103 protein-coding genes and 3 tRNA genes (1 of these 106 running past the window's edge) are annotated in these 115019 nt (G+C 67.5%); 58 read left to right on the top strand and 48 right to left on the bottom strand.

What is annotated here, in order from left to right; all coding sequences use genetic code 11:
* The 6 genes from dnaB to ASF30_RS19530 all read right to left on the bottom strand — a co-directional run.
* Positions 1–465, bottom strand: the 5' portion of a protein-coding gene (gene dnaB / locus ASF30_RS19555; RefSeq protein ID WP_055910767.1) for a replicative DNA helicase. Its footprint begins 909 nt before the window's first position; the window shows 465 of its 1374 coding nt (coding positions 1–465); the start codon lies at positions 463–465; the stop codon falls past the left edge of the window.
* 503 nt (positions 466–968) lie between these two features.
* Positions 969–1421: a 50S ribosomal protein L9 gene (rplI, locus tag ASF30_RS19550; RefSeq protein WP_055910765.1), complete on the bottom strand. Its 453-nt coding sequence runs from the start codon at positions 1419–1421 to the stop codon at positions 969–971.
* 11 nt (positions 1422–1432) lie between these two features.
* On the bottom strand, positions 1433–1693 hold the full coding sequence (gene rpsR / locus ASF30_RS19545) for a 30S ribosomal protein S18 (protein WP_055823856.1): 261 nt from the start codon (positions 1691–1693) through the stop codon (positions 1433–1435).
* A gap of 64 nt (positions 1694–1757) precedes the next feature.
* Positions 1758–2258, bottom strand: a complete 501-nt coding sequence (locus tag ASF30_RS19540; RefSeq protein ID WP_055910763.1) for a single-stranded DNA-binding protein — start codon at positions 2256–2258, stop codon at positions 1758–1760.
* Between the two features lie 5 nt (positions 2259–2263).
* The gene (rpsF, locus tag ASF30_RS19535; protein ID WP_055910761.1) at positions 2264–2653 is read right to left on the bottom strand and encodes a 30S ribosomal protein S6; all 390 of its coding nucleotides are present in this window, start codon (positions 2651–2653) and stop codon (positions 2264–2266) included.
* 190 nt (positions 2654–2843) lie between these two features.
* Positions 2844–4277 (bottom strand): CCA tRNA nucleotidyltransferase, encoded by a 1434-nt coding sequence (locus ASF30_RS19530; RefSeq protein ID WP_055910759.1) that lies wholly within the window; start codon positions 4275–4277, stop codon positions 2844–2846.
* Positions 4278–4360: 83 nt separating this feature from the next.
* Here ASF30_RS19530 and ASF30_RS19525 point away from each other — a divergent pair, with 83 nt between their 5' ends.
* The 6 genes from ASF30_RS19525 to ASF30_RS19500 all read left to right on the top strand — a co-directional run bounded on the left by ASF30_RS19525 (position 4361) and on the right by ASF30_RS19500 (position 12345).
* On the top strand, positions 4361–6814 hold the full coding sequence (locus ASF30_RS19525; RefSeq protein ID WP_157497537.1) for a DUF6049 family protein: 2454 nt from the start codon (positions 4361–4363) through the stop codon (positions 6812–6814).
* Complete coding sequence (gene murJ / locus ASF30_RS19520; RefSeq protein ID WP_055910754.1) at positions 6807–8420, top strand: murein biosynthesis integral membrane protein MurJ; 1614 nt, start codon at positions 6807–6809, stop codon at positions 8418–8420. Before ASF30_RS19525 ends, murJ begins: the two co-directional genes overlap by 8 nt.
* Positions 8421–8545: 125 nt before the next feature.
* Positions 8546–9526, top strand: coding sequence for a thioredoxin-disulfide reductase (gene trxB, locus ASF30_RS19515; RefSeq protein WP_055910753.1), 981 nt, complete (start codon positions 8546–8548; stop codon positions 9524–9526).
* Positions 9527–9578: 52 nt separating this feature from the next.
* On the top strand, positions 9579–9902 hold the full coding sequence (gene trxA, locus ASF30_RS19510; RefSeq protein WP_055911062.1) for a thioredoxin: 324 nt from the start codon (positions 9579–9581) through the stop codon (positions 9900–9902).
* Between the two features lie 144 nt (positions 9903–10046).
* Positions 10047–11360 carry an aminotransferase-like domain-containing protein gene (locus tag ASF30_RS19505; protein WP_055910751.1) on the top strand — a complete coding sequence of 438 codons (1314 nt, stop codon included), beginning with the start codon at positions 10047–10049 and terminating at the stop codon, positions 11358–11360.
* A 13-nt stretch (positions 11361–11373) separates the two neighbouring features.
* A complete protein-coding gene (locus ASF30_RS19500; RefSeq protein WP_055910750.1) occupies positions 11374–12345 on the top strand; it encodes a D-alanine--D-alanine ligase family protein in 972 nt (323 codons plus the stop codon).
* Positions 12346–12845: 500 nt separating this feature from the next.
* On the opposite strand, the gene ASF30_RS19490 is transcribed toward ASF30_RS19500, so the two are convergent.
* The 8 genes from ASF30_RS19490 to rpmH form a co-directional block, all read right to left on the bottom strand.
* Positions 12846–13793: a ParB/RepB/Spo0J family partition protein gene (locus tag ASF30_RS19490; protein WP_055910746.1), complete on the bottom strand. Its 948-nt coding sequence runs from the start codon at positions 13791–13793 to the stop codon at positions 12846–12848.
* Entirely contained in the window at positions 13793–14725 is a 933-nt protein-coding gene (locus tag ASF30_RS19485; protein ID WP_055911060.1) for a ParA family protein, read from the bottom strand. Before ASF30_RS19485 ends, ASF30_RS19490 begins: the two co-directional genes overlap by 1 nt.
* A gap of 410 nt (positions 14726–15135) precedes the next feature.
* A complete protein-coding gene (gene rsmG, locus ASF30_RS19480; RefSeq protein ID WP_055910744.1) occupies positions 15136–15774 on the bottom strand; it encodes a 16S rRNA (guanine(527)-N(7))-methyltransferase RsmG in 639 nt (212 codons plus the stop codon).
* A gap of 40 nt (positions 15775–15814) precedes the next feature.
* A complete protein-coding gene (locus ASF30_RS19475; RefSeq protein WP_055910742.1) occupies positions 15815–16315 on the bottom strand; it encodes a Jag family protein in 501 nt (166 codons plus the stop codon).
* 26 nt (positions 16316–16341) lie between these two features.
* On the bottom strand, positions 16342–17325 hold the full coding sequence (yidC, locus tag ASF30_RS19470; protein WP_055910740.1) for a membrane protein insertase YidC: 984 nt from the start codon (positions 17323–17325) through the stop codon (positions 16342–16344).
* 8 nt (positions 17326–17333) lie between these two features.
* Positions 17334–17645 carry a membrane protein insertion efficiency factor YidD gene (yidD, locus tag ASF30_RS22390; protein WP_082468138.1) on the bottom strand — a complete coding sequence of 104 codons (312 nt, stop codon included), beginning with the start codon at positions 17643–17645 and terminating at the stop codon, positions 17334–17336.
* Positions 17642–17977 (bottom strand): ribonuclease P protein component, encoded by a 336-nt coding sequence (gene rnpA, locus ASF30_RS19465; protein ID WP_055910738.1) that lies wholly within the window; start codon positions 17975–17977, stop codon positions 17642–17644. The genes yidD and rnpA overlap by 4 nt, the downstream gene beginning before the upstream one ends.
* 18 nt (positions 17978–17995) lie before the next feature.
* Positions 17996–18133 (bottom strand): 50S ribosomal protein L34, encoded by a 138-nt coding sequence (gene rpmH / locus ASF30_RS19460; RefSeq protein ID WP_055823896.1) that lies wholly within the window; start codon positions 18131–18133, stop codon positions 17996–17998.
* Positions 18134–18520: 387 nt separating this feature from the next.
* Here rpmH and dnaA point away from each other — a divergent pair, with 387 nt between their 5' ends.
* The 11 genes from dnaA to ASF30_RS19405 all read left to right on the top strand — a co-directional run bounded on the left by dnaA (position 18521) and on the right by ASF30_RS19405 (position 30561).
* Positions 18521–19939 (top strand): chromosomal replication initiator protein DnaA, encoded by a 1419-nt coding sequence (gene dnaA, locus ASF30_RS19455; RefSeq protein ID WP_055910736.1) that lies wholly within the window; start codon positions 18521–18523, stop codon positions 19937–19939.
* A 483-nt stretch (positions 19940–20422) separates the two neighbouring features.
* A complete protein-coding gene (gene dnaN / locus ASF30_RS19450; RefSeq protein WP_055910734.1) occupies positions 20423–21571 on the top strand; it encodes a DNA polymerase III subunit beta in 1149 nt (382 codons plus the stop codon).
* Between the two features lie 28 nt (positions 21572–21599).
* Positions 21600–22487, top strand: a complete 888-nt coding sequence (gene gnd, locus ASF30_RS19445; protein ID WP_055910732.1) for a phosphogluconate dehydrogenase (NAD(+)-dependent, decarboxylating) — start codon at positions 21600–21602, stop codon at positions 22485–22487.
* A gap of 277 nt (positions 22488–22764) precedes the next feature.
* Positions 22765–23943 (top strand): DNA replication/repair protein RecF, encoded by a 1179-nt coding sequence (recF, locus tag ASF30_RS19440; protein ID WP_055910730.1) that lies wholly within the window; start codon positions 22765–22767, stop codon positions 23941–23943.
* Positions 23936–24502: a DUF721 domain-containing protein gene (locus tag ASF30_RS19435; protein WP_082468136.1), complete on the top strand. Its 567-nt coding sequence runs from the start codon at positions 23936–23938 to the stop codon at positions 24500–24502. Before recF ends, ASF30_RS19435 begins: the two co-directional genes overlap by 8 nt.
* Positions 24503–24624: 122 nt before the next feature.
* The gene (gyrB, locus tag ASF30_RS19430) at positions 24625–26604 is read left to right on the top strand and encodes a DNA topoisomerase (ATP-hydrolyzing) subunit B (protein WP_055910728.1); all 1980 of its coding nucleotides are present in this window, start codon (positions 24625–24627) and stop codon (positions 26602–26604) included.
* 64 nt (positions 26605–26668) lie between these two features.
* Positions 26669–29278 carry a DNA gyrase subunit A gene (gene gyrA / locus ASF30_RS19425; protein ID WP_055910726.1) on the top strand — a complete coding sequence of 870 codons (2610 nt, stop codon included), beginning with the start codon at positions 26669–26671 and terminating at the stop codon, positions 29276–29278.
* A complete protein-coding gene (locus ASF30_RS19420) occupies positions 29271–29675 on the top strand; it encodes a DUF3566 domain-containing protein (protein ID WP_055910725.1) in 405 nt (134 codons plus the stop codon). Before gyrA ends, ASF30_RS19420 begins: the two co-directional genes overlap by 8 nt.
* A 75-nt stretch (positions 29676–29750) precedes the next feature.
* Positions 29751–29824: transfer RNA gene (locus ASF30_RS19415), tRNA-Ile, on the top strand.
* Between the two features lie 48 nt (positions 29825–29872).
* Positions 29873–29945: transfer RNA gene (locus ASF30_RS19410), tRNA-Ala, on the top strand.
* A gap of 163 nt (positions 29946–30108) precedes the next feature.
* On the top strand, positions 30109–30561 hold the full coding sequence (locus tag ASF30_RS19405; protein WP_235480406.1) for an NUDIX hydrolase: 453 nt from the start codon (positions 30109–30111) through the stop codon (positions 30559–30561).
* Between the two features lie 49 nt (positions 30562–30610).
* On the opposite strand, the gene ASF30_RS19400 is transcribed toward ASF30_RS19405, so the two are convergent.
* Positions 30611–31141 carry a hypothetical protein gene (locus ASF30_RS19400; protein WP_055910723.1) on the bottom strand — a complete coding sequence of 177 codons (531 nt, stop codon included), beginning with the start codon at positions 31139–31141 and terminating at the stop codon, positions 30611–30613.
* A 136-nt stretch (positions 31142–31277) separates the two neighbouring features.
* On the opposite strand from ASF30_RS19400, the gene ASF30_RS19395 reads away from it, so the two are divergent.
* A complete protein-coding gene (locus ASF30_RS19395) occupies positions 31278–31817 on the top strand; it encodes a peptidylprolyl isomerase (RefSeq protein WP_055910721.1) in 540 nt (179 codons plus the stop codon).
* A gap of 6 nt (positions 31818–31823) precedes the next feature.
* Entirely contained in the window at positions 31824–32669 is an 846-nt protein-coding gene (locus ASF30_RS19390; protein ID WP_055910719.1) for a rhomboid family intramembrane serine protease, read from the top strand.
* 225 nt (positions 32670–32894) lie between these two features.
* On the opposite strand, the gene ASF30_RS19385 is transcribed toward ASF30_RS19390, so the two are convergent.
* Positions 32895–33137, bottom strand: coding sequence for a cell division protein CrgA (locus ASF30_RS19385; protein ID WP_055910717.1), 243 nt, complete (start codon positions 33135–33137; stop codon positions 32895–32897).
* 45 nt (positions 33138–33182) lie between these two features.
* On the opposite strand from ASF30_RS19385, the gene ASF30_RS19380 reads away from it, so the two are divergent.
* From ASF30_RS19380 to ASF30_RS19375, 3 genes are read left to right on the top strand one after another with little or no spacing between them, the layout of a single operon-like run.
* Positions 33183–34007 (top strand): class E sortase, encoded by an 825-nt coding sequence (locus tag ASF30_RS19380; RefSeq protein ID WP_055910715.1) that lies wholly within the window; start codon positions 33183–33185, stop codon positions 34005–34007.
* Between the two features lies 1 nt (position 34008).
* On the top strand, positions 34009–34167 hold the full coding sequence (locus ASF30_RS23040) for a DUF4175 domain-containing protein (protein ID WP_162240780.1): 159 nt from the start codon (positions 34009–34011) through the stop codon (positions 34165–34167).
* Entirely contained in the window at positions 34164–34799 is a 636-nt protein-coding gene (locus tag ASF30_RS19375) for an anthranilate synthase component II (RefSeq protein ID WP_055910713.1), read from the top strand. Before ASF30_RS23040 ends, ASF30_RS19375 begins: the two co-directional genes overlap by 4 nt.
* A gap of 53 nt (positions 34800–34852) precedes the next feature.
* Here the strand turns inward: ASF30_RS19375 and pknB are convergent, their stop codons facing one another.
* From pknB to ASF30_RS19330, 9 genes are all read right to left on the bottom strand, one after another.
* The gene (gene pknB, locus ASF30_RS19370) at positions 34853–36550 is read right to left on the bottom strand and encodes a Stk1 family PASTA domain-containing Ser/Thr kinase (RefSeq protein ID WP_082468134.1); all 1698 of its coding nucleotides are present in this window, start codon (positions 36548–36550) and stop codon (positions 34853–34855) included.
* Positions 36551–36614: 64 nt separating this feature from the next.
* Complete coding sequence (locus ASF30_RS19365) at positions 36615–38360, bottom strand: protein kinase domain-containing protein (RefSeq protein ID WP_082468132.1); 1746 nt, start codon at positions 38358–38360, stop codon at positions 36615–36617.
* Positions 38357–39823 carry a peptidoglycan D,D-transpeptidase FtsI family protein gene (locus tag ASF30_RS19360; RefSeq protein WP_055910712.1) on the bottom strand — a complete coding sequence of 489 codons (1467 nt, stop codon included), beginning with the start codon at positions 39821–39823 and terminating at the stop codon, positions 38357–38359. Before ASF30_RS19360 ends, ASF30_RS19365 begins: the two co-directional genes overlap by 4 nt.
* Complete coding sequence (locus ASF30_RS19355) at positions 39823–41226, bottom strand: FtsW/RodA/SpoVE family cell cycle protein (RefSeq protein WP_055910710.1); 1404 nt, start codon at positions 41224–41226, stop codon at positions 39823–39825. Before ASF30_RS19355 ends, ASF30_RS19360 begins: the two co-directional genes overlap by 1 nt.
* The gene (locus ASF30_RS19350) at positions 41216–42451 is read right to left on the bottom strand and encodes a PP2C family protein-serine/threonine phosphatase (protein WP_055910708.1); all 1236 of its coding nucleotides are present in this window, start codon (positions 42449–42451) and stop codon (positions 41216–41218) included. Before ASF30_RS19350 ends, ASF30_RS19355 begins: the two co-directional genes overlap by 11 nt.
* Positions 42452–42456: 5 nt before the next feature.
* Positions 42457–43023, bottom strand: a complete 567-nt coding sequence (locus ASF30_RS19345) for an FHA domain-containing protein FhaB/FipA (RefSeq protein WP_055910706.1) — start codon at positions 43021–43023, stop codon at positions 42457–42459.
* Entirely contained in the window at positions 43020–43763 is a 744-nt protein-coding gene (locus tag ASF30_RS19340; RefSeq protein ID WP_055910704.1) for an FhaA domain-containing protein, read from the bottom strand. The genes ASF30_RS19345 and ASF30_RS19340 overlap by 4 nt, the downstream gene beginning before the upstream one ends.
* A 77-nt stretch (positions 43764–43840) precedes the next feature.
* A complete protein-coding gene (locus ASF30_RS19335; RefSeq protein ID WP_055910702.1) occupies positions 43841–46351 on the bottom strand; it encodes a glycoside hydrolase family 65 protein in 2511 nt (836 codons plus the stop codon).
* Complete coding sequence (locus tag ASF30_RS19330) at positions 46348–47151, bottom strand: HAD family hydrolase (RefSeq protein ID WP_268765566.1); 804 nt, start codon at positions 47149–47151, stop codon at positions 46348–46350. Before ASF30_RS19330 ends, ASF30_RS19335 begins: the two co-directional genes overlap by 4 nt.
* Before the next feature lie 340 nt (positions 47152–47491).
* On the opposite strand from ASF30_RS19330, the gene ASF30_RS19325 reads away from it, so the two are divergent.
* From ASF30_RS19325 to ASF30_RS19310, 4 genes are all read left to right on the top strand, one after another.
* Positions 47492–47575 (top strand) — tRNA-Leu (locus ASF30_RS19325).
* 559 nt (positions 47576–48134) lie between these two features.
* Positions 48135–49046: a carbohydrate ABC transporter permease gene (locus ASF30_RS19320; RefSeq protein ID WP_055910696.1), complete on the top strand. Its 912-nt coding sequence runs from the start codon at positions 48135–48137 to the stop codon at positions 49044–49046.
* Positions 49043–49990, top strand: a complete 948-nt coding sequence (locus ASF30_RS19315; protein ID WP_055910694.1) for a carbohydrate ABC transporter permease — start codon at positions 49043–49045, stop codon at positions 49988–49990. Before ASF30_RS19320 ends, ASF30_RS19315 begins: the two co-directional genes overlap by 4 nt.
* A 62-nt stretch (positions 49991–50052) precedes the next feature.
* Positions 50053–51390: an ABC transporter substrate-binding protein gene (locus ASF30_RS19310; RefSeq protein ID WP_055910691.1), complete on the top strand. Its 1338-nt coding sequence runs from the start codon at positions 50053–50055 to the stop codon at positions 51388–51390.
* Between the two features lie 123 nt (positions 51391–51513).
* Here the strand turns inward: ASF30_RS19310 and ASF30_RS19305 are convergent, their stop codons facing one another.
* Entirely contained in the window at positions 51514–52179 is a 666-nt protein-coding gene (locus ASF30_RS19305) for a FadR/GntR family transcriptional regulator (RefSeq protein WP_200918495.1), read from the bottom strand.
* A gap of 247 nt (positions 52180–52426) precedes the next feature.
* Here ASF30_RS19305 and ASF30_RS19300 point away from each other — a divergent pair, with 247 nt between their 5' ends.
* Complete coding sequence (locus ASF30_RS19300; protein WP_162240779.1) at positions 52427–55555, top strand: glycoside hydrolase family 2 protein; 3129 nt, start codon at positions 52427–52429, stop codon at positions 55553–55555.
* Here the strand turns inward: ASF30_RS19300 and ASF30_RS19295 are convergent, their stop codons facing one another.
* Positions 55556–56470 (bottom strand): dihydrodipicolinate synthase family protein, encoded by a 915-nt coding sequence (locus ASF30_RS19295; protein ID WP_157497535.1) that lies wholly within the window; start codon positions 56468–56470, stop codon positions 55556–55558.
* A 9-nt stretch (positions 56471–56479) separates the two neighbouring features.
* Positions 56480–58291, bottom strand: coding sequence for an IlvD/Edd family dehydratase (locus ASF30_RS19290; RefSeq protein ID WP_082468128.1), 1812 nt, complete (start codon positions 58289–58291; stop codon positions 56480–56482).
* 213 nt (positions 58292–58504) lie between these two features.
* On the opposite strand from ASF30_RS19290, the gene ASF30_RS19285 reads away from it, so the two are divergent.
* Genes ASF30_RS19285 through ASF30_RS19275 form a run of 3 tightly spaced genes read left to right on the top strand, consistent with a single transcriptional unit; the run spans position 58505 to position 60800 of the window.
* Positions 58505–59242: an SDR family NAD(P)-dependent oxidoreductase gene (locus ASF30_RS19285; protein ID WP_055910682.1), complete on the top strand. Its 738-nt coding sequence runs from the start codon at positions 58505–58507 to the stop codon at positions 59240–59242.
* Complete coding sequence (locus ASF30_RS19280; RefSeq protein ID WP_055910679.1) at positions 59239–60192, top strand: carbohydrate kinase family protein; 954 nt, start codon at positions 59239–59241, stop codon at positions 60190–60192. The genes ASF30_RS19285 and ASF30_RS19280 overlap by 4 nt, the downstream gene beginning before the upstream one ends.
* Positions 60189–60800 carry a bifunctional 4-hydroxy-2-oxoglutarate aldolase/2-dehydro-3-deoxy-phosphogluconate aldolase gene (locus ASF30_RS19275; RefSeq protein WP_055910676.1) on the top strand — a complete coding sequence of 204 codons (612 nt, stop codon included), beginning with the start codon at positions 60189–60191 and terminating at the stop codon, positions 60798–60800. Before ASF30_RS19280 ends, ASF30_RS19275 begins: the two co-directional genes overlap by 4 nt.
* Positions 60801–61092: 292 nt before the next feature.
* On the opposite strand, the gene ASF30_RS19270 is transcribed toward ASF30_RS19275, so the two are convergent.
* Positions 61093–61956: an IclR family transcriptional regulator gene (locus tag ASF30_RS19270; RefSeq protein ID WP_082468126.1), complete on the bottom strand. Its 864-nt coding sequence runs from the start codon at positions 61954–61956 to the stop codon at positions 61093–61095.
* A 115-nt stretch (positions 61957–62071) separates the two neighbouring features.
* Between ASF30_RS19270 and ASF30_RS19265 the strand changes: the two genes are divergently transcribed.
* The 7 genes from ASF30_RS19265 (at position 62072) to ASF30_RS19235 (ending at position 69244) form a co-directional block, all read left to right on the top strand.
* Entirely contained in the window at positions 62072–63055 is a 984-nt protein-coding gene (locus ASF30_RS19265; protein WP_055910674.1) for a PDR/VanB family oxidoreductase, read from the top strand.
* A 29-nt stretch (positions 63056–63084) separates the two neighbouring features.
* Positions 63085–64287 carry a cytochrome P450 gene (locus ASF30_RS19260; RefSeq protein ID WP_055910671.1) on the top strand — a complete coding sequence of 401 codons (1203 nt, stop codon included), beginning with the start codon at positions 63085–63087 and terminating at the stop codon, positions 64285–64287.
* Between the two features lie 214 nt (positions 64288–64501).
* A complete protein-coding gene (locus ASF30_RS23240; protein ID WP_200918493.1) occupies positions 64502–65515 on the top strand; it encodes a hypothetical protein in 1014 nt (337 codons plus the stop codon).
* A gap of 137 nt (positions 65516–65652) precedes the next feature.
* A complete protein-coding gene (locus ASF30_RS19250) occupies positions 65653–66291 on the top strand; it encodes an NAD(P)-dependent oxidoreductase (protein ID WP_055910668.1) in 639 nt (212 codons plus the stop codon).
* Between the two features lie 5 nt (positions 66292–66296).
* Positions 66297–66761, top strand: a complete 465-nt coding sequence (locus ASF30_RS19245; protein ID WP_055910665.1) for an SRPBCC domain-containing protein — start codon at positions 66297–66299, stop codon at positions 66759–66761.
* 63 nt (positions 66762–66824) lie between these two features.
* Positions 66825–68030 carry a fumarylacetoacetate hydrolase family protein gene (locus ASF30_RS19240; protein ID WP_055910662.1) on the top strand — a complete coding sequence of 402 codons (1206 nt, stop codon included), beginning with the start codon at positions 66825–66827 and terminating at the stop codon, positions 68028–68030.
* Between the two features lie 242 nt (positions 68031–68272).
* Positions 68273–69244 (top strand): aldo/keto reductase, encoded by a 972-nt coding sequence (locus ASF30_RS19235; RefSeq protein ID WP_055910659.1) that lies wholly within the window; start codon positions 68273–68275, stop codon positions 69242–69244.
* Between the two features lie 4 nt (positions 69245–69248).
* Here the strand turns inward: ASF30_RS19235 and ASF30_RS19230 are convergent, their stop codons facing one another.
* Positions 69249–70076: a FadR/GntR family transcriptional regulator gene (locus tag ASF30_RS19230; protein ID WP_082468124.1), complete on the bottom strand. Its 828-nt coding sequence runs from the start codon at positions 70074–70076 to the stop codon at positions 69249–69251.
* An 83-nt stretch (positions 70077–70159) separates the two neighbouring features.
* Between ASF30_RS19230 and ASF30_RS19225 the strand changes: the two genes are divergently transcribed.
* From ASF30_RS19225 to ASF30_RS19205, 5 genes are all read left to right on the top strand, one after another.
* The gene (locus ASF30_RS19225) at positions 70160–71059 is read left to right on the top strand and encodes an amidohydrolase family protein (protein WP_055910656.1); all 900 of its coding nucleotides are present in this window, start codon (positions 70160–70162) and stop codon (positions 71057–71059) included.
* An 11-nt stretch (positions 71060–71070) separates the two neighbouring features.
* Positions 71071–71916 carry a fumarylacetoacetate hydrolase family protein gene (locus tag ASF30_RS19220; RefSeq protein ID WP_055911048.1) on the top strand — a complete coding sequence of 282 codons (846 nt, stop codon included), beginning with the start codon at positions 71071–71073 and terminating at the stop codon, positions 71914–71916.
* Positions 71913–72680 carry an SDR family NAD(P)-dependent oxidoreductase gene (locus tag ASF30_RS19215; protein ID WP_055910653.1) on the top strand — a complete coding sequence of 256 codons (768 nt, stop codon included), beginning with the start codon at positions 71913–71915 and terminating at the stop codon, positions 72678–72680. The genes ASF30_RS19220 and ASF30_RS19215 overlap by 4 nt, the downstream gene beginning before the upstream one ends.
* Positions 72677–73000, top strand: coding sequence for an L-rhamnose mutarotase (locus tag ASF30_RS19210; protein WP_055910650.1), 324 nt, complete (start codon positions 72677–72679; stop codon positions 72998–73000). Before ASF30_RS19215 ends, ASF30_RS19210 begins: the two co-directional genes overlap by 4 nt.
* Before the next feature lie 277 nt (positions 73001–73277).
* Positions 73278–75932, top strand: coding sequence for a phosphoenolpyruvate carboxylase (locus ASF30_RS19205; protein ID WP_157497533.1), 2655 nt, complete (start codon positions 73278–73280; stop codon positions 75930–75932).
* On the opposite strand, the gene ASF30_RS19200 is transcribed toward ASF30_RS19205, so the two are convergent.
* A complete protein-coding gene (locus ASF30_RS19200; RefSeq protein ID WP_055910647.1) occupies positions 75929–76888 on the bottom strand; it encodes a J domain-containing protein in 960 nt (319 codons plus the stop codon). The two genes, ASF30_RS19205 and ASF30_RS19200, sit on opposite strands and share 4 nt — an antisense overlap.
* Before the next feature lie 236 nt (positions 76889–77124).
* Between ASF30_RS19200 and ASF30_RS19195 the strand changes: the two genes are divergently transcribed.
* The 4 genes from ASF30_RS19195 (at position 77125) to ASF30_RS19180 (ending at position 82610) form a co-directional block, all read left to right on the top strand.
* Positions 77125–79026 carry a glycerophosphodiester phosphodiesterase gene (locus ASF30_RS19195; protein WP_157497531.1) on the top strand — a complete coding sequence of 634 codons (1902 nt, stop codon included), beginning with the start codon at positions 77125–77127 and terminating at the stop codon, positions 79024–79026.
* Between the two features lie 153 nt (positions 79027–79179).
* Complete coding sequence (locus tag ASF30_RS23425; protein WP_268765564.1) at positions 79180–79584, top strand: arsenate reductase ArsC; 405 nt, start codon at positions 79180–79182, stop codon at positions 79582–79584.
* A 174-nt stretch (positions 79585–79758) separates the two neighbouring features.
* Positions 79759–80778: a PHP domain-containing protein gene (locus ASF30_RS19185; protein ID WP_055910643.1), complete on the top strand. Its 1020-nt coding sequence runs from the start codon at positions 79759–79761 to the stop codon at positions 80776–80778.
* A 200-nt stretch (positions 80779–80978) separates the two neighbouring features.
* Positions 80979–82610, top strand: coding sequence for a molybdopterin-dependent oxidoreductase (locus tag ASF30_RS19180; RefSeq protein ID WP_055910640.1), 1632 nt, complete (start codon positions 80979–80981; stop codon positions 82608–82610).
* A gap of 57 nt (positions 82611–82667) precedes the next feature.
* Here the strand turns inward: ASF30_RS19180 and ASF30_RS19175 are convergent, their stop codons facing one another.
* From ASF30_RS19175 to ASF30_RS19160, 5 genes are all read right to left on the bottom strand, one after another.
* Complete coding sequence (locus ASF30_RS19175; RefSeq protein WP_055911042.1) at positions 82668–83225, bottom strand: NADPH-dependent FMN reductase; 558 nt, start codon at positions 83223–83225, stop codon at positions 82668–82670.
* Positions 83226–83295: 70 nt separating this feature from the next.
* Positions 83296–84168 carry a carbohydrate kinase family protein gene (locus ASF30_RS19170; protein WP_055911040.1) on the bottom strand — a complete coding sequence of 291 codons (873 nt, stop codon included), beginning with the start codon at positions 84166–84168 and terminating at the stop codon, positions 83296–83298.
* 194 nt (positions 84169–84362) lie between these two features.
* Positions 84363–84527 (bottom strand): hypothetical protein, encoded by a 165-nt coding sequence (locus tag ASF30_RS22895; RefSeq protein WP_157497529.1) that lies wholly within the window; start codon positions 84525–84527, stop codon positions 84363–84365.
* A 27-nt stretch (positions 84528–84554) separates the two neighbouring features.
* Positions 84555–85520: a hypothetical protein gene (locus ASF30_RS19165; protein ID WP_200918492.1), complete on the bottom strand. Its 966-nt coding sequence runs from the start codon at positions 85518–85520 to the stop codon at positions 84555–84557.
* On the bottom strand, positions 85520–86179 hold the full coding sequence (locus ASF30_RS19160; RefSeq protein ID WP_055910639.1) for a hypothetical protein: 660 nt from the start codon (positions 86177–86179) through the stop codon (positions 85520–85522). Before ASF30_RS19160 ends, ASF30_RS19165 begins: the two co-directional genes overlap by 1 nt.
* Positions 86180–86477: 298 nt before the next feature.
* Here ASF30_RS19160 and ASF30_RS19155 point away from each other — a divergent pair, with 298 nt between their 5' ends.
* Positions 86478–88547 (top strand): glycosyl hydrolase family 28-related protein, encoded by a 2070-nt coding sequence (locus tag ASF30_RS19155; protein WP_055910637.1) that lies wholly within the window; start codon positions 86478–86480, stop codon positions 88545–88547.
* A 137-nt stretch (positions 88548–88684) separates the two neighbouring features.
* Here ASF30_RS19155 and ASF30_RS23420 read toward each other — a convergent pair whose 3' ends face one another.
* Both ASF30_RS23420 and ASF30_RS19145 read right to left on the bottom strand, forming a co-directional pair.
* Positions 88685–89626: a lytic transglycosylase domain-containing protein gene (locus tag ASF30_RS23420; RefSeq protein ID WP_235480405.1), complete on the bottom strand. Its 942-nt coding sequence runs from the start codon at positions 89624–89626 to the stop codon at positions 88685–88687.
* Positions 89627–89926: 300 nt separating this feature from the next.
* Complete coding sequence (locus ASF30_RS19145; protein ID WP_055910635.1) at positions 89927–90508, bottom strand: MarR family winged helix-turn-helix transcriptional regulator; 582 nt, start codon at positions 90506–90508, stop codon at positions 89927–89929.
* Positions 90509–90593: 85 nt separating this feature from the next.
* Between ASF30_RS19145 and ASF30_RS19140 the strand changes: the two genes are divergently transcribed.
* Both ASF30_RS19140 and ASF30_RS19135 read left to right on the top strand, forming a co-directional pair.
* On the top strand, positions 90594–91163 hold the full coding sequence (locus tag ASF30_RS19140) for an NADPH-dependent F420 reductase (protein WP_055910632.1): 570 nt from the start codon (positions 90594–90596) through the stop codon (positions 91161–91163).
* A gap of 73 nt (positions 91164–91236) precedes the next feature.
* Positions 91237–92466: an alpha/beta hydrolase family protein gene (locus tag ASF30_RS19135; protein WP_235480404.1), complete on the top strand. Its 1230-nt coding sequence runs from the start codon at positions 91237–91239 to the stop codon at positions 92464–92466.
* A 40-nt stretch (positions 92467–92506) separates the two neighbouring features.
* Here the strand turns inward: ASF30_RS19135 and ASF30_RS19130 are convergent, their stop codons facing one another.
* Positions 92507–92968 (bottom strand): MarR family winged helix-turn-helix transcriptional regulator, encoded by a 462-nt coding sequence (locus tag ASF30_RS19130; protein ID WP_082468120.1) that lies wholly within the window; start codon positions 92966–92968, stop codon positions 92507–92509.
* A gap of 128 nt (positions 92969–93096) precedes the next feature.
* Here ASF30_RS19130 and ASF30_RS19125 point away from each other — a divergent pair, with 128 nt between their 5' ends.
* From ASF30_RS19125 to ASF30_RS19105, 5 genes are all read left to right on the top strand, one after another.
* Entirely contained in the window at positions 93097–94212 is a 1116-nt protein-coding gene (locus ASF30_RS19125) for a hypothetical protein (RefSeq protein ID WP_157497527.1), read from the top strand.
* A 100-nt stretch (positions 94213–94312) separates the two neighbouring features.
* On the top strand, positions 94313–95152 hold the full coding sequence (locus tag ASF30_RS19120) for a DNA/RNA non-specific endonuclease (protein WP_055910623.1): 840 nt from the start codon (positions 94313–94315) through the stop codon (positions 95150–95152).
* A gap of 181 nt (positions 95153–95333) precedes the next feature.
* On the top strand, positions 95334–96446 hold the full coding sequence (locus ASF30_RS19115) for an NYN domain-containing protein (protein WP_082468118.1): 1113 nt from the start codon (positions 95334–95336) through the stop codon (positions 96444–96446).
* Positions 96447–96864: 418 nt separating this feature from the next.
* Positions 96865–97683 (top strand): hypothetical protein, encoded by an 819-nt coding sequence (locus ASF30_RS19110; protein ID WP_055910617.1) that lies wholly within the window; start codon positions 96865–96867, stop codon positions 97681–97683.
* A 10-nt stretch (positions 97684–97693) separates the two neighbouring features.
* Positions 97694–98560, top strand: a complete 867-nt coding sequence (locus ASF30_RS19105) for a pentapeptide repeat-containing protein (protein ID WP_235480403.1) — start codon at positions 97694–97696, stop codon at positions 98558–98560.
* Positions 98561–98818: 258 nt separating this feature from the next.
* Here the strand turns inward: ASF30_RS19105 and ASF30_RS19100 are convergent, their stop codons facing one another.
* Together ASF30_RS19100 and ASF30_RS19095 are read right to left on the bottom strand one after the other, a co-directional pair.
* Positions 98819–100993: a S9 family peptidase gene (locus ASF30_RS19100; protein ID WP_235480402.1), complete on the bottom strand. Its 2175-nt coding sequence runs from the start codon at positions 100991–100993 to the stop codon at positions 98819–98821.
* Between the two features lie 94 nt (positions 100994–101087).
* Entirely contained in the window at positions 101088–103877 is a 2790-nt protein-coding gene (locus tag ASF30_RS19095) for an immune inhibitor A domain-containing protein (protein ID WP_055910609.1), read from the bottom strand.
* Positions 103878–104152: 275 nt separating this feature from the next.
* Here ASF30_RS19095 and ASF30_RS19090 point away from each other — a divergent pair, with 275 nt between their 5' ends.
* Positions 104153–105586 (top strand): MFS transporter, encoded by a 1434-nt coding sequence (locus tag ASF30_RS19090; protein WP_055910606.1) that lies wholly within the window; start codon positions 104153–104155, stop codon positions 105584–105586.
* Positions 105587–105594: 8 nt separating this feature from the next.
* Here the strand turns inward: ASF30_RS19090 and ASF30_RS19085 are convergent, their stop codons facing one another.
* Positions 105595–106422 (bottom strand): hypothetical protein, encoded by an 828-nt coding sequence (locus ASF30_RS19085; protein WP_157497525.1) that lies wholly within the window; start codon positions 106420–106422, stop codon positions 105595–105597.
* Positions 106423–106640: 218 nt separating this feature from the next.
* Between ASF30_RS19085 and ASF30_RS19080 the strand changes: the two genes are divergently transcribed.
* Positions 106641–107504: an alpha/beta hydrolase gene (locus ASF30_RS19080; RefSeq protein WP_055910600.1), complete on the top strand. Its 864-nt coding sequence runs from the start codon at positions 106641–106643 to the stop codon at positions 107502–107504.
* Positions 107505–107957: 453 nt separating this feature from the next.
* Positions 107958–108551 (top strand): gamma carbonic anhydrase family protein, encoded by a 594-nt coding sequence (locus tag ASF30_RS19075; RefSeq protein WP_055910597.1) that lies wholly within the window; start codon positions 107958–107960, stop codon positions 108549–108551.
* Positions 108552–108624: 73 nt separating this feature from the next.
* Here the strand turns inward: ASF30_RS19075 and ASF30_RS19070 are convergent, their stop codons facing one another.
* The 6 genes from ASF30_RS19070 to ASF30_RS19045 form a co-directional block, all read right to left on the bottom strand.
* A complete protein-coding gene (locus tag ASF30_RS19070) occupies positions 108625–108837 on the bottom strand; it encodes a hypothetical protein (protein WP_055910594.1) in 213 nt (70 codons plus the stop codon).
* Between the two features lie 184 nt (positions 108838–109021).
* On the bottom strand, positions 109022–109660 hold the full coding sequence (locus ASF30_RS19065) for a ScbR family autoregulator-binding transcription factor (RefSeq protein WP_055910586.1): 639 nt from the start codon (positions 109658–109660) through the stop codon (positions 109022–109024).
* A gap of 275 nt (positions 109661–109935) precedes the next feature.
* Entirely contained in the window at positions 109936–110790 is an 855-nt protein-coding gene (locus tag ASF30_RS19060; protein WP_055910585.1) for an SMP-30/gluconolactonase/LRE family protein, read from the bottom strand.
* 65 nt (positions 110791–110855) lie between these two features.
* On the bottom strand, positions 110856–111545 hold the full coding sequence (locus ASF30_RS19055) for an HAD hydrolase-like protein (RefSeq protein WP_055911031.1): 690 nt from the start codon (positions 111543–111545) through the stop codon (positions 110856–110858).
* A 117-nt stretch (positions 111546–111662) separates the two neighbouring features.
* On the bottom strand, positions 111663–112358 hold the full coding sequence (gene nucS, locus ASF30_RS19050; protein ID WP_055910584.1) for an endonuclease NucS: 696 nt from the start codon (positions 112356–112358) through the stop codon (positions 111663–111665).
* Between the two features lie 31 nt (positions 112359–112389).
* Complete coding sequence (locus ASF30_RS19045; RefSeq protein ID WP_055910581.1) at positions 112390–113652, bottom strand: MFS transporter; 1263 nt, start codon at positions 113650–113652, stop codon at positions 112390–112392.
* Between the two features lie 152 nt (positions 113653–113804).
* Between ASF30_RS19045 and ASF30_RS19040 the strand changes: the two genes are divergently transcribed.
* Positions 113805–114866 (top strand): LacI family DNA-binding transcriptional regulator, encoded by a 1062-nt coding sequence (locus tag ASF30_RS19040; protein WP_055910578.1) that lies wholly within the window; start codon positions 113805–113807, stop codon positions 114864–114866.
* Positions 114867–115019: the final 153 nt, after the last annotated feature.

Genomic DNA, 115019 nt, shown 5'->3' with positions numbered 1-115019 from the left:
GTTGACCAGGTCGAGCGGCTCGCCCTCGGCCGCGTAGCCCATCTGCACGATGCGGGTGCCCGCCTCGACGAGGCGGCGGAGCAGAGCGCGCTCGGCGACGATCTCGGCGTAGTAGCCGGCGTTGGCCGCCGTCGGCACCAGGGCCGTGAGGGTGTGCAGGTACTCGGCCCCGCCGGCCCGCGAGAGCTCACCGGTCTTGGAGAGCTCGTCGGTGACGGCGATCACGTCGGTGGGTTCACCGTGCGAGTAGAGCGAGAGGATGGCGTCGTAGATGAGTTCGTGCTTCGGCACGTAGAAGTCGTTGCCGCGCACGGACTCGACCACATCGGCGACGGCGTCCTTCGACAGCAGCATTCCGCCCAAGGCGCTCTGTTCGGCCAGCAGGTCGTGCGGGGGAGTGCGTTCGGCCTTCCGAGCGTCATCGCCGTCCCACGGTTCGGCGAGTCCAAGGTGGGCGATCGACACTCGGTTCCTCCAGGATGCTGCAATTGTCGTGCCGGTGCTGCGGCGTTGGTGTCCGGGCCGTGCAGGACGCCGGATGAGGCGTTCCATGACCATCAGAACAGCACCCGCCGACAGTGCGGTCGACCGCCGGTGGGAGCCGGCCGAGACCACCGGAATCGATGGCGATGGCCAACACTACGGACGGTGTCGACGTCCATCAACTCGCCCTGTGGATAACGCTGTGGGAAAAGTGGGCGAAACGCCGGGCTGCATGTGCAAAGCCTGTAGAAACAGCTGTGGAAACCAAACTATTTTCGGAGTAGAAATAACCTTTGACCGGGCGTTTAATCCACTCACACCTGTGTGTGGAAAGTTGTTTGAACGTGTGGCTGAAGGTCGCTCATCTTCCCACAGGCCTGTGCACAGAATTGGGGGTAACTCAGGCCTTCGCAGCTTGTGCAATGCCCTTAAACAGGTGTAGCGACGGACCAGAGGTCCGTCGCTACACCGAGGTGTTCGCTGCCTTACTTGGCGGCGACCACCTGAAGGGTGATCGTTGCCGAGAGCTCGTCGAAGAGACGAACCGTCGCCTGGTGCTCACCGACCGACTTGATGGGGTTCGAGAACTCCACCTTGCGCTTGTCGATGGCTCCGAGGCCTGCAGCGGCCACGGCGTCTGCGACATCAGCCGTCTTGACGGAGCCGAAGAGACGTCCCTCAGCACCCGCCTTCACGACGAGCTTGACCTTGGTGCCCTCGAGGGCGTTCTTGAGGGCGACTGCCTCGTCGTGCGTCGCGAGCTCACGAGCGACACGGGCCGCCTTGATCTGCTCGACCTGCTTCTCGCCGCCACGGCTCCACGAAACCGCGAAGCCCTGGGGGATGAGGTAGTTGCGGGCGTAGCCGTTCTTGACCTCGACGACATCACCGGCAGTGCCGAGGCCGGTGACCTCGTGCGTCAGAATGAGTTTTGACATGTCGGTGCTCCTTAGCGGCCGCTGCCGGCGTACGGCAGCAGGGCCATCTCGCGGGCGTTCTTGACGGCACGGGCGATGAGGCGCTGCTCCTGCACGGAGACGCCGGTGATACGGCGGGCGCGGATCTTTCCACGCTCGGAGATGAACTTGCGAAGCGTCGCGACATCCTTGTAGTCGATGACGCCGACGCGGATGCTCTTGGCGGGGGCGGCGTTCTTGCCCTTGCCTCCGCGGAGCGGCTTGCGGCGGTCGCCGCTGCTCTTTCCAGCCATTGTTATTCCTTAGTTGAAGTAATTCTGCAGCGGATGCCGAGAGGCATCCGTCAGGCCAGATGGCCTAGAAGGGGGTCTCGTCGCTGTAGCTGCCCGGGGTGGCCCAGACATCCGAGCCGCCGGAAGCGGCGGCGGGTGCACTCGGTGCCCACGGCTCGTCGGAGCCGCCAGCAGGGGCGCCTCCACCACGAGGGCCGGACGACTGTGCGCGAGTCAGCGAAGCGGTGGCGTACCGGAGCGAGGGACCGATCTCGTCGATCTCCAGCTCGAAGGTGGTGCGCTTCTCGCCTTCCTTGGTTTCGTAGGAACGCTGCTTGAGACGCCCGGAAGCGATGACACGGGAACCCTTGGTGAGGGACCCTGCGACGTGCTCGGCGAATTCACGCCAGACGCTCGCGCGCAGGAACAGAGCCTCGCCATCCTTCCACTCGTTCGACGCACGGTCGAAGCTGCGAGGAGTGGATGCGATGGTGAAGTTGGCAACCGCCAGTCCGCCCTGCGTGTAACGCAGTTCGGGATCTGCAGTGAGGTTGCCCACCACGGTGATTACGGTCTCGCCGGCCATCGGGACTAGGCGTCCTTCTCGACCTTGGGAGCCTCGACCTTGGGGTTGGCTGCCTTGCGGGCGGCCTTCTCGTCGGCGAGCTTCTTGGCGGCGGCCACCTGGGCGATGCCCTCTTCGGCGCGGAGCACCTTGGTGCGCATGACTGCCTCGCTGAGACCCAGCTGGCGGTCGAGCTCCGACGTGGTTGCCGGCTCTGCGGTGAAGTTGACGACGGCGTAGATGCCCTCGTTCTTCTTGTTGATCTCGTAGGCGAGACGACGACGGCCCCAGATGTCGACGTTGTCGATGGATCCACCATCGTTACGCACCACATTGAGGAACTTGTCGAGGCTCGGAGCGACGGTGCGCTCATCGATCTCGGGATCGAGGATGACCATCAATTCGTACTGATGCATGACTAACCCACCTCCTTCGGACTGAACGGCTGCAGTATTTCTGCAACAGGAGGGTTGTGCATGTGTTGATTCGTGGAGGCCGCACAATCGCGGCACACGGGCAACCTTCCCAGAGTAACGGATGCGGCGCTTCCGCGCACCTCGGCGCCGGCATCCGCCACGAACTCCCAGCCAGGGGAGCGGGCGACGATCAGGCGGGGGAGCGCTCGGCCCACCAGGTTCGCAGCCGTTCGGTCGCCACCTCGTCGCCCAGCGGCCCCTCGTCGAGACGCAGCTCGAGCAGGAAGCGGTACGCCTCGCCGACCTCTCGACCCGGACGGATGCCGAGGATCGCCATGATCTGCTCGCCGTCGAGGTCGGGCCTCACGGCCGCGAGCTCCTCCTGCTCGGCGAGCTCCGCCATCCGTCGTTCGATGTCGTCATAGGCGAAGGCGAGGCGGTCGGCCTTGCGCTTGTTGCGGGTGGTGACATCGGCTCGGGTGAGGATGTGCAGGCGCTCGAGCTGGTCCCCGGCGTCTCGGACGTAGCGGCGGACTGCGGAGTCGGTCCAGGCACCCTCGGTGTAGCCGAAGAAGCGCAGGTGCAGCTCGATCAGACGGGAGACGGCTGCGATGGTGTCGTTGTCGAATCGCAGCTCGCGCAGCCGCTTGCGGGCCAGCTTCGAGCCGACGACGTCGTGGTGGTGGAAGCTCACCACCCCGCCGGCCTCGAGCTTGCGCGTGGCCGGCTTGCCGATGTCGTGCAGCAGGGCGGCGAGCCGCAGCGTGAGGTCGGGGCTGGTGAGGTGACCCCGTGCCTTCTCGTAGCCGATCGCCTGCTCCAGCACGGTGAGGCTGTGCTGGTACACGTCCTTGTGGTGGTGGTGCTCGTCGACCTCGAGGCGCAGCGCCGGCAGCTCGGGCAGCACGAAGGCCGCGATCCCCGAGTCGACGAGCAGTTCGAGGCCGCGACGCGGCTCGTCGGTCCTCAGCAGCTTGGAGAGCTCCTCGTTCACCCTCTCGGCCGAGATGCGGCGGATGCTGGGGGCCAGGTCGATGAGCGCTGCCTCGGTCTCCTCGTCGACGAGGAAACCGAGCTGGGCCGTGAAGCGGCAGGCGCGCATCATCCGGAGCGGGTCGTCGCCGAAGGAGACGGCAGGGGAGGACGGGGTGCGCAGTCGACCCTCGAGCATGTCCTCGATGCCGCCGGACGGGTCGACCAGCTGCATCTCCGGCAGGCGCAGCGCCAGGGCGTTCACGGTGAAGTCGCGGCGCACCAGGTCGTCCTCGAGGGACGCACCGAAGACGACGTCCGGCTTGCGGCTCTCGCCGTCATAGCTGTCGGCCCGGTAGGTGGTGACCTCGACGGTCTCGCCGGCGATCTTCGCGCCGATGGTGCCGAACGCTCGTCCGATGTCCCAGTGCGCCTCACTGATGGGCGCGACGATCGCGAGGATCTGCTCGGGGGTGGCATCGGTGGTGAAGTCCAGATCGTGCGCGACGCGACCGAGGAAGGCGTCGCGCACAGGTCCGCCGACCAGGGCCAGCTCGTGCCCGGCCTCGGCGAACGCGGTCGCCAGACGCGAGACGGTGGGGGAGGCGGCGACCTCACCCAGCCGCTCGAGGGCTGCCGCGACGCTCTGCATGCCTCCATGGTAGGCGGTCGAAGAATGACCGCTCGGCTCGGCGCACAGGAGCCACGCGGGCCTCACGCCGTAGAATCGCACGCATGATGGCCGACACCGATGCTGCGCGTCGGTGTGCACCTTCCGCCACCTCCCCCCGCCGGATGCGCTTGCGCGCGACCTCGATCGCGGCTCTCGGAGGCCTCTCCCTGGCCGTCTTCGGACTCGTCGTCCCGCCGGCCTCCGGGGCCGTCTCGTCGTCAGGCCCGGCCGCTGTCGCCGCCGCTGCGGCAGGGGATGATGTGTCGGTCTCGATCGCCACGGAGCCGGAGATCGGCCCGGGCCAGGACCTCGCGGTCACGGTGACCATCACGAATTCCGGCATGACGGCGATCGAACCAGGCTCCGTCGAGGTCGTGCTCGATCCCGACCGCATCGGCACCCGCGCCGGCCTCGATGCCTGGCTCTCCCCCTCTGCCGAGGACCTCGACGCCGGAGCGGATGCAGAGGGCCCGTCGGTCACGGTGGCCACACCGCGCCTGGCGGCGGCCGGCAACACGACGCTCACCGCATCCATCCCCGCCTCCTCCATCGGGCTCACCGGATCCGAGTGGGGCGTTCGGGGCCTCGCGGCCTCGTACACCTCGGGCGACTCCGAGGTGGCCGAGGGTCGCGGCATAGTCACCTGGTACGCGGGCGAGCAGACCACGATCACGCCCGTGGCCGTGGCCATGACCATCACCGCCCCCGTCGGAACCGCGGGCCTGCTGAACGCCGACGAACTCGCCCAGCTCACCCGACCGGGCGGTCTCCTGACGCGTCAGCTCGACGGCGTCGTGGGGCGCGATGTCGCCGTCGGTATCGATCCGATGGTCATCGCGTCGATCCGACTGCTGGGAACGAGTGCCCCCGAGAGTGCGGTCTCCTGGCTCGAACAGCTCGCCGGCATCGACAACGAGACCTTCCCGCTCGCGTGGGCCGACGCCGATGTCTCCGTTCAGGCCCAGGCCGGTGTGACGGAGCTGCTCGGGCCGACCTCGCTCGACTACGCCATCGACCCGGCGAACTTCTCCGGCGAGACTGTCGCACCCACTCCCACGCCGACGCCCACAGCCGAGTCCGAAGCGCCCGACGCGAAGCCCAGCTCCACCGGTTCAGGGGTACGCAGCACGGATGCCGCAACACCGAGTCCCACGGACAGCCCGAATGCACCCACGGTGTCACCAACAGACGCCATGCCGACGACCCTCCCGTCGCTGGCCGACCTGCTCGCGTGGCCGTACACCGCGACGAACGTCGCCTGGCCCGCCGCGGGAAGCGTGGCGGCATCCGACCCCGCCGTGTTCTCGGCCAACGGATTGACCACCACGATCATCTCGAGTTCCGAGTTGGCGGATGCCGGCACGGCGACCCCGCGCGCATCGGCTGTCGCAGGTGACGCGCGAGTGGCGCTGGCCGACGACCGGCTCTCGACGGCATTGAGCGCGGCCGTCGGCGCTGTCACCGACCTCGAGTGGCGCACGGCCATGGACGAGGTCGCTGCCACCCTCGCCATCGCATCGGCCGAGGGGACGGCGGAGTCGACGGTGCTGGCCGCCCTCGACCGGGGCTGGCCGCCGACCTCGACCCGGTTGCCGGCCACCCTCGACGCCCTCGCGCAGCTCGCCTGGGCTGCCCCGGCACCGCTGCTGTCCTCACTGGGCTCACCGGCGGCATCCGTCACCATCGGCGACGACGGCGAAGCAGCGGCGCGCATCGGGGCCGTTCCGCCCCTCCTCGATGACGAGGCGCAGCTCGCAGCGTTCTCGACAGCGCTCACGGATCCCGCGCTGCTCACCGGTCGCGAGCGCTCGGAGTTGCTCGGCCTGCTCGCCGTCGGCTGGATCCCGCAGCCGGAGACCTGGAACGACGCCCTCTCCGAACATCGCACGGCGAGTGTCGCGACACTGAACTCGGTGTCGGTGTCTCCGTCGAGCGAGGTGCTGGTCGTCGGCAGTCCCACCTTCATCCCGGTGTCCATCCGCAACGACTTCACGTCCGAGGTCAACGTGCACGTCGAGGCCACGCCGTCGAACGGACGCCTCGTCGTCGACCGCGGAGTCGACGTGACGGTGGAGGCCGGTTCGAGCGCGTCGGTGAAGATCCCCGTCAGTGCGCAGGTGGGCAGCGGGAAAGTCTCGCTCACCATCGCCATGACGAGCGCGACCGGCGTCGCGATCGGCCAGCCCTACACCGTCGTCGCCAATGTCCAGGCCGACTGGGAGAGCCTCGGCGCCGCCATCCTCGGCACCCTCGTCGTGCTGTTCTTCGGTTTCGGCGTCGTGCGCACCATCCGTCGTCGACGACGCGAGAGGGCTGCTGCTGAGACGGATGCCGCCGGCACGGCCCCGGCCGCTGCGGGCGAACCGGACGATGTGGTTACACCTCCGCTCGCCGATGCCGGCGGGGCGAAACCCGATGATGCGGTTACGCCGGAGGAGGGCTCGGGCGAGGCCACGGAAGGCGTCTCTGAGGGCGACGGCGACGACTCCACTGATCCCGAGGAGCCGCGTGGCTGACGGCATCGGGCGCGCCAGCGCCTTCCTCGCCTCCGGCACGATCGTCTCGCGCATCCTGGGGTTCGTGAAGGTCATCATCCTGGCCGGAGTCATCGGAGCGGTCGGACAGGGCGCTGACGCCTTCGCCGTCGCCAATCAACTGCCGAACACCGTGTACGTGATCGTGGCGGGTGGCGTGCTCTCCGCCATTCTCGTCCCGCAGATCGTCCGATCAGCCGTGCATGCTGACGGCGGAGCCGGCTACATCAACAAACTCCTCACCGTGGCCCTCATCATCCTGGCGGCGACGACGGTCGTCGCCACACTGCTCGTCCCCGTCATCACGAACCTGGCGAGCAATTTCCGCAACCCGGGCCAACAGGACCTCGCCATCGCACTCGCCTATTGGTGCATGCCGCAGATCTTCTTCTACGGCCTCTACACGGTGCTGGGCGAGGTGCTCAACGCGCGGCGTTCATTCGGCCCGTTCACCTGGGTCCCGGTGTTGAACAACGTCATCGCCATCGCCGGCCTGGTCGTCTTCGCGGTCCTGTTCGGATCCGACGGCACGGGATCGAGGACTGCAGTCGACTACACGCCGGCCATGATCGGGGTGCTTGCCGGCAGCGCCACGCTGGGCGTCATCGTGCAGGCAGTGTCGCTGTTCTACTTCTGGCGGCGCATCGGCCTGCGCTATCGGCCCGACTTCCGCTGGCGCGGCGTCGGCCTTCGTGCCACCGGAAAGCTGGCCGGTTGGACGTTCGGGATGCTCCTCCTCACGACTGTCGCCGGCCTCGTGGAGAGCCGCGTGGTGAGTTCGGCATCCGGGAACGAGGCGTCGACAGCAGCGCTCAGCTTCGCCTGGCTCATCTTCATGCTTCCGCATTCCGTCATCACCGTCTCCATTGCGACTGCCTACTTCACCGGAATGGCCGAGCATGTGTCCGCGGGGCGCTTCGGGCTGCTGCGCACCGACGTCTCGGCCGCGATTCGGGGGATCAGCCTGATCATCGTGCTGGCCGCTGTCGGCATCGGCGTCTGCGCCTATCCGATAGGCGCCGTCTTCGCCCCGGTCTTCGAGCAGCAGATCGCCGTGGGCAACGTGGTCATCGCCTACATCCTCGGATTGGTCGCTTTCTGCATCCTGTTCGTCCTCCAGCGAGCGTTCTACGCGCTCGGTGACACCCGCACCCCGTTCTACTTCACGCTCGTCCAGGTCGTCCTCGTCATCGCTGGTGTGCTCGCGTGCGGACTGCTCCCGATCGAGTGGATCGCGGCGGGGGTCGCGTTGGTCGTGAGCATCGCCGGAATCGTGCAGATGTTCATCGCGGCCTTCCTGTTGCGCCGCCGACTCTCGGGCATCGATGGCCGCCACATCCTGCAGTCCCTCACGAAGTACGCCGTCGCGGCCGTTCTGCCCCTGATCGCCGGAATCGCACTGCTCGTGGCACTGGGCGGGACATCTCCCGGCGGATTCGCCCTGTCCAGCCGCATCTCCGCCGTGCTTTCCATGGTCGTCATCGGCATCGTCATGAGCGCCTTGTACTTCGGCGCCCTGTGGATCATGCGTTCGACCGAACTGCGCACCTTCGCCGACCCTGTGATCGCTCGCTTCCGTCGCAGCTGAGTCGGCCTCTCCGCGCCGCTCCCATCCTCCTCACAGCTCTGGAATAGCACCCCCGTACACTGTGTTGTACCCAACAGCCAGGCGTCCGAATGGGCGCCACGGTCTTGTGATCCAAGGAGTTTCACGTGCGTCAGCTCATCATCATCGGCTCTGGCCCCGCCGGTTTCACCGCTGCGATCTACGCGGCGCGTGCCCAGCTCCAGCCGCTGCTCATCGCCAGCTCGGTGCAGGTCGGTGGCGAGCTCATGAACACGACCGAGGTCGAGAACTTCCCCGGATTCCCCGCAGGCATCCAGGGCCCCGAGCTCATGATGCAGATGCAGGAGCAGGCCGAGAAGTTCGGCACCGAGGTCGTCTACGACGACGTCGTCAACCTGGAGCTCGACGGCGACATCAAGAAGGTCACGCTCGGCTCGGGCGAGACGCTCGAGGCGCAGGCCGTGATCTTCGCGACAGGCTCCGCCTACCGCAAGCTCGGCCTCGAGGACGAGGAGCGCCTCTCGGGCCGCGGCGTCTCCTGGTGTGCCACGTGCGACGGCTTCTTCTTCAAGGAGAAGGTCATCGCTGTCGTGGGCGGCGGCGACTCCGCCATGGAGGAGGCCACCTTCCTCACCCGCTTCGGCTCCAAGGTGATCGTCATCCACCGCAAGGATGAACTGCGCGCCTCCAAGATCATGCAGGAGCGCGCCTTCAACGACCCGAAGATCGAGTTCATCTGGAACAGCGAGGTCGTCGGCATCACGGGAACGGATGCCGCCACCGGCCTGGTGCTCCGCGACACCGTCACCGGCGAGCAGAGCGAGATCGAGATCGGCGGGCTGTTCATCGCTATCGGCAACGACCCGCGCACGCACCTGGTGCACGGTCAGCTCGAGCTGACAGCAGAAGGCACGATCGCGGTCGACGGTCGCTCGTCGAAAACGTCTCTGACCGGCGTATTCGCTGCGGGAGATGTCATCGATCCCACGTACCGCCAGGCGATCACCGCCGCAGGATCGGGAACTGTCGCCGCCCTCGACGCCGAGCACTTCCTGGCATCGATCCCCGAGATCCTGCCCAGCGGCGTCGTCCCGGCGGACGCCGACGCTCTCGTCGCCACCCACTGATCTCGCGGGTCACTCGACCCGCGCACCCGACATCCACAGAAGGAGAATGAACATGACTGCACGTGCCGTCACCGAAGCCACATTCGACGCCGAGGTCCTGAAGAGCGAGAAGACGGTTCTCGTCGACTTCTGGGCGGAATGGTGCGGCCCCTGCCGCGCCGTCTCTCCCATCCTCGACCAGATCGCGTCCGAGCACTCCGACAAGATCGACATCGTCAAGGTCAACGTCGACGAGAACCCGCAGCTCGCGATGAAGTACCAGATCACCTCGATCCCCGCGTTCAAGGTCTACCAGGCAGGCGAGGTCGTCAAGACCGTCATCGGCGCCAAGCCGAAGCCCGCCCTCGAGGCCGACCTCGCCGCCTACATCTCGTAGCCGGCCGCTCGAACGACTCGAGACCCGCCCGGCACACGCCGGGCGGGTCTTTCGTTTGACCGGCGGCGCACGCAGTGCGCGACACACGTCACGGCCGATCGGCGGCGGCGAATAGCATGGAACCCTCACAGAACGGATCACCCAGTGAACGACAGAGCGCAGTCCGGCAACAACCTCGACCCGTGGTTCAACCACTACGCCGAGCGAGCCGCCGGTCTGCGCGCCAGTGAGGTGCGCGCCCTGTTCGCCGTGGCCTCACGCCCCGAAGTCGTCTCCCTCGCTGGCGGGATGCCGTTCGTCTCCGCTCTTCCGCGCGACCTGATCCAGGGCGCCATGGACGAGGTCATGCGCACAGAAGGCCCGGTCGCGCTGCAATACGGCTCCGGTCAGGGCGTGCCGAAGCTGCGGGAGCAGATACTCGAGGTGATGGCCCTCGAGGGCATCCGGGCGCACGCCGACGACGTGGTGGTCACCACGGGCTCGCAGCACGCGCTCGAACTGGTCAGCAAGCTGTTCCTCGATCCCGGCGACGTCGTGATCTCGGAAGGGCCGAGCTACGTCACGGCGATGGTGATCTTCCGGTCCTACCAGGCCGACATCGACCACGTTCCCATGGACGAGCACGGGCTCATTCCTGAGGCTCTCCGCCAGCACATCGCGCGGCTCAAGGCTGCGGGTCGGACCATCAAGTTCCTCTATACCATTCCGTCGTTCCACAACCCGGCCGGCGTCACACTCAGCTGGGAGCGTCGGGTCGAGATCCTGCAGATCGCGCGGGAGAACGACATCCTCGTTCTCGAGGACAACCCGTACGGACTGCTCTACTTCGATCAGCCCGCCCCCGATGCCATGCGCTCGGTCGAAGAGGACGGCGTGATCTACCTCGGCACCTTCTCGAAGACGCTCGCGCCCGGCTTCCGCACCGGCTGGGCCCTGGCACCGCACGCCATCCGCGAGAAGCTCGTGCTCGCCAACGAGGCTGCGGTTCTCTCGCCGAGCTCCTTCAGCCAGCTCGTGATCTCCAAGTACCTGGAGACCGCGGACTGGAAGGGACAGATCGACACCTTCCGTGGCGTCTACAAGGAACGCAAGGAGACGATGATCTCGGCGCTGGGGGAGTACCTGCCCGAGCTCACCTGGACGGACCCGACCGGGGGCTTCTACGTCTGGGTGACTCTGCCGGAGCCGCTCGATTCCAAGGCGATGCTTCCACGCGCCGTCAAGGAACTGGTCGCGTACACCCCGGGTACGGCCTTCTACGGTGACGGCGGCGGGCAACAGAACATCCGGTTGTCGTTCTGCTATCCGACTCCTGATCAGATTCGACTCGGCATCCGTCGTCTCTCGAATGTCCTGCGCGGTGAGCTCGAGCTCCTCGACACCTTCGCCGGCACGGGCAGCCTCGCCTCGGCTCGCTCCAGCAACCGCTTCAGCCTTCCGCCGACCGACCTCAACTGACGAACGGACCCTCATGAACACCAACACGCCGTCGGAGAGTTCCGCGTCAGCCCTCGACATCGTCGTCCTTGCCGGAGGGATCTCACACGAGCGCGACGTGTCGCTGCGCAGTGGGCGGCGTATCGCCGACGCCCTAACCTCAGCCGGACACACGGTTCGTCTCGTCGATCCCGACGCCTCACTGTTCTCCCGCCTGGCGCAGCACCGACCCGATGTGATCTGGCCGGCCCTGCACGGCACGACGGGGGAGGACGGAGCACTCCTCTCCCTTCTCGAGACCACGGGCATCCCATTCATCGGCGCCCGGGGCGATGATGCCTCGTTGGCATGGCTCAAGCCGGTGGCGAAGGCTCTCATCCGCCGCGCCGGCTACGCGACGCCGGACTCGATCACGCTCGGTCGAGAGACCTTCCGCGACCTCGGTGCCGCTGACGTCCTGGAGCGGGTGGCAGCAGCCCTGACCTTCCCGGTCGTGGTGAAGCCGTCGCAAGGGGGGTCGGCCCAAGGGGTCTCGATCGTTCAGGAGCCCTCGGAACTCCCGCGTGCCATGGTCGAGGCGTACAGCTACTCCGACACCGCCCTGGTCGAACGTCACGTCACCGGCACGGAGGTCGCCGTCGCCGTCGTAGACGATGGCAACGGTGCCCACGCTCTTCCGGCGGTCGAGATCGAGCCCCTCAGTGGCGTCTACAGCTTCGATGCCCGCTACAACGCCGGGGAGACGTTGTTCTACAGTCCCGCTCGACTCACCGATGAGGTGGCGCGACGGGTCTCGGACACCGCGGTGGCCATCCACGATCTCCTGCACTTGCGCCAACTCTCACGCATCGACCTCATCGTCGACGCAGAAGGAACCCCCTGGTTCCTGGAGGCGAATGTGCTGCCTGGCATGACTGAGACCTCACTCGTGCCCCAGGCGATCGAGGCAGCCGGACTCACCCTGCCTGGCTTGTACTCCGCCCTCGCCATCCAGGCGGCGCGCTGACCCGTCTGCGCCGACGGGTCGGCCATGTTCGGTGTCCGAACGCCGATGTTTCACGTGAAACAGCTCTGCATCGCGGTTGCCTGCACTCGCCCATACGGTGACGGGGGAGTGCTGCGGCCCCTGCCCCACCAGAAGCGGCACCGCGGGCTCCTCTGGGAACCCACCCTCACGTGTTGGGTGGAGGAGGGGGTGTTTCACGTGAAACGTCCCCGATCCCGGCCTCACTTCTGGATCGCGTCGGCTACGGGCGAGGAGTTGGCGGCGTAGTCACACTCACCTGGCGCTACCGCGCTTCCAGCCGACCGAACCGGAGAGTTTCACGTGAAACCCTGAGGCACTCGCATTCCTGTCGGTGGCCGGAGACAAGCGGCGCTTGGGCTGACCCCTCGCAGCTCGCCGACATGCCCCGGCCTCCCGGAATCCTGCGAGCGCCTCTCTGAGGCCAGACGCAGAGAACGCCCCGTTTCACGTGAAACGGGGCGTTCTCTGGATGGATCGACTCAACCGGGGAAGTTGTTCTCGCCCATCTCCTCGAGGATGCGGTTGAGGTCCTGGATCGTCGCGAAGTCGATGGTGATCTGGCCTTTCCGGGCGCTCAGCGAGATCTTCACCCGGGTGTTGAGCCTGTCGCCCAGCCTCCCGGCGATCTCATCGAGATGTCCGTGGTGCTTTCCGGCGTTCGGGCGGGTCTTCGCGATCTTCGGCGTAGCGCCGGCAGCCGCCTCGGCAGCACGCACCGAGAGGTCCTCGTTTACGATCTTGTCCGCAAGCACCTGCATAGCCTCCCCGTCACCGACGGACAGGATCGCGCGGGCGTGACCAGCAGTCAGGACTCCGGCTGCAACCCGCAGCTGCACGGGCTCCGGAAGCTTCAGAAGGCGGAGAGTATTGGAGATCTGCGGACGAGAGCGCCCGATCCGTCCGGCCAACTCTTCCTGGGTGATGCCGAAGTCGGCCAGGAGCTGCTGGTAGGCGGAAGCCTCCTCCAACGGGTTCAGGTTCGACCGGTGCAGGTTCTCGAGCAACGCATCGCGAAGCATGTCCTCGTTGGCCGTGTCCTTGATGACCGCAGGAATGGTCTCGAGGCCGACTTCCTTGGTGGCACGCAGGCGTCGCTCACCCATGACGAGTTCGTACTTGCCCGGGAGATCGTTATGCGGGCGAACCACGATGGGCTGGAGGACACCGAACTCTCGCACACTGTGCACCAGTTCGGCCAGGTCTTCGGCAACGAAGACGGATCGCGGCTGGTGTGCGTTCGGAACTATGTCCGCGGGGTTCAGCTGGGCGAGTCGTGCGCCTGGAACGGCGAGAAGCTCGTCGTTCTGCTCCTCCGGCTCGACGGGACCTCCGGGAAAGAACACGTCGACTGGACGGCTCGTACGCTCCTCGTCTCCGGTGGGGATCAGGGCGCCGATGCCTCGGCCGAGTCCTGTGCGCTTCGCCATTACCTGCGTGCTCCTTCGATGATGGGGGCGCCCCGACGGGCGATCTCGGCCGCAGCCTCGAGATAGGACAGGGAACCGGAGGATCCCGGGTCGTAGCCGATCACGCTCTGGCCGTAACTCGGTGCCTCGGAGACTCGCACCGATCGGGGAATGATCGTTCCGAGAACCTGCTGGGGGAAATGGTCACGCACGTCCTGCGCCACCTGGTTCGCGAGATTGGTTCTCGAGTCGTACATGGTGAGCAGGATCGTGGACACATTGAGTTCAGGATTCAGGTGCTTCTCGATCAACTCGATGTTCTTCAGAAGCTGGCTCAGCCCCTCCAAGGCGTAGTACTCGCACTGAATGGGAATGAGCACCTCGTTGGCCGCCACGAACGCGTTGATCGTCAGAAGTCCGAGTGATGGCGGGCAATCGATGAAGACGTAGTCATACGGTTCCGCCATCTGCTTGAGATGCAGGTCGAGAGCCCGCCGCAACCGCTGCTCCCTGGCCACGAGGGATACCAGTTCGATCTCAGCACCGGCGAGATGAATCGTCGCCGGAACGCAGGACAGGTCACCCGCCTCCGGACTCGCCTGAATGACGTCTCCCAGGGGGACATCACCGATGATCACGTCGTACACGCTCGGGGTGTCGGAACGGTGCTCGACACCGAGGGCCGTCGACGCATTGCCCTGCGGATCGAGATCGATGACCAGCACCTTCGCACCCGACAACGCCAACGCCGCGGCGAGATTCACTGTCGTCGTCGTCTTACCGACGCCGCCCTTCTGATTCGAGATCGTGAAGATCCGAGTGTGGTCGGGGAGGGGGAGGGGGGCCGACGCCAGCGCCTGGCGCCGGCGGGTCTGGTCGGCAACCTCCCGGGCGAGCGGAGTCTCCGACTCGTTCGATGCCGACGATGGGGAGGGGGTCGCAGTTGTCGCGATGTCGGATTGTTTCACGTGAAACGTGGCCTCTTCCGGCTCGGGAACGGTCGGGAGGTCGTCAGCAGGAGGCTCTGAGGGCGATTCCAGCGTCGATCCGCCGGTCGGAGCCGCCGCGTCAGCGCTTAGGATGGCTCCCACAGCACCGTCCTGGGTCGAATCCGCCCCCGAATCGGCTTCTTCAGGCGCCGTGGACTGCGTGTCATCGACGGAAGCTGCTACCGATCGATCGTCGTCGTCCTTGCGGTGGAACCATCCGCGACGGGTCTCGTTCGGCATCTGCAGAAAACTCCTACTTCGCAACTCGATGAATACGCGTCTCATCCGGCGATCGTGCCGAATCCGCGGAACACGACGCTCGAAAAACGTCGAATCTGTGGAGGACCTCCGCCCTCGAACAGCAGGGGAGAGGACTAGTCCACTGTAGCCCGAACGACCCGCGTCACCTCGTCCAGCACACCCTCGCCGAGCATGACGATCTCGACATCGAGCAGGTGGTACTTACGGATCACCTTGGCTGCGGCCTCGATCTCCCGCTCGGCGTTGGCGCCCTTCATGAGGACGAGTTCTCCACCGGTCTTCACCAGGGGAGCCGCCAGGGGGATGAGAGTCCGCAGGGCGCTGACGGCGCGCGCGGTGACCTGGTCGAGGAGAGGTGAGAGCTTGGCCTCTTCGGCCCGTGCGCGCACGACCTCGACGTTCGTCAGGCCCAGTTCGTCGACCTGGCTCTGAAGCCAGGCCACGCGACGTTCCATGGGCTCGATGAGAATGAAGTCGACATCCGGCCGGGCGATGGCGAGCACCAGACCCGGAAGGCCCGCTCCGCTGCCGATGTCTCCGACTCTGCCCGGGCGCAGCAGCGGAGCCATGATCGCGCTGTTCAGAACGTGACGGGTCCACAGGCGGGGGAGTTCGAGAGGGCCGATGAGCCCCAACTCCTCGCCGAAGCGAGCGAGGTTCGCGGTGAAGGCGCGGGCCACGTCGATCTGCGCCCCGAAGAGCGACTCGGCGACGGTGGGCTCGGCCTCCACAGTCACGGCTTCCTCAGCCATGCGTGCCTCGTTTCACGTGAAACATCGCCGGACGCGCTGGTCAGGAGGCTGGGGTGATGACGGTGTGGCGGTCCGAACCCTCGCCGCGCGACTCCGAGACATAGCCGCGCTCGGCCACGACATCATGAACGAGCTTGCGCTCGTACGACGACATCGGAGGGAGGGCTGCCTCGGCAGCGCCGCCCTCGATGCGCTCGATGGCGCGGCCGACCAGAGCGGAGAGCTCGGCCTGGCGCGCATCACGCGATCCGCCGATGTCGAGGATGAGGCGGGAGAAGGCGCCGGTCTTGGCCTGAACGGCCAAGCGGGTGAGCTCCTGCAGGGCGTTGACGACGTCGGCCTTGGCCAGGACGCGCAGGTTGGCGCCGTCCTCAGCGTTCACGGACAGATAGGCGCGCCCGTTGCGAGCATCGATGTCGATGTCGCCGTCGATGTCGCAGATGTCCAGGAACTCCTCGATGTAGTCCGCTGCGACATCGCCTTCCTGCTCCAACTGCTCACGCGTGGGGGAGTGGGTGGTGGCGTTCTGAACGTCCGTCATAGTTCTGCTCTCTTGAATTCCGTGGGTCAGCCGGCGGCGTCGCCGGGCTTGGCCTGCTTCTTGGCCCGGTCCTTGCTCATCGGCTGCTGGCGCTGGGTCGTTTTCTTCGGCTCATCGATGGTGATGATGTCGCCGTCCTTGGCCTCGAGCTTGCCCTTGCGAGCCAGACGAGCCTCACGGGCCTTGGCCGCTTCACTGCCGGGAGTCGGCATGCTGCGGATCACGATGAACTGCTGAACCATGGTCCAGATGTTCGAGGTGAGCCAGTAGAACATCACGCCGAGCGGGAAGGCCACGCCCGAGAAGGCGAACACGAGCGGGAGAAGGTAGAGGAGGACGCGCTGCTGACGGAACATCGGGCTCGCCTTGGTCTCAGGCGACATGTTCTTCGACACGATCTGCAGCTGCGTGAAGAACTGCGATGCCGTCATGAGGACGACCATGATTCCGGCGATCCACATGACCGCGGCGACATAGGGCTCGCCGGCGGTCATCAGCGTCCACTGCGACGCGAACGAGTCGTGGAGGGGGGCGATACCGAAGAGCTTCGCCGATCCGAACTGCTCGGCCAGGGTCTCGTTCAACGGACCGACGCCGGCCTTGGAGTGCTGGGCATCGTTCAGCACCGAGAAGAGCGCGAAGAAGATCGGCATCTGGATGAGCAGCGGCAGGCAGGAGCTCAGCGGGTTCGTGCCCGTCTTCTTGTAGAGCTCCATGGTCTCGCGGGACATGGCCTCACGCGAGAACTGATCCTTCTTGCCCTTGTACTTCTCCTGGATCTTCTTCAGCTGCGGAGCGACCTCGAGCATCCGTCGCTGGTTCTTGATCTGCCGCACGAAGATCGGGATGAGCGCGGCACGCACGACGAGCACGAGGCCCACGATGGAGAGCACCCAGGTGATTCCGGCTGCCGGGTCCATGCCGATGGCCGCCAGGAGCTGGTGCCAGCCCACCAGGAGAAGCTCGACCACCCATTTGAGAGGCCAGAGAATCGTTCCAATAAGGTCCATTGTGAGGGTCAGCCCTTTCCTTGGCTCTCAGCAACTACAAAACCGAACGGGGTCACGCGATAGCGACGGACCTTCTTCAGGGGAACGTCGTCGATCCCGCCCTCGGCCCATGGATGGCATCGCGCGATGCGCCGTGCACCCAGTCCCGATCCGATCACGAGGCCATGCTCCTGTATCGCCTGCAGGGTGTACGCCGAGCAGGACGGGTAATAGCGGCAGACATCGCCGTACAAGGGTGAGATGACCGCGCGATATCCGCGCAGCAGCACGACGGCCGCGTTACGGGGCGCCAGAACGGCGGCAGTCACAGCGGTATTCACATCACGCCCTTGGTCACGGCCCGAACAACCTCAGCCCGCAGGGTAACCCACGAAGCATCGAAAGCCCCGGGCAGGGCACGGATGACGACATCCGTGCCCGGAGCCATGGAGCCGACCATCTCGAAACTCGCCGCCTTCAGCCTCCGCCGCACCGTATTGCGGCGAACGGCAGAACCGACGTTCTTGGCGACGATGAATCCGAAGCGCACCTGGGTGCTCTCCGGATTCGGCCGCACATAAGCGACAGTGTGTGCTCCGACGAACCGCCGACCACGGCGCACGGTGACTCTGTAGTCGCCGGCGCTCGTCACGCGGTTGGCTCGAGCGAGCACGTCTGTCGCTCAGACGCTTTAAGCGGAGAGCTCGGTGCGGCCCTTGCGACGACGCGCGGCGAGGATGGAGCGACCCGCACGGGTGCGCATACGCAGGCGAAAACCGTGAACCTTCGCGCGGCGGCGGTTGTTCGGCTGGAACGTTCTCTTGCTCATGGGGTGATCTCCACAGTCTTGGTTCTCCACGCACCGTAGGAATCGGCGGGAAGGCAGGGGGGAGCCCGAGGGCTCGTCGTCAACTGATTAAAACTAGGCCCTGCCCGACGTTCGGTCAAACCGGGGCGGGGCCAAACCTGAAATTCTCCACACACTCGGAGGTTTCTCTGCGCACCGACACGCCGCGACTTGGCGGGGATTTGATCCCCTCCGGTGCCCCCAGTAGCGTGATGAACCAAGTTATCCCCAGCTTTGGGTGCATCAAACCTGAGAAATCGCCTGTATTCCACACAGGAGGTGGATAACTTTGTGAATACTTTGCCGACCGGGCAAGCTCAGCGTCGAGGCATTTCCTTCCGGTGGCATGTCGAATGGATGCGAGTGGGTATGGCTGAGGCCGAACGACCGATCGAAGAGGTCTGGCAGGACGTCCTTGCACGACTGGGGAACGACCAGAGCGTCACTCCCATGCTGTACGGGTTCCTCGGTCTCGTGGAGCCGAAGGGCATCGCCGCCGGCACCTTCTACCTCGAGGTTCCGAACGACTTCACCGCGAGCATGCTGAACCAGCGGATGCGCGTGGCCCTCCTGGCCGCTCTCGGTGCCCTGCCGACGGAGGTCACGAACTTCTACGTCGTCGTGAACCCCGAGCTCGAGCAGGAGAACTTCCGCCCCGACATCGCCGCGCCGGTGGATCAGCCGAACGAGGTCGAGACACCCGCGACTCCGCAGTCCGTGTTCGAGAACACCCAGCCGGAACGTTCCAGCGACACCCGCCTCAACCAGAAGTACAGTTTCGACAACTTCGTCATCGGCCAGTCGAATCGCTTCGCCCACGCCGCGGCTGTGGCCGTGGCCGAGGCCCCGGCGAAGGCGTACAACCCGCTCTTCATCTATGGGGAATCAGGACTGGGCAAGACCCACCTCCTGCACGCCATCGGTCATTATGCGATGAGCCTGTATCCCGGCATCCGGGTCAGGTATGTGAGCTCCGAGGAGTTCACCAACGACTTCATCAACTCGATCGCGAACAACCGCGGTTCCGTCTTCCAGGCGCGCTACCGCAACATCGACATCCTGTTGATCGACGACATCCAGTTCCTGCAGGGCAAGGCGGAGACGCAGGAGGCGTTCTTCCACACCTTCAACACGCTGCACGACCACAACAAGCAGGTGGTCATCACCTCCGACCTGCCGCCGAAGCATCTGACCGGCTTCGAAGACCGCATGAGGAGCCGCTTCGAGTGGGGCCTCATCACCGACGTGCAGGCCCCCGACCTCGAGACCCGCATCGCGATCCTCCGCAAGAAAGCCCAGAACGACAAGCTCCAGGTTCCGGACGACATCCTCGAGTTCATCGCGACAAAGGTGTCGTCGAACATCCGCGAACTCGAGGGCACGCTCATCCGTGTCACGGCGTTCGCCAGTCTCAACCGGACGCCCGTCGACATGGCCCTGGTGCAGACCGTATTGAAGGACCTCATCACGCTCGATGAGGACAACGTCATCGCACCGGTCGACATCATCACCCACACGGCCGACTACTTCAAGCTGACCGTCGACGACCTCTACGGGTCGAGCCGATCGCAGGCCGTCGCCACGGCGCGACAGATCGCCATGTACCTCTGCCGTGAACTGACGAACCTCTCACTGCCCAAGATCGGGCAGCTGTTCGGCAACCGCGACCACACGACGGTCATGTACGCGAACAAGAAGATCAGCGAGCTCATGAAGGAGCGGCGCTCGATCTACAACCAGGTGACCGAGCTCACCAACCGCATCAAGCAGACGCACCGCTACAAGTAGCCCTGCTCGGCAGCCCACCTGCTCTGACCCGTGCGGCCGGCCGGGTTCCTTCAGCGCGCCTCCAGGACCGCCCGACACGCCCACCTGTGGAATACGCCCGCCGAAATATGCCGCTACTCACACATTGTGCATAACCTGTGGAAACTTAACGAGTAACTGCCCGATTAATGTTGACTACTTCCCGATCACTGTGAAACTCGCCCGTCATCACTGGGATCGAGCCCCGGGCCATCCCATTAACGCCAACAGGCCGCCAACAACTCACACGCCTGTAGTTCCCAGACAAACAGCGGGATCGCCGAAGTTATCCACAGTTTCCACACTTGTTAACACCGTTAAACACAATTCTTTAAACACTCCAGCTCGACAACTTTTGCCGCCGGATGCCGAATGACGAATCGTGCACGCCGAAGCGCACTCCACCCCTGACACCCACGGGCTAGCATGGGCAGCACTACACGTACGTACGACAGGAGTGGCTCAGTGAAGTTCCAAGCCAATCGGGATGTCTTCAGCGAAGCAGTGTCCTTCGCGGTCAAGCTCCTCCCGCAGCGGACGACCCTGCCCATCCTCAGCGGGGTGCTCATCGAAGCCACCGCCACCGGACTCGTCCTGTCGTCCTTCGACTACGAGGTGTCAGCCCGCACCGAGATCAGTGCCGATGTCGAGGAGACCGGAACGATCCTGGTCTCCGGCCGACTCCTGGCCGAGATCGCCAGCCGGCTGCCCAACGCCCCGGTGCGCTTCAGCACCGAGGATTCCCGCATCCTCGTGAGCTGCGGTTCGGCCTCGTTCACCCTGCTCTCGATGCCCGTCGAGGAATACCCGAGCATCCCGCAGATCAGTTCCGAAACCGGTATCGTGCCGGCCGAGGAATTCGCATCCGCCGTCGCCCAGGTCGCCGTCGCGGCCTCGCGCGACGATGTCACCCCGGTGATCACCGGCGTGCAGCTCGAGGTCACCGAGAACAGCCTCGGACTCGTGGCGACAGACCGTTACAGGGTCGCCGTCCGTGAGATCGACTGGGACGGCGGATCCACGGGCACTGCCGAGACCATCACAGCGCTCGTACCGGCCCGCACGCTCCAGGAGGTCGGAAAGACCTTCGGCCACAGCGGCACGATCTCGGTGTCCATCACCAGCAAGGACGAGCGCGAGCTCATCGCCTTCACCGCCGACAAGAAGACCGTCACGAGCCTGCTCATCAAGGGCAACTTCCCGCCCGTGCGCCGGTTGTTCCCCGACACGGTCGAGAACTACGCGGTGATGAACACGGCCGATCTCATCGAGGCCACGCGCCGTGTCTCGCTCGTGCTCGAGCGCGAGGCGGCCCTGCGGTACTCCTTCACACCCGACGGCGTGACCCTCGAAGCCATCGGTTCCGAGCAGGCTCAGGCATCCGAGACCATCGATGCCGTTCTCACCGGCGGCGAGACAGTCGTATCGTTGAAGCCGCAGTTCCTCCTCGATGGACTGGGAGCCGTGCACTCGGAGTTCGTGCGCATCTCCTTCACCAAGACTGAGAACCCCAACAAGCCGGGACCCGTGCTCATCACGAGCCAGACATCCCGTGACCAGGCCGGCGCTGACAGCTACCGTTACCTGCTGCAGCCCAACCTGCTTCTGCGCTGACATCTCGCACACAACAGAAAGCACTCCCATGCACATCGGGCTCATCGGCCTCGGCAGAATGGGCGGCAACATGCGCGCCCGCCTTCGCGAACACGACATCGAAGTGACCGGCTTCGACCAGAATCCGGCAGTGACGGATGCGGCATCAGTTGCCGATCTCGTCGCAGCGCTCCCCGCTCCGCGCATCGTCTGGGTCATGGTTCCCGCCGGTGCCATCACGGACTCGGTCATCACCGAGCTCGGTGAGCACCTCGAGGCGGGCGACCTCATCATCGAGGGCGGCAACTCCAGGTTCACCGAGGACCTGCGCCACGCCGAGGAGCTCTCGGCGAAGGGCATCGAGTACATCGATGCCGGCGTCTCAGGCGGAATCTGGGGCCACGAGAACGGTTACGGCCTCATGGTCGGCGGAAAGACCGAGCAGGTCGAGCGCGCGATGCCGATCTTCGACGCGTTGCGTCCCGAAGGTCCTCGCGACGAGGGCTTCGTGCACGCCGGCGAAATCGGCGCCGGCCACTACGCCAAGATGGTGCACAACGGCATCGAGTACGCCCTCATGCAGGCCTATGCCGAGGGCTACGAACTCCTCGACAAGCGCGAGGACATCATCAAGGACGTTCCCGGAACGTTCAAGGCCTGGCAGCGCGGAACCGTCGTGCGGTCCTGGTTGCTCGAGCTCCTCGTCCGCGCCCTCGAGCAGGACCCCGAGTTCGAGAAGATCGCGGGCTACGTCGAGGATTCCGGCGAAGGCCGATGGACCATCGAAGAGGCTCTCGCGAGTGCAGTTCCGGTTCCGACCATCAGCGCGTCGATCTTCGCCCGCTTCGTGTCGCGCCAGGACCAGTCGCCGGCCATGAAGGCCGTCGCGGCCCTCCGCCAGCAGTTCGGTGGGCATGGCGTGAAGGATGCCGGCTAGCCACTTCTCGTCGTCGAAATGAAGGCTCCGTCTGCTGCGGTGGACGGGGCCTTCATTTCTTGGAGGTCTTGGCGGCGGGTGGGGTCGCCGGGGGAGGCGATCCGATATGTCTCGCCCAAAGATGCCCGCCGAACCCCAGACATATCGGACCGCCTCCCCCGGCTCGTTTCGGGAGGCTGAGACGGGTGGGGTCGGACTGAGGTTCGGGACGGGGCGAGATCAGCGGCCGTAAAATCAGCAGCGCAGCAGTGTCAGAGACGGACGAGAGGATGAGCCCATGCGGATCGCCCACCTCTCGTTGACGGACTACCGCAACTACGAGAGGGCCGAGGTCGCCTTCGAAGCGGGGCCGACGCTCATCGTCGGCCGCAACGGCCAGGGCAAGACGAATCTCGTCGAGGCCATCGGGTACCTGGCGACTCTGTCGTCGCATCGGGTCTCGAGCGACCAGCCGCTGATCCGAGCCGGCCAGGATGCGGCGATCATCCGGGCACGGCTGCAGAGCTCAGACCGCGAGCTGCTCGCCGAGCTGCAGATCAATCGGGTCGGGGCCAATCGAGCCCAGCTGAATCGCGGAGTGGTCAAGCCGCGGGAGCTGGTGCGGTACTGCCACAGCGTGCTGTTCGCTCCTGAAGACATCGCACTCGTGCGCGGAGAGCCGTCTGGACGTCGCCGATTCCTCGATGAACTGCTGGTGCAGCGGATTCCGCGCCTGGCCGGCGTCATGTCGGACTACGAGCGGGTGGTGCGCCAGCGCAACACCCTACTGAAGTCGGCGCGGGCCAGTGGGCTGCGCGACGCGAAGCTGAGCACCCTCGACATCTGGGACGAGCGACTCGTCGTTCTCGGATCCGAGATCATCGCCGAACGCCTGAACCTCATCGACCGGTTACAGGATCCACTGCGGGAGGCGTACCAGTCCGTCGCCGGCGACGATCAGGTTCCGCGCCTGGTTCCGGCGCTCTCGATCGACGGATCCGGAGCGGGGGAGGAGGGCGAGTCGACGGTGGATGCAGTTCCCGCCGCCGACGGTGCACCCCGCGCGGCATCCGTCACCGAGATCGCCACTCGCTTCCGGGACATGCTGGCGCGACTGCGCGGTCGCGAGCTCGATCGCGCCATCACGCTCGTCGGCCCGCACCGCGACGACATCGTGTTGATGCTGAACGCCCTGCCGGCCAAGGGCTATGCGAGTCATGGGGAGTCGTGGTCGTATGCGCTGGCACTCAAGTTGGCATCGGCGGAACTGCTGCGGCACGACTTCGCGAGCGGTGATCCGGTGCTCATCCTCGACGACGTCTTCGCCGAGCTCGACCAGGCCCGGCGTCGTCGCCTCGCCGACGCTGTGACGGGCTACGAGCAGGTGCTCATCACCGCGGCGGTGCTGGACGACGTTCCCGAGGCGTTGGCCGGAACCGTGGTTCGCATCCGTGCAGGGGAGGTCGTCGATGCCTGAGATTCCGGGCGATGTTTCACGTGGAACAACGGATGCCGCGGGGCAGGCCGATCTCACGCAGACCGCGGACCTCGCCGACACCGAGTCGAGTCGCTTCTATCTGCGACTGAAGGGCGTCTTCACCGAATCGGGCTCACGTCCGCGCCTCACCCGCAAGCGTTACAAGACGAAAGAGGACGGGGGAAGCCAACCGTTCGGACCCGGACGCGACCCGAAGGGCCTCGGGTCGGCCCTCGATGCCCTCACCGCGCAGCTCGGTTGGCAGTCCCCGCTCGCCCAGTCGTCGTTGATGGAGTCGTGGGCGGAGATCGCCGGCGCCGAGACCGCGAAGCACTCCACCCCCGCCGGAATCGAGGACGGCCGGCTGACCGTGCAGTGCGAGTCGACGGCATGGGCGACGCAGTTGAGACTCATGCGGGTGGCGATCATGACCTCGATCGCGCAGCGCTATCCGGATGCCGGCATCACCTCGGTGCGCTTTCTGGGGCCGGACGCTCCTTCATGGAAAAAGGGTCCCAGATCAATTCCAGGGCGTGGTCCACGCGATACCTACGGCTAGGCCGTCAAATTCGGTCGGACTCGCTCGAAAAGTCCCTCAGATCGGCTGTCGTGGCCGCAGTCGTGACCCCCGTTTGGTAGGATGAGGGGTCGCTTGAACGACGGTCAGGAGCCCAATTTCATATGACAGCGGAACCGAAGGATACGTCTCCCGAGCACGCATACGGTGCGGATGAGATCCAAGTCCTCGAAGGACTTGAAGCCGTTCGCAAACGACCGGGAATGTACATCGGTTCCACCGGTCCTCGTGGTCTGCACCACCTGGTCTACGAGATCGTGGACAACTCGGTGGACGAGGCTCTCGCGGGCCACGCCGATCTCATCGACGTGACGATCCTCCCCGACGGTGGCGTCCGCGTCATCGACAACGGCCGCGGCATCCCCGTCGACCTGAACAAGGCGCAGGGTCGTTCGACCGTCGAGGTGGTGCTCACTGTGCTGCACGCCGGCGGAAAGTTCGGCGGTGGCGGCTACGCGGTGTCCGGTGGCCTGCACGGCGTCGGCTCCTCCGTGGTCAACGCACTCTCGACGAAGCTCGACGTCGCCGTCAGCCGTCAGGGTCACGTGTGGCGCCAGAGTTACAGCATCGGAGTCCCGGATGCTCCTCTCTCGATGGATGAGGAATCCGACGCGACCGGTACCACGATCACGTTCTGGCCCAGCGAGGAGATCTTCGAGACCGTCGAGTTCGACTACGAGACCCTGCGCGCCCGTTTCCAGCAGATGGCGTTCCTCAACAAGGGACTCACCATCAAACTCACGGACGAGCGCGAGATCTCCCGCGACGCCGAGGGTGTCCAGCGCAACGACACCTTCCTCTACGAGAACGGCCTCAAGGACTACGTCGAGTACCTCAACCACTCGAAGCGTGCCGACCTCGTCCACGAGGAGATCATCTCCTTCGAGCAGGAGGACACCGAGCGCCACATAGCGCTCGAGGTCGCGATGCAGTGGACCACCGCCTACAACGAGTCGGTGCACACCTACGCGAACACGATCAACACGCACGAGGGCGGTACCCATGAAGAGGGATTCCGCGCCGCGCTCACGACCCTGATCAACAAGTACGCCCGCGAGAAGGGCATCCTCAAGGAGAAGGACGACAACCTCTCCGGTGACGATGTTCGCGAAGGCCTCACGGCCGTCATCTCGGTGAAGCTCTCCGAGCCGCAGTTCGAGGGCCAGACCAAGACCAAGCTCGGCAACACCGAGGCGAAGTCGTTCGTCCAGCGCGTCGCCGGCGATCAGCTCGGCGACTGGTTCGACCGCAACCCCACGCAGGCTCGAGACATCATCCGCAAGGCACTCCAAGCGGCCACGGCCAGACTCGCTGCTCGCAAGGCTCGCGAGGCGACTCGTCGCAAGGGCCTGCTCGAATCGAGCGGCATGCCCGGCAAGCTCAAGGACTGCCAGTCGAAGGATCCGTCGCTCTCCGAAATCTTCATCGTCGAGGGCGACTCGGCCGGCGGCTCGGCCGTGCAGGGCCGCAACCCCATGACCCAGGCCATCCTGCCGCTGCGCGGCAAGATCCTCAACGTGGAGAAGGCACGCCTCGACCGCGCCCTCGGCAACGCCGAGATCCAGGCCATGATCACCGCCTTCGGAGCCGGCATCGGCGAGGAGTTCGTTCCCGAGAAGGCCCGGTACCACAAGATCGTCCTGATGGCCGATGCCGACGTCGACGGCCAGCACATCTCCACATTGCTGCTCACCCTGCTGTTCCGCTACATGCGTCCGCTCATCGACCTGGGCTACGTCTACCTGGCGCAGCCGCCGCTGTACAGGCTGAAGTGGACGAACGCGCCGCACGAGTACGTGTACTCCGACCGGGAACGCGACGCCCTCCTCGTCGACGGCGCGGCAGCAGGCAAGCGCATCCCGAAGGAGAACGGCATCCAGCGCTACAAGGGTCTGGGTGAGATGGACTACTCGGAGCTGTGGGAGACCACGATGAACCCCGAGACCCGCACCCTGTTGCAGGTGACCCTCGACGATGCGGCCGCGGCCGACGAGATCTTCTCCACCCTCATGGGCGAAGACGTCGAGAGCCGACGCAACTTCATCCAGACGAATGCCAAGGACGTCAGGTTCCTGGACATCTGATTCGGTCGATTTCCGCGACGGCTCCTGCGTCGCGCCCTTCGACCAGCGGACTTGAGAAAGAAGAATGATGGCAGACGCGACACCGACCGAACCGACAGAAGACGGTCCCGGCGTGCACGGCAGGATCGACCAGGTCGACCTGCGGCTCGAGATGCAGCGGTCGTACCTCGACTACGCGATGAGCGTCATCGTCGGGCGTGCCCTCCCCGACGTGCGTGACGGTCTCAAGCCCGTTCACCGTCGTGTGATCTACGCGATGTACGACGGCGGATACCGCCCTGACCGGGCATTCTCCAAGTGCTCGCGCGTGGTCGGCGACGTGATGGGTCAGTTCCACCCGCACGGCGACTCCTCCATCTACGACGCCCTCGTGCGACTCGTGCAGCCGTGGAGCCTGCGTTACCCCCTGGCTCTCGGCCAGGGCAACTTCGGTTCGCCGGGCAATGACGGCGCTGCCGCCCCGCGATACACCGAGACCAAGATGGCCCCGCTCGCCCTCGAGATGGTCCGCGACATCGACGAGAACACCGTCGACTTCCAGGACAACTACGACGGCCGCACGCAGGAGCCGGCTGTGCTCCCGTCGCGCTTCCCGAACCTTCTGGTCAACGGATCCGTCGGCATCGCCGTCGGCATGGCGACGAACATCCCGCCGCACAACCTCCGGGAAGTGGCATCCGGCGCCCAGTGGTACCTCGACAACCCCGAGGCGTCGCGCGAGGAACTGCACGAGGCGTTGCTGCAGCGCATCAAGGGTCCGGACTTCCCGACCGGAGCCCAGATCCTCGGCGTCAAGGGCATTCAGGACGCGTACCGCACCGGTCGCGGATCGATCACCATGCGCGCCGTCGTCAGCGTGGAGGAGCTCCAGGGTCGCACCTGCCTCGTCGTCACCGAGCTGCCGTACCAGGTGAACCCCGACAACCTGGCGATCAAGATCGCCGACCTCGTCAAGGACGGCAAGCTCTCGGGCATCGCCGACATCCGCGACGAGACCTCGGGCCGCACGGGCCAGCGACTGGTGATCGTGCTGAAGCGCGACGCCGTCGCCAAGGTCGTGCTGAACAACCTCTACAAGCACACGCAGCTGCAGGAGAACTTCGGCGCGAACATGCTCGCGATCGTCGACGGCGTTCCGCGCACTCTGGCCATCGACGGCTTCATCAGCGCCTGGGTCGACCACCAGATCGAAGTGATCGTCCGCCGCACCCAGTTCCGACTCGACAAGGCCGAGGCCGACGCCCACATCCTGCGCGGTCTCGCCAAGGCCCTCGACGCCCTCGACGAGGTCATCGCCCTCATCCGTCGTTCGCCCAATGCCGATGAGGCCCGCACCGGCCTCATGGAGCTGCTCACGATCGACAAGCTGCAGGCCGACGCCATCCTCGCGATGCAGTTGCGTCGCCTGGCAGCCCTGGAACGCCAGAAGATCCTCGACGACCTCGCGAAGATCGAGCTCGCCATCGCCGACCTCAAGGAGATCCTCGCCACCCCGGAGCGCCAGCGCACGATCGTGCGGGACGAGCTCGCCGAGATCACCGACAAGTACGGCGACGACCGCCGCACCGAGATCATGTACGGCTACGGCGGAGACATGACCGTCGAGGACCTCATCCCCGAGGAGGAGATGGTCGTCACCATCACCCGCGGCGGATACGTCAAGCGCACCCGCAGCGACAACTACCGCAACCAGCACCGCGGTGGCAAGGGAGTGAAGGGAGCAGCGCTCCGCGGCGAGGACGTCGTCGAGCACTTCTTCGTCACGACCACTCACCACTGGCTGTTGTTCTTCACGAACATGGGTCGCGTCTACCGGGCGAAGGCCTACGAGATCCAGGAGGGCGGCCGCGACGCCAAGGGACAGCACGTCGCCAACCTGCTCGAGCTGCAGCCCGACGAGCAGATCGCCCAGGTTCTCGACATCCGCGACTACTCCGTCGCCCAGTACCTGGCGCTCGCAACCCGCGACGGCCTGGTCAAGAAGACCGCCCTCGAGGAGTACGACACCAACCGGTCGCGCGGTGTGATCGCCGTGAAGCTGCGCGAGGGCGACGAACTCGTCTCCGCCATGCTCGTCGACCAGGGCGACGAGATCCTCCTGGTCTCGCGCAAGGGCATGTCGCTCAAGTTCGCAGCGACCGACTCGGCGCTGCGCCCGATGGGCCGCAGCACCTCCGGCGTGAAGGGCATGGACTTCAGGTCCGGCGACCAACTGCTGAGCGCATCGGTCGTTCCGGCGGCTCCGGTCGCCGAGGACGCGGGCGGAGTCGAGGGGACGGATGCCGATGCCTCCGGCCTCGCCTCGGTGTTCGTCGTGACCGAGGGTGGCTACGCCAAGCGCACCTCGGTCGACCAGTACCGGGTGCAGAACCGTGGCGGCCTCGGCATCAAGGTGGCGAAGCTGAGCGAAGACCGTGGAGATCTGGTGGGTTCCCTCATCGTCGCCGACCAGGACGAGGTGCTCGTGGTTCTCGCCAGTGGCAAGGTGATACGCTCTGACGTCGCCGAGGTGAACCGCACCGGACGCGACTCCATGGGCGTGATCTTCGCGAAATTCGCGGATTCCGACCGGATCATCGCTATAGCGAAGAACTCCGAACGCGGGTTGACGGGTGCTGAAGAGCAGCCCGACACCGACGGCGAATCGGGAAAGGAAGAAACCGTAGATGAGTAGCGTCGCTGAGAAGCTCGCCAAGAAGACGCCGCGCCGCGCGACGTCGAAGCAGGTCAGACTCCGTCTGGTGTACGTCGACTTCTGGTCGGCTGTGAAGCTGTCCTTCCTCGTGGCGATCTGCCTCGCGATCGTGACGATCGTGGGCACCTTCCTCGTCTACACGGTGGTGAGCCAGACCGGCATCTTCGATGCGGCCAACAAGCTGTTCAAGGATGTGGCCGGCGGTTCCAACGACCTGAAGGCGATCCTGTCGCTCGGACAGGTCATGGGCTTCGCCGTCGTCGTCTCCCTGCTCAACCTCGTCGTGACCACCGCGCTCGGCGCCATCACGGCCCTGCTCTACAACCTCAGCGTGAAGGTCACCGGCGGCGTCCTGGTCGGTTTCACGAACAACTAGCAGGCCGCACGATGGCGAGATCGACTCGATTTCTCCAATCGGAAAGCGTCAGGTAGTCTTCTATCTGGCCATTTCGGGGATATAGCTCAGGCGGTTAGAGCGCTTCGCTGATAACGAAGAGGTCCGAGGTTCAAGTCCTCGTATCCCCACAGTGAATTTCACACAGCACGACAATTTCACAGCACGACCCGTTTCACGGGGCCTTAGCTCAGTTGGTAGAGCGCCTGCTTTGCAAGCAGGATGTCGGGAGTTCGATTCTCCCAGGCTCCACACTCTTCTCCACCTGCGGATGCCGCATCCGGCGCTCGGCGTCTAATCGGATTCCCGCTGGATCACCGGCGCTGCCGGCGCCACGGCTCGCCCTTCTCGCTACGCACTGAATCTTCGTCAGGAATCGCGCGGTCGGGGAATGGGCGGCTTGTAGGGTTGCCGCATGGGGATGGACATCCGAGTGGGCGCGTACGGCGTGATCATCCGTGACGGTGCCATCCTGCTCTCGCACTGGAACGAACACGGGCGCAGCGGCTGGACACTCCCCGGTGGCGGAATCGAGAACGGGGAGCACCCGGCCGTCGCTGCGGTCAGGGAGATCCTCGAGGAGACCGGCTACGTCGCCGAACTCGACCGGCTGCTCGGCATCGACACCCATGTCATCCCGGGGCGCAACAGGCCGGGGCCGCTCAATCGTCCTCTGCAGGCGCTTCGCATCGTCTATCGCGCCCACGTCGTCTCGGGGGATCTCACGGACGAGATCGGCGGGAGCACGGATGAGGCACGCTGGGTGCCGCTCGAGGAGGTGAACGCGCTGCACACTGTGGAGCTCGTGCGCGTGGGCCTCACCCTGAACGAGAGCGAGCCGCCGACGGGAACCTACGTGCGGGAATGAGAAGAGCCGCCATCCCGCGGGGATGACGGCTCTCGTCGTGCGCTACGTGTCAGTCGTTGGCTGAGGACTCGGAGCCCGGAAGTGGCTCGTCGGCGATCCAGAGCTCGTCATCGGCGCGGAAGGTCTGCCACACCGCGTAGGCGACGCCGGCAGCAGCGAGCACGCCGGCCGCAGCGGCCAGGTAGACCCCGACGCCGGGGCCCGACTTCACCGGAACGACGACCTTGCCACGGTTCAGGCGGTCGATCGCCGCCTTCACTCGCTTGTCCTTGGCGATGTCGCCGATGGTGAGCACGGTTCCCAGAGCGCTGCCGAACGCGGGCAGGACCGTCTGCTCGATGCTCTTGCCGGTCTCCTGCGCGAACTGGCGCGCACCTTCGACCCGCGGCTGCAGGTACTGCGCGTAGGACGCCTGCACCCGAGGGGTGACCTCCTCGCGCGTCAGGTGGCTGACCTGGCGGCTGGCTTCACGGGCAACGGAGTTGGCGTGATCGAGAACCTCCTGCTGACGGCTCCAGAGCTCTTCGGCACTGGCGCGCAGACGATTCAATTCCTTGCGGCGCTTGCGAGACAAGCCCATGAAAGACCTCCATCGATTCGGGGGCGAACTTCTCCCATCTTGCCACCGATCCTGATGATTCCTACAGGCGAGTTCACAGTTCGTCCCGGGCGAACAGCCTCCGGGGCCGCGGATGCCTCTCTGTAGGATTGTCTCCATGTCCAAGCACACGGCAGTCGCCACCCTCAACACCACTCTCGGACCGATCAAGGTCAACCTCTACGGGAACCACGCCCCGAAGACAGTCCGCAACTTCGTCGGCCTGGCCACCGGTGAGATCGAGTGGACCCACCCCGGAACCGGCAAGAAGAGCACCGACCCGCTCTACAACGGCGTCGTCTTCCACCGCATCATCCCCAACTTCATGATCCAGGGCGGCGACCCGCTCGGTCAGGGAATCGGCGGACCCGGCTACCAGTTCGACGATGAGATCAACCCCGAGCTCGACTTCACCGAGCCCTACGTGCTCGCCATGGCCAATGCCGGCATCCAGGGCGGCCGCGGAACCAACGGTTCGCAGTTCTTCATCACGACCGCGCCCACCACCTGGCTCCAGGGCAAGCACACCATCTTCGGCGCCGTCGAGGACCCCGAGTCGCGCAAGGTCGTCGACCAGCTCGGCGCCGTCGCCACCGATGGTCGCGACCGTCCCCTCCAGGACGTCGTGATCGAGAGCGTCACCGTCGAAGAGGTCTGATCCCTCGTGACTGATCGACCGGATGCCGGTGCCTTCTGCTACCGGCATCCGGATCGGCAGAGCTACATCCTCTGCCAGCGCTGCGGCCGCACCATCTGCCCGGAATGCCAGACGCCCGGCGCCGTCGGTGTGTTCTGCCCGGAGTGCATGAAGGAACAGCGCGCCAACGCGCCGCGCACGAAGCCCGCGATCCTCACCCGTCTGACGGGGCGCGGCAGGCCCGTCGTCACCTACTCGATCATCGGGGTGACGTTCGTCGTCTTCCTCCTGCAGCTCATCCCCGGTCTGAACGTCACGCAGTACCTGCTCTTCCAGCCGGTCTACGTGAGCACGTTCGCGTTCGAACCGTGGCGCATGCTCACGTCGGTGTTCGTGCACTCGACCGGATTCATCTTCCATGTCGCCCTGAACATGTACACCCTGTGGATCTTCGGGCAGCTGCTCGAGAGCCTGCTCGGGCGCGGCAGGTTCTTGGCGCTCTACCTGATCAGCGGGCTCGCCGGATCCGTCGGCGTCGTCTGGCTGGCGCCCCCGCTCACGGCCGTCGTCGGGGCATCCGGAGCGATCTTCGGTCTCATGGGGGCCTTCCTCGTGATCCAACGCCGTCTCGGCGGCAACATGACCCAACTGCTCGTCCTGGTGGGCATCAACCTGGTCATCGGCTTCATCCCCGGTACGAACATCGCCTGGCAGGCGCACGTGGGTGGCCTGGTCGGCGGAGCGCTCATGGGCCTCATCTTCGTCGAGACGCGTAATCCGCGGCAGCGCACCCTGCAGACTGTGCTGATCGTCGCGCTCACGATCGTGCTGCTGGTGCTCAGCCTGCGCTACGTCTTCTTCCCACTGGCCTGATTTCCCGCGTCGCGCCCTTGGTGTGGGCGAATCGCCGGTCTCCTGCGTGCGTAACCGGGCTATCCGGTGACTTTCCCCTTCTCCACAGCTTTGTCCACAGAAGTTATCCACAGGTTTATTAACACTGGGGATAATTACACCGGTGTAATTGACCCCGTGGTGGGCACACGAGAAACCGCCGGCATCCTGGGGATACCGGCGGTTCGAATACGTGGGGGAGGAGCGTCAACGCCACCGGGTGGTCATGAGGAAGCCGATGAAGGCGATGCCGAACCCGACGAGGATGTTCCACGATCCGATGGCGGGGATCGGGAGTGAGGCGTTGCTCACGTAGAAGACGATGATCCACACCAGTCCGAGCAGCATGAAGCCGAACATGACCGGCTTGAACCAGACGGGGTTCGGCGTGTCCGCGTTGGTGGTGGACTCAGCCGCGCGCGCGGGCTTCGGTGACTTGGTGCGTGCCATGCCCGCGATTCTATCGTGATCGGCGAGCCACCTTAGAATCGACACATGGATGACGCCGAGGGCCGCTCCGCCGACGGCGGCAGCGAACAGCAGCCCGCTGCATCCGTTCGCCCTCGTCGCCCCCGCAGTCGGGCCACAGTGCTGAGCGTGTTGGGCGAACTGCTCATCACGGCCGGCGTGGGAGTGCTGCTCTTCATAGCCTGGCAGCTGTGGTGGAACGACTGGATCACCGCGAGCCGTCAGAGCGCTGCGGCGTCATCGCTCAGCCAGGAATGGATCGAGCAGTCGCGGGCGACGCCGGACCCCACGACGACAGCGACGCCGGCGCCGACGGATCCGGGCGATCCCGTTGTGCTCTCCTCCGTGACGGCCGGCCAGCCCTTCGCCGTGCTCTACATCCCGCGCTACGGACCCGCCTACCACCGCACCATCGCCGAGGGCACGGGCATGGACGTGCTGAACAGCACCGAGCTGGGCGTGGGGCACTACCCCGACACGCAGCTGCCCGGCGAGGTCGGCAACTTCGTGGTGGCGGCTCACCGCAGCGCCTACGGCGGCGGCATGCACCTGATCAACGAACTGCAACTCGACGACTCGATCATCGTGCAGACGCAGGACGGCTGGTACACCTACAAGTTCCGGTCGCTGCAGTACGTGCTGGCCCACCAGGTGGAGGTGCTGGCCCCGGTGCCGGGATCGCCCGACGTGCCGGCGACGGATCGCATCATCACCCTGACCAGCTGCAACCCGCTCTACTCGACGGCCGAGCGCATCATCGCCTATGGGGTCTTCGACAGCTGGCAGCCCCTGTCGGCGGGGCCGCCTGCCGAGATCGCGGCGCAGGTCGCCGCCCAGACGAGTGGAGCCTGACATGTACGCAGCCCTCTGGCGTCTTCTCCCCGGACCGATCTGGGTGCGCATCCTCCTCGTGATCGTGCTGATCGTCGCCGTGCTCTTCGCCCTCTCCACGTGGGTCTTCCCGTGGATAGACCAGATCGTCAATCCGCAGAATGTGACGGTGGACCAATGACCCGCGTACTCGTGATCGACAACTACGACAGCTTCGTCTACACGCTCAACGGCTACCTGCGCGAGTTGGGGGCCGAGACCGAGGTCGTGCGCAACGACGACTTCGAGGCGACGGATGCCGCCGCCCGCATCGCCGACTACGACGCCGTGCTGGTCTCTCCGGGGCCGGGTAAGCCCGCCGACGCCGGCGTCTCGATCGCCGTGGTGCGTGCGGCGTACGAGAGCGGCACGCCCCTGCTCGGGGTCTGCCTCGGGCACCAGGCCATCGCCGAGGCCTTCGGTGCCGTCGTCACCAATGCCGAGGAACTCATGCACGGCAAGACGAGCGTCGTCGAGCACGATGAGAGCGTGCTGTTCGACGACGTTCCGCAGCCGTTCACGGCCACGAGGTACCACTCGCTCGCGGTCGTCGACGGCACGGTGCCGGCCGAGCTGATCGTGACGGCGCGTACGCCCGGCGGCGTGATCATGGGACTCCGGCATGCCGATGCGCCGCTCTACGGCGTGCAGTTCCATCCCGAATCCGTGCTCACCGAGGGCGGCTACACGATGCTCGGCAACTGGCTCGAGGACGCGGGGCTCGTGGGCGCTCGCGCTGCGGCCGCCGGGCGCACGCCGCTGGTGCGGTTGTAGCGGACCTCAGTTCGGGCTGAAGGCTCGCTCGGCTCTCGGCCCGCTGGGGAGGATCAGCCGGCGCAGTAGACCAGGTCGACCGTCGAGCCCTGGGGCACCGAGCCCGGAGCGAGCGACTGGCTGGTGATCGGCAGGTTCGGCTCCTGCGGGCAGGAGTCGTCGGGCTTGGGGTTCGGCGTGAGCTGCAGCATCGATCCCTGCAGGATCTCGGTGGCGGCCTCCAGCGACTGAGTCGTCAGGTCGGGGAGGGTCACCAGGCCGCTCGACACCACGAAGTCGACAGTCGAGCCGTCGTCGACGGCGGTGCCCGCGGCGGGCTTGGTGCTGAGCACGACGTCGGCCGCGATCGTGGGGGAGTTCTCCTTGGTCACGGCGCCGGGGGTGAGGCCGGCATCCGTCACGGCCTTCTGGGCATCGGCGATCGCCTTGTTCGTGACGTCGGGAACATCGACCTGTTCCTTGCCCGTCGAGACGTAGACCTTGATGAAGGTGCCCGGGGCGACGGTCTCGCCGGCCGGCGGGTCCGTCTCGATGACCATGCCCTTCTCCACAGTGGCGCTCGCCTCTTCCAGGGGCGTCGTCGAGAGGTCGAGATCGGCCAGTTGGGCCGTGGCCTCCTCGAGGGTGAGCCCGGTCAGGGTCGGCACTTCGCGCGACGATGACGGCAGCTCGTTCGACGGCGCCAGGTTGAAGACCCAGAACACCACGGCGGCGACGATCACGATGATGCTCAGGATGCCGGCCCAGACCCAGACGGCCGGAGGACGGCGCTGGGTGCGCACCATCCGCTCGTCGTCGGCGAGCTGCTTGAAGGCGAGCTCGGTGCCGGTCTGCACGGGCGGCGGCGTGCCGAAGAGCGTGGCACCGGCGTCATCGGAGACCTTGTGGATGGGGAGCTTGCCGGATGCCGCGATCTCGAGGTCGGCCTTGAATTCGGCGGCGGTCTGGTAGCGGTCGAAGCGATCCTTGGCCAGGGCCTTGGCCACGACCATGTCGAGGGCGGGCGACACCTTGGGGTTGATGTGGCTCGGCTTGGCCGCTGTCTCGCTGACGTGCTGGTAGGCGACGGCGACCGGGGTGTCGCCACGGAACGGCGGCCTGCCCGTGAGCAGCTCGAACAACACGACGCCGGCGGAGTACAGGTCGGTGCGGGCGTCGACGAGCTCACCCTTGGCCTGCTCCGGCGAGAAGTAGGAGGCCGTGCCCAGGATGGCCGTGGTCTGGGCGACGGTCGTCGAGGAGTCGGAGATCGCCCGGGCGATGCCGAAGTCCATGACCTTCACCTGACCGGACTTCGTGATCATGATGTTGCCGGGCTTGATGTCGCGATGCACGACGCCGGCACGGTGCGAGTACTCGAGTGCGGTCAGAACGCCGTCGAGGATGCGCACGGCCTCCTTCGACTCGAGCGCGCCGCCCTTGATGACGTCCTTCAGGAGGCGCCCGTCGACGAACTCCATGATGATGTACGGCTGCTGGGTCTCGTGCCCTGCTGCATCCTGAACTGTCTCCTCGCCCGCGTCGAAGACACGGACGATGGTGGGATGCGCCATGCGCGCGGCCGCCTGGGCCTCCTGGCGGAAGCGGGTGCGGAAGGCCGGATCGAGGGCGAGGGTGGCCTTCAGTAGCTTGATCGCCACGGTGCGGCCGAGTCGCGAATCCGTTCCGATGTGCACCTCGGACATGCCGCCGCGACCGATGAGTTCGCCGACGCGGTAACGGCCTGCGAGCAGGCGGCCGTCGTCAGTCAATGCGAACTCCTTCGGTGGTCGGTGCGGGACTCGTCAGTGTATCGGGAGGTGGATGAGTGGATGCCTACTGCGAGTCGCCATCGTCGGTGGGCGCGTCACCCGCCGGTGCCTCGGCAGCCGGGGTCTCGGTGGGGTCGGGTGCCGGCGCCGCGGCGACGTTGACCGTCAGCGGGTCGGAGATGGGCGAGTCGATCTGGCCGCAGAAGTACTGCAGCGTGACCTGGAAGCTCGACCCTGCGTCGCCAGAGGTGATGACGGCCGTACGGGTTCCACCCGGCGTCTGGTCCTGCACCTTGAGCGTGGCACCGGAGACGGCGACGTTGTAGCCGCTCAGCGTCTGGCCGGCCGGGCAGGACTGCGTGTCCCACTTGACCGTCACGTCGGTGTTCGCCGGAACGGGGTCGGTTCCGTCGAGCGTCGGCGCCGTGGCCTTACCGGGTGCCACGACATCGCCGTAGACCGTGAGCGTGAGCTCGGCCCCGGGGTCGAGGTTGCCGGTCGGGTTCACCGCGTAGACCGTGTCGACCTTGGCCGGGTCGGTGGCGGCGTTGCCGGTGGCGACGTTGGCGTTCAGCCCGAGGCCGTTCGCCTTCGCACGGGCATCCCCGCTCGAGAGTCCCACGAAGTCGGCCTCGTTCACCGGGATCTTGGTGTTGGTCGGAGTCGGCGTCGGAGTCGGCGTCTTGGATGCCGTGGCCGGAGGTGTGGTCGTCTTCACGGGGTCGGCGCCGTTGCCGTTGACGGCGAAGGCGATGATGGTGCCGATGAGCACGATGGCGAGAAGCGCGATGAGGGTGATCAGCGGCCACGTCCAGGGACTGCGCTTCTTCTTCTCACCCTCTTCCTGCTCGGCCTCGAGGGCAGCCGCACGGGTGGCGGTGGGCAGCACCGTCGTGGCAGCACTGGTCGAGTTCGCCTGCGGCATGAGCATGGTGGTCGCCGCGTCGGCACCACCGAGGACGGCGGGAACCGAGGCAGCTGCAGCCTGCACGTCGCCGCGGCGGAGCGCCGTGGCAGCACGGGCGAGGTGGGCGGCGGACTGCGGGCGGTCGGCGGGATTCTTGGCGATGCACGCGAAGACGAGGTTGCGCACGGGCTCGGACACTGTCACGGGCAGCTCGGGCGGCGCCTCGTTGATCTGGGCCATCGCGATGGCGACCTGGGACTCGCCGGTGAACGGGCGTCGGCCGGCCAGGGCCTCGTACGCGACGATTCCCAGCGAGTAGATGTCGGTCGTCGGGGAGGCCGGGTGACCTGATGCCTGCTCCGGCGATAGGTACTGCACGGTTCCCATGACCTGGCCGGTCGCGGTGAGCGGAACCTGGTCGGCGATGCGCGCGATGCCGAAGTCGGTGATCTTGACGCGGCCGTCGGGGGTGATGAGCAGGTTGCCCGGCTTGATGTCGCGGTGCACGAGGCCCGCGGCGTGCGCGGCGTGCAGGGCTGCCGCGGTCTGGGCGACGATGTCGAGCACCTTGTCGGTCGAGAGCACGTGCTCCCGCTCGAGGATGGTGGAGAGAGCCTCTCCTGGCACGAGCTCCATCACGAGGTAGGCGCTGCCGTCCTCCTCGCCGTAGTCGAAGACGTTGGCGATGCCCTCGTGGTTGACGAGTGCGGCGTGACGGGCCTCAGCGCGGAAGCGCTCGAGGAAGCCCGGGTCGCCGAGGTACTCGTCCTTGAGGATCTTGATGGCGACCTGGCGCCCGATCACGAGGTCGGTGGCCTGCCACACCTCTCCCATACCGCCGATGGCGATGCGGGTCGACAGCTCGTAGCGCCCCCCGAAGGTGAGCCCTGCTGTGGGTCTCATTTGTTCAGCACCGCCTCTAGTACCTTTTGTGCCACGGGCGCGGCCAGTAGATTGCCGTACCCGTCCGTTCCCATTCCGCCACCGTCTTCGATGAGGACCGTGATTGCAAATTGCGTGTCTTCTGCTGGGGCGAATCCGGTGAACCAGAGCGTGTAGGGATCCTCTTCCCCGTCCGCCCCGATGTTCTCCGCTGTGCCGGTCTTACCGCCCACGCTGACCCCGTCTATTCTTGCATTACTGGCCGCACCGTCATCGACGTCGGCGACCATCATCTTCTTGAGGGCATCAGCGGTTTCAGTGCTGATCGCACGCCCGAATTCCACGGGATCGAAGCTCTTCACGACCGACAGGTCGGTGCCGGTGATCTGGTCGGCCAGCGACGGCTCCATGACGATCCCGCCGTTGGCGATTCCGGCCGAGACCATGGCCATCTGAATGGGCGTCGCGCGCACCTCGTACTGGCCGAAGGCGCTGAGCGCCGTCTGCGCGTCGTCGAGCACGGCCGGGTAGACGCTCTTCTCGACCGTCATCGGGATGTGGTGCTCTACGTTGAAACCGAACTTCTCGGCCTGGTCGCGGATGGCCTTGTCGCCCAGCTCCACGCCGAGCTCGGCCATCGGGATGTTGCATGACAGCCGTACGGCATCCGCGATGCTCACGGTGGCCCCGGGTCCGCAGGTTCCGCCGCCCGAGTTGATGACGACGGACGTGCTTCCGGGGAGCTGGTACTCGGAGAGGTTGGGGAAGGTGCTCTCCGGCGTGTACTTGCCGGACTCGAACGCCGCCGCAGCCACCACGAGCTTGAAGGTGGAGCCGGGAGGGTTCAGGTCGCCGCCGCGGTTGCGGTCGATGAGAGGGTCGGTCGGGTCGGCGACCAGGGCGTCGTAGGTGACGTCGACGGCATCGGTGTCATGGCCGGCGAGGCTGTTGGGGTCGAACGTGGGCTTGGAGACGAGGGCGAGGATGCGGCCGGTCGACGGCTCCGTCAGCACGACGGCTCCGGTGTAGTCGCCGAGGGCGTCCCAGGCTGCCTGCTGAGCGACAGGATCGATGGAGACCTCGACGGCGGCGCCCTTCGGCTTCTGTCCGGTGAAGATGCGCTCGAGGCTGGTCAGGAACTGCGAATTGGCGGTTCCGCTCAGGTAGTCGTTGAACGAGCCCTCGATTCCCGTCGGCTCTCCGTTGACGGGGAAGAAACCCGTGACCGGGGCGTAGAGCGGGCCGTTGGTGTAGGTGCGCTGCCACTTGTACACGTCGTTCGACGGTGCCGACGATGCGATGGGAGTTCCGGCGACGAGGATCGGTCCTCGTTCGACCTGGTAGCTCTCGTAGAGGGTGCGGGTGTTGCGCGGGTCGGCATTCAGCGCGTCGGCCTGGACGGCCTGGATGACCGTCGTCGACACGAAGAGCGCCAGGAACAGCAGCAGGACGAAGACGCTCACGCGCTTGAGTTCGCGATTCATCAGTCCACCACCAGTCGAGGTTGGTTGCGCACGGTGTCGGAGAGGCGCAACAGGATGGCGGTGATGATCCAGTTCGCTATCAGCGACGATCCGCCGGCCGCGAGGAACGGGGTCGTGAGGCCGGTGAGCGGGATGACGCGGGTGACGCCGCCGATGACGATGAAGCACTGCAGCGCGATGACGAACGAGAGCCCGACGCCGAGGAGCTTGCCGAAGTCGTCCTGTCCGGCGAAGCCGACGCGGAAGCCGCGGGAGACGTAGAGCAGGTAGAGCGCGAAGATGGCGAACAGGCCGGCGAGGCCGAGTTCCTCACCGAGGCTCGCGATGATGTAGTCGCTCTGCGGAACCGGGGTGAGGTCGGGTCGGCCCTGGCCGAGGCCGGTGCCGATCAGTCCGCCGTGCGCGAGCCCGAACAGGCCCTGCACCAGTTGGTAGCTGCCGCCGTCGGCACCGTAGACGTCGGGGTTGAACGCGTCGAGCCAGTTGTTGAAGCGGCCGTTCACGTAGTCGAGGGTGCGGCTGGCCGCGAAGGCGCCGCTGAGGAACAGCGCGAGCCCGAGCAGGACCCAGCTGAGCCTCGCCGTGGCCACGTAGAGCATCACGAGGAACATGCCGAAGTACAGCAGGGCGGTTCCGAGGTCGCGCTGGAACACGATGACGGACATCGACAGCGCCCAGACGATCAGCAGCGGGCCGAGGTCGCGGGCACGGGGGAACCGCATCCCGAGGAAGCGGTGTCCGACCATCGAGAGCGAGTCGCGATTGCGCACGAGGTAGCCGGCGAAGAACACGGCCAGGGCGATCTTGGCGATCTCACCGGGCTGGAAGGTGAGCACGTCGCCGATGCCGATCCAGACGCGCGCGCCGTTGATCTGCTTGCCGAGGCCCGGAACGAGGGGAAGCAGCAGCAGCACGACGGCGATGAGGCCGGAGATGTAGGTGTAGCGGAACAGCACCCTGTGGTTGCGGATGGCGAGCATGACAGCGATGGCGCACAGGATGGCGATCACGCTCCACGCGATCTGGCGCACGGCGGCGCTGTCCCAGCCGTCGTGGCCGTCGGCGATGTCGATGCGGTAGATCATCGCGATGCCGATGCCGTTGAGCACGGTCGCTATCGGCAGCAGGAACGGATCGGCGTCGCGGGCGACGAAGCGCATCACCACGTGCAGCGCTATGACGAGCACCGACAGCACGGCGCCGAGGAAGACCAGCGTGAGGTCGAGGTGGCCGAGCGCGCCGAACTGCACCAGCACGACGGCGATGGCGTTGATGGCGCAGGCGACGATGAGCAGGGCGAGCTCGAGGTTGCGCAGCTTCTGCGGGAGGCGGATGCGGCGGATGGGCCCGGTCTGCGTACCGGGAGCCGGAGTGGGGACGACGCCCGTCTGGTCAGTCGGCACCTGTCACCTCCAGGCGTTTCGCGATGGTGATGGCGTCGTCGAGCGAGGTCGCGCTGATCGTCGCCTCGACTGCCTGCCGGTCGTAGAAGGTGAGGCTGTCGATCGGGATGTTCGTGTCCTTGTACACGCTGTGCAGCGAGATGGGGCCGATGTCCTGCTGGATGCCGCGGAAGATGGCCACGCTGTCGCCGTCGCTGCCGACGAAGTAGCGCGACTGGGTCCAGTTGTAGGTGATGGCGACGATGATCGCCGCAGCTGCGACGAACAGCACGATCACGGTGATCCAGGTGATGCGACGGCGCCGCACCCGGCGCTTGTCCTCCTCGATGAGCTCGTCGAGGTACTCCTCGGAGTCCGGCTCGAAGTGCGCCTCGGGAACCGAGTGCAGCCTGAAGGGCGGCATCCGGAGCGCGCGACGCGGTGGCTCCTCGATGTCGAACGCCAGTGGCTCCGCCGCGGAACCGACGATGACGACCGGCTTCGCGGATGCCGGCGCTCCATCGGCGCCGATGTCGACGACGACCACGGTGACGTTGTCGGGTGCTCCGCCGTCGAGGCTCTCCTTGACGAGGCGCTCGGCTGCCTCCGTCGCCGACGTCGACTGCTCGAGGGCCTCGCGGATGTCGTCGAAGGAGACCACGCCGGACAGCCCGTCGGAGCAGATCAGCCAGCGGTCGCCGGCGATCGTGCGCACGATGCTGGTGTCGATCTCGGGGGAGGACTCCACGTCCCCGAGCACGCGCATGAGCACGGAGCGCCGTGGATGCACGGCCGCCTCCTCCTCGGTGATGCGCCCGCTGTCGACGAGCCGCTGCACGAAGGTGTGGTCGGTGGTGATCTGCGTGAGCGTCCCGCCGCGGAGGAGGTAGATGCGCGAGTCGCCGATGTGCGCGATGGCCACCTTGTCGCCGAGTACGTAGATGGCGCTCACAGTCGTGCCCATGCCCGTGAGCTCGGCGTGCTCGAAGACCGTCTCGGCGAGCTGCTGGTTGGCGGCGATGAGGGCGGCCTGCATCGCGAACTCGGCGTCCTCCGGGGTGAGGTAGGACTGGTCGGCCTCGGCTATGCGCTTCGTGGCGATGGCTGACGCCACGTCACCGCCCGCGTGGCCACCCATGCCGTCGGCGACGAGGAACAGACCGTGGCCGGCGAATCCGGAGTCCTGGTTGTTCGCGCGCACGCGTCCGACGTTGGAGACGGCCGCGCTGTCGATGAGCGTCGCCATGGGGCCTACCGTCGCAGCTCGAAGGTGGTCGCGCCGACCTTGACCGTCACGCCGAGCGGGACAGGGGTGGGGACCGTGACGCGCACGCCGTCGAGGAAGGTTCCATTGGTGGAGTCGAGGTCCTGCAGCATCCACTGGTCGTTCCAGAGCATGAGCCTGGCGTGATGCGTCGACGTGTAGTCGTCACGGATGACGATGGCCGAGTCCGAGGAGCGGCCGATGGTGATCTCGTCATTGCCGAGAGGGAACTCGGCCCCGGCCTTGGTACCGCTCGTGACGACGATGGCGCGGGCGTTGCCGGTCGAGGCGATCTCTCGTCCGAGGGACGGGGACAACACCGGAGCCGCCGGCATCGAGCCGATCGGACCGGTGGGGGCAGCGGCTGCCGCTGCGGCCGCTGACGCTGAGACCGGCACCGGGGGAGCGGCCGCCGGAACTGCATCCGCTTCCTTGACCTTGCGAACGCGCTGCCCGAACAGGTCGGAACGCAGCGCGTAGACGATCGCGAAGACGAACGCCCACAGCAGAACGAGGAAGCTCAGTCGAAGGACGAGCAGGGTGAGTTCGCTCACGAGGCGGGCCCCCAGAATCCGCCCATGTCGTGACGCTGCGTCGCGTCGTCGACGGGCGCGCCGGCCTCGGGAGCCGAGGCCTGAGCGAGGACCCGGAAGATGATGCGGGTGCGGCCGATGGTGATGACGGAGTCCGGCTCGAGCACGGCCTGCTTCACGGGCTGGCCGTTCAACTGCGAGCCGTTCGTCGAGCCGAGATCGCGCACCTGGGCGCGCTTGCCATCCCAGAGCACCTCGATGTGCTTGCGGCTGGTTCCGGTGTCGTCGATGGTGATGTCGGCGTCGCTTCCGCGGCCGATCACGGTACGGGCCTTGATCAGCGGGTAGCGCTTGGTGCCGATGTCGAGCAGCGGCGTCCAGGCGATGTCGCCCTTCACGTTCGTGGAGTCGACCGCCACGATGCCGACGCTGAGCGAGGAGTCCTCGCGGAGGCGGATGGTGATGCCGCCGGCGAACTGGAAGCGCTGGCTGGCCGCGTGCTTCTGCACGAGGTCGGTGAGCTCGTCGATCAGGGTGGGGCCGAGAGCGCTCATGCGCTCGTAGTCGGCGGTTCCCATCCGAACCGTGAAGTTGTTCGGCACGAGAACGCGGTCGCGTGAGACGACTGCAGCCTTGGTATCGAGCTCACGACGTAGTGCTGACGTGATCTCGACCGGCTGCAGCCCCGAGCGAAAGGTCTTCGCGAAAGCGCCGTTGACGGCACGTTCGAGACCCTTCTCGAAGTTGTCCAGTATCCCCACAGGTCTCCCGATCCGGTTCTCGCGACTCTTGAATGTTAGTCGGAGACTCTGGAAAGCACGTTCACCGGCGCCGCCAGTCAGTCGATGGGGCCCATCGCCTCGCCCTCGTCGAAGTCGAGCGCGATGGCCGGGATCGACGCCGTGAGCAGGGATCCGTCAGCCCGACGCTGCCCGCGCACGTCGTCCATCGTGGGGGTTCCGACGAGCTTCGCGCCCTGGTGCGAGAGCGGCACCGTGACGGGGTTCTGGGCGGTCACGAAGATGTTCTGGCCGCGCACGGTGAGGCGGAACGAGTCGCCCTCCTCGATCGTGAACGTGATCGAATCGCGCACGAGATCGACGCGGACGCGGTTGCCGCGCAGCGTCAGCCTGTACTGCAGCGATTCCCAGCCCTCTGGCAGGCGCGGGTCGAAGGTGAAGTCGCCGCGGTGGTCGCGGAAGCCCCCGAATCCGTAGACAAGGGCGTTCCAGATGCCACCGGTGGAGGCCACGTGGATGCCGTCGGCGGTGTTGGAGTGCAGGTCCAGCAGGTCGACGAACAGAGCCGAGGCGAAGTAGTCGGTGGCGAGCTTGCCGTAGCCGACCTCGGCGGCGATGATCGACTGCACCACGGCCGAGAGGGTGGAGTCGCCCGTGGTCAGCGGGTCGTAGTACATGAAGTTGGCGCGCTTCTGCTCGAGCGTGAACTCGTTGCCCTGCAGCAGGAGCGCGAGCACGACGTCGGCCTGCTTGAGCACCTGGAAGCGGTAGATGACCAGCGGGTGGTAGTGCAGCAGCAGCGGACGGTGGCTGGGCGGGGTGAGGTCGAGGTCCCAGATCTCCTTCTGCAGGAAGGCCTCGTCCTGCGGGTGGATGCCGAGGTTCTCGTCGAACGGGATGTGCATGCGCTGGGCCGCCCGTGCCCACTCCTCGGCCTCGCCTTCCTGCACCTCCAGGCGCTTGACGACCTGTGCCCAGGCGTTGGGGTCCTGCTCGGCGAGCAGGCGCAGCGACGTGGCCGCGGCCTCGAGGTTCGCCCGCGCCATGACGTTCGTGTACAGGTTGTCGTTCACGACTGTCGTGTACTCGTCGGGGCCGGTGACACCGTGGATGTGGAAGACGTCATCACCGTTGCCGCGCCAGAAGCCGAGGTCGGCCCACATGCGGGCCGTCTCGACGAGGATGTCGATGGCGCCGCGGTTGAGGAAGTCCTGGTCTCCGGTGGCCGAGACGTACTGGCAGAGCGCATGGCTGATGTCGGCGTCGATGTGATACTGCGCGGTGCTGGCCGCGTAGTAGGCGCTCGATTCGAGCCCGTTGATGGTGCGCCACGGGAACAGCGCACCGCGCACGTTCAGTTCGAGGGCACGCGCCCGGGCGGCGTCCAGCATCCGTTGCCGGAATCTGAGGGCGTTGCGGGCGACGACGGGCGAGGTGTAGGTCAGTGCGGGCAGCACGTAGATCTCGCTGTCCCAGAAGTAGTGCCCGCCGTAGCCCGTGCCGCTGACGCCCTTGGCCGCGACTCCGCCGCCGTCGGTGCGGGCACTCGCCTGGGCGAGCTGGAACAGGTTCCAGCGCACGGCCTGCTGCAGCGCGGGCTGGCCGCCGATGACGACGTCGGTGCGCTTCCAGTAGGCGTCGAGCCAGAGGCGCTGCTGGCGGAACAGCTCGGGCCCGCCGACCTCGAGGGCGCTGTCGAGCGTGCGGTCGCAGCGGTCGGCGAGCTCGCGAACGGGAACCGTGCTGGCCGTGTGATAGCTCACCAGCTTGGTCAGGCGCACCCGGTGACCCTGCTTGGCGTGCACCCGGTAGATGCGCTTGGCGAGGTCGTCTTCGAGGGTGGTCGTCGAGGTGTAGTCGTCGACGGTGGTGATCTGGTGGTCCGCGGCGACGGCGATGGTCATGCCCGAGTTGGTGCAGCGGTAGGCCAGGAGGAGCCTGTCGGCCTGCTCGCGCTTGATGCGCGGCTGGAGCACTCTGTCGGTGAAGACGTCGGCCTTGCGCGGGTCGAAGCCCTCGGCCGTTCCGTGCACGTTCGAGCGGTACTCGTCGCGGCCGTCCTGGCGGTTCAGGATCTGGCTCGACAGGGTGATGGAGGCATCCGAATCGAGCAGGGTGACCTCGTAGGTGACCACGGCCAGATGGCGGTCGGTGAAGCTCACCATGCGCCGCGAGGTGATGAGCACCCGCTTGCCGGCCGGCGTGCGCCAGACGAGCTCGCGTTCGAGCACGCCGCTGGCGAAGTCGAGGCGGCGCTCATAGGAGAGCACGTCGGCCTCGGTGAGCACGAGCGGCTCGTCGTCGACGTAGAGGCGGATGATCTTGGCATCCGGTGCGTTGACGATGGTCTGGCCGACGCGGGCGAAGCCGTAGGCCTCTTCGGCGTGACGGATCGGCCAGGTCTCGTGGAACCCGTTCACGAAGGTGCCGTGGACATGGCCGTCCCGGCCCTCCTCGACGTTGCCGCGCAGGCCGAGGTAGCCGTTGCCCACGGTGAAGATGGTCTCGGTCCGACCCATGTCGGCAGCGTCGAAGGCCGTCTCGACCAGCGCCCACTCATCGAGGGGGTGACGGATGCGGTCGATCGGGTCTGCGTCGAGGATCTTCACTTGCTCTCCTTGTTGTTCTCGGCGATGGAGCTCGTCGTCTCGGTCTTCGAGACTGCATCGATGAGCTCGTCGAGTTCCTGCACCACGATGTCGGCTCCGGCATCCAGCAGCACCTTGCGTCCGACGCCGCGGTCGACGCCGATGACGAGTCCGAAAGCTCCCCGGGCACCGGCCTGCACGCCCGAGACGGCGTCTTCGACCACGGCGCATTCGAGCACGGTGAGCCCGAGTACGTCTGCCGCGTGTATATAGGTATCGGGTGCCGGCTTGCCGGGCAGGCCGAGGCTGGCCGCGACGTTGCCGTCGACGACGACGTCGAAGCGGTCGGCGATGCCGGCGGCCGCCAGCACCGGCGGCGCGTTCTTGGAGCTCGAGACGACGGCCACCTCGTAGCCGTCGTCGATGACGGCCTTCAGGAAGGCGAGCGACGCGGGGTAGGCGGCGACGCCCTCCTCGGCGATGGTGTCGCTGAACACCGAGTTCTTGCGGTTTCCCAGGCCCCAGACCGTGTCGTCGGCGGGGTCGGCATCCGGAGTCCCTGGTTCGAGCTCGATGCCGCGCGATGCCAGCAGGTCGCGCACCCCGTCGAATCGCGGCTTGCCGTCGATGTGGTCGAAGTAGTCCTGCTCGACGTAGGGCGAGACGCCGCGGCCCTCGAGGTACGGCGTGAACAGTCGAGCCCAGGCGTGCATGTGCACCTCGGCGGTCGGCGTGAGCACGCCGTCGAGGTCGAACAGGAAGGCGCGGATGGTGCGTCCGTGCAGCAGGTCGATCGATGATTCTTCAGTGGTGTCCGTCACGCGGGCCCCCATCTCGGCTTCAGTGAAGTAGTGAGCGAGAAAGGGTCGTCATCGACCCCTGCGGTACGGGTTCGAGCCTATTGCGCATTGGCTGGGCGATGCGAGCGCGCGGGCCGATTCCATTCGTGCGCATTCCTGCGGATGACCTGATCAGGGCGTTCGCGGATGCCGCTCTCGCCCGGTTGACGCGCACCGACGTTCACGGCGCATTCGGAGGTCGCCTCGCGTCACGTCGGCGCCCCTGATCCGTTGTCGGCCGCCTGATCGGCCTCAAATGGCTTATGGCGGGAGAAAATGATAATGTCACTGGGTTGGTTCGCCCTCGGGTGTGACCAAGCGTGCGCGAGTGGCGGAATTGGCAGACGCGCTGGCTTCAGGTGCCAGTACTCGCAAGGGTGTGGGGGTTCAAGTCCCCCCTCGCGCACACACAGACAGAGGAACAAGTCAGAGAAAAGGTCTCGCCCTTCTCCGACAGTATGATCCGGGTCAGGCCCAGCGGGAGATTCTTCTCCTGCTGGGCCTTCACTGTTCGAGTCGCAGCACCCGCCGATCAGCTCGCGGACGCGCTGCTGCACGCCGCCATCAGCGGGCCACGGTACGAACGCGGCGATGAAGATATCCTCACCGTCGCCGGTGTGTTCAACTACCTCTGACGCATCCTCGCGATCGTCGCGATCCTTCTAGTCAAGGGCAACCTCGCCGAAGCGGGCAAGGGTCGCGGGTCGAGACTCGCATGAGGGTTCATTGCGATGCGGTGTGGCTCCCTGCCCTCTCGCGGTCAATTGTCAGTAGCCCGGCCACTATCCCTGATCATCGCCACTCGACGCTTCGAGCCGGACGGGTGTGATTGGAATTTCGCACCCATTTAGGCTAATAATAGGATTATCAGATTAAAGAGCTAGGCTCGACGATAGAGGCGGGAACCCTGCCGGTGCCTCCGGTTCCCGCAGAGGGCTCCACCACCCGAGTTGAAGGATTCGACGATGACAGTGACGTCACCATCACGACCCGTCCAGGTGATTCGGCGCGACAGACGGAATTGGACAGGTTGGGCGTTCGTGGCCCCCTTCCTGGCCGTGTTCGCCCTGGTCCTCGTGGCGCCTGTTGTGTACTCGATCGGACTGAGCCTGTTCAGGGACCAGCTCATCGGCGGCACGAGTTTTGTCGGACTGCAGAACTACCTGGAGGCCGCTGCTGACCCGAAGTTCTGGGACGCATTCGGTCGGGTGCTCATCTTCTTGATCGTCCAGGTGCCGATCATGCTCGTGATCGCACTCGCTGCTGCACTGGCCATCGACAGTGCTCGTTTGCATCTGTCGTCGTTCTTCCGAATCTCGCTGTTCCTGCCGTACGCGGTCCCGGCGGTCGTGGCAACTCTCATGTGGGGGTTCATCTATGGAACACGCTTCGGGCTCGTCGGCAACCTGAACACATTCTTCGGCATCGAACTTCCGGCACCACTTTCCGGCAGTTGGGTGCTCGCCTCCATCGGGAACATCGTCACGTGGGAGTTCGTCGGCTACAACATGCTCATCTTCTACTCCGCACTGCGCATCATCCCGACCGACCTCTACGAGGCAGCCGCACTCGACGGCGCCGGCGCGGGACGGGTCATCCGGCACATCAAGATCCCAGCCATCCGCGGTGCCATCATCATCGCCGCCATCTTTTCCGTGATCGGGAGCTTCCAGCTCTTCAATGAGCCGAGCATCCTCCAAGCTCTCGCTCCCAACACGATCTCGACGTACTTCACGCCGAACCTCTACGCATACAACCTGTCGTTCGCCGGACAGCAGTACAACTACTCGGCAGCGATCGCAATCATCATGGGGCTGATCACGATGCTCATCGCATATGTCGTGCAGCTGTCAGGCTCCCGGAAGGGCGTCAAATGACCACCGAGACACAGGCCATGCTCCAGATCGAGACGGCCCCGGAACCCCGAGTTGTCCCGTTCCGTCGCCCTCCGGCCCTTGCGCGGGCTTCCCGCGGGCGCACGGAGCGGAAGTCCATCATCCTCACAATCGTGATGGGTGTCCTTGCGATCTATGCGCTCCTCCCGTTGTTCTGGCTGGTGGTCAATTCGACCAAGACCCAGCACGACCTGTTCTCCACCTTCGGCCTCTGGTTCTCGGGCAAGTTCGCGCTGTGGGACAACATCGTCGAGACCCTCACCTACAACGACGGCATCTTCATCCGCTGGTTGGGAAACACCCTCTTCTACGTCGTCATCGGGGCCGGCGGCGCCACGCTGCTCGCGACGCTGGCGGGCTACGGGCTGGCCAAGTTCGACTTCCCGGGGAGGCGTGCCGTGTTCGCTGTCGTCCTCGGCGCAGTCGCCATCCCCGGAACCGCCCTGGCCGTACCGACCTTCCTGATGTTCAGCCAGCTCCAGCTCACCAACACGCCTTGGTCGATCATCCTGCCGTCGCTGATCAGCCCGTTCGGGCTCTACCTGATCTGGGTCTACGCGGTCGATGCCGTCCCGACGGAGATTCTGGAAGCGGCACGGATCGACGGAGCAGGAGAGTTTCGCACGTTCTTCACCGTCTCGGCACGCCTCCTGGCGCCGGGCTTCGTCACCGTGCTCCTCTTCACCATCGTGGCGACGTGGAACAACTACTTCCTCCCCCTGATCATGCTGAGCGACTCCAGTTGGTATCCGCTGACCGTGGGGCTCAAGTCCTGGAGTGCTCAGGCATCAACCGTCGGTGGCGACGCCATCTACAACCTGGTCATCACCGGCTCCTTGCTCACCATCATCCCGATCATCGCCGCATTCCTCTTCCTCCAGCGCTACTGGCAGTCAGGTCTCGCGGCAGGAAGCGTCAAGCAGTGAGGCATTCGCTGCTGACTACCCCGAGCAGTCCTGCTCATCACATCGAAGTGAAAGGTAAGAACATGATTCATCGCACAGCCCGTCGGTGGGTTGGAGTCGCTCTCGCGGCTGCCCTCGCCGGATCCCTGGCCGCCTGTTCCTCATCGTCTTCCGGTTCGGATAGCTCCGGAGCCAGCCAGGAGCAGATCGATGCGGCACTCCAGAAGGAGAGCACCATCACGGTGTGGAGCTGGACTCCTCAGATGAAGAGCATCGTCGCGGCATTCGAGAAGAAGTACCCGAAGGTGACCGTGAAGCTCGAGAACGTCGGCACCGGAAACGACCACTATGTGAAGCTGCAGAACGCCATCAAGGCCGGCTCCGGCGCCCCCGACGTGGCGCAGATGGAGTACTACGCGCTCCCGCAGTTCGCGCTCTCGGATTCTCTCGTCGACCTGACGGACTACGGAGCGGCCGATCTGGAGGATCAGTACACCACCGGCACATGGAGTTCCGTCGCGATCGATGGCGGGATCTACGGCCTGCCTCAGGACTCGGGCCCCATGGCGATGTTCTACCGCGCCGATGTCTTCGAGAAGCTGGGCATCGAGGTGCCGAAGACGTGGGATGAGTATCTCGCCGCCGCGCGCACCATTCACGCCGCCGATCCCACGCACTACATCGCCAACGACCTGGGAGACCCCGGATTCACCCAGAGCATGATCTGGCAGGCCGGTGGGAAGCCGTATTCCACGGATGGCGAGAACGTCAACATCAACTTCGACGATGCCGGCACGAACAAGTGGACGTCCCTGTGGAACCAGATGATCCAGGACGACCTCGTCGCCCCCATCGGTTCATGGAGCGATGAGTGGTACAAGGCTCTCGGCGACGGATCGATCGCCACTCTCGTCACTGGAGCGTGGATGCCTGGAAACCTGGAGTCCGGAGTCCCGGACGCCGCCGGCAAGTGGCGCGTTGCACCGATCCCGACGTACGACGGGAAGCCGGCGTCAGCCGAGAACGGCGGCGGCGGAGACGTGCTGATCAAGCAGAGCAAGAACAAGCTCGTCGCGTACGGCTTCATGGAGTTCCTGAACGGCAAGGAAGGCGCAGCCATCCACGCCGCCGAGGGCGGCTTCCCGTCCACGGTCGCTGACCTCGAGTCGGATGAGTTCCTGAACTACCAGAGCGACTACTTCGGCGGGCAGAAGATCAACGAGGTCTTGGTGCAGGCATCGAAGGATGTCGTTCCCGGATGGAGCTACCTTCCCTTCCAGACCTACGCCAACAGCATCTTCGGCGACACGGTCGGTCAGGCCTACGCCAACAAGAGCGACCTGAACGCCGGCCTCAAGGCGTGGCAAGACGCTGCCACGGAATACGGGACCGGACAGGGCTTCACCGTCACAAACAAGTGACCGGAGCCTGACGGCGGGTGTGCGACGGAGGCTCGTCGCACACCCGCTCTTTCGTCTGGCGGCGTGCGCGATAGCACGGCGATGGGCGAATGCAGGACTGCGCGGATGGGCTGGCGCCGCCGGTCAAGCCCCGACGATGGCTGCGATGTCACGGGCGGAGTCGTCGATGAGGAGCTGCATTCGCTCACGAGCAGCGTCCGGATCGCCTGCTGCTATCGCCTCGAACACGGCCCGATGGCTGTCCAAGAAACTCGTCGTCGTGGCGTGGCGCAGCGCGAGCCGATGGCGCGCCTGCATTGCGGGCTCGAGGACCACCTCGAACCGCTCGAGGAGCTCGTTCCCGCTCGCGGCAAGAATCGCGATGTGAAAGGCGACGTCCGTCTCGATATGGGCAGCCTCGTCATCGTCATCGAAACTGGCGATGAGTTTGTCATGTGCGGCCTCGATGGCAGCGAGCTGCTCCGACGTGCGCGAACCAGCTGCAATCCCGGCCGCAGCGGGCTCAATGATCGCGCGCACCTGGTCCAGTTCGCGGACCAAACGCGCGTCGGGAACGCCTTCCGTGCGCCACCGCATCACATCCGTGTCGAGTAGCTCCCACCGAGAACGTTCAGTGACGTACGTGCCGTGCTTGGGCCGAGCATCGACGAGACCCTTCGCCGTGAGTACCCTCAACGCCTCGCGAACGACGGTCCGACTGACGTCGAACTCCACCATCACATCCTCGGTGTTGATCGACTGACCAGGGACAAGGTCGCCTCGCATCATCCGTTCGCCGAGCGCGTGCACGACCTGTCCATGTAGTCCTCGTCCACCATGCATAGTCATTGACACTCCCCTCGACTTCTATAATACGATTATTTCATGGGTCCGGCGTCCCGCTGGCGGTCCGTCGGTGAAGTATCCCAGAAGACCGCCCGCCGATCCCCTAAGACAGACCCGCCCAACAATGAGGTACGAGGCAGACAGGATTCGCGTGAGCACCGAAGTAATCGAGCCGGGACGACGCCCGGCATTGATCCCTACACCGGAAACTGTGACGGGAATCGAGACGCCGGTACTCGACGTTGCGGGAGGGTGGTGGTTCCACCCTGCTCCTGGCGATTTGACGGGCACTGATCAAAGCGGTGGCCCGGGATGGATGCCGATCCGTGTGCCGGGCGAACCGGCGATGCAGGGCCTCCAGATCGAGCAGGACGTCGAGATGGGGTACCGAACCTCCGTGGTAGTTCCCGAGGACTTCGATGCCGGCCCAGTCATCCTGCGCTTCGAGGGGGTCTACAGCTTCGCGCGCGTGTGGGTGAACGGGAAGTTCGCCGGGGAGCACCTTGGAGGCTTCACTCGCTTCGAGTTCGACGTGACGGACCATATTCGCGTCGGGGAGTCCAACCTGATAGCCGTGGGCGTCACAGACCGTTCCGATTCCGTTTCCACGGCGTCGAGTTACGCGGGCCACGCTATCGGAGGCATCCTTCGACCCGTCTTCCTCGTGCATGTGCCTGAGGTGCATCTCACGAGGTTCCACGTCAGCACCCCTGTCGATGATCCGGAGGCTGGCGATGCTCGCCTCGTCCTGGATCTCGAGGTTCCGTGCAGTGCCAGCAGCGCGTCGGTTGGCCTCGAGCTCCGCGACCCTGACGGTCAGCTTGTGGATCTTGGTGAAGGTCGTCAGCTCGAACTGGCGCCGACCGGTCAAGGTCACGTCGCCGTCGCGCTCTCCGCCGTCTCCCTGTGGTCCGATGAGGCGCCCCACTTGTACGAGCTGATCGTGACCGTGGAGGGGGAAACCCTCGTGACCTACCGGCAGAAGGTCGGGTTCCGCTCGATCGAGGTCGTCGGAAACGAGCTCCTCGTGAACGGGCGAAGCGTGCTGCTCCGGGGGGTCAACCGACACGACATCCACCCGGAACTCGGTCGGGCAAGCGACGGCACGCTGGAACGCATCGACCTGGAACTGCTGCAGCAGGCGAACGTCAACTTCGTGCGCACCTCCCACTACCCGCCGCATCCCGCGTTATTGGAGGCCGCGGATGAGCTCGGTATCTATGTCGAGGTGGAGAACGGCGTGTGCTGGGCAGGGCAGTTCGGATGGCCGGCGACGCAGGACGACCCGCACCACTCTCCGGAGTATCTTGGTCCCCTCGCCGAGATGGTCGAACGCGATCGCAACCACCCGAGCGTGATCATCTGGTCGATCGGGAACGAGAGCACCTGGGGTGAGAACTTTCGGCGTTCCTACGATCTTGTGGCAGCGGCCGACCCCTCGCGACCCGTGATTATGAGCTTTGCGGGCGGCCCAGAAGACATCCTGAGCTCGCACTACCCGGCTTACGGCGACGACTTGGGCTCGGACAGCAAACCGATGCTGCATGACGAGGTGGTGCACCTGCCGGTCTATCAATCCGGCGATCTGCGCCGCGACCCGGGCATCCACGCCGACTGGGCAGGGAGCATCGACGATTTCATGAACCGCCTCCGCCGCGCCGACGGCGGGTTGGGTGTCGCGATCTGGGGCGGCATCGACGAGCAGTTCCACCTCCCCTCCCGTACTTCCGGCTTCGGGCCGTGGGGTGTGGTCGACGTTTGGAGGCGGCGCAAGCCGGAATGGTGGGCTCTCCGACGTGCCTACTCACCGATTCGCGTCGAACACGACCCTGAGCGCACGGTGGCCGGTCCAGTACGAGAGATCACGTTGCACAACGATCATGTCTTCGCCGATCTCTCAGACTTTGCAATCGTCTGGAAGGACGCGAATGGGACGGAATCACGAGAAGCGCTGCCGAGCATCGCACCCCGCGGAACCGGCACACTTGTCATCCCACCGAACGTCGACCACGCTGACTTCCGGTTCGAGACAGCAAGCGGCCAGATCATCGATCACCATCAGTTGCCGGGTACCCCGCCGGCGGCCGACCGACGCATCCCGCTGTCGAGTCCGCCTCGGTGGTCGCACGACGCCGACCGAATCGTCATCGGCGGCGACGACGGCCCCTTCACCATCATCATTGACGCGCGGACGGGTGAGATCATCCGTGGTGAAGCCGGCGGCAGAACACTCCTGACCGGAGGCCCATCGCTGCACGCGCCCGGCGTGGACCTCGAAACCTGGGAACCGACTGCTGTGACCATCGCCGACGCTGAGCACACCGTGCAGGTGTCCATCGGTGGTCGGTCCGGTCCGTTCGACGTCCAGATCACAATTGCGGCCGACGCAGCAGGGCTGCTGGGAATCGCCTACGACGCGCAGGCGGCTCCCGGGGCCGTCGACGGTCGAATCACGGAGATCGGCCTGGTGCTGGCGCTCACCGCTGACGCTGCTGCAACCACCTGGGAGTCAGACAGTCATGACGGCATTCCGAGCGACGGATACCTCGGGCGACTGCGGGGACAGGCCACCCGGAACTCTCTCCCCGACCCTGGGCAGTTCGGAGACGAGCGCGTTTCCTGGAACGACGTCGTCACAGGGAGCATTGATCGCTCGAACGTCGATGGATGGAGTCGGGACTTCAGAGCGCGCCGTGATGGCGTGCTGCGTCAGCGAGTGACCGGGCCTGACGGCGCCGGGATCGAGTTCAACGCCGACGGTGCAGTGGGGACGCGCCTGTTTCCATCCAGAGAGATTCTTCATCCCGGCGATCCAGGTCTTGAGCTCGATGGCGAGTGGGAGTATCGCGTAGTTGACGGCGGTCTGAACCAAGGATCTGTCGGTCTTGCCGATCACCGGTGCGACCAGCCAGGCGGTGCCGCGGTCATCCGCTTCCATGGCTCTGGAATCGACTGCATCGGCGCGCTGGGCCCCGACCTCGGCCTTGTGAACATCACTCTGGACGGCGAGTTGGTGGCCGCTGATGTCGATCTGTTCTCCCCGGTCGACTGCTCCGGTCACGCGATCTACACCGTCGGTGGACTCCCAGAGGCCGAGCATGAGGTGAGAATCGAGGTCACCGGCCGAGGCAATCGGGCGTCACGCGGTGCTGGAGTCCGGTTGCAGTCCGCAGAGGTCTTCTCCGCGCAGCCTGAGACACACCTGGCCGTGCTGTCGCGCAGCAACTACCCGGTCAGCGGCTCGTTCGACTGGTTCGATCCCTCCGTTGCCGAGACCGGCGTCGATGGAGTCGAGGCGCACGGCACGTTCACGATCAGACTCCTCGGCCCCGATCGCTGATCAGACGAGCAAGTCCGAGAACCCGCTGATGAACCGGTCGATCATTGCCAGCTCTTCATCGTCGAGTGCTCGGGCTGGCGCTCGGCAGACGTCGGTATCCGTGAGTCCACGGAGGAACGAGATGCGCTTCTCCGCCGCGATGATCAGTTCCACCGACTGCATCCAGTACGAGATGTACGGAAGCAGCCGAGTGTGGAGGTCGATCGCCGTATCCCGATCGCCTTGCTCCCAGAGCGACCAGATCTCCAGGTAGATCTCCGTGAACGAGGAACCGGGCTGGACTCCCACTGCACCCCGTCGGAGGGCGTCGATGAGCTGAACTCCGGCATAGCCGACCACAGCGCTCAGCTCGGGGGCTTCCTTCCGGAGGGCGGAGATGAGCTGCCCGGGCGGCGTGGACTCCACTTTCACCTGGACCAGGTTCGGCGAGTCGACGGCCATCTGCGCGATGATCGCAGCGGTGAGGGCGGTCCCGGTCTGAGCAGGGGCGTACTGAACTATGGCGGGCACAGGCGCGATCGCCTCGAGCACATCATGGACGTGTGTCTGGACGGCTGTCGAGCTTGGTCCGTGCTGGTGCGGCGGCAGGATGTTGACCATGTCCGCTCCGAGCTCGACAGCGCGACGGGCCCGGGCAACCGCCACCCGGGTTGCGTGGTCAGGCACGGAGATCACGACGACGGTCCCGTCGACCCGATGCATCCGTTGCACGAGAACACCGGTGAGGAGGTCGCGTTCCTCGTCGGTCAGTTTGTAGTACTCGCTCGCGAAGCCGGGATACATGACCGTGCGGATGCCAGCATCCAGCAACCGGTCGATCAGTCGTTCGAAGCTCGCCACGTCGATCTCGCCGGTGGCAGTGAATGGTGTCTCCACGACGGGACAGACTCCGTGCACTCGGATGTCGTTGATCATCTCGTCCTCTCAGAATGGTGCGCGTGCGGGCTCGCTGCCGCTGGAACCGACCAGGAAATCGAGGTCGGCACCACGATCGGCCTGGGTGACGTGATCGGTGTAGAGCCGAGCCCAACCGCGTCCCGAGGGTGGTTGAGGAGTCGTCCAACCAGCACGTCGGCGATCCAATTCGGCATCGTCGACCAGCATGTCGAGTCGACGGTTCGGCACGTCGAGAACGATCGTGTCACCGGTCTGGACGAAGGCGAGAGGCCCGCCGGCGGCGGATTCGGGTGCGACGTGCAGGACGCAGGTGCCGAACGCGGTCCCACTCATCCGGGCATCGGAGATGCGAACGAGATCGCGTACTCCCTGATCGAGGAGCTTCTGCGGCAGCGGGAGGTTGCCGACCTCGGGCATTCCCGGATACCCCTTCGGCCCGCATCCCCGCACGATGAGGACCGTGTCGGCGGTCACGTCCAGATCGGGGTCGCCCATCACGGCGTGGTATTCCTCGAGCGTGTCGAACACGAGGGCTGGGCCGGTGTGCGTCAGAAGGTTGGGATCGGCAGCACTCACTTTCAGTACTGCGCCGCCTGGTGCGAGGTTCCCGTGGAGCACCGCTGTCCCCGAACCTGCCGCCTGTACCGGATCATCCAGGTGGCGGATCACCTCGGGGCGGTCGTTGCGTGCACCGGCGATGTTCTCGCCGAGGGTGCGTCCGGTGATGGTGATCGCGTCACGATGCAGCAGCTCACCGAGTTCGGCGAGGAGTGCGGGAACTCCGCCGGCGTCCGAGAACTCCTCCATCAGGAAGCGTCCGCTGGGCATCAGGTCGACGAGGAGTGGGATCTGTCGGCTCACCGAATCGATGTCGTCCAGGTCGAGTGGAACGCCGAGTCGGCCGGCGATCGCCAGCAGATGGAGGATGGCGTTCGTCGAGCCGCCGCACGCTGCGTTGACGACGAGGGCATTTTCGATGGCTTCCCGCGTCATGATCTGGGACGGGAGCAGGCCCTCTGTAGCAAGTTCAACCGCCCGAGCGCCGGTGTCTTCAGCGAGCACCATCCGCCGGGAATCGACAGCGGGGAGTGCGGCGCCACCAGGGAGTTGCATGCCCAGCGCCTCGGTCAGGCTGGCCATGGTCGAGGCGGTGCCCATGGTCATGCAGTGACCGGGTGACCGGTTGAGGCAGCTCTCGAATTCGGTGAACTCCTCCTGAGTCACTTCGCCGGCGCGCAGCGCTTCCGTCATCTTCCAGATGTCGGTGCCACTCCCCACGGTCCGCCCGCGGAATCGACCGTTCAGCATGGGGCCACCGGTCAGGATGATCGACGGGATGTCCACGCTCGCCAAAGCCATCAAGGCCGCAGGAGTCGTCTTGTCGCAGCCGGTCAACACCACGACCGCGTCGAGAGGATTGGCGCGGCACAACTCCTCGAGCTCCATCGCCATCATGTTCCGGTAGAGCATCGTCGACGGGCGCATGAACGGTTCGCCCAAGGAGAGGACCGGGAACTCGAGGGCGAATCCTCCCGACTGTTGTATGCCGCGGCGAACTGCTTCGGCTAGGCCGCGAAGATGCATGTTGCACGGGGTCAGTTCTGACCACGTGTTCGCGATGCCGATGACCGGACGCCCGTCGAACTGCCGGCCGGAGAACCCGGCCTGACGGAAGTGGTGCCGGGCGATGAACCCGTTCTTACCGCCATCCCCAAGCCACGATCGGCTGCGAAGCCCGGTGGAGCCGAGATTGCGAGCACCTCGCCGCTCCGGCTGGGCCTCATCTGCTCCAAGCGCAGCTTCCTCTGGGTTCCCACTCTCAGGGGATGGATTCGACATGTGATCTCCGGTCGTGTCTTCGTCGACTGCACGGTGACTGACACGCCTCCTCGCTCGAGGAGGCGATGGCCCTCGCTATTAGTATGCTTATACTATAAGACATCTACTGATCGACAGACAGCCAACGACCGCACGCATTCGCATCTGAGGCGGCTGTAAGAATGTCGGCGGAAGGCATTGACGCACTCGCCCGAGAACGAACTGAGGTCACGAATGAGAAGGACGGTTTTCGTCACGGGTGCGGGTCACGGAATCGGCGCCGCGACAGCCCGAGCCTTCGCGGAGATCGGCGACGACGTCGTCGTCACCGACATCGATACGGGCGCCGCAGAAGCTGTCGCCGATGAAATCCGCAGGAGCGGCGGAGTGGCGACAGCCCACACCCTCGACGTCTCCATGACCGCCCACTGGACACGACTCTCCGACGAGCTCAGGAACGCTGGCCGCCCACCCGGGGTCGTGGTGAACAATGCATTCCTACACATCCCCGGCCAAGCCCACGAGATGGACGACGAACAATGGAACCGCCAGCTCGACGTCACCCTGTCGGGCGTCTGGCGCTCCATCCGAACCTTCCATGACACCTTGACGAGTGCCCGGGGCAGCATGGTCAACGTCTCCAGTGTCCACGCGCTGCTCGCTTGGCCCGGGTATCCCGCGTACGCCGCGGCGAAAGGCGGCATCGTCGCGCTGACCCGTCAACTCTCCTTCGACTACGCACCGCATGTCCGAGTGAACGCAGTCCTGCCGGGCTCCATCGAGACACGGGTCTGGGACGCCGCCAGCCAAGCTGGGCGGGAGGCCGCTGCCAGGCAGGCAACGCTTGGGCGCCTCGGCAGGCCGGAAGAAGTGGCAGCGGTGATCCGCTTCCTCGCCAGCGAGGATGCTTCATACGTCACGGGCGTCGCACTTGCTGTTGACGGCGGCCAGACGACGACGGTGGCGACATGAGTCGACTGTTCACCCTGGGCGAAGCGCTCGCCGTGTTCCTCGCCGACGACTTCGCAGCGGGCCGGATCACACCCCCTGTCGCGAACAGCGACTACAGGCGAATCGTGGCCGGCAGTGAGTCCAACGTCGCCGTCGGAGTCGTGCGCATGGGTCACGAGGCGACCTTGGTGACGCGAGTGGGAACGGATGACTTGGGCGGTTCCGTCTCCACTCAGCTCAGCGATTGGGGGATCGACGCCCGGATCATCAAGGATCCCAGGCCAACCGGTGTGCTCGTTCGCGGCCTCAACGGTGTCGGGGCGATCCACCTACGTGGAGGTTCAGCGGCGACAGCTCTGTCACCAGAGGATGTCGACCGCGCATGGAGTCCAGACGTGGCGGCCGTGTTCGTAACTGGCATCACGGCCGTACGTTCTCCGAGTGCCGCTAGCGCAGTTGAGCGCACGGTTGAGCTCGCTCGCCGGCAAGGGGCGCTCGTCATCGCGGATCCGAACCTGCGCCCTGCTCTTGGGACAGGGACTGAGTACGCCCGTGCCCTCCGCCCTTTACGAGGTCGAGTCGATGTGGCGGTCGGAGATCTCGCGGAGCTTGCCGTGCTTGCAGGCACTGAAGAGGATGTGGCCGTCAGGGCGCTGCTGGAAAGCGGTTGTCGTCTGGTAGTCACCAAACTCGGCGCCGCCGGCGTGCGCGCAACCGACGGTGCCCGGGAGATCACCATGCCTTCTGCTGCCACTCGCGTGGTCGACACGGTCGGCGCGGGCGATTCATTCGCGGCCGGCCTCATCGCGGGCCTTCTGGAGGATCTTCCCTTCGAGGATTCCATCGATCTGGGAACCCGTGTGGCAGCATCCGTCGTCGCCACGGTAGGAGATGTCGAGGGGATTCCCTGGCGTGCCGATCTCGACGCATCTCCGTCGGCACGCTCCGACCAGGTCAGGAGAAACGCATGAACGCAGAAGCCGCCATCCGAGACCAGGGCATCATTGCGATCGTTCGGGCGAAGACCGCGGAGGCGGCGGCCGCGAATGTCCACACCCTTGTGATGTCCGGCCTGCGCGCCGTTGAGGTCTCCCTCGTCACCCCCGACGCCTTGGACGTTATCCGCCACGCACAGCGCGAGTGCGGAGCGCGAGCGGCGATTGGCGTCGGCACCGCAATGAGCGCCCGCGACGTGGAACAAGCTGTTGAGGCGGGCGCTTCATTCGTGGTCGCCCCGACGACCCGGGAAGACGTCATTCGCGCAGCTGTGCACGCCGGCGTCGCAGTTTTGCCCGGAGCAGCTACCCCGACCGAGGCGATGCAAGCAGTGGAGTGGGGTGCAACCTTCGTGAAGCTGTTTCCAGCCTCTCTGTGGTCGCCGGACGCGCTCCGGGATGTGCTCGCGGCCCTGCCGCAGTTGCTCGCTGTTCCAACAGGCGGAGTCAACATAGAGAATGCAGCGGACTGGATTCGGGCGGGAGCGGTCGCTCTGGGAGTGGGGAGCGCCCTCACCAGCGCGGGAGACCCGAGGCTGCTCGTCCAACGCATGCTCGAGGCCGTTGCGGCCGCTCGCTCGTAGTCGACGCTGAATCGAGCACCTGCCCCCCGAGTCGAGTGGACACGAGCGAAATGGCGGCCCGACCCGAACGGGAGGATTCTGCAAACGGGTGGATCGGCGAAAATTCGCGGAAAAGTGCCCCGTGCCGGCGCGTGCAGTCGAGTAGTGCATTTGACCCACCAGCAGTGGGGTAGTTCATGAATACCTCGATCGAGTCGTCGAATGGTCCCGCAAGGGGCCATTCGACGTTTGTATCGCGACGTGCACCTCGGATCCGTGTGGGCGCAGGACGTCGCCGGAGCGTGACGGCCGTCTACCCACCCGTGCGACGGCCCCGCGACAGGAACTCCATCGACTGGTTCGATGAATGCACCAAGGATCGGAAGGGGCCGCCGGGGCTCGCCCCCGGGTCGCTGGACGGGAGCGATGCTCCGCGAAGTGCCGTGGCTGTCTGCTGAGCTGCCGTTCGCAGCGTCTCGACGATGTGCATCCAGGGCTGGCCATCGTTCGGCACGACTGCACCGATCGCGGCTACGGTCTCACCCGCCGCACCCACGACCGGTACGGCGACACCGCGGGCGCTCGGATGGATGTGCCCGTCCGTGACGGCGAACCCTTGTCGGCGCACGTCGGACAAGACTTTTCGCAACGTTCGCGGATCGTGGATGGTCGCCTCGGTGTACGACGGAAGAGGCGCGGCCAGGAAGGTTGCCAGGGCGTCCGGGGGATGGTTCGCCAACAACACCAACCCCGTCGCCGATGCGTGCAGTGGCAGCCGTCCTCCGATGATCGTCGTTGAGACGACGGCATCCATCATGGACAGACGCTCCAGGAAGAGGACGTCTCGCCCGTCGGCTATGCCGAGCTGGACATGTTGCCGCACGACGGAATGTGCCTCGAGGAGATACGGGGACGCGGTCTCACGCAGGCCCAACGCACCAGGAGTGCGGCAGGCGAGTTCCCAGAGCCGCACGCCGAGCCGGTACGACTTGTCATCCAGCCTCTCGACCAGACCCGCATCGGCGAGTTCCGTCATGAGGCGATGCGTCGTGGAGAGCGGGAGGCCGCTTCGCCGTGAGAGCTGGGAGATCGTGAGGAACGGCTGGCCAACGGAGAACGAGTCGAGGAGCAGCAGTTGCCGTGTGAGCGTCGACTTGCCCGCAGAAGCCTTGGCCATGAATCCTCCGCCACGAGCGTAGCACTTTCCTTTCAACGGAAAGGATTCCCTACGGTCTCGGCCCCATGTCTACGGTGTGATCACTCGTCGTCAACGGTGACAACAGGAGACCCTCATGAAATCCTCGACCCTGCGTGACCCACGTGAATCCGAGGGTTCGGCCTCTCGTGAGCTCGTCGTCGTCGCCAAGGAATCCATCGCGTCGGAGGTTCTGTCGATCAGGCTCCGCCGCGTCGACGGCGGCCGATTGCCGGACTGGACACCGGGAGCCCACATCGATGTGATCCTGCCGAACGGAATCACACGGCAGTACTCGCTCTGCGGCGATCCCGCAGACAGCGTCGAATATCGAATCGCCGTGTTGCGCGAGCCGGCGGGCGGCGGCGGCTCCAGATTCATCCACGACGTTCTCGGCGTAGGGGACAGGGTCGGCCTCGGCGGTCCACGGAACAACTTCGGTCTCGTTCCATCCGAGTCATTCACATTCATAGCCGGTGGCATCGGCATCACGCCGATTCTTCCCATGGTGCACGCGGCCGAGGCTCTCGGCGCTCGCTGGAGACTCCTCTACCTCGGCCGGGACATCAGCACCATGGCATTGACGGATGAGATCGCCGGCGGGCGCGGTCAGGTCACCGTGCACCCGGCATCCGAGCGCGGACCCATGCCACTCGCCGATTGGATCGGAGGCTACGACGAGACGACCAAGCTGTACGCGTGCGGCCCGGCACGGCTCCTGGAATCGGTGGACGACATCACACGCACGTGGCGGACAGGGTGGGTGCGCACGGAGCGGTTCACGGCGCGCTCGTTCAGTGCACCTCCTCGGAACGACTCGTTCCAGGTACAGGTCTTCGGCACCGACATCACGGTCGGTGTGGATCCCGGCACCTCTGTCACGGATGCATTGCGAAGCGTCGGCGTCGACATCCTCATGTCGTGCTCCCGGGGAGTGTGCGGAACCTGCGAGACCGTCGTCGTGGACGGCGAGCCCGATCACCGCGACTCGATCCTCAGCGATGCCGAGCAAGCGGCCTGCAATTCATTCTTCCCGTGTGTCAGTCGGTCCCGGAGCGACCGTTTGGTCATCGCCGTCTGACCAGGCACCGCTCACGAAAGGACACGACAATGACCATCACCGACACGCAGGCCGCCGTCAGCACCGACGACCCCTTCAGCACCGAGATCCTCGAGGATCCGCTTCCCTTCCAGCAACGTCTGCGCGAGGCCGGCGAAGTCGTGCGGTTGGAGAAGTACGACGTGCATGCCATGGGCAGGTACGAGACCGTCCGTTCCGCGTTGGTGAACTGGCAGGAGTTCCAATCCGCGGCGGGCGTCGGGCTGAGCAATTTCACACGGGAGAAACCCTGGCGGCCGCCGAGTCTGCTTCTCGAGGCTGACCCGCCTCACCACAATGCGCCGCGCGAGGTTCTCGCCAAGGTGCTGAGCCCGCGTTCGATTCGCGCACTGGAGCCGATGTGGGCGGATGATGCGGAGCGCCTCGTCGACGACCTGTTGGGCGGCCCGCTCGAGTTCGATGCGGTCCCGGAACTGGCGGAGGCGTTCCCCCTCCGCGTTTTCCCCGACGCGGTCGGACTCCCCGGATCGGACCGCGACCACCTGCTTCCCTACGGTGACCACCTCTTCAACACGTTCGGTCCAGAGAACTCCCTGGTTCAACGAGGCGCCCAGCGCGCACCGGAACTTTCCGCGTGGGTGAACGCCCAGTGCTCGCGGGAATCGCTCGCCGCGACAGGATTCGGCGCCGACATCTGGGCCGCGACCGATCGCGGCGACATAACGACGGCGCAGGCGCCGCTCATCGTGCGCTCGCTGCTCTCCGCCGGAGTCGACACGACAGTCCACGCCATCGGTGCGGTGCTCCACGCATTCGCGACACATCCCGCGCAATGGGAGGCACTCCGATCCGACCCACGGTTGGCTCGGCGGGCCTTCGACGAGGCGATCCGACTCGAGTCCCCGGTGCAGACGTTCTTCCGAACCACCACACGAGACGTGGAACTCGACGGCACCGTGATTCCCGAAGGGCACAAGATCCTGATGTTCCTGGGATCGGCCAACCGGGACCCGCGGCGCTGGGACAACCCCGACGAGTTCGATCTCTCGCGAGACCCGTCGGGGCACGTCGGGTTCGGCATGGGAATCCACCAGTGCGTGGGCCAACACGTTGCGCGGCTGGAGGCGGCGACGCTCATCACCGCATTGGCGCGGCGGGTCAGAACCATCGAGTTGTCGGACAGGCCGCGTCGACACCTCAACAACACGCTCCGCGCTTGGGAGAGCATGCCCGTGCGCGTCACCCTGGCCTGATCGGTGCTGGTGCGTCCTCGAAGAGCGGTGCCGCTGGCGGATGGGTCGACCCGCACCGATCATCCCTGCCGGACGATCATCGATGTATGGCTTCGCCACCCCAGGGCTCAACGTCACTCCGGAGGGGGAGGCAGCCGCCCGGCAGCGGGGTGGCGGTCGGAGGTCTGCCCCGCGATCTTCTACCGTGGAAGCCGGACCGAAAGCGAGTGCGCCTGTGACGACTGTGGACGATGTCCGTGAAGCAATCAGGAATGAAGGCCTCACCGGGCAGAACCTGTTCGACGACCACGGCATCCGTGAGGATGAAGTCGGGATCCGCCGCACTCCTCACGGGTTGCTGGTATTCACGACCGATGAACGCGCAGCATCCTGCAACGAACAGACCTTCTCCGACGAGTCGGCTGCGTACGACGAGTTCTTGGCACGTCTCCGCGCCGGCAACCGGCTCGCAGCCGCCCGCCAGGCTGCACGCACCCTCGAGCGCGAGCAGAGACTGGCTTCGGCCGGGAACATGTACCGGGACGAGTTCACCTCCATCCCCGACCGGTACTCGTTGGGTGTCGAGGAACGTTCCGGCCGCCGGTACGTGTCCTTCCCTGTCAGCAACTCCGCAGCGGACTACAACGAGTACTACGCGGTGACCGACGACCAGTACGGACAGGTTCTCGCTGACCCTGTTGCTGCCGTTGCGTTCGTGAACGAATGCCGGAAGCACTGGCATGACGACCTGCTCATGCAGAAACCCGGCTGGAACCGTGGGACAGCCGACGTGCAGGAGTACGCAGGTGAGGATCCGAGGACGATGGCCGCTCCCGGCCGCACCCTGAACATCAGCCTCCCTGCAGAGGTTGCCGTCCCGTTGATCACGGACACGTTCCGAGCTGCCGGCCTCCGGCGCACGAACACGACCGGGGCGACAGTCGCCCTCACCTACGGCAGCGGGACCCGGGAATGGCTGTCCACTATCCTCCCAACCGAAATCATCCCCGGGATGAGGCGATGGTCCTGGTCATTCCGGGTCGTCATCTCAGTCCTCGACGAACGACCAGGCGGATGCGTGGTGAGGGTTGAAGGGAACCGGTTCGCTGCCGCGGGGAGCACCGTCGATTTCTACCTGACGACACTGGATGCAGCAGTCACCGCTCTCCGCGCCGCCGGCGCCGGAGTCGCCGCGGAACAGGTCACCGACAGGCAGGACAAGCGTCAGCAGCGTCCGTCACGCGGCTGAGCTCGTCACGAGGTTCGGCGTCACCGGATGGGTGCGAACAGGAAGATCCGCGGCGATCGGCTGGGATCTTTTTTCGTCAAGTAGTGCGCTCCAGCGGCTCGCCACCCGACAATGGTGTCCGACCAAGAAGGAGCGCAATGACTCGCATCGGCGTCATCGGGGGAACCGGCTACACCGGCAGCAACATCGTGCACGAGGCAGCGTCTCGGGGGCACACCGTCGTCTCGGTCGCACGGCGGCCATCCGACCATCGCGCGCCCGGGGCCATCTACCTGGAGGGATCCATCCTCGACGCACCCGACCTGGTGGAATCGATCGAGGGCGTCGAGGTCGTGGTGTTCGCGGTGGCACCCCGCGGCGACATGGCGGGCAATGTGCGATCGGCGATCGCGGAGATCGTGCGGGAACTGCCCGGGCACGTGCGCATCGGCGTCATCGGGGGAACCGGGGGAAGCCTCGTCGAACCCGGCGGCCCGCGCGTGGTCGACGTCGACTTCCCCGAGGCGTACAAGGCGGAGTCGCTGGAACTCATCGGCGTCCTCGACGATCTCGAGGCTTCGCCCACGAGCTGTGACTGGTTCTACGTGCATCCGGCGGCCGGCTACGGCGGCATGGCACCGGGCGAGCGCACCGGCAGCTACCGCGTCGGCGGTGACGTGATGCTCGTCCAGGAGGACGGCGAATCGTTCATCTCAGGCGCCGACCTCGCGATGGCGATCGTCGATGAGATCGAGTCCCCGCGTCATCGTCGCGAACGCTTCACCCTCGGCTACTGATCACCATGAACCCCGAGCTCGATCTCGACCTGCAGCGCGTCATCCGCGCTCCTCGTGCTGCGGTCTGGCGCGCCTGGACCGATGCGGATGAGCTGAGCCGGTGGTTCGTGCCGGCCCCGACGGTGCTTCGGGTGGAGCGCCTCGACGTGCGACCCGGCGGCGGGCTCGTCACGAGCCTGAGCGACGACGGCGAGAACTTCGTTCCGCACATCGACGCCGCGTTCCTGGTCGTCGAGTCCGAGGAGCGGATCGTCTGGACGAACGCCATCGGAAGCGGATGGCGGCCGCAGCGGCCGCAACCCGTGGCGATGACAGCGGAGATCGTGCTCGCCGAGCACCCCGACGGCACCGACTATCGCGTGGTGGTGCGCCACGGGAGCCCGGAGGACCGCGCGCGGCACCTCGAGCTCGGCTTCTTCGAGGGCTGGGGCTCGGTGACCGACCAGCTCGCCACCCTCGTCGAGCGCTGATCGCCCTGCGCGCATGAGAACCGCCCGACTCGACACCGCTGAACCGACAGTGCGGGAGACCCGATGACCACGACAGCATGGCCGACGGATGCGAGCGGACTGCTCCCCGACGACGGGTACGCCGGCACACTCGCGGGCCGGGCGTGGCTCCCTGACACTGATGGACGCGCCGGCCACTCCGGTCCGGTCGTGGTGGCGATCCGCGCCGACGGCGTCATCGACGTGTCGTCGTCGTTCGCCACGATGCGGGCGCTGTCGGAGCAGGCCGATCCGGCGGGGGCACTGGCCGCGGCATCCGGGACCCGAATCGGGACCCTCGACGAGCTCGTGGCCAACACGCCGCCCGAGACCCGCGACGAGGCACGGCCGTGGCTGCTCTCGCCGATCGACCTGCACGTGGTGAAGGCCGCCGGGGTGACGTTCCCGGTGTCGATGATCGAGCGGGTGATCGAGGAGCGGGCACGCGGCGATCAGGACGCGGCGGCCGTCATCCGTTCCGAGATCCTGGAGACCATCGGAGGCTCCCTCGACGCGCTGCGCCCGGGGTCGGAGGAGGCGTCGGCGCTGAAGGACCTGCTGCTCGAGCGCGGCTGGTGGAGCCAGTACCTCGAGGTGGGCATCGGCCCCGACGCCGAGGTCTTCACGAAGGCGCCCGTGCTCTCGACCGTCGGGCCACTCGTCGACGTGGGTGTGCACCCGGCCTCGCAGTGGAACAACCCGGAGCCCGAGGTGGTGCTCGTGGTGAGTTCCGACGGACGCATCGTGGGGGCGAGCCTCGGCAACGACGTGAACCTGCGCGACATCGAGGGTCGCAGCGCCCTGCTGCTCGGCAAAGCCAAGGACAACAACGCCTCGGCTTCAGTCGGCCCGTTCGTGCGTCTCTTCGACGCGAGCTATGACCTCGACGACCTGCGAGCATCCGTCGTGCGGCTGTCGATCGACGGCGAGGACGGCTACAGTCTCGACGGCCACAGTGAGCTCGCCCGCATCAGCCGCGACCCGGCCGATCTCGTGGAGCAGGTCATCGGTGCCCACCATCAGTACCCCGACGGATTCGTGCTGTACTTGGGCACCATGTTCGCGCCTGTCGACGACCGCGACGTGACCGGACGCGGCTTCACCCACCACGACGGCGACCTCGTGCGCATCGCCGAACCGCGGCTCGGGACACTGGTCAACCGCGTGCGCTCGAGCTCGGAGGCAGCCCCGTGGACGTTCGGCATCGACGCCCTCTACCGCTCCCTTGCCGCGCGCGGACTACTGCGCTGACCCCCGCGCGCCCACGCGCAGCAGGGGGGCACCCGGGTGACTCGTGGTGGCGCTACGCCCGCCGATGATCTGACGAATCGAGCGGCATCCGTCGCACCTCCGACCGACTGGCGGCCCGAAGCCGGCAGATTCACCCAACCAATCGGCCATCTTCATCGCGGTCGGCCTCGTTTTGTGGCCTTTTCGGAGCGATTGATCTAATCTTTAGTCGCACCCTTGCCCATCGCTGTGGAGGTTCCTCAATGCTGAGTCGCACGCTGAGGTCGAAGCTGACCTTCACCGAACTCGGGATGGGCACGGCGCAGCTCGGGAATCTCTATCGGGAGACGACGGATGCCGAGGCTCGAGCAGCGGTCGACGCCGCGTGGGACGCCGGCATCCGGTACTTCGACACCGCACCGCACTACGGGCTGGGCCTCTCGGAGCGGCGCCTCGGCGCCGCCCTGGCAGGTCGTCCCCGCGAGGACTACGTGCTGTCCACGAAGGTCGGGCGGCTGATCGTGCCGAGCGGCTATCCCGAGGGCACGATGGACGACGAGGGATACGCCGTCTCGGCGACGGTGCGCCGCGAGTGGGACCTGAGTCGTGACGGCATCCGTCGATCAGTGCACGAGAGCCTCGAGCGTCTCGGCCTCGATCGCATCGACATCGGCTACCTGCACGATCCAGACGACCACGGCGACGAGGCGCACGCCGAGGCCATTCCCGCCCTGATCGAGCTGCGCGAGGAAGGCGTCGTGCGCGCCGTCGGAGCCGGCATGAACCAGTCGGCCATGCCAGCCGAGTTCGTGCGCCGCCACGATGTCGACGTGATCATGCTCGCCGGCCGCTACACACTGCTCGAGCAGGGCGCCCTCGACGAACTGCTGCCTCTGGCGGTGGAGCGCGGCGTGGGGATCGTCGCCGCCGCCGTGTACAACTCCGGACTGCTCGCGCGCCCCCGTCCGCCCGCCGACGCGCACTACGACTACGCCCAGGCACCGGCCGAGCTCATCGCCAGGGCCAACGCCATCGCCGACGTCTGCGAGGAGTTCGGCATCACCCTGCCCGAGGCCGCCATCGCCTACCCGCTGCGGCATCCGGCCGTCGTCTCGGTGGTCGTCGGCACGCGCACGGCCGAGCAGGTGCTCGGAACCGTCGAACGCTACGAGCATGAGATCCCGGCGGAGTTCTGGACGGCGCTCGACGAGCGCGGGCTGGTGCGGCGTGCCTGAGCGCTCACTCGGCGGCGGGCGGTGCGCTCTCGCCTGCGACCGCGCCTTCGCCGGCCGCTGCGCCTGCAGCGGGAGCGCTTGCGCCGGGAGCGACGGCGGCATCCGCCTCGGCGAAGTGCGTCGCGGTGGACTCCTCCACACCCAGCACGTGCACCATCATGCGGATACGCGCGCGATCGGGATCGCGGGCCAGCAGCGCGTCGAGGATGGCGCGGTGCTCGCGCTGCGTCTCGCGCACGGCGCCCTGCTCGTGGATGGCACGCCAGAGCCTGGCGCGGGCCGTGCGGCCGACGAGGGCTTCGATGATGGCCGCGAAGGCCGGGTTGCCGCTGGCGCGGGCGATGAGGCGGTGGAACTCGGTGTCGACGTCGATGATGGCCTCGAGGTCGGTGCCGGGCTCGTCGGCCAGGAGGGCATCACCGCGATCCAGGATGCCGACGGCGGCGTCGAGGTCGGCATCCGTCATCCGCAGGGCGGCATGGGCGGCGGCCTCGGGCTCGAGCACGCGGCGAACGCCGAGCAGGTGCACGCTGTTCTCGGGCGACTGCAGGTCGGCGAGGAAGCCGAGGGGCTCGAACAACTGACCGGGTCCGAGATCGGTGACGTAGGTGCCGTCGCCCTGTCGGGTCTCGAGCACCCCCAGGACGACGAGGGCCCGCACGCCCTCGCGCAGCGATCCGCGGGAGACGCCGAGCAGGGCGCAGAGGTCCTTCTCGACCGGGAGCCTGGCTCCGGCGACCAGCCGACCGCTGGTGAGCATCTCGCGGATGCCGTCGATCACCACGTTCGACTGCGAACGCGGCGACTCCCCGTCTGCGGTGCGTGTGGCCATGGGCACATCCTAGGCGGGCACCGCGGGCCCGACGCGTCAGTCATCAGATCTTTGGGCCCATCGATCAGCAGAGGAAGATGCGGATGAGCCTGATCATCGATGCGCACCAGCACGTCTGGGATCTGCAGCGGGCCGAGTACGCCTGGCTGGGTCCGGATGCCGGCATCCTGAACCGCTCGATCCCGATGGGCGAGGTGCTGCCGTCCTTCGAAGCCGCCGGGGTGACGGGCAGCGTGCTCGTGCAGGCGGCCGACAACGATGAGGACACCGAGTACATGCTCGAGGTGGCCCGGCGCTCGCCGCAGGTGCTCGGCGTCGTCGGCTATGTGCCGCTGCACCAGCCGGAGCGTGCGGCCGAGCGCCTCGCCGAGTTGCAGCGGGAGCCGTTGTTCTGCGGGGTGCGCAATCTCATCCACGACCGCAGCGATCCGCACTGGCTGCTGCGCGACGACGTGGATGCCACCCTCGGCCTGCTCGAGGATGCCGGGGTGCCGTTCGACGTGGTGGGCGTGCTGCCGGAGCACCTGCGGGCCGTGATCGCGATCTCGGAGCGGCATCCGCGCCTGCGCATGGTGCTCGACCACCTGAACAAGCCTCCGATCGGTGCCGCCGACAGCGAGCCGTGGCGCTCGCTCATCGCGCGGGCCGCCGAGAACCCCCTCGTGTTCGGCAAGGTCTCCGGCCTGTACTCCGCCGTCGGCGACCCCGCCAGCTGGACCGTGGACAGCATCCGCCCGATCTTCGATCACGCGATGGGCGTCTTCGGACCCGATCGGCTGCTCTACGGCGGCGACTGGCCGGTGTCGCTGATCGCCGGCGGCTACGACAGGGTCTTCGCCGGCATCGGCGAACTGCTCGCCGACCTCGACGTGGGCGCTCGCGACAGCATCCTCGCGGGCACCGCCGCCGACTTCTACTCGCTCGACCTCGACCCTCTCACCGGCCCAGACACGGCCGCCGACCTCCAGAAGGAGACACCGTGACCAGCACTCCCATCAGCCTCGCCCGACTCGGGGAGGCAGGCGACGAGATCCCCGTCGTCCTGGCCGGAGGGCGGACCCTCGACGCCCGCGGCGTCACGGCCGACTTCGACGGCGCGTTCCTCGCCGCCGACGGCGTCGCCCGCCTCCGCGCGGCTCTCGACGACCTGCCCGAGCTCGAGTCGGCGGCCGACCTGCGCGTGGGTGCTCCGATCGCGTGCCCGGGCAAGATCGTCTGCATCGGCCTCAATTACCGCGACCACGCCGAGGAGACCGGAGCCGCGCTGCCGGCCGAGCCGGTGATCTTCATGAAGGACCCGACGACGCTCGTCGGTCCGTTCGATGACGTGCTCATCCCGCGCGGCTCGGTGAAGACCGACTGGGAGGTCGAGCTCGGCGTCGTGATCGGCGCGACGGCCCGCTACCTCGACTCGCCCGATGAGGCCCTCGCTCACGTGGCCGGGTACGCCGTCTCGCACGACGTGTCCGAGCGCGAGTTCCAGCTCGAGCGCGGCGGCCAGTGGGACAAGGGCAAGAGCTGCGAGACCTTCAACCCCTTCGGCCCCGAGCTGGTTCCGGCCGACCAGGTCGGCGACCCGCAGGCGCTCGGACTCCGGCTCAGCGTGAACGGCACCGTTCGGCAGGACGGCACCACCGCCAACATGCTCTTCTCCGTGGCGCACGTCGTCTGGTACGTGAGCCAGTTCATGGTGCTGCATCCGGGAGACGTCATCAACACGGGCACCCCGGCCGGCGTCGCCCTCGGCATCGAGGGCAACCCGTACCTGCGCGCGGGCGACGTGGTCGAGCTCGAGATCGACGGCCTCGGCAGCGCGCGCCAGACGCTGGTGCAGGCATGAGCGCCGGCGAGTTCGACGGGCTCGTCGCCCTGGTGACGGGCGGCGCCTCGGGCATCGGCCTGGCCACCGCGCAGACCCTCGCCGAGCGTGGAGCCCGGGTGGCCGTTCTCGACCGCGCCATCGACGGGCTGCCGGCGCCGCTGCACGGCTTCGTCGCCGACGTCTCGGACCGTGCCTCGGTGAACGCCGCCGTCGCGGCCATCGCCGCGGAGCTCGGTGGCATCGACATCGTCGTGAACAACGCCGGCATCAGCGCCGTCGGCACTGTCGCGGAGAACGACGACGCCGAGTGGGCCCGCGTGCTCGACATCAACGTGGTCGGCATGGCCCGCGTGACCGCCGCCGCCCTGCCCTGGCTTCGGGAGTCGGATGCCGCAGCCGTCGTGAATCTGTGCTCCATCGCCGCGCTCAACGGCCTGCCGCAGCGCGCCCTCTACGCGGCGTCGAAGGGCGCCGTGCTCGCCCTCACCTACGCCATGGCCACCGATCACGTGAGCGAGGGCATCCGGGTGAACTGCGTGAGCCCCGGAACCGTCGCCACGCCGTTCGTCGATCGGATGCTGGCCGGATTCGCCGACCCCGTGGCCGAGCGCGCGGCCCTCGACGCCCGCCAGGCGACCGGCCGCATGGTGGAGCCGGTCGAGGTGGCGGCAGCGATCGCCTACCTGGCCAGTCCGTTGTCGGGCTCGACGACGGGCACGGCCCTCGAGGTCGACGGCGGCGTCACCCACCTGCGGGTGCGCGCAGCCGGGGCGCGCTCATGAGGCGGGTCGCATCCGTCATCGGGCTGCCGCCCGAGAACGTCGAGGAGTACGAGCGCCTGCACGCGGCCGCGTGGCCGGCCGTGCTCGACAGGCTGACGCGTAGCAACGTCACGAACTACTCCATCCACCGTCACGGCGACCTGCTGTTCTCCTACCTGGAGTACGTCGGCGACGACTACGAGGCCGATATGGCCGCCATCGCCGCCGACCCAGCGACGCAGGAGTGGTGGGCCGTGTGCGAGCCGTTGCAGCGTCCGCTCCCGGATCGAGCGGACGGCGAATGGTGGAAGGGCATCCCCGAGGTGTTCCACCTCGACTGACGTCCGCGCAGGCGCCCGCCCCCACGGTTCGGTGGCCTCTGCGACTCGGCGGAGGCTCGGTGACCTGGCGGATGCAGGAACCTCCGCCGAGCCACCGGAACTCCGCCGGGTCACGCGGAGAGCCCGAGCGAGTCGCCACGGCCCCGCCGATCCACCGCCGGGCCACCGCGAACCCGCGGAATCGCGCGCGACGCGGGCCCGCGGCATCCGGAACCGACGGTGTCAGCAGAAGACGGCGTGAAACATGCCGTACACGGGAAGGCCGTAGTCTCGGCGGGTGACCTTCATCTCGACGCCCCTGGAAGAACCCGGCCGCGACGTGGTGCGAGGCGGTGTCGCCGATGCGCTGCGTTCCGACGTGAGCCTGCTCGGCCGCCTGCTCGGCCGCATCCTCACCGAGGCCGGCGGCCCGGAGCTCCTGCACGACGTGGAGAGCCTGCGCGGCCTCGCCATCGAGGCCTACGAGGGCGACGGCCGCGTCTCCATCGAGGCCGCCGAGGAGCTCGTCGAGTCGTTCACGCCCACCCGCGCCGAGCAGGTGGCGCGTGCGTTCACCGTCTACTTCCACCTCGTCAACCTCGCCGAGGAGCACCACCGTGTGCGCGTGCTGCGCTCGCGCGACACCTCGAAGACGGATGCCGCCAGCGACACCCTCCCCGGAGCCCTCGCCCGGCTCGTCGACGAGGTCGGGGCCGACGAGGCAGCGACGCGGCTCCAGGGGCTGCGCTTCCACCCCGTGCTGACGGCGCACCCCACCGAGGCGCGGCGCCGGGCCGTGGCATCCGCCATTCGTCGTATCTCCGAGCAGCTCGACCGTCACGATGTCGTGCGACCCGACAGCTCGGCGGCGATCGAGGTGCAGCGGCGCATGCTCGAGGAGATCGACACGCTCTGGCGCACGTCGCCCATCCGCACGACGCGTCCGACGCCTCTCGACGAGGTGCGCACGGCCATGAGCATCTTCGACCAGACGCTGTTCGAGGTCGTGCCGCGGGTGTACCGCATGCTCGACGATGCCCTGCAGCCCGATGCCGCCGGCGTCGCACCGGCCGCGGCCCCGGCGTTCATGCGCCTCGGAACCTGGATCGGCGGCGACCGCGACGGCAACCCCTTCGTGACGGCCGACACCACGCTGGAGGCCGCCCGCATCGCCTCGGAGCACGTGCTGTTCGGACTCGAGAGGGCCGCGACCCGCATCGGCCGCACCCTCACCATCGACTCGACGGACACCCCGGCATCCGCTGAGCTCACGGCTCTCTGGAAGCGTCAGAGCGAACTGGCCGGAGCCGCGGCGTCGCAGATCGGCACCCGCGCCCCGCACGAACCGCACCGTCGGGTGCTGCTCGTGGTGGCTGCGCGCATCGCGGCGACGCGAACCGGCGACGCGGCCCTCGCCTACAACGGCCCCGAGGAGCTCATCGCCGAGCTGCGCATCCTCCAGGACTCGCTGAGCGCGGGTGGCGCTCGCCGCAGCGCCTACGGCGAGCTGCAGGCGCTGGTGTGGCAGGTGCAGACCTTCGGATTCCACCTCGCCGAACTCGAGGTGCGCCAGCACTCCAAGGTGCACCGCGAGACCCTCGCGGAGGTGCGCGCGGGCGGCGAGCTGGGCGAGATGAGCCAGGAGGTGCTGGCGGTCTTCCGCACCATCAAGACCCTGCAGGACACCTACGGCGTGAACGCCTCGCGCCGCTACATCGTCTCGTTCACGCAGAGCGCCGAGGACCTGGCCACGGTCTACGAGCTGGCGGATGCCGCCCTCGGCGCCGACGCTCCAGTGCTCGACGCCATCCCGCTGTTCGAGACCTTCGCCGACCTCGAGGCATCCGTCGAGATCCTGAACGGGATGCTCGAGCTGCCGGCCGTGCAGGCACGCCTCGCCGCCACGGGACGCAAGGTCGAGGTGATGCTCGGCTACTCCGACTCCTCGAAGGACGTGGGACCCGTGGCCGCAGCGCTCGCGCTCGACACTGCGCAGGCGCGCATCTCGGACTGGGCGGCGGAGAACGACATCGTGCTCACCCTGTTCCACGGTCGTGGCGGGGCTCTGGGCCGCGGCGGCGGACCGGCCAACGAGGCCGTGATGGCCCAGCCGCCCGGATCGGTCGACGGACGCTTCAAGCTCACCGAGCAGGGCGAGGTGATCTTCGCGCAGTACGGCGACCAGTCGATCGCCGAGCGCCACATCGAGCAGATGGCTGCCGCGGCACTGCTGGCCTCGGCTCCGGCGAACGAGGAGGCCAACAGGGTGGCGGCGGCCGAGTTCAGCTCGCTCGCCGACCGCCTCGACGAGACCTCGCGCAAACGCTTCTTCGAGCTGGTGAAGGCCGACGGCTTCGCGCCGTGGTTCGCGCAGGTGACCCCCATGGAGGAGATCGGTCTCCTCGCCCTGGGCTCGCGCCCGGCCCGCCGCGGCCTCTCGGTCGAGTCGCTCGAAGACCTGCGCGCCATCCCGTGGGTGTTCTCCTGGACGCAGGCCCGCATCAACCTCACCGGCTGGTTCGGCCTGGGCACGGCGCTGAAGGCCGTCGGCGACATCGACGAGCTGCGAGCCGCCTACGCGCGCTGGCCACTGTTCGCCGCCATGATCGACAACGTCGAGATGTCGCTCGCGAAGACCGACGTGCGCCTGGCCGAACGCTACCTCGCACTGGGATCGCGGGACGACCTGCGCGACCTGGTGCTCGACGAGATGGCCATCACGCGCGAGTGGGTGCTGCGCACCAGCGGAAACGCCGAGCTCCTCGAGCGCCGCCCGGTGCTGCAGCGCGCAGTGCGCCTGCGCAGTCCGTACGTCGACGCGCTCTCCCTGCTGCAGCTGCGTGCCCTGCGTGCCCTGCGTGATGCTGACGGCTCGGATGCCGCCGCCGAACCGCTGCGCCTGCTGCTCTTCACCGTGAACGGGGTCGCGGCCGGGCTGCAGAACACGGGCTAGGAGCCGGGCTCGGCGGGCTCGCCGGACTGGCCGGACTCGGTGGGGTCGCCCGGCCCGCCGCGCTCGGCTGCGTGGGCCTCGTTTGCCGTGCGACGACGGCGATCCCGCGCATCCTGGCTGCTGCGGCCGATGAGCAGGAGGGCCAGGAACGGGCTGCCCGTCACGAACGCCCCGAACGACGTGAACACGAGTGTGCTGAAGGTGAACGGCGCCGTGATCAGCGCCGACACGATGAAGGCCAGCACGATGAGGCCGACCAGCGTCACGCCGACACGGCCGCACCACGGCACGCCCGACGCGGCGTAGCCGGCACACGTCGCCACGGCCGCGAGGCAGACGGACTCGGCGATGAGCATCACCGGCAGGTACCAGCTCGACGACGGCGGAATGCCGAAGCTGCCGGGGGAGAGGCCGATGGCATTGCTCGAGAACAGCAGTGCCAGCAGTGATGCGATGACCACCACCACCCCGCGCACGATGGCACGCTGCTGACGGGTGGCCTCGCGCACGGCGTGATCGGGCCGCACCACCCAGATCCCGTCGTCGGTGTCGGGCGGACCGTAGTCTCCGGATGCCGCAGCCCGGTGCGAGGTGCCGGAGGTGCGGGGCGCCGGGTTGTCGTCGACGTGAGGAGGGCGTGTGCCCGGTCGGCCCCCGGATGCAGTGCCGCCAGCGCCACGCGCACCGCCCGTGCCACCGCCCGCTGCGCCGGCCCGTCCGCCGCTCACCCCGGAGGTCAGGCGGAGCACCTCGTAGGCCTCGGTCAGGCGGATGAATCGGGCTGCGGCATCCGTCTGCTCCTTCGTGCTTCCACCGGCGAAGCGGTCGGGGTGTGCCAGGCGCGCCAGTCCGTTGTAGGCAGCGCGGATCTCGCTCGAGCTCGCCGTGGGTGCGACACCGAGGATCGCGGCCGCTCGCTCCGGGGACATGGCGCCGTGGGTGGGGGTGCTCGCCATCGCCCACGCTCCCTTCGCGCTCGATCCATCCAGTGTGCGCCATCCGGAGCCCGCACGCGCGTCGAGTGGGACCCGACGCGGCACGAGCACGCGGGGACCACCCCCGACTTCTCCCAGAATTCCGGGCTAGATTGTCCTCTCGGTGGTGCGGCGCTCGGCGCCGGTCTCGAGCCACCGGCAGTCAGCAGAACCGCGCCGCAGAAGCCGTCGGAGAGCACGACCAGAAGGCGACGACAGTGACCAGCGGCACGGTGACGGGGGAGGACTCCGCGATGGATGCCGCCCGCAGCGCGCGGGCCGGCCGCATCCGTTCCCCGCGTGCCCCGCGTCTGCCGCTTCGCACCAGGCTCGCCGCCGACATCGTCGAACTGCGCACAGCCGCGCGCTTCACCCGCTCCGGGCTCATCGCCACCATCACGGCGGCGGTGATCATCCAGGGTGCGACCCTTCTCGTCGCGGTCCCGGCCATCCGGTGGCTGTTCCAGCTCGCGCTCGACAGCGCAGGCATCCGGAATGTCACCGACCGCAACGTCGGCGCACTGCTCGTCGATCCGCTGGCGGACCTGCTGCTCATCGCCATCGCGGCGATAGCCCTCGTGGCCGTGGCGCTGCAGTTGGCTGCGGTGTTCGCCGTGGCCGATCGCCAGCACGCCGGTCGCGCGCTGACCCTTCGGGGGATCGCGACGGATGCCGCAGCCACCGTCGCCCGCCTGCTGCGTCGTCCGTCGCCGTTGCTCCTGGTCTACCTGTTCATCGTCGCCCCGCTCGGCGGGCTCGGACTGTTCTCGGTCGTGACGCAGGGCATCGCCATTCCGCCGTTCGTCACGCGTGAGTACCTGAAGACGCCGGCCGGCACCCTGCTGTACTCGGCGGTGATCGGGCTGGTGCTGTACATCAATTCGCGGCTGGTCTTCACTGTGCCGGCGCTCATCACCGGGCGGCTGTCGCCGCTCGCCGCGATGGTCACGAGCATCCGCATCACCCGGCGACGATTCCTGCACTTCGCCTTCCTCCTCGGTGTGCCGGCCCTGGCGGCATCGCTGCTCAGCACGGGGGTCGTCGAGGTCCTCCTCGGCGTCGCCTCACGCACCGGGGCGCCGGGGTCCGAAGTCTCGTCCATCGCAGCGGCTGCGGCGATCGGAGCGGGCCAGGTGTTCGGTTGCGTCGCCGCTGGAGCCGCCGCGGTGCTCATCTTCAACGTGCTGGTGCACGAGATCAGGGTGCAGCTCGGCCATGCGCCCGTCGCGGCGTCTCCTCGCCGGCCTCGCCGGGTCGTGCGCGCGGTCGCGCTGCGCCTGGTCGCGGCATCCGTCGTCGTCGCGCTCGCCATCACGGCGGCCCCTGCCGTGTCGACCCAGGTGTCGGCGGCGGCGGGCTCGCTCGTGTTCGCGCACCGCGGCTTCTCGGCCGGCGGGGTCGAGAACACCATCGCAGCCCTCGACGCCTCGGTCGACGCCGGCGCCGACTACGTCGAGGCCGACTTCCAGCAGACCGCCGACGGCGGATGGGTGGCTCTGCACGACACCAACCTGCTGATGATCTCCGGCCTCAATCGCAACGTCTTCGACATGACGACGGCCGAGGCCACGTCGACGACGGTGCGCGAGGGTGGTTTCGAGGGCACGATCCCGACGATGGCCGACTACGTGTCGCACGCCCGCGCCATCGGGATGCCGTTGCTCATCGAGGTGAAGGTGCACGGCCACGAACACGGCGACTTCGTGCAGGACTTCCTCGCCCAGCTCGACGCGCTGGGCGTGACCGACCAGAACATCTACCACTCGCTCGATCCGGATGTCGTCTCCAGGCTCAAGACCCTGCGCCCGGCCCTGACCGTGGGACTGACCATCGCCGTGAGCGCCGGCGGGGTTCCCGACAGCCCGTGCGACTTCTTCACGCTCGAGCAGGCCTCGTTCACCCCGGAGTTCCTCGCGGAGGCGCACGCCGAGGGGAAGCCGGTCTACGTCTGGACCGTCGACGGAGACGACCGCATCCGCGACTTCCTGCGGGCGGGCGCCGATGGCATCGTCACCGACCAGCCCGACGACGCCGTGCGCTTCCGCGACCTGCTCTCCCGTACCCCCGACCCCGCCGACGTGGCCGCCGACGAGTTGAGCGAGTTCAGCCTGCTCCGCTGACGGATGCCGCTCGCCGGGGCGCGCGCACGCGCCGCCGGCGCCGCTGGCGCTGAGGGGACGCCTCCGCACGGTGCCGGCGGCTCGTCACCGTGCGGAAGCGTCCCCTCACGCGCGGCGGCAGGGTGTTCACCCGGGCAGCCTAGAATCGGCAGCGTGACCCCCTCAGTGCTCTTCGTCTGCGTGCACAACGCCGGCCGCTCGCAGATGGCCGCCGGCTACATGACGGCGCTGTCCGGTGGCCGCGTCGAGGTCCTCTCCGCCGGCTCGGAGCCGAAGGACCAGATCAACCCGATCGCCGTGCAGGCCATGGCCGAGGAGGGCATCGACATCGCGAACAACGTGCCGAAGATCCTCACGACCGATGCCGTGCGCGACTCCGATGTCGTCATCACGATGGGCTGCGGTGACACCTGCCCGATCTTCCCGGGCAAGCGCTACGAGGACTGGGAGCTCGACGACCCGGCCGGCCAGTCGATCGAGGCGGTCCGTCCGATCCGCGACGACATCAAGGCCCGCATCCGGAGCCTGCTGAGCGAGCTGCTGCCCGACCTGGCCTGAGCCACCCATCCGCACGCCCGTCGCCGCACTATTCAGACTCGATCGGGCGCCACGCGGCTGGCCGGTGTCGACACGCCGGGGCAGAACGAATCCGACCTGAATTGCGCTGTGACGGGCGCCGACGCTACCCGCAACCCCGTAGCGCTGCGCCGCCGCGACGGCGAGGATGGCGGGATGGACCCCGTCGAAGCCCTCGAGGAGATCGCGTTCAGGCTCGAGCGTGAACTGGCGTCGCGCTACAAGTCGAAGGCGTTCCGCAAGGCCGCCGGCATCATCGAGCCGCTCGGAGCCGCCGAGGTCGCGGCGCGCGTGGCCGACGGCCGCCTCAAGCGCACCGCCGGCATCGGTGACACGACCTATCGCGTGATCGAGCAGGCGACGGATGGGCGCGTGCCCGACTACCTCGCCGACCTGCGGGAGCGGGATGCCGCGACGGATGCTCCTCCCGGCTCGCTCCGCACCAAGCTCCGTGGCGACCTGCACAGCCACACCGAGTGGTCGGACGGCACCACCGGCATCGAGACGATGGCCCGCGCGGCCGAGGCCCTCGGACACGAGTACCTGGTGATCAGCGACCACTCCCCGAACCTCACCGTGGCTCGGGGCCTGACGGCGGAGCGGCTCGGCGAGCAGCTCGAGGTCATCGAGGCGCTCGATGCGCATGGCAGCGGCATCCGTCTGCTCACCGGGATCGAGGTCGACATCCTCGTCGACGGATCACTCGACCAGACGCGCGAGATGCTCGGGCAGCTCGACGTGGTGGTCGCATCGGTGCATTCGAAGCTGCGAGCGGATGCCGCGACGATGACGAGACGGATGCTGGGCGGCGTGACCGATCCGCGCACGAACGTACTCGGCCACTGCACCGGGCGGCTGGTGCAGGGCTCGCGCGGCACGAGGCCGCAGTCGGAGTTCGACGCCCGGCGCGTGTTCGAGGCGTGCGCGGAGAACTCGGTGGCGGTGGAGATCAACTCGCGGCCCGAGCGGCAGGATCCGCCCGACGAGCTCATCGCGCTGGCGCTGGAGATCGGCTGTCTGTTCAGCATCGACAGCGACGCGCACGCGCCCGGACAGCTCGGTCTGCTCGACCTGGGGGCGGCGCGGGCGGAGAAGGCGGGGGTGCCGGCGGAGCGCGTGGTGAACACCTGGCCCGTCGAGAGGCTCCTGGAGTGGGCGCGGCCTTCCACACGCTGAGGCCGCGATTGCGGCGCCGCAGAGCCCCCGCTCGCTGAGGCCGGACGCAGTCTGCGGTCCAAGTGCTTCGGGCGGTCGCTGCGCTCGGCCCTCAGCGAACGGAAGGTGGAGCGGAGTGAGGCGCGCCATCCGTTCGCCCGAGCGCTCCGAACACATCAGTAGCGGGTCATCTCCCGCGACGACGGATGCGGAGACCTGCCATGGCGAAGGACGAGCGCCACCCCCGGAAGCGCTTCTGGGCGTGGAGCGCGCTCGCCGGACTGGTGAGTGCCGCGGCCTTCCTCGCCTCGGCCGAGCTCGTCGCCCTGATCGTCGCCCGTGAGGGCAGTCCCATCCTGGCGGTCGGATCGTTCGTGATCGACATCGTTCCGCGCTGGGCCAAGGAATTCGCCATCGAGACCTTCGGCGCCAACGACAAGCTCTTCCTGCTGCTCGGTCTCGCGTTCGGAGTGGCCGTCGCAGCCGCCGTCGCCGGCGTGCTGCAGTTCCTGCGTCCACCGCTCGGTGTCATCGCGCTGGGCCTCGCCGGGGTGCTCTCCACGGCGGCCATCGTGACCAGGGCCGGAGCCAGTGCCCTCGCCTGGCTGCCGCCGGTGGTCGGCACGATCGTCGGCTCCCTTCTCCTCTGGCTGCTCATCACCAAGCTCCGCTCGTGGCGCGACGACGTGGTGGCGTCGCGCCGCGATGCGGTTCCGGTGACGGATGCCGCAGACACCAGCCCCGCGGCATCCGCAACCTCCGCCAGCTCGGCCGCGAAGAGCCCCGTCGACCGCCGTGGATTCCTGCGCCTGCTCGGAATCAGCGCGGCCGGAGCCGTGATCGTCGGTGTCGGCGCCCGCGTCGTGAACGTGACGACGGGGTCGATCGACGCCGTCCGCAAGGCCCTCAAGCTGCCTGCAGCCCGGGAGAAGGTGATGGTCCCGGATGGCGCCGACCTCGACATTCCGGGAATCACGCCGCTGTTCACCAGCAACAAGGACTTCTACAGGGTCGATACGGCCCTCACCGTGCCGAGCATCGATCCCGACAGCTGGACGCTGACGATCGACGGCATGGTCGGCGAGAAGGTCGAGCTGAGCTTCGACGACCTCGTGGGCATGGGCCTCGACGAGTACTCGATCACTCTCACCTGCGTCTCGAACGAGGTCGGCGGCGACCTGCTCGGCACGGCGAAGTGGCTGGGAATCCCGGTGCGCGACGTACTCAAGAAGGCGGCCCCGAAGTCGGGAGCCGACATGGTGCTCTCGCGCAGCATCGACGGCTTCACGGCCAGCACCCCGCTCGCCTCCCTCACCGATCCGAAGCTGGACGCCATCCTCGCGGTGGGTATGAACGGCGAACCGCTGCCGCTCGAGCACGGCTTCCCGGTACGTATGGTCGTGCCGGGCCTCTACGGCTACGTGTCGGCGACCAAGTGGCTGACCGAACTCACGGTCACCACCTTCGCCAGGGACGAGGCGTACTGGACTCCGCGGGGGTACAGCGCGAAGGCTCCGATCAAGTTCTCATCGCGCATCGACACCCCGCGCCTCGACAAGGCCATCGATGCCGGTCCGGTGAAGGTCGCCGGTGTCGCCTGGGCCCAGACCGTGGGCATCAAGCAGGTCGACGTGAAGATCGACGACAACGACTGGCAGGCCGCGAAACTCTCGGTTCCGGTCAACGTCGACACCTGGGTGCAGTGGTACGTCGACTGGGAGGCCACCTCAGGCACCCATTACGTCACTGTGCGCGCGACAGACAAGAACGGCGAGCAGCAGATCGAGGAGCGCGCCCCCATCGCGCCCGATGGATCGAGCGGCCTGCAGAAGACCCTGATCAGGGTGAACTAGGTCGAGTTCTCGACACTGATGCCGCGAGAGGGGGTGACAGTCATGACGAAACGGATCTCAGCGCAGCGGCGCCAGGCCCTCGGCCAGCGCCTGCAGCTCATCGAGTTCCTTGCGGATGATCGCCGTCTCCTTCTCCTGCGGGACGAAGACGCCGTCGACGACCTGCTTGCCGCCGAAGGTCAGCTCGACGTTGGCGCCGACCCGGATCATGCCGAGGCTGACCAGGACCGGAAGCAGGGCGACTACACCACGGGTGCCTGATGAGACCCCGCCGTAGCTGACGAAACCGACGGGCTTGCGCCACCACTCCTGGTTGAGGAAGTCGATGGCGTTCTTGAGAGCGGGGGAGGAGCTGTAGTTGTACTCCGGCGTGACGAAGAGGAAGGCATCCGCCGCGTCCACCCGCTCACTCCACGCGACGGTGTGCGGCTTCGTGTACTGCCGCAGCCGCGGATGGTTGGGCTCGTCCATGAACGGCAGGCCGAGTTCGACCAGGTCGACGAAGTCGACGTCGAATCCACCGTGTTCGATGGCCTCGGCGCGCGCCCACTCGGCGATCGGCAGCCCCACCCGGCCCGGTCGCACGCTGCCGACGATGATCATCAGTCTCGTCATGGTCCCCCCCTCGAACGGATGCTTCGACACTATGCCCACGCGACGGCATCTTTCAGCCTGGCCATCGGGCTCAGTCTCCGAGCAGGGCGTCGAGTGACGGATGCAGGTGCCTGGTCGTGAGTACCGAGGCGGCGTGGGCGGCTCCGGCGCCGAGGGCGGCATCGACGTCGGTGCCGGCGAGGCTGGCGTCGAGCACGGCCGACATGAAGGCGTCGCCGGCTCCGTTGGTGTCGCGCACGACCACGGGAACGGCCGCGACCTCGTGGCGCCGCATCCCCTGCTCGGATGCCGACACGGCGATGGCACCCCGCGCTCCGAGGGTGCAGACAGCGAGGCTCGCGCCGACGCTCACGATCGCCTCGAGGAAGTCCCACGGGTCGCCCGGAAGTCGATCGGCGTTCAAGAAGACGGCGTCTGCCGCCTCGAGGAACGGCCGGTGGAACTCGCTCTCGCCGTCGTAGTCGTGCAGGTCGGTCCAGATCGGAACTCCCGTGGCGCGCGCAGCGGACAGCAGGTCGCGGCTGCGCACCGAGAGGTCGAGCACGAGGGCTGCGGCATCCGTCATCGCCGTCATCAGTTCGTCGTCGGCGGATGCCCCGGGCGAGGTGGGCGTCGAGAGGTAGAGCGAGACGCGCTCGCCAGCGCGAGTCATGAGGTTGACGTGGCGCTCTGTGGCGTCGGCTTCGGGGGCGAGGAGACCGATGCCGCTCTCGGTGAGCACGCGACGCACGCGCTCGCCGTCGGGATCGTTGCCGAGGAGGGTGTGCAGCACCACGGGCCGCCCGAGCCCGACCAGTCCGAGCGCCTTGCCAGCAGAGGTGCCGCCCAGCGTCTCGTACTCCTCGGTGGCGAACTGCATGTGCGGGACCGGCTCGGGGAGGTGGTCGAGGTAGACCAGGCGGTTCCAGGATGCGGGTCCTGAGATGAAGACGTGCTCAGCCATGTGCGCCTCTCGATCGTGGCCGCCGATCGGCCATGTCGAGAGTAGCGGGGCGAGCGGATGCCAGCCGAGTGGGTGCGACCGGATGCCGACCGCGATGCAGCGCGCCATTTCGTGGGGGTGTGCGCCACGTCAGGTGGCGCGGAACCCCCGGAAATGGCGTGAGCGCGCCCGGCAGGCGCGGGGTGGGCACCTGACTAGAGGACGGGCCCGTCGCTCTCGGTGATGTTCGCGCCCTCGAAGAACGGGTCGACGCCGAGGTCCTTGTCGTTCTCCTTGCGCAGCTTCGCCTGCACCTCGGGGTCGTCGGCGAAGTCGCGGTCGTCGGGGCTGGTGTCGTCGGGGAGATTGGTGTCGGTCATGTCGGCCACGCTACTCCGGAGCATCCGTCACTCGGGAGCGTCATTGCGGAACTGGAATTGCACGCGGGTCGACCCGTCGAGCGGCACGACGAGGGTGGTGTCGCGGTTGCTCCAGGTGTCGGGCACCAGGAACATGCGGTCGTCACCGACGATCAGCAGGCGCAGCCCCCAGTACCGGTACCGGAACCTGTCGTCCTCGGCACCGGGAAGCGCGACCTCGTGCACGCCCGTCTGCTCGGGCAGGTACAGTCGTTGCTGGGTGTCGACGATCACGCTCGGCAGCTCGTCCAGGTGCCGCGCCTGGGCCTGGGCGAGGCCGAGGCCGGACCACTGCGCGACAGTGGCCGTCGCCCAGAACAGGGCAGCAGCCACGGTGGCCCACAGCAGCACGATGACGCCGAGGCGGGGTGGCGGGGCTCCGGATGCCGTGGCCGCATCCCTCTCCATCACCCGCAGGGTGCCGAGGCCGTATGCCGTGAGGGCCGCACCCACGGCGAGCACCAGCGGGGCGACGAGGGGGTAGTACGCCCAGGCGCCGATCACCGGGTAGAGGAAGACCAGCACCAGCCCGACCGCCAGCACGATGAGGCCCACGATGATCGCACCACGGATGCCGCTGCGCAGGCGCGGCGAGGCCAGTCGTCGGCGCAGGCCGGCGTGCAGCGCGATCAGCCCGGCGCCGAGCAGGGTGAGGACGAGCACGGGTACGAGCAGGGGCTGGGGAGAGCGCATCACGTAGTCCTGCGTGCTCAGCCCGATCACGTCGACGTCGACTCCGAAGTAGTCGAACTGCGCGCGCGACGAGACGTAGCCGAAGTAGAACAGCAGTGCGCCGATCAGGGTCGCCGGAGCGACGACGTTGCCGATGAATCCCGTCCACCGCTCGAACTGCGCGCCGGCGGGGGCAGCGGTCTCCTCCTTCGGCGACGGCGACGGCGTCGTCGGGTCGGGGTGAGCGCCGTCGCTCGCGTCGCGCCTGCTGCCGCGCCGCATCAGCCGTCGGTGCCGGGGTCGGTGCCGGGGTCGGTGCCGGGGTCGGTGTCGCCGGTATCCGTCGGCGGGAACTCGAGTTCGATCTGCGAGAACTGGGTCTGGGTCTCGTCCTGGATCGACTCCTCGAAGTCGGAGCATTCCGTCGAGGCCGGATCATCGCAGGCGATGTCGGCCTGGAGGGCGACGACGGGCCTGGCGCCGTCGGGGTCGAACGGCTCACCGTTCGGCCGGATGACGAGAAGGCAGGCGCGAGCGTCGGCGCCGTAGACGTAGTCCGTGCACGGCGGCAGCGAGCTGGAGCATCCGCCCTCTCCCAGGTCGAAGATCGCCGGAGTGAAGTCGATCTGCGTCACCCCGATGTGCACGCTCGGGGGGATGTCGGCGGCGTCCTCCTGGCCGAGCCAGTTCACCTCGACGCACTGCACCGCCGGATCAGCGCTGTCGACGACGCCTCCGCCGATCGGCAGGTTCGCGAGGTGGAGGGCCGGCTCATCGGACCCTCCGTCGTCGGGTGGCGGTGCCTCGTCCCCGGATTCGGGATCCACGACGACTGGGTCGTCGGGATCGACCTCACCGAGGTTCGAGCCCGGCCCGCCGCAGCCCGCGAGCGTGACCACGACGGCCGCGGCGAACAGCCAGCGGACGAGTCCCCTGTACATGGCAGCCTCCTCGAGTGCAGCGAGGGTTGGCGCTCATTCCGGCGTCGTCTCCACTATCGACCTTCTCGGCCCCGAGCGGCAACCACTGTTGTCCCCCATTCCCGATGGATCCGGCATCCCTTGCGTGCTCCTTGCAAGCCGATGCGCGGCATAGCGCAAGAAGTGGATGCTTTCGTGACAATTCCTCACATACCCTTGTGGCTTTCCGGATGGCGGCCGTAAGGTCGCCTCATCCCGTGGCGCGAGAGCGTCCGGAGTGCCCACCGGAGTGCACCACTGATAACGGAGCGAGTCGACGATGACACGAAACGTCCCCCGAAACCCCGACCACCGCCGCAGCCGCTGGCTCACCGCGGGCGTCGCAGCTGCCGCATCCGTCGCGATCGCGGCCGGCCTCACCCTCAGCGGAGCGACCGCCGCCCTGGCGGCGAGCCCGGCAGCCACGCCAGCTCCGGCACCCGCAGTCACCCGGGCGGCGCTCGACCCGGCCCTTGTCGCCGGGCGGGGCGCCGCTGTGGCGTTCAGCGAGCAGGAGGCCGAGTCCGCGGTCACGAACGGTGCGATCGTGGCCGCCGATCGCACCGCCTACACCCTCGCCGCCGAGGCCTCGGGGCGCAGCGCCGTCTCGCTCGCGCCGGGGCAGTACGTGGAGTTCACGCTGCCGAAGGCCGCGAACGCCATCACTGTGCGCTACAGCATCCCCGATTCCGCGACGGGCGGCGGAATCACGGCACCCCTGGCCGTCACGGCGAACGGCGGGGCGAAGCGCACCATGACGCTCACCTCGCAGTACTCCTGGCTGTACAACCAGTACCCGTTCACGAACGATCCGCAGGCAGGGCTGCTGCATCCGGACTGGTGGATCACCGAGTGCTCCTGCGTGCCGTCGCAGACCACGCCGACGCCGGTGATCTCGACGCCCTTCCGCCCCATGCACTTCTTCGACGAGCAACGACTGCTGCTCGGCAAGACCTACAAGGCGGGCGACGTCATCCGTCTCACGGCGCCCGCCGGGAGTGCGGCATCCGCCACGGTGATCGACCTGCTGGATTCCGAGAAGGTTGGTCTTCCGCACGTACGACTCGTGGCGGCGAACGTGCTGCTGTTCGGTGCCGATCCGCTCGGCAGGAAGGACTCGGCCGGAGCCTTCGACAAGGCCATCGCCTTCGCCAAGAAGAGCAAGCTGAAGGTCTACGTGCCACCGGGGGTCTACCAGGTGAACCGGCACATCATCGTCGACGACGTGACGATCGAGGGCGCGGGCAACTGGTACACGACCATCCGCGGCTCGGAGGTCGCCCTCTCGACGCCGACGCCCGACGGGTCTGTGCACACAGGGGTCGGCTTCTACGGGAAGGATGCCTCGGTCGGAGGCAGCCACAACGTGCACCTGTCAGGCTTCGCCATCCAGGGCGACGTGCGGGAGCGCATCGACACCGATCAGGTGAACGGCATCGGCGGCGCGCTCAGCGACTCGTCGATCGACGGTCTGTACATCCAGCACACCAAGGTGGGCATCTGGCTCGACGGACCGATGACGAACCTGTCGATCACCGACAATGTGATCGTCGACCAGATCGCCGATGGGCTCAACTTCCACACCGGAGTCACGAACTCGACGGTGGCGAACAACTTCGTGCGCAACACCGGTGACGACGGCCTCGCGATGTGGTCGGAGAAGGTGGGCAACGCCGGGAACACCTTCGACCACAACACCGTGCAGACGCCGACCCTGGCGAACGGCATCGCCATCTACGGCGGGAGCGACAACACGGTGTCGAACAACCTCATCGCCGACCCGATCCGCGAGGGCAGTGCGATCCAGGTGGGGTCGCGGTTCGGCGCCGAGGCCTTCGCGGGACACCTCTGGATCACCGACAACACCACGGTGCGCGCCGGCACCTACGAGCTCAACTGGAACATCGGGCTCGGGGCCATCTGGTTCTACGCGCTGGAGAAGAACATCGACGCCGACATCCAGGTGTCGGGCGACCACTTCCTCGACAACACCTACAACGCGATCATGGTCGTGGCCGACTGGCCGGTGAAGGACCTCTACTCGGTCACGAACCTGCACTTCGCGAACATCCGGGTCGATGGCACCGGCACCTCGGTGCTGAGCGCCCGGGCGATGGGATCGGCGAGCTTCGAGAACGTCGACGCCCGCAACGTCGGGGCTGTGGGCGTGAACAACTGCGGAGCGTTCAACTTCACGCCCACCGGATCGGAGTTCAGCATCACCGACCTCGGCGGCAACGACGGTGGCGGCACGACGGGACCGTGGCTGGCGCCCTGGGAGCTGCCGAACACGATCACGTGCGACGACCGTCCGCCCGTCGTGGTGCCGCCGGCGCCGTCGGCGTGGTGACGGGCATCCGCAACGCGTCGAGTCGCCCAGCTTCGTCGACTTCAGGCCTTCCTGTGCCTGCAGTGGCGACGAATCGGGGCGACTCGACGGGAGGGTTCAGGCGGTGACGGGTGCGCCGGCATCACCCCAGCGCTGGATCAGTACCAGCCCTGCGACTCCGAGGTATCCCAAGCGGCGCACGGCGAGCCGTAGCGGCCGGCGATGTAGCTGAGGCCCCAGCTGATCTGGGTTGCCGGGTTGGTGGCCCAGTCGGCTCCGGCCGACGCCATCTTGCTGGCGGGCAGGGCCTGCGGGATGCCGCCGGCACCGCTCGAGGCGTTGTAGGCGTTGGCGTTCCAGCCCGACTCCTTGTCCCACAGCGGAACGAGGCAACCGAACTGGTCGTCGCCCCAGCCGTACTGCGACGCCATCATGTCGCGGGCGATGGACTGAGCCTCGCTGGGGTTCGACGGGGCGGACGGGCGCGATCCGCTCGACGCCGTCTCGGTGGACGCGCTGGCCTCGGCCTCGGCGGCGGCCTCTGCTGCTGCGGCCTCGGCCTCGGCCGCGGCGGCGGCTTCGGCTGCGGCCTTCTCGGCAGCGACGCGGTCGGCCTCGGCTGTCGCGGCGGCGACCTTCTTCGCATCCGCCGTCACTTGGCTGGCAAGCGCGAAGACGCGCTGCGGAGCGAGGAGCTCGTAGTGGCTGAGCGCGGAGGAGTGCGTGGAGAGGGCCGTGGCGTCGGCCTTGTCCTTCGCTGCGGCGATGGTCTGCTTGGCGCCGGCGAGGGCTACCGTCGCCGACTTGGTGGCCTGGGCCTCGAGGATGCCGCCGTGTGCGGCGAGCTGTTCGGAGTGCAGGCCGGTGCTCTGGGCGAAGGCGGCCGTGGCCACGTTGCGCTCATTCTGCGCTGTCACAGCGGACTGCAGCACGAAGCCGGTTCCGACCATGCTCCCGACGGCGACGAGGGCGCCGGCCGTGAGGATGGGAACGCGGCCGCGGTGCCAGACCGAGCGGCGGGGAGAGGCGTGGAGAGCCTCGTTCTTCGAGATGGAGGTACGGGTTTTCAGCGAGGAGAACAGGTTTCGTATGACTTTCACTCGGCGGATCGCGCGGCGCTACGGCTGGCGCGGGCCTGAATCTTTCGTTCCTCGGGCGGGGGCGCCCGGGCGAAGTCGCCAGTCTGCACACGCTCTCTGGACGAAACCTCATGTTGTCCTGTTAATGTCATCCGAATCCGGATGTCGCTGCCACCGGGTCTGATACCCATGCATCCGCATGATGACGGGGCAGGGCGGGGTCTCGCAGCTGGTTTCAGGCGCGGTTGAAAAAGAAGCGCGATTCGCAGAATTTCTCGAGATCGGGCCGATTCGCCGGATTCTCGTGCAAGAGGGTCGCAGTCAGGCGGATGCCGACGACGCCGATGCCGACGCCGATGTCGTGTCGGCTGACGCCGCGTCGGCTGCCTCCGAGCCCAGCGCCGGCCGGCACGCCGTCGCCGACATCCGTCCCTCGGGGTCGAGCCTCTCGAGAAGGGTGCCACCGATCGCGTACAGCTGCTCGAGCTGCTCAGGGGACAGCGCGTCGGTGACGAGTGCCCGGACGTTCTCGGCATGGCCGGGTCCGGCTTCAGCGAACAGGGCGAGTCCGGCATCGGTCAGGCGGGCATTCGTCGCCCGACGGTCCTCCGGGCACGGGAAGCGCTCGATGAGTCCGCGCTCCTCGAGACGCCGCGCCACGTGGGAGAGGCGGGGAAGGGTGGCGTTCGTCTGCGAGGCCAGCCGCGTCATCCGCGAGGTGTGGTTGTCGGAGTCGGCCAGCACCATGAGCACGCGGTACTCGAAGTGCGTGAGTCGCGCGTCGCGCAGGAGTTGGGCGTCGAGCGCCCCGGGCAGCAGTTCGGTGACCGCGATGAGGCGCACCCAGGCCGCTTCCTCGGCCGCGGTCATGCCTGAGGAATCGGGGATCCGAGTGTCGACCATGCCCTGATTCTATTCGATTGGTTGAAGAAACAACCTAAGACGAGTACGGTCTTTAGTTGTTGGAACAACTTATTAGGGAGACGCCATGACCTCGGTCAGCATCATCGGAAACGGCAACATGGGCACGGCCATCGGCGCGCTCGCGGCGGAGGGCGGTCACACCGTGGAGTTCATCGACCATCAGTCCACCGCGATCGCGGGCGACATCGTCGTTCTCGCCGTTCCGTACCCGTCGGTCGCCGGCATCCTCGACGATCACGGGGCCGCGCTCGCCGGCAAGGTCGTCGTCGACATCACCAACCCGCTCGACTTCGCCACCTTCGACGGCCTGGTGGTTCCGGCCGACGGGTCGGCGGCATCCGTCATCGCGAAAGCGCTCCCGGAGTCGAAGGTCCTGAAGGCGTTCAACACGACCTTCGCCGGCACCCTCGCCTCGAAGACCGTGGGCGATGCGCCCGTCACAGTGCTCATCGCCGGCGACGACGATGCGGCCAAGGGACTGCTGGCCTCGGTGCTGACGGATGCCGGAGTCGCCTCGATCGACGCCGGCTCGCTGAAGCGGGCGCGCGAGCTCGAGGCACTCGGCTTCCTGCAGTTGACGCTCGCGGTGCAGGAGAAGATCGGCTGGACCGGCGGGTTCGCACTCGTCAAGTAGCGACAGGGCCGGCGACCGTGCGGATGCGGGCGATTGCTGAGGCCGCCAGCCGCCCCCGCGCTACAGTGCGATGGTGGCGCAGAGTCCCGACGGAACGCAGCCCCGGCGTCGGCAGCGGCGCTGGATCGTCACGGTGCTCGCGGCCCTGACGGCGACGCTCATCGCCCTCTTCACCGTCACCGTCGATCGCCGCGTCGACGCCGGAATCGTCGAGGAGTGGCAGGCGCCGGGCTTCTACCGCACGACGGGGTCCGAGGCATCCGCTCCACCGGGAACCATCGTGCGGTCGGAGCGGCTGCTGAGCGCTCCGACCGGATCCGAGGCCTGGCGCGTGCTCTTCCATTCCACGGATGTGCTGGGTCACGACATCCTGACGTCGGGAATCGTCGTCGCCCCCGTCGGCACAGCGCCGGCAGAGGGGCGCACGATCGTGTCGTGGGGGCACCCGACCACCGGGGCTGCGCAGCGCTGCGCGCCCTCCGTCGGCGTCGACCCGTTCATCCTCATCGAGGGCCTCCGCGACTTCCTCGAGGCCGGTTACGTCGTCGTCGCGGCGGACTACTCCGGCATGGGTGCCGCCGGCCCCGCCTCGTATCTGATCGGTGCAACCGAGGGCAACAACCTGCTCGACGCCGCACGAGCGGCCCGATCGCTCCCGACCGGCGCGAGCGATCGGCTGGTGCTCTGGGGCCACTCGCAGGGCGGTCACGCGGCGCTCTTCGCCGGGCAGAGGGCAGCGACCTACGCGCCGGAGCTCGCTCTGGAGGCCGTGGCCGTCGCGGCTCCGGCGACCGATCTCGGCGGACTCATGAACGCCGACATCGGCGACGTCTCAGGGGTGACGATCTCGGCCTATGCCTTCGCGGCCTTCAGCTCGGTCTACGGGCCGTCGACGCCGGATGCCGACCTCAGCGACATCCTCACCCCGGCCGGCGCCGCCGCGGTGCCGGCGATGGCGAAGCTCTGCCTGTTCGGCCAGAACAAGCAGCTGCACGCCATCGCGACGCCCCTGATCGGGAGGTTCCTGTCCTCCGACCCGGCCACCACCGAGCCGTGGAAGACCATGCTGGCTGACAACACCCCCGGAGCGACGGCACTGCCGGTGCCGTTGTTCGTGGCGCAGGGGCTCGACGACACCCTGGTGCATCCCGAGCTCACGAGCGACTTCGTGCGGCACGAGAAGGACCTCGGCGTCGACGTCGTCTACGACGAGATCCCGGGCACCGGGCACGGGGAGGTCGCGCTGCGGGCCGTGCCGAAGGTGCTGCCGTGGTTGGCCTCCGTCGGCGGTGGTCCGGAGTGACCGGCGTCAGTCGGCACCGGGGCCGCCGGATGCCGAGCGCTTACGCGCCGCTGTTGTAGCGCGAGAGCAGTGCGGCGAAGGTCTCGAGGTCGTCGGCACCCCAGTGCGCGAGGCGGTCGGTGAGGGCCGCGAGGAGCTCGGCCGATGATTCCGCCTGCAGGATGCGGCCGCTCGCCGTGAGCTCGATGGCCTGGCCGCGCGTCGCCGGACCGGCGCCCGACCCTGCTGCATCCGGAGCGAACTGCACCAGGCCGAGGTCGAACAGGATCTTGAGCTGCCGGGAGACCGTCGACTTGTGCAGCTGGAAGTGGTTGGCGATGTCGACGCCGCGCGCACCGGGGTTCGCCTCGATGAAGTTGAGCAGCGACTGGTCGACCAGGGACAACGACGGATGCGTGCGACGGGCGCGAGCGGATCCGCGGCGCGTGGCCGTGGTCAGTTCGTCGCGGATGCGGGCTATCGCGGGGGCTGGGTCGGTCGGCTCCGTCAATTCCATGACCATGCCTCCAACCTAGTGCGACCTCGAGGATTTGAGTTGAGTGATGCAACCTTGTAGGTTGCTATTTACAACTTCTGGCGTCGACGCTGCCGAGCGCCTTGTTCCCCCTCCCTCTCTCGAACGGCTTCAGCATGTCTGCCCACCGCACCCCCGGCTCCCCGCCTCTCGCCCTCGCCTCGGGCTCGTCCGCTTCCCCGTCCCCGACGCCTGCACGGCCGTTGGGCGTTCCGGGCGCGGCCTTCTGGAAGTCGCTCGCGGCGCATCTCGCCATCCCACTGTTCCTCGCTGCAGGCATGGCGCTGTCGTACCTCGGCGCGTTCCACGAGCCGGCGCCGCACGACCTGCACGTGGCCGTGGTCGGCGACTCGCCCGCATCGATGGTGTTCGCGCAGACGCTCGATGACCGTGCCGACGGCAAGCTGCACGTCGAGACCACGCCCACCCACGCCTCCGCCGAGAAGCTCGTGCGGGACGGCGACGTCGCAGCCGCCTATGAGACCACCGCGACGGAAGCGACGCTCGTGGTCGCGAGTGCGGCATCCGACACCACGGCGGCCGCGGCCCAGAAGATCTTTCTGCCCATCGCCTACAGCCAGCACCTGCCGTTCACCGTCGACGACGTCGTTCCCGTCGGCGAGCACGACAGCACGGGCCAGGGGCTCTTCTTCCTCATGGTGGCGCTGAGCGTCGGCGCCTATGCGAGCGCCATCGCCATCGCCGCCGTCACGGCCCGCATCGGCATCGGCTGGCGCATGGGCATCGCCGCCCTCGTCTCCGGAGTGGTCGCGGCCATCGGAGTCGTCGTCGCCGAACCCGTCTTCCAGATGATCCCGAACGGCGTCTGGGGAATCTGGCTGGTGTCCTGGCTCTACGTCTTCGGCATCATCGCGATCGGTGTCGGGCTGCATCCGGTGCTCGGCAAGTGGACGACTCCGGCGCTCACGCTGCTGTTCGTGATGCTCAACGTCACCAGCTGCGGCGGCATCTTCGCCGCTCCGTTCCAACCGGCGCTGTTCGCCGGCCTGCACACCTTCTGGAACGGCGCCGCCTTCATCGACGCCGTGCAGTCGCTCGCCTACTTCCCGGGGCGGCAGTTCGGATTCGACGGCCTGCGACTCGCGCTGTGGGCGACGGCCGGCCTGATGCTCATCGTGGTCGTGCACGGCTGGAGCGTGCGGCGCACGCGCATCGCCGACGAGACCCTCGCCGTGACCCGTGACGAAGAGGAGCAGGTCGTCGCCGCATAGCGGGTACTGGGTCGCCGCGGGCTGCGTCCGTGCCTCGTGGTGTGCAGCCATCGTGTGTTCGGCCCTTGTGGCTGTCGGCGGTCCGTGGTCGGCTGGGCGTATGGGCTTCGATCCGAACTTCCTCGCCGTTCCCGTTCAGTTCCCGACCCCTGCCGCCGTGGAGTCGGAGACGGCGGCATCCGTCGAACCCGAATCGGCCCTGCTCGACTACGTGCACTTCTCGGTCGACCTCGATCGGGAGCGCAGGCTCGCCCGTGCGACGGGAGTGAACATCGACGGGGCCGCCATCATCGATCTTCCGCGTGGCGACGACTGGCGCTTCGACGAGCGCATTCCCGAGGACTGGCAGACCGGCCCGGCGGTCTACGCGAGCAACGACCTCGATCGCGGGCACCTGGTTCGTCGCCGCGATCCGGTCTGGGGTGCGGATGCCGAGACCGCTGAGTCCGACACCTTCCACTTCACCAACGCGGCCCCTCAGGCGTCGACGTTCAACCAGGGCAAGGAGCTCTGGCTCGGCCTCGAGGACCACGTCTTCGCCTTCGCCGGCGTCAACGAGCTGAAGCTCAGCGTGTTCACGGCGCCAGTCCTCGGGCCAGACGATCCGCCGTACCGCGGCATCCGCATCCCGCTGAGGTTCTGGAAGGTCGTGGCGTGGACGGCGAGCGGTGCAGCGGCCGACGCTCCCGACCTGTTCGCCGCCGGCTTCATCCTCGACCAGTCGTCGCTGGTGCGCGATCACGAGGCCGAACGAACTCTGAGCGCCGCCGGCGAGCCGCCCATGCTCGGCCCGTACCGCACCTTCCAGGTGCCCATCGCCGACATCGCTGCGGCGACGGGGCTGGTGCTCGACGAGCTCGTGGCGGCCGATCGGATGCCGCACTCCGTCGCCGCGGGCGGCTGGCGCGAGCTCACGGAGCCCGGCGACATCCTGCTGTAGCCGCTCGCCACTTGGGGCCGTTCACGCTGAATCCACTCGCCACCTGTGGCCGGTCGACGAGACCTCGAGCGTCCGGACGTGGCGAGCCGAGCGGTTCGTGCGGCCGCCAGACGGCCACAACTGGCGACCGGCGGACCCCGGTGGCGAGCGGGCTCCAGCGATACCGAGGATGATGGGGCGCATGGCTGAACCCCAGACTCCCCGCGTCGCCGTCTACATCGACTTCGACAACATCGTCATCTCGCGCTACAACCAGATGTTCGGCAAGGCCGCCTTCACCCGTGACCGCGCCCGCACCCACGAGGTGGTCTCGGGCGGAACCGACGAGGTCTCAGGCCGCCTGCAGCAGGCCAAGGTCGACGTCGGCGCCGTCATCGACTACGCCTCCTCCTTCGGCTCCATCGTCGTGAGCCGGGCCTACGCCGACTGGTCGCAGCGCGTGAACGCGGCGTACCAGAAGCAGCTCATCGACCGGGCGATCGACCTCACCCAGATGTTCACCACGACGCTCGCCGGCAAGAACGGCGCCGACATCCGTCTCGCCGTCGATGTCGTCGAAGACCTGTTCCGCCTGCCCGACGTCACCCACGTCGTGATCGTCGCCGGCGACTCCGACTACATCGCGCTCGCCCAGCGCGCTCGCCGCCTCGGCCGCCACGTGATCGGAATCGGCGTGGCCGGTGCCACCAGCCGGGCCCTCATGGCCGCCTGCGACGAGTTCTCCGACTACGACGACCTGCCCGGCATCGAGCGCTGGGTCGCTCCGCCGCGCGCGGCGGCAACCCCTGCAGCCGCTGCTCCGGCAGAGGCTCCGGCGACGGATGCGGCCCAGACTGCCCCCGCCACGAAGGCGAAGGCCGGATCCCGCCGGGCGAAGTCGACGGATGCCGCGGCCAAGGCCGAGCCCGCTGCATCCGGTGCTGCATCCGCAGCTCCCGAGAGCGGACCGAAGCGCAAGGCGACGACGATCCCCGAGTTCTCGCACCCGCTCGAGCCCCTCGACTCGGCGCTCGACGAGGACGTCGAGGAGGCGCCGGTCGACCCCGCCACCACGCAGAAGGCAGCGACCGACCTGCTCGTGCGTGCGCTGCGCCTGGTGCACACCCGCTCGAACGACGAGGAGTGGGCGTTCACATCCGAGGTGAAGAACCAGATGATCCGCATGGACCCGGCGTTCAAGGAGAAGCCGCTGGGCTTCAAGTCGTTCTCCGACTTCATCGCCTCGCGCTCCGACGTCGTGGAGGTCAACGAGAAGGCCGCCGCGAACACCCGACGCCTGCGCCTGAAGGCCTGAGCGGCCTTAAGGCCTGACCGGCCTCGCATCTGCTCGGCGGACCGACGATGCTGCGGCGGAGGTTCCTGCATCCGCCTGAGCACTCACCCTCCGCCGAGTCTCGTCCCGCCGAGAGTCGTCAAAGGCCTGACCCGAGGCCGATTCTCGTCGGCAGCACGGCGTGACGCAAGCCCTTGCGTCGCCGCCCGCCCGCGGTGTTGGCTGAGAGTCGGCTATCGATGAGGGGGTGGGTCAGCGTGCGCGTACTCGCGTTCATCATGTCGATTCTGGTGGCGACGGTCGCGTTGCTGGGCGGCGTGGTGCTCATCGTCAGGCTGACGCCGGATGCTGATCCCTGGCTCGGCCCGCTCGCGACCTTCGCGCTGACGATCCTCGTCTACGGTCCCCTGCTCCTGGGTCGCTCAATGCCTACTGGGACGTGCGCCGCAACGAGGAGAGCCGCTGCTACTACCGGTGGTGGTTCTGGATCGTAGTCGGCCTCGACGTTCTGGCGGCCGTCGCCATCGTCGTGTTCTCCCTCGCCGCAGCGTCTCCGATCTGGGTGCCCGTCGTCATCGTCGGGGGTGCTGCCCTTCTGCTGACCGTCGCCATCGTCGTGGGCCGCTGGCTGGGCGTGCGCGACGATCGACGTCCACCCGACGACAGAGCGTTGAGCGTGATCGACGGCGCGCAGATCCGTCGCAAGATCCTCATCATCGCGCTCACCTTCGTCATCGCGATGGCTGCAGGACTGGTGTTCACGACGCTGCTCGCGCTCGCGGATGCGGGGGCCGAGCCCTCGGGGCGCTTCGTGCTGTTCGCGCTGCAGATCGCGTTGCTCGCGGCGACGTTCGCCGGCATCATCGTGGCGCGCCCGCTCAACCTCGCGCTGCGCGAGAGCGCGGGGCGCGATCTCGGTCTCGTGCGCAAGCTGGCCCGCGTGGTGCTGCGCGGAAAGGACATCGAGCTCGCTCCCGATGAGCGCGTGGCGGCGGTGCGCTACGCCGTGGTGGCGCGTTCGGCGCTCGGGTTCCAGCTTGGCTACACGACGCTGCTCTACCTCGCGTTGCTGATCCAGTACCTCGGAGTCCTCATCGACGGTGAGCCGCCGCTCTTCTACACGGTGCTGGCGATGATCCTCGTGGTCGTGCTCGTCATCTACTACCCGATCTTCATCGTCCGCATCCGTCGGGCGGCCCGCTACGCCCAGGAGCACGCTGCCGTCCTCGACGCTGACGGGGAACTGCAGCCGTCCTAGGCTGGACCGCGTGCCCGATTTCCTGCCGCTGACCGATCGCAGCGCGCTCCGCGCCGACTGCGCGAACTGCTTCGCGTTGTGCTGCGTGGCGCTGAACTTCGTGGCATCAGCCGACTTCGCCATCGACAAGAGCGCCGGCGACCCGTGCCCGAACCTGAAGGAGGACTACCGCTGCGGCGTGCACTCCGAGCTTCGTGAGATCGGATTCAGGGGCTGCACGGTCTACGACTGCTTCGGCGCCGGCCAGCACATCTCGCAGCAGACCTTCGGCGGCCGCAGCTGGCGCGGCGACAGATCGACCGCGTCGGAGATGTTCGCGTCGTTCGGCGTGATGAAGGAGCTGCACGAGCTGCTCTGGTACCTGGTCGAGGCGAGGGAGCGGGTTGCGGCGCTCGCGGGCGGCGCGGTCGCGGCATCCGTCAGCGGTGCCGAGATCGAGACCCTGCTCGCCGAGACCGAGAGGCTGACACGAGGGACTCCGGATGCTCTCCTCGCCCTCGACGTGGACGAGCACTGGGCGCGGGTGAACGCTGCACTGGTGCGGGTGAGCGAGATGGTGCGGGCGGATGCGCTCGCCGGCCGGGAGCCGCATCCGCGAGCCGGACGTGGCGCAGACCTCATGGGCGCGAAGCTGCGCGCGGCCGATCTGCGTGGGGCGAACCTGCGGGGCGCCTACCTGATCGCGGCGGACCTCCGTGGCGCCGAGCTGTGCGGCGCCGACCTGATCGGCGCGGACCTGCGGGATGCCGACCTCAGCGGAGCCGACCTCTCGGCGGCGCTGTTCCTCACAGGCCCCCAGGTGGCCTCGGCGCAGGGCGATGCGTCGACGCGGCTGCCGGCGGGGCTGGAGCATCCGCGGCATTGGGCCGCCTCCTGATCGAGCGGCGCTCCGCCCTGCGCGCCGCCCAGCCCTGCGCGTCGCGCCGCTCAGCCGTGCCCGCGCCGTGCAGGGCCGCCGTCTGAAGGCAATCCGGCCGCCGTGTGAAGGCCTACTGCGGCTGAGGCCCGGAATTCCGGGGCGGGGCTTCTCGGGGTGCCTTCACACGGCGGCGGGGCGCCGGGCATACGGCGGCGGGGCGCCGGGCTACGGAGGCACGGCGCCGGGCTGGGGCGGCAGGGCGTCACCAGGAGGTCGCTACTCGCCGCTCGGGTGCGCCCCAGCAGCGTCGATGACCCAGGCGTAGGCGAAAGCGCGCTCACGCCAAGCGCTGTAGCGACCGGAGACGCCGCCATGGCCAGCGGCCATCTCGATCTTGAGCAGCGCATCCGCGCCGACCTCGCGGAGGCGCGCCACCCACTTGGCAGGCTCCACGTACAACACCCGGGTGTCGTTGAGGCTGGTGACGGCGAGGATGCGCGGGTAGTGCACCTCGTGCACGTTCTCGACGGGGGAGTACGACTTCATGTAGTGGTACACCTCCTCGTCGTCGAGCGGGTTGCCCCACTCGTCCCACTCGATGACGGTGAGCGGCAGCGAGGGATCGAGGATCGAGGTGAGCGGGTCGACGAAGGGCACTTCAGCGAGGATGCCGGAGAAGTACTTCGGCGCGAGGTTCGCGACAGCGCCCATGAGCAGGCCGCCGGCACTTCCGCCCTGCGCGACCAGCTTCGACGGCGTTGTGTAGCCGGCCTCGATGAGGTGCTTGGTGGCGTCGACGAAGTCGGTGAAGGTGTTGCGCTTGTGCAGCTTCTTGCCGTGCTCGTACCAGAGCCGGCCCATCTCGCCGCCGCCGCGCACGTGGGCGACCGCGAAGATCATGCCGCGGTCGAGCAGGCTGAGCCGCGGGATGCCGAAGCCCGGGTCGATCGAGTGCTCGTACGAGCCGTAACCGTACAAGAGGGTCGGGGCGGGTTCGCCCGGGGTCACCAGGTCGCGGCGGTACACGAGCGAGATCGGGATGCGCGTGCCGTCGGCCGCTGTCGCCCACTCGCGGCGCTGCTCGAACAGGCTCGCGTCGTAGTGGCCGAGCACGGGCTGCTGCTTGAGCAGGCGGCGCTCGCCGGTGGCCACGACGTAGTCGTACACGGTCGACGGCGTCACGAAGCTGGTGTAGCCGAGGCGCAAGGTCGGCTGCGTCCACTCGGGGTTCGACCCCGTTCCCACGGCGAACAACGGCTCGTCCCAGCCGAGCTCGTGCAGGGCGTCGTCGTGGGTCGCGTCGGGGATGCGCGCCACGGCCACCCGCGGCAGGCCGTCGCGGCGGTACTCCACCGACACGAAGTCGCGGAACGCGTCGACGCTCTCGAGCCGCACCGCCGGATCGTGGGGGAGCAGCATCCGCCGGTCGCCTTGGGGGTCGGATGCCGCGACACTGACGAGCTCGAAGTTGACCGCCCCGTCGTTGTGCACGATGAGCAGCCTGTCGTGGCCGTTCACGATCGCGTGCTCCACGTCGTACTCGACGCCGTCGACGCGGGGCCAGACCACCGAGAACTCGCCCGTCGGGTCGGATGCCGGCAGCAGGTGGATCTCGGTGGTCACGTTCGACCCGGCCTCGATCACCAGGTACTGGCGGCTGCGGGTCAGGCCGACGCCGATCCAGAAACGCTCGTCGGGCTCATGGAACACCGAGACGTCGGCCGACTGCGGCGTTCCGATCTCGTGCCGCCAGATGGTGTCGGGGCGCCAGGCGTCGTCGACCGTGGCGTAGAAGAGGTAGCGGCCGCTCGGGTCGAAGAGGGCACCCGACGAGGTGTTGGGGATGACGTCGGCGAACTCGTCGCCCGCGGCATCCGGGGCCAGAGAGCGCAGCCGGATCGTGTAGCGCTCGTCGCCCTCGAGGTCGGTGGCGTAGAGCAGGGTGCTCCCGTCCGTCGAGACGTCGAAGCTGCCGAGCGAGTAGAAGTCCTGGCCGTCCGCCTCGGCATTGTCGTCGAGCAGGACCTGCTCTCCGGGGAGCACGGATGCGTCCCCTTCCAGTACCGGCGGGGTCCAGTCGTCGGGCCCGCTGATGGGAGCGCGGCAGTGGATGCCGTACTGGCTGCCCTCGACGGTGCGGGTGTAGTACCACCAGTCGCCCTCGCGGCGGGGAACGCTGAGGTCGGTCTCCTGGGTGCGGTTCTTGATCTCCTCGAAGATCTGCTCCTGCAGCAGGCCCAGCTTCTCGGTGCGCGCCTTCGTGTACGCGTTCTCCTCGTGCAGGTGGGCGAGGACCGCGGGATCCTCCTTGGCGCGCAGCCATTCGTAGTCGTCGACCACGGTGTCGCCGTGATGGGTGCGTTCGGTGGGCTGCTTCGGAGTGACCGGGGGAGTGAGCACCGTCTCAGCGTACCGGGCGGCCTCGGGACGCATCCCGAGGGCCGTGTCCATGGCGAACGGATGCCGCGCGCCCGGCGCACAGGGCGACGCAACGCGGAGGCGCCGACCCCCGAAGGGATCGGCGCCTCGTGTTCGCTGGATCGGACTAGCCGCGCGGCGGGGTGACCCGCAGGAACGCCACCTTGTCGAACAGCGACGCTTTCACCTCCACCTTGGTGCCATACCCCACGCCGGCGTCAGCCGGGTTGCCGGTACCGAGCGTCATGCCGCCGAGAGTGGCGCCGTAGGCGTCGGTGGCGGGGCTGCCGTCGGGGTTGACCACGCGCGTGGAGTACGGCGCGCCGTCGACCGAGGGAACCACGACCGAGCCCTCGGCATAGCGCCAGTAGGCGCCATCCTCGCGGAGCTCGATGCCGGGCACCCAGCCCTTGTCATCGGTGAAGGTCTTCACGGGTGCCTGCGCCGGGACCTTGGTGCAGTACTCGGTGAACGCCTCATCGGTGATGCACTCCGTGAACGGGTACGTCTTCTTCAGCCCGAAGGCGGCGTTGGACGAGTTGGCACGGGAGGACATGTTCTTCAACGTCGACGGGTCCAGCTCCGCCGCGGCGCCGGTGCGGCGGAGCGGATCGAAGTGGCTGTCGACGATGAGGAGGCCGCCCTTGGCGCCACCGCTGGGGAGCGAGGTGAGAGCACCGGTGACGTGGTTCACGTCGCCGTACGTCGTGTCGCGGTACCAGACCAGGGCACCGGGCGCGTTGTACTTGATCTTCTGCACCTTCCAGGCGTCATCGCTGTACACGGTCGTGTAGGCGTACTGCAGGCCGGCGTCGAAGCCGTCGAAGTTGCGCCACTCGACCAGGTAGTACTGCGCCTTCACCTGGGTTCCGGAATCGATGTGCCATCCGGCGCCGGTGGTGTCGGTGTGCGTCGAGACCTCGTTGGTCCAGCCGTTGTCGCCGCCCTCGACGTCATCGCTCCAGACCGGCGTGTCACCGCTGGTCAGGTCGAAGTCGTCGGAGAACCAGCCGCGCTCCTCGAAGGCGGCATCCGTCGCGTAGCGGAGACGGACGTCGACCTTCTGCCCGGCGAACGCCGACAGGTCGACGTACTGGTGTGCCCAGCCGTTCGACGAGGCGGTGAGGCCGTACTTGAGGTTGCCGAAGGTGGCCAGGTTCCCATTGGGGTCGGGGTAGTCATCCGGGGTCGATGCCTCGGAGCCGTCCTCGTTGAACACCTTCTGGTCGACCCACGTGGTACCGCCGTCGGTCGAGACCTCGACGAAGCCGAAGTCCCAGTCCTCCTCGATCACGTAGTTGTTCCACATCCAGAACTTGGCGTCGGTCGGCACGTCGACGTTGCGCTTGAGGCGCACATCGGCCCACGACTGGTCGGCACCGGAGTACCACATGCCCTCACCGCTGTGCGGCGTCGCGAGGGTCACCACCTTGTCGGGCAGGTTGATCTTCACGCCGTCCTCGGTGTGCTTGATCGGACGGGAGGCCTGGCTGACCGTGATGGTGCGCGCCTTGTCTCCGGGGTTGACGACCTCGGGGTCGCTCCAGCCGAGCACGTACTTGTCCCAGATGCCCATGTGGGCGGGCATCGACTGGAAGATCGGTCCGCTGTGCGATCCCGACGACATGAGGTCCCAGAAGTCGACGTCGGAGTCGGCGTTGCCCGAGGTGTCGTAGAGGTCGGGCAGGCCGAGGTCGTGGCCGTACTCGTGGGCGAACACGCCGACGCCCGAGTCCTCGGGCTGCACGATGTAGTTCGACAGCTTGAGGTTCGTGCCGGGGATCGCCGCGCCACCCGCGACAGCGGAGGAGTGCGCCCAGATGGCGTAGGTGCCTTCGGCACCGCCGCCGCCCGACTTGTCGGATCCGGCGTGCACGAGCACGACGTGGTCGATGACGCCGTCGGGCTCGTTGTAGTTGCCGTCGCCGTCACGGTCGCCCTGGTCCTCGAGGTCGTAGTCGGCCCACGGGAAGTTCGGCTGCGCGGCTGCGAGAGCAGTCACGGCGTCGATCGGGAGCTGACCGGCACCGAGGGGGTTGTCGGGGTGGCCCTGCATGTCCTGGATGGCTCCGGCCTCGTAGACGCCCTCGTCGTTCAGGTGGCAGGTGCTCGCGCCGTAGTACGCCTCGGAGTGCGGCACCGTGATCCACGGCGTCGCCGATCCCGTGACGGTGTACGCGCCCTGCGACATCTCCTCGTACATCCGCTTCATGGTGTACCCCGAAATGTCGAAGCCCTTCTTGCCGTCGGGTCCCGTCAGGTCGGTGCGCACGCGCTTCGTGATGCCCTTGTCGGTGTAGAGCATGTCGTTGAAGTGCTTCGACGAGAAGTCGGGCACCCACATCGAGTTGTTGTCGAGCTTGGAGGCGTTCGCGGGATTCGGGATGGTGTTGTGGAGGGGTCCGCTCTGCACGTCGCCGAGCTTGCATTCCGTCGCACCGAACTCGGTCGGCACCTGTACGTCGGAGAAGTCGTCGGCCGCGTTCTGGTTGAACTCCACGAGGATCGTGAGGAGCTTGGCCTTCTGCGTCGTCGACGCCTTCTTGTAGATGCTCTTCAGCGCCTTGGGGCTCTTGCCGGTCTTGATCGACTCGGACTCGAGTTTGGCCAGGCCCTGCGCAGCCACCGGGTTTCCGCTGGCGTACTTCTCGTCGATGCTCTGCGCTTCGACGATCGCATCCTGCGCGCTCCGCGCATTCGATGATCCGTCGACCGTCAGGTCGGTGCCGAAGGCCGCCTCGGCCCGTGGTTCGGCGTAGTTCATGTAGTACTCGGAATCGCTGATCACCGGTGTGACCTGCGGTCCCGCCACTGCCGGCCCCACGGCAGCCGTCGTCGCCAGACCGGCGGCGACGAGAGCGAGTATGGGGACGGCCGCTACGACGCGCTTGCGCACGCGAGCCTTGCTTCCTGACATGCTTCTCCCTCCACGTACCCCGCAGCGATACCTGCCGGGCACAAACGGCGCCCGAGGTGTGAACGGGCGTAACCCGAATCCTGCCCTTAAGACCCCTTGCTGGTAAATGGCTGTGGCCCTTATTGGAGGGACAGATGAATATCTTGCGGGGATCTGTCGTGATGGGGGGCCTTGGCGCAAGAATCTGTCACCCATGCGGGGGTGGGCCTTCGAAGACGAGCGATCCTCACCTGTGATCGCTAGGCGGACACCGTGCCGAGTGTCAGACTGCGGGCATGGACGAGCGGATGCGGCAACGCCTGGTCATCTGGGTCGCGGTGCTCGCTTCCTTCGTCTCGTTCCTCGACGGATCGATCGTCAACGTGGCGCTGCCGTCCATCGCCGACGACCTCGGCGGATCGATCGAGACCCAGCAGTGGGTGATCGACGCGTACCTGCTGACCCTCGGTTCGCTGATCCTGCTGGCGGGGTCGCTGTCCGACGCCTTCGGCCGCATCCGGGTGCTGCGGCTGGGACTCGTGATCTTCGGCCTCGCGTCCGTCGCGTGCGCCCTCGCGCCATCGGCGGTGTTCCTCATCGGAGCCAGGGCGGTGCAGGGCGCCGGCGCGGCACTGCTCGTGCCGAGCTCCCTCGCCCTCATCACGGCGACCTTCGACGGACCGGCGCGCTCGAGGGCCATAGGCACGTGGACGGCCTGGACCGGGGTGGCCTTCGTGGTGGGTCCGCCCCTCGGCGGTCTGCTCGTCGACACCGTCGGCTGGCGCTCGATCTTCGTGCTCAACGTGATCCCCATCACGGTGACGTTGCTGCTGCTTGTGCGCCTGGCCCGCCTCGGCGCCCCGGAGCACGCGGCGGCAGGCGTGCGCATCGACGTGCTCGGTGCCGTGCTGGCCTCGCTCGGCCTCGCCGGTCCCGTGTTCGCTCTCATCGAGCACGGCCGTCTCGGGTGGGACCACCCGCTGGTGCTGGTTCCGCTGATCGGCGGACTGCTCTGCTTCGCGGCATTCCTGTGGTGGCAGACGCGCGCACCGCATCCGCTCATGCCGCTCTCGCTGTTCCGCACGCGCAACTTCGCCGTCGGCAACATCACCACGGCCGCCGTCTATGCCGCCATCTCGCTCGGCCAGTTCATCATCGCGGTCTACCTGCAGGAGGTCGGAGGCTTCTCGGCCACGGCCGCCGGGCTCGCCACGCTCCCGCTGTCCATCCTCTCGATCACCCTCTCCACCCTGTTCGGAACCCTGGCCGGCAGGTTCGGCCCCCGCCCCTTCATGACCATCGGGCCGCTCACGATGGGTGCGGGCTTCCTGTTGATGCTCACGGTGACGGAGCCGTTGCAGTTCTGGCTGCAGATGATGCCGGGCATCCTGCTGTTCGGCCTCGGCCTGTCGATCACGGTCGCCCCGCTCACCAGCGCCATCCTGGGGGCCGTCAGCACGGCTCAGAGCGGCATCGGCTCGGCGGTCAACAACGCCGTGTCGCGCGTGGCCGGCCTGGTGTCGATCGCCTGCGCCGGAGCCATCATCGGCGCGACCCTCGACACCGACGCCTTCCACCGCGTGGCGTTCGTGACCGCCGTGCTGTTCATCGCGGGCGGGCTCGTGTCGTTCGCCGGCATCCGCACCCCGCGGGCGGCTCTCCCCGGACCAGCTGCACCTGAAGCCGTGGGCGACGCGTCGGAGGCGGCATCCGGACCCGCTCCGGCCTGAGACCGGAGTCAGCCCTTCAGCACGCGCCAACTGCGCAGGTGCTCGACGGCTATGCCCGAGTAGCCGGGCAGGGCCCGGAACGTCGATCGCACGAGGCTCGTCTCCCGGCCCATCACGGTGGAGCCCTCGTCGTAGAAGGTGTACTGGGCGCCTCCGGCGATCTCGGGGGTGTCGGTCTCGACGCCGATGGTGAACGGCTTTCCGGCGACGGATGCCGCAGACGCGGCCGGCCGCGCCAGGGCGATGATGCCGTCGCTCCGGGCTGCGTGGTCGGCGAAGGCGACGACGGCGATCCCGTCGAGGTGCGGCAGCGTCACGTCGAGCACGGTCGGGCTGCCTAGCGCACCGGTGGGCGTGACCGCCCACCACCACGGAGCATCGGCCTGGATCGGGCGTGCGCCGAGTTCGGGCAGCGAGGAGCGCACCAGGTCGTACAGCGCCGCGAGCTGCGGGGCGTACTGCCCCGGCGCGATGCCCGCCACCCAGGGCTCGAGGTCGAAGTGCAGCCCGTCGAACGGGGCGGCGGCGATGGCCGAACGGGCCCACCACACGGCCAGCGCCGGCTCCGACACCCACGATGCGTCGCCTCCGAGGGCGAGCACGGTGATCCCGGCGCCCTTCAACCCGCCGACGGTCGCGGCGAGCCAGTCCTGGATCGGGCCACCCTGGTCCGCTGCCCACGGCACGCTGAGGTACACCGCGGTCAACGCGTGCTTGCGCGCGAACTGGAGCACGGCATCCGGAGTCATGTCGGCGAAGCCGTTGCCCCGCGCGTCGGCGCTGGGCGGTACGGAGTTGCCCCACGCCCAGATGGTGGTGATCGGTGAGGCGGCCATGCTCGCAAGCATGGCGCATCCGGGAGCGCGGCGGTTTCCCCGCTGGGCCGGGACGATGGATGCGAGCGTTCACCGATCGACGCATTCCGACGTTGTATGCCCGCCTCCCTAGCGGTGGCGGGCGTACAGGGACGACACTGAGGCTCGGGGATCGCCGTCCATCATGAAAGCGCTCTCCTCCAGGCTCCACCGGTACCACCGACCTCAAGGAGATCCGCATGACCGAATCCGTCCCCCTGCTCACCGAGTGGGAGATCGCCGAGATCGACGCAGCGAACGAATCGGGCCGCACGCCCGTCGTTTTCGTGCACGGGCTCTGGCTCCTCTCCAGCAGCTGGAAGAACTGGCGCGACCTGTTCGACGACAACGGGTACGCCACCCTCGCCCCAGGCTGGCCCGACGACCCCGACACCGTCGCCGAGGCCCGGGAGCACCCGGAGGCCTTCGCGAAGAAGATGGTGGCCCAGGTCACCGACCACTACCTCGCAGCCATCGCCAGGCTGGAGAAGCGTCCCGTCGTGATCGGACACTCGTTCGGCGGGCTCATCGCCCAGAAGATCGCCGGAGAGGGTGTCGCCGCGGCCACCGTGTCGATCGACAACGCGCCGTTCAAGGGCGTGCTGCCGTTGCCGGTCTCGGCCCTCAAGTCGGCGTCGCCGGTGCTCACGAACCCGGCCAATATCAACCGCGGGGTCTCGCTCACCTTCGAGCAGTTCACCTTCGGATGGGCGAACAACCTCGACGAGACCGAGGCGCGCCACCTGTTCGAGACCTACCACGTGCCCGCAGCAGGGTTGCCGCTCTTCCAGGCGGCGACGGCGAACTTCAACCCGTTCGGCGGGGAGACCGCCGTCGACTCGAAGAACCCCGATCGCGGACCGCTGCTGATCATCGCCGGCGAGAAGGACAACACGGTGCCGTTGGCGATCAGCAACGCCAGCTACAAGATCCAGGCGAAGAACCCGGGTGTCACCGAGGAGATCGTCATCCCGGGTCGCGGCCACTCGCTCACCATCGACAACGGCTGGCGCACCGTCGCCGACGAGGCGTTGGCGTTCGTCGAGAAGCACGCCGCGTCCTAGGGCGGCGACCCTCGGCGGCCGGCTGGCGCGCCGCGATCAGGTTCGGCCCGTCCGTCTGTCCGTCCGTCCGACCGACCGTCCGTCCGTAGGCCCGTCGGATCGGCCGGGCGGATCGGGCGGCTGGCCGGTTGTGGCCGCTGAGCACCCTTCGGATCGCCATGTGCGGCCGCGTGTCCGGGCATGCAGCGGCCGTACCTGGCGAGCTGGGGTGTGCGCCGGGACCGGGGGCGGCCGTAGTTGGCGAGCGGAGAGCGTGGCGGCCGGCCCGTCCGGATCGGGCGGACCGCCCGGCTCGCCGGTTGTGGCCGCTGAGCACCCTTCGGGTCGCCAGGTGCGGCCGCGTGCCCTGGCATGCAGCGGCCGTACCTGGCGAGCAAGGGCGCGGGCCGGAACCGGATCGGCCGCCCCCGGCCGCCCGTCCCGCCCGCCCCGGACCGCCCCTAGGCTGACCGCATGCTCATCGAACATCGTGGCCGCACCCCTGTCGTGCCGGCCTCCGCTGTCGTCGCGTCGACCGCCGTGATCTCGGGTGACGTGACCCTGGGTGAGAACGTGCGCGTGCTGCACGGCGCCGTGCTGAGCGCCGAGGACGGCCCGATCACCGTGGGCGACGACGTCGTGATCTTGGAGGGCGCCCTGCTGCGCGGCCGGGAGGGGCATCCGGTGGTCATCGGGTCTGCCGTGATGATCGGCCCCAGGGCGCACATCAACGGAGCCAGCGTGGGCGACGAGGTGTTCATCGCGACGGGCGCATCGGTCTTTCCCGGCGCCGTGATCGGGGCCGACGCGGAGGTGCGCATCAACGGCGTGGTGCAGGTGAACACCACGATCGACCCGGGGGCGATCGTGCCGATCGGCTGGGTCGCGGTCGGAACGCCGGCCAGCATCCTGCCGCCGGAACGGCACGACGAGATCTGGGCGATCCAGCGCGAGCTCGGCTTCGTCTCCACCGTCTACGGCGTCGGTCCCGAGGCCGGCATGCGCGAGATCATGCGCTGGCAGGCCGCCTTCTACGGCGCCCACCGCGATGATCGCCTGGTGCAGTAGCCGTCGCTGACAGCCCGCGCCGTCAGCCTGCCCCGGCAGCCGGCTCGGAGCAGTCGTACCATCAGCGCCGGGACTACTCGTCGGTGCGGGTGAAGTCGCCCTCGGACTCGGCGGCCGGCGAATCCTCATCGGTGTAGGCGCCCTCCACGCTGGGATCGGGGCCGACGCCATCGGTCTCGGTGTACTGGCCGTGCACCTCGCGCTCGGAAGCGCCCTCGCCGTCCTTCTCGGTGTACTGGCCCTCGGTCTCGTCGCGGCCGGTCTCGTCACTCGGGGTCTGACTCATCGAACGCCCTCTCTCACCTCGCCCGGCCACGTCGTCGTGCCCGGACTGCCATGGTAGGCGCGCGCGACTGGGCCGCGCTAGGGAGGAGTCGACGCTGATGACGGACGCGGCGCGTCGGCGCAGTCCGATCACGTCGGTCCGACAGCGAGCCTGATGTCGGCACGACGTCGCGTCAGGCGTCGCGTCAGACGTCCGGCAGCACGCGGTCGAGCGCCTCGAGGGCGGCCGCCATCCGTTCGGGGCGCACCATGCCGGGAAGGATGACGATCCACATCTCGCGCACGCGACGGATCAGGTCGCCGTAGCCCGTGAGCACCCCCGAGGCCATCTGCACCCCGGTGAATGCGGGGATGACGAAGTGAGCGAGAGTGGGCGGATCCACGTCCGGACGGAGGTCGCCCTCAGCGAGAGCGCCTTCGAGGAGCGCGCCGATGAGCGGGATCCAGTCCTCGAACGGACCGCGCAGCGGCGGGTCGAACGTCGTCGTCTCCGTGGTGAGTCGCACGCCGGCACGAGCGAGGATGCTCGTGCTCATCCAGTGCGCGAAGTCGGCGCAGAGACCCATGGTCGCCTCGAGGCTGCTGGCGGATGCCGCGATCACACGCTCGGCCGACTGCTTGCCCAACTCCTGCTCGCGCTCCAGCACGGCCCGTGCGATCTCCTCCTTCGAACTGAAGTGGAAGTAGAGCGAGCCCTTCGACACCCCGGTCTCCGAGGAGATGTCGGAGATGGATGCCGCCGCATACCCGACCCGGGCGAACACTGCCGCTGCGCCCTCGATGGCGCGTTCCCGTGTCAATTGGGCGCGCTGTTGCTGCGTCATCCGTTCCTCCGCTCGCCCCGAGAAAAGCGTACCCACAATGGGGCGGTGTCGTCGCCGCGCGACCTAAACGGGACGACTGGTTTGTTTTCGTGGTTCGCCACCAATAGACTCGCCGAACGTCCTGTCGGCCCAGCCGCAGGCGAGCGTTCGAGCGCAACGCCTGACGACGGCTTGCACCGCCCAGTGGGGGGCGCACGGATGGCGGGGACCCGAAAGCCGCCGGCCGTGCACACAGAGGTGTGGCCGTCGTCGGCGGCGGTCGTGCGCGAGAACCGTCAGCCGGCGAACGGCACGACGGGCAGGCCCGTGACACCGGGACGCACGGAGAACAGCGATCCCGCCTCGGGTTCGTCATCGGGCGAGAAGCCCTGGCGAGACGTGGTGATGTAGAGCGTGCCCAGGTCGGCTCCGCCGAAGGTGCAGGCGCTGACCTGGGAGACCGGGAGCTCGACGATGGAGGCCAGCCCGCCGTCGGGGTCGTAGGCGTGCACGGCCGAGCCGGCCCAGAGGGCGACCCAGACCCGGCCATCCGCGTCGACGGTGAAGCCGTCGGGGTAGCCGATGGCGGCATCGATGGTGACGAAGGGTCGCCGATCGCGCAGCACCCCGTCGACGTTGTCGAACACGTCGATGCGACCGGTCGGGGTGTCGGCGTAGTAGCAGAGGCTGCCGTCGGGGGAGAAGGCGATCCCGTTCGAGATGGTCACGGAGTCGAGCACCACTGACGCCGCCAGGTCGGTGCCGACTCCGTACAGCTTCGCGGCGCCGGTCTCCTCGGCGTACGACATGGAACCGGCGTAGAGGCGTCCGAGCGGGTCGGTGGTGCCGTCGTTCATGCGGATGCCGGGGTCGGTCCAGAACTCGACGGTGCGCGTGGGTGCGGCATCCGGATCATCGCTGAGACCCAGGCCGCGCTCGGTCGCGACGATGTAGCCGCCGTTGGATCGCGGCCGGACGAAGGCGGCGACAGGGCTGCCGATATCGAGCCGGCGAACCGAGGTGCCGTCGGCCTCGAGCGTCAGGAGGTCGCCCTCGGTCAGGTCGACGAAGCGGAGGCCGCCCCATGACTCGCTCCAGACCGGGCCTTCACCGTGGTGGGCGACGGGACCGGTGACGTTGGCGGCGCGCATGGTGGGGCCTTTCGACGGGGCTGGCGTGGCGTTCTCGTCGCGACGACGACGCCGCGTTCCTGCGGTTAGGAGAGCAGCTTCTTGGCGAGCTGGTCGGCCGAGTACACGGTTCCGATCGCGTCGACGGCCTCGGCCGGTGAGCCGTAGCCCCATTCGACCATGAGCGTCGGGATGCCGTGGGCCGCTGCCCCGAGGGCGTCGTGCGAGCGGTCGCCGACCATGACGGCGTGGCTGGTGTCGATGCCGAGGGCCTGCAGGCGGCGCAGGGCCTCGGCGATGACGTCGGCCTTCTCGCTGCGCGACTCGTCCTCGGTCGCCCCGGTGATCACGGTGAAGTACCGTGCGAGGTCGAAGTGCTCGAGCACGAGGGTGGCGATGGTCTCGGGCTTGCTGGTCGCCAGGGCGAGGGGGACGCCCGACTTGTGCAGGCGCTCGAGCAGGCCGGCCATGCCGGGGAAGACCGCGGTCTCGACGGCGGTGGAGTTGTAGTCGGCGCGGTAGAGGTTGAGGGCGTGTCGGGCCTCGGGCTCCGTCATGCCGGCGCGCTCCATGAAGCTCTCCAGGAGCGGAGGGCCGACGTAGGAGAGGAGTCCGGCCGCATCCGGAACCGGCAGCCCGAGCGCGACGAGAGTGCGCTCGAGGGCGGCCGTGATGCCGGGTGCGGAGTCGACGATCGTGCCGTCGAGGTCGAAGAGGACGGTGGTCCACGTGCGGGTGGCCGTGGTCGGAATGCTGAGGGTGTCGGTGGTGCTCACGGGGAAATAGTAGGGGAGCAAGGTGTGCAGAGCCGGAATGCGGGCTGTATGCGTACTCAGCCGTTGCTCAGCACGCGCACAGGAAGTGGAACGGCTCGGAGGTGCGTCGACGAGGCCTTAGAACAGTCGTTCGTCCGCGTTGTCGATGCCCCGCATGGCGTCGTAGTCCAGGACGAGGCAGCGGATGCCGCGATCCTCGGCGAGAGTCCGAGCCTGCGGCTTGATCTCCTGCGCGGCGAACACCCCCTGCACTGGGGCCAGGCGTGGGTCGCGATTCATCAGCTCGAGGTAGCGCGTCAGCTGCTCGACGCCGTCGATGTCGCCGCGGCGCTTGAGCTCGACCGCGACGGAGCCGCCGTCGGCATCCGTCGCCAGGATGTCGACCGGGCCGATCGCCGTCATGTACTCGCGGCGGACGAGCCTGTGTCCTTCGCCGAGGAGTTCGATCTGCTCGGCCAGGAGCTTCTGCAGGTGCGCCTCGACGCCGTCCTTCTGGAGGCCGGGGTCGATGCCGAGCTCATGGGCCGAGTCGTGCAGCACCTCGTGGATGGAGACAATGAGCAGGTCGGCGGTCTTGGCCTGCGTCACGGTCCAGAGTTCGGTGATGCCGAACTCGCGCTGCTCATCGCTCGGCTCGCTCATGCTGATCGTGCACGGCGGGCTCATCCAGTTGAGCGGCTTGTAGCTGCCGCCGTCGGAGTGCACGAGGAGGCTGCCGTCGGCCTTCAGCATGAGGAGCCGTGTGGCCAGGGGCAGGTGCGCGCTCAGGCGTCCCGCGTAGTCGACGGAACACTTCGCAATGACAAGACGCACCGGATGAGTTTATGCGCTCGATCGGATGACTCTAGGCGGCGGGGGCGCCGACCTTCGTGCGCTCCCTGGCGGCCGGGGCGGCGAGGCCCGCGAGCACCATGAGCACCAGGAGCACGAGCAGGGCGTTCAGGATGCCGAAGTGCTGGCCGAGGAAGCCGAGCAGCGGCGGGCCGGCCAGGAACGCGCAGTACCCGATGATGGCGACGGCGCTGACTCGAGCCGCGGCGGCCTCGTCGTCGTCGACGTCCGCTGCGGCCGACATGCCGACGGGGAAGCCGAGGGCGCATCCGAAGCCCCAGAGTACGACGCCGGTGAGGAGCATCCAGGTCTCGGTGCCGTAGATGAACAGCAGCAGGCCGAGCACGCCGAGGGCGGCGCAGGTGCGCAGCACGGGCACGCGGCCGAACCTGTCGAGCACGGGTCCGCCGACGACGCGGCTCACGGTCATGGCCGTCACGAACAGGCCGAAGACGAGGGCTCCGGTGGTGTTGTCGTAGCCGTGGCCGTCGACTGTGGCCAGGGCGAGCCAGTCGTTGGCGCTTCCTTCGGCGAACGACATCCCGAGCATGATCACGCCGATGAAGATCAGGCGCACGTCGCTCCACGCCGCGATCGAGTGGCGCATGCGCTCGCGCCACGGCTCGCGCGGTTGGCCGGCGCGGGCGTCGCCGGCCGACTCGCGGATGGGGATGAACCTGATGGTGATCAGGATGGCCGTCACGATGAGCGCCCCGATGACGATCAGGTGCAGGGCGACGGGGATGTCGAGGCCCGAGGCGAGCGCCCCGATGCCGGCGCCGGCGACGGTTCCGAAGCTGAAGAAGGCGTGCATGAGGGGCATGAGCGTCTTGCCGTTCTCACGCTCGGCGAGGGCGCCCTCGACGTTCATCATCACGTCGCAGGCCCCGTTGCCGAAGCCGAACATGGCCATGCCGACGAAGATGACCGCGGGCGCCGCCAGCACCGTGCTGCCGAGCCCGACGATGACGATGCCGATCGCGACGAGGACGAGTGCCGACACCATGCCGCGGCGGGCGCCGATGCGGGCCAGGAACCACGGCGCCGCGATGAGGCCGAGCACCGAGCCGGCCGACATCCCGAAGATGACGAGCCCGATGCCGCCGAGGGTGAGCCCGGTGTCGTCGCGCACGGCGGGGATCCTGGCGACCCAGCTGGCGATCGAGAGGCCGCTGAGGAAGAAGATGGCGAAGACGGCGTTGCGCCAGGCGAGGAGCTCCCGGCGGGTGCGCACCGGGGTGTCGGCTTTGCTGTCAGGGGGAGTGGTCTGCGACATCGGAGGATCCTGTGCTGAGAGGCCCGGGCGGGGTGGAACGGGCGGAACTGTCATTCTGGCGTATCGAATCGATTCGATCGAATCGATTCGACTAAACTACCGACGACGAAGCGCCGCGGTCAAGCCGGCGCACGCGTGCCGAGGAGGATTCAGTGGACGGCGACACGATCACACGCCCCACCCTGGCTGACGTTGCAGCGCGCGCCGGATGCTCCCCATCGACGGCCTCGCTCGCCTTCAGCGGCACGGGTCCGGTGTCGGATGCCACGCGCGAGAGGGTGCTCGCCGCCGCCCGTGAGTTGCACTACGCCGGCCCCGATCCGCGAGCCCGCTCGCTGCGTCGCGGCCGCAGCGGCATCGTCGGCGTCGTGATCGACGATCGCGTGAGCGAGGCCTTCCGCGACCCGGTGAACATCGCCATGCTCGACGGGGTCAGCGAGGCCATCGGCGAGATCGACGCGGCACTGCTCCTGCTCACGGCCGGCGCCGGCAGCGACAAGCCGGTGAGCCTCGAGACGGCACCCCTCGACGCCGTCGTGCTGTTCGGATGCAGCACCACCCTCGAGCGCTCCATCGCCATGCTCACGCAGCGGGGCATCCCGGCCGTCGTGATCGAGGGGGATGCCGGCGAGAACGTTCCCGAGATCGCCCTCGACAACCGCGAGGCCACCAGGCTCGGGGCCGAGCACCTGCGCGAGCTCGGACACGAGAGGGTCGGCATCGTGCTGCTGCCGCTCGCGCCCGATCGCGCCCGCGGAGCTCTCACCGAGGAGCGCGCAGCCTCCTCCGGTGTCGCCACCGCGACCGAACGCCTGGCCGGTGCCCGCGACGTCTTCCCCGACGCCGCCGGGGTCGTCGCAGCCGGCAGCTACCTCGACGAGGGGCTCATCGCTGCCCGCGAACTGCTGGCCGCGACACCACGCCCGACCGCGATCATCGCGCAGAGCGACCTGCTGGCGGCCGGCGTCATCCGCGCCGCCGAGGAGCTCGGCCTGCGGGTGCCGGAGGACCTCAGCGTCGTCGGCTTCGACGGCGTACGCGTCGACGGCCTCGACTACGACCTCACGACGCTCGTGCAGCCGTCGCAGGCGAAGGGCCGGGCGGCCGGGGAGGCCGTCGTGCGGATGCTGGCCGGCGAGCATCCGGCATCCGTCACCTTCACGAGCACCTTCCACCGCGGCGCGACGACGGCGCCACCGCGCACCGCCGACTGAGCGCTCCCGCCGGCACACCCGTCGCCTCGCGCCATTTTCGGGGGTTCAGCGCCAGGTGAATTCATACAGTCGTTGCAACGTGAGGGGTTGCGATGAGTGTGAGGTACTCGAGCCAGGTGCGGGCGTCGTTCATCGAGGCTGTCTGTGCGGGGT

This window comes from Leifsonia sp. Leaf264 (assembly GCF_001422325.1).
GTDB lineage: Bacteria > Actinomycetota > Actinomycetes > Actinomycetales > Microbacteriaceae > Orlajensenia.
The sequence above is the reverse complement of the archived record's forward strand: the minus strand, read 5'-3'. Positions and strand labels throughout refer to the sequence as shown.

What these genes read in the sequence shown, in the direction of transcription:
- rplI (WP_055910765.1), bottom strand. Translation starts at nt 1,421, where the DNA reads ATGTCAAAACTCATTCTGACGCACGAGGTCACCGGCCTCGGCACTGCC.
- rpsR (WP_055823856.1), bottom strand. Translation starts at nt 1,693, where the DNA reads ATGGCTGGAAAGAGCAGCGGCGACCGCCGCAAGCCGCTCCGCGGAGGC.
- ASF30_RS19540 (WP_055910763.1), bottom strand. Translation starts at nt 2,258, where the DNA reads ATGGCCGGCGAGACCGTAATCACCGTGGTGGGCAACCTCACTGCAGAT.
- rpsF (WP_055910761.1), bottom strand. Translation starts at nt 2,653, where the DNA reads ATGCATCAGTACGAATTGATGGTCATCCTCGATCCCGAGATCGATGAG.
- ASF30_RS19530 (WP_055910759.1), bottom strand. Translation starts at nt 4,277, where the DNA reads ATGCAGAGCGTCGCGGCAGCCCTCGAGCGGCTGGGTGAGGTCGCCGCC.
- ASF30_RS19525 (WP_157497537.1), top strand. Translation starts at nt 4,361, where the DNA reads ATGATGGCCGACACCGATGCTGCGCGTCGGTGTGCACCTTCCGCCACC.
- trxA (WP_055911062.1), top strand. Translation starts at nt 9,579, where the DNA reads ATGACTGCACGTGCCGTCACCGAAGCCACATTCGACGCCGAGGTCCTG.
- ASF30_RS19500 (WP_055910750.1), top strand. Translation starts at nt 11,374, where the DNA reads ATGAACACCAACACGCCGTCGGAGAGTTCCGCGTCAGCCCTCGACATC.
- ASF30_RS19490 (WP_055910746.1), bottom strand. Translation starts at nt 13,793, where the DNA reads ATGGCGAAGCGCACAGGACTCGGCCGAGGCATCGGCGCCCTGATCCCC.
- rsmG (WP_055910744.1), bottom strand. Translation starts at nt 15,774, where the DNA reads ATGGCTGAGGAAGCCGTGACTGTGGAGGCCGAGCCCACCGTCGCCGAG.
- ASF30_RS19475 (WP_055910742.1), bottom strand. Translation starts at nt 16,315, where the DNA reads ATGACGGACGTTCAGAACGCCACCACCCACTCCCCCACGCGTGAGCAG.
- yidC (WP_055910740.1), bottom strand. Translation starts at nt 17,325, where the DNA reads ATGGACCTTATTGGAACGATTCTCTGGCCTCTCAAATGGGTGGTCGAG.
- rpmH (WP_055823896.1), bottom strand. Translation starts at nt 18,133, where the DNA reads ATGAGCAAGAGAACGTTCCAGCCGAACAACCGCCGCCGCGCGAAGGTT.
- dnaA (WP_055910736.1), top strand. Translation starts at nt 18,521, where the DNA reads ATGGCTGAGGCCGAACGACCGATCGAAGAGGTCTGGCAGGACGTCCTT.
- gnd (WP_055910732.1), top strand. Translation starts at nt 21,600, where the DNA reads ATGCACATCGGGCTCATCGGCCTCGGCAGAATGGGCGGCAACATGCGC.
- recF (WP_055910730.1), top strand. Translation starts at nt 22,765, where the DNA reads ATGCGGATCGCCCACCTCTCGTTGACGGACTACCGCAACTACGAGAGG.
- ASF30_RS19435 (WP_082468136.1), top strand. Translation starts at nt 23,936, where the DNA reads ATGCCTGAGATTCCGGGCGATGTTTCACGTGGAACAACGGATGCCGCG.
- gyrB (WP_055910728.1), top strand. Translation starts at nt 24,625, where the DNA reads ATGACAGCGGAACCGAAGGATACGTCTCCCGAGCACGCATACGGTGCG.
- gyrA (WP_055910726.1), top strand. Translation starts at nt 26,669, where the DNA reads ATGATGGCAGACGCGACACCGACCGAACCGACAGAAGACGGTCCCGGC.
- ASF30_RS19420 (WP_055910725.1), top strand. Translation starts at nt 29,271, where the DNA reads ATGAGTAGCGTCGCTGAGAAGCTCGCCAAGAAGACGCCGCGCCGCGCG.
- ASF30_RS19405 (WP_235480406.1), top strand. Translation starts at nt 30,109, where the DNA reads ATGGGGATGGACATCCGAGTGGGCGCGTACGGCGTGATCATCCGTGAC.
- ASF30_RS19400 (WP_055910723.1), bottom strand. Translation starts at nt 31,141, where the DNA reads ATGGGCTTGTCTCGCAAGCGCCGCAAGGAATTGAATCGTCTGCGCGCC.
- ASF30_RS19395 (WP_055910721.1), top strand. Translation starts at nt 31,278, where the DNA reads ATGTCCAAGCACACGGCAGTCGCCACCCTCAACACCACTCTCGGACCG.
- ASF30_RS19385 (WP_055910717.1), bottom strand. Translation starts at nt 33,137, where the DNA reads ATGGCACGCACCAAGTCACCGAAGCCCGCGCGCGCGGCTGAGTCCACC.
- ASF30_RS19380 (WP_055910715.1), top strand. Translation starts at nt 33,183, where the DNA reads ATGGATGACGCCGAGGGCCGCTCCGCCGACGGCGGCAGCGAACAGCAG.
- ASF30_RS23040 (WP_162240780.1), top strand. Translation starts at nt 34,009, where the DNA reads ATGTACGCAGCCCTCTGGCGTCTTCTCCCCGGACCGATCTGGGTGCGC.
- ASF30_RS19375 (WP_055910713.1), top strand. Translation starts at nt 34,164, where the DNA reads ATGACCCGCGTACTCGTGATCGACAACTACGACAGCTTCGTCTACACG.
- ASF30_RS19365 (WP_082468132.1), bottom strand. Translation starts at nt 38,360, where the DNA reads ATGAGACCCACAGCAGGGCTCACCTTCGGGGGGCGCTACGAGCTGTCG.
- ASF30_RS19360 (WP_055910712.1), bottom strand. Translation starts at nt 39,823, where the DNA reads ATGAATCGCGAACTCAAGCGCGTGAGCGTCTTCGTCCTGCTGCTGTTC.
- ASF30_RS19350 (WP_055910708.1), bottom strand. Translation starts at nt 42,451, where the DNA reads ATGGCGACGCTCATCGACAGCGCGGCCGTCTCCAACGTCGGACGCGTG.
- ASF30_RS19320 (WP_055910696.1), top strand. Translation starts at nt 48,135, where the DNA reads ATGACAGTGACGTCACCATCACGACCCGTCCAGGTGATTCGGCGCGAC.
- ASF30_RS19315 (WP_055910694.1), top strand. Translation starts at nt 49,043, where the DNA reads ATGACCACCGAGACACAGGCCATGCTCCAGATCGAGACGGCCCCGGAA.
- ASF30_RS19310 (WP_055910691.1), top strand. Translation starts at nt 50,053, where the DNA reads ATGATTCATCGCACAGCCCGTCGGTGGGTTGGAGTCGCTCTCGCGGCT.
- ASF30_RS19295 (WP_157497535.1), bottom strand. Translation starts at nt 56,470, where the DNA reads ATGATCAACGACATCCGAGTGCACGGAGTCTGTCCCGTCGTGGAGACA.
- ASF30_RS19290 (WP_082468128.1), bottom strand. Translation starts at nt 58,291, where the DNA reads ATGTCGAATCCATCCCCTGAGAGTGGGAACCCAGAGGAAGCTGCGCTT.
- ASF30_RS19285 (WP_055910682.1), top strand. Translation starts at nt 58,505, where the DNA reads ATGAGAAGGACGGTTTTCGTCACGGGTGCGGGTCACGGAATCGGCGCC.
- ASF30_RS19280 (WP_055910679.1), top strand. Translation starts at nt 59,239, where the DNA reads ATGAGTCGACTGTTCACCCTGGGCGAAGCGCTCGCCGTGTTCCTCGCC.
- ASF30_RS19275 (WP_055910676.1), top strand. Translation starts at nt 60,189, where the DNA reads ATGAACGCAGAAGCCGCCATCCGAGACCAGGGCATCATTGCGATCGTT.
- ASF30_RS19270 (WP_082468126.1), bottom strand. Translation starts at nt 61,956, where the DNA reads ATGGCCAAGGCTTCTGCGGGCAAGTCGACGCTCACACGGCAACTGCTG.
- ASF30_RS19265 (WP_055910674.1), top strand. Translation starts at nt 62,072, where the DNA reads ATGAAATCCTCGACCCTGCGTGACCCACGTGAATCCGAGGGTTCGGCC.
- ASF30_RS19260 (WP_055910671.1), top strand. Translation starts at nt 63,085, where the DNA reads ATGACCATCACCGACACGCAGGCCGCCGTCAGCACCGACGACCCCTTC.
- ASF30_RS19250 (WP_055910668.1), top strand. Translation starts at nt 65,653, where the DNA reads ATGACTCGCATCGGCGTCATCGGGGGAACCGGCTACACCGGCAGCAAC.
- ASF30_RS19245 (WP_055910665.1), top strand. Translation starts at nt 66,297, where the DNA reads ATGAACCCCGAGCTCGATCTCGACCTGCAGCGCGTCATCCGCGCTCCT.
- ASF30_RS19240 (WP_055910662.1), top strand. Translation starts at nt 66,825, where the DNA reads ATGACCACGACAGCATGGCCGACGGATGCGAGCGGACTGCTCCCCGAC.
- ASF30_RS19235 (WP_055910659.1), top strand. Translation starts at nt 68,273, where the DNA reads ATGCTGAGTCGCACGCTGAGGTCGAAGCTGACCTTCACCGAACTCGGG.
- ASF30_RS19230 (WP_082468124.1), bottom strand. Translation starts at nt 70,076, where the DNA reads ATGGCCACACGCACCGCAGACGGGGAGTCGCCGCGTTCGCAGTCGAAC.
- ASF30_RS19225 (WP_055910656.1), top strand. Translation starts at nt 70,160, where the DNA reads ATGAGCCTGATCATCGATGCGCACCAGCACGTCTGGGATCTGCAGCGG.
- ASF30_RS19215 (WP_055910653.1), top strand. Translation starts at nt 71,913, where the DNA reads ATGAGCGCCGGCGAGTTCGACGGGCTCGTCGCCCTGGTGACGGGCGGC.
- ASF30_RS19210 (WP_055910650.1), top strand. Translation starts at nt 72,677, where the DNA reads ATGAGGCGGGTCGCATCCGTCATCGGGCTGCCGCCCGAGAACGTCGAG.
- ASF30_RS19200 (WP_055910647.1), bottom strand. Translation starts at nt 76,888, where the DNA reads ATGGCGAGCACCCCCACCCACGGCGCCATGTCCCCGGAGCGAGCGGCC.
- ASF30_RS19185 (WP_055910643.1), top strand. Translation starts at nt 79,759, where the DNA reads ATGGACCCCGTCGAAGCCCTCGAGGAGATCGCGTTCAGGCTCGAGCGT.
- ASF30_RS19180 (WP_055910640.1), top strand. Translation starts at nt 80,979, where the DNA reads ATGGCGAAGGACGAGCGCCACCCCCGGAAGCGCTTCTGGGCGTGGAGC.
- ASF30_RS19175 (WP_055911042.1), bottom strand. Translation starts at nt 83,225, where the DNA reads ATGACGAGACTGATGATCATCGTCGGCAGCGTGCGACCGGGCCGGGTG.
- ASF30_RS19170 (WP_055911040.1), bottom strand. Translation starts at nt 84,168, where the DNA reads ATGGCTGAGCACGTCTTCATCTCAGGACCCGCATCCTGGAACCGCCTG.
- ASF30_RS22895 (WP_157497529.1), bottom strand. Translation starts at nt 84,527, where the DNA reads ATGACCGACACCAATCTCCCCGACGACACCAGCCCCGACGACCGCGAC.
- ASF30_RS19165 (WP_200918492.1), bottom strand. Translation starts at nt 85,520, where the DNA reads ATGCGGCGCGGCAGCAGGCGCGACGCGAGCGACGGCGCTCACCCCGAC.
- ASF30_RS19160 (WP_055910639.1), bottom strand. Translation starts at nt 86,179, where the DNA reads ATGTACAGGGGACTCGTCCGCTGGCTGTTCGCCGCGGCCGTCGTGGTC.
- ASF30_RS19155 (WP_055910637.1), top strand. Translation starts at nt 86,478, where the DNA reads ATGACACGAAACGTCCCCCGAAACCCCGACCACCGCCGCAGCCGCTGG.
- ASF30_RS19145 (WP_055910635.1), bottom strand. Translation starts at nt 90,508, where the DNA reads ATGGTCGACACTCGGATCCCCGATTCCTCAGGCATGACCGCGGCCGAG.
- ASF30_RS19140 (WP_055910632.1), top strand. Translation starts at nt 90,594, where the DNA reads ATGACCTCGGTCAGCATCATCGGAAACGGCAACATGGGCACGGCCATC.
- ASF30_RS19130 (WP_082468120.1), bottom strand. Translation starts at nt 92,968, where the DNA reads ATGGTCATGGAATTGACGGAGCCGACCGACCCAGCCCCCGCGATAGCC.
- ASF30_RS19125 (WP_157497527.1), top strand. Translation starts at nt 93,097, where the DNA reads ATGTCTGCCCACCGCACCCCCGGCTCCCCGCCTCTCGCCCTCGCCTCG.
- ASF30_RS19120 (WP_055910623.1), top strand. Translation starts at nt 94,313, where the DNA reads ATGGGCTTCGATCCGAACTTCCTCGCCGTTCCCGTTCAGTTCCCGACC.
- ASF30_RS19115 (WP_082468118.1), top strand. Translation starts at nt 95,334, where the DNA reads ATGGCTGAACCCCAGACTCCCCGCGTCGCCGTCTACATCGACTTCGAC.
- ASF30_RS19100 (WP_235480402.1), bottom strand. Translation starts at nt 100,993, where the DNA reads ATGGACACGGCCCTCGGGATGCGTCCCGAGGCCGCCCGGTACGCTGAG.
- ASF30_RS19095 (WP_055910609.1), bottom strand. Translation starts at nt 103,877, where the DNA reads ATGTCAGGAAGCAAGGCTCGCGTGCGCAAGCGCGTCGTAGCGGCCGTC.
- ASF30_RS19090 (WP_055910606.1), top strand. Translation starts at nt 104,153, where the DNA reads ATGGACGAGCGGATGCGGCAACGCCTGGTCATCTGGGTCGCGGTGCTC.
- ASF30_RS19085 (WP_157497525.1), bottom strand. Translation starts at nt 106,422, where the DNA reads ATGGCCGCCTCACCGATCACCACCATCTGGGCGTGGGGCAACTCCGTA.
- ASF30_RS19080 (WP_055910600.1), top strand. Translation starts at nt 106,641, where the DNA reads ATGACCGAATCCGTCCCCCTGCTCACCGAGTGGGAGATCGCCGAGATC.
- ASF30_RS19075 (WP_055910597.1), top strand. Translation starts at nt 107,958, where the DNA reads ATGCTCATCGAACATCGTGGCCGCACCCCTGTCGTGCCGGCCTCCGCT.
- ASF30_RS19070 (WP_055910594.1), bottom strand. Translation starts at nt 108,837, where the DNA reads ATGAGTCAGACCCCGAGTGACGAGACCGGCCGCGACGAGACCGAGGGC.
- ASF30_RS19065 (WP_055910586.1), bottom strand. Translation starts at nt 109,660, where the DNA reads ATGACGCAGCAACAGCGCGCCCAATTGACACGGGAACGCGCCATCGAG.
- ASF30_RS19060 (WP_055910585.1), bottom strand. Translation starts at nt 110,790, where the DNA reads ATGCGCGCCGCCAACGTCACCGGTCCCGTCGCCCACCACGGTGAAGGC.
- ASF30_RS19045 (WP_055910581.1), bottom strand. Translation starts at nt 113,652, where the DNA reads ATGTCGCAGACCACTCCCCCTGACAGCAAAGCCGACACCCCGGTGCGC.